This window comes from Burkholderia sp. E168m22 (assembly GCF_001319805.1).
In the GTDB taxonomy this organism is placed as follows: Bacteria; Pseudomonadota; Gammaproteobacteria; order Burkholderiales; family Burkholderiaceae; genus Burkholderia; species Burkholderia orbicola.
In genome coordinates this window covers 1-94,752 of sequence record NZ_BBSK01000111.1, presented here as the reverse complement: position 1 = coordinate 94,752, position 94,752 = coordinate 1, and the positions used below count along the sequence as shown (strand labels likewise).

88 protein-coding genes and 6 pseudogenes are annotated in these 94,752 nt (G+C 62.2%); 53 read left to right on the top strand and 41 right to left on the bottom strand.

From position 1 onward, the window contains the following. Positions 1-178: 178 nt before the first annotated feature. The 4 genes and pseudogenes from AP428_RS25955 to AP428_RS25945 all read left to right on the top strand — a co-directional run bounded on the left by AP428_RS25955 (position 179) and on the right by AP428_RS25945 (position 3,202). Positions 179-811, top strand: a complete 633-nt coding sequence (locus tag AP428_RS25955; RefSeq protein WP_054928400.1) for a hypothetical protein — start codon at positions 179-181, stop codon at positions 809-811. After that, a pseudogene (locus AP428_RS35915) lies at positions 808-1,122 on the top strand (hypothetical protein); the annotation flags it as partial. The gene AP428_RS25955 and the pseudogene AP428_RS35915, both read left to right, overlap by 4 nt. A gap of 186 nt (positions 1,123-1,308) precedes the next feature. Further along, positions 1,309-1,797 carry a Mov34/MPN/PAD-1 family protein gene (locus AP428_RS25950; RefSeq protein WP_054928399.1) on the top strand — a complete coding sequence of 163 codons (489 nt, stop codon included), beginning with the start codon at positions 1,309-1,311 and terminating at the stop codon, positions 1,795-1,797. 4 nt (positions 1,798-1,801) lie between these two features. After that, on the top strand, positions 1,802-3,202 hold the full coding sequence (locus AP428_RS25945) for a hypothetical protein (protein ID WP_175804056.1): 1,401 nt from the start codon (positions 1,802-1,804) through the stop codon (positions 3,200-3,202). 333 nt (positions 3,203-3,535) lie between these two features. On the opposite strand, the gene AP428_RS25940 is transcribed toward AP428_RS25945, so the two are convergent. Beyond that, on the bottom strand, positions 3,536-4,630 hold the full coding sequence (locus AP428_RS25940) for an NmrA family NAD(P)-binding protein (RefSeq protein WP_054928397.1): 1,095 nt from the start codon (positions 4,628-4,630) through the stop codon (positions 3,536-3,538). Positions 4,631-4,811: 181 nt separating this feature from the next. Beyond that, positions 4,812-5,729: a DMT family transporter gene (locus tag AP428_RS25935; RefSeq protein ID WP_011694451.1), complete on the bottom strand. Its 918-nt coding sequence runs from the start codon at positions 5,727-5,729 to the stop codon at positions 4,812-4,814. A 99-nt stretch (positions 5,730-5,828) separates the two neighbouring features. Here AP428_RS25935 and AP428_RS25930 point away from each other — a divergent pair, with 99 nt between their 5' ends. Then, positions 5,829-6,740 carry a LysR substrate-binding domain-containing protein gene (locus tag AP428_RS25930; protein WP_011548572.1) on the top strand — a complete coding sequence of 304 codons (912 nt, stop codon included), beginning with the start codon at positions 5,829-5,831 and terminating at the stop codon, positions 6,738-6,740. A gap of 341 nt (positions 6,741-7,081) precedes the next feature. Here the strand turns inward: AP428_RS25930 and AP428_RS25920 are convergent, their stop codons facing one another. From AP428_RS25920 to AP428_RS25905, 4 genes are all read right to left on the bottom strand, one after another. Further along, a complete protein-coding gene (locus AP428_RS25920) occupies positions 7,082-8,329 on the bottom strand; it encodes a citrate/2-methylcitrate synthase (protein ID WP_011548571.1) in 1,248 nt (415 codons plus the stop codon). A 60-nt stretch (positions 8,330-8,389) separates the two neighbouring features. Then, entirely contained in the window at positions 8,390-8,782 is a 393-nt protein-coding gene (locus tag AP428_RS25915; protein ID WP_011548570.1) for a VOC family protein, read from the bottom strand. Between the two features lie 47 nt (positions 8,783-8,829). Beyond that, complete coding sequence (locus AP428_RS25910) at positions 8,830-10,116, bottom strand: MFS transporter (protein WP_011548569.1); 1,287 nt, start codon at positions 10,114-10,116, stop codon at positions 8,830-8,832. A gap of 94 nt (positions 10,117-10,210) precedes the next feature. Next, on the bottom strand, positions 10,211-10,969 hold the full coding sequence (locus tag AP428_RS25905; protein WP_011548568.1) for an SDR family oxidoreductase: 759 nt from the start codon (positions 10,967-10,969) through the stop codon (positions 10,211-10,213). 313 nt (positions 10,970-11,282) lie between these two features. Here AP428_RS25905 and AP428_RS25900 point away from each other — a divergent pair, with 313 nt between their 5' ends. Continuing rightward, positions 11,283-12,245 carry a D-glycerate dehydrogenase gene (locus tag AP428_RS25900; protein ID WP_011548567.1) on the top strand — a complete coding sequence of 321 codons (963 nt, stop codon included), beginning with the start codon at positions 11,283-11,285 and terminating at the stop codon, positions 12,243-12,245. A 70-nt stretch (positions 12,246-12,315) separates the two neighbouring features. Here the strand turns inward: AP428_RS25900 and AP428_RS37760 are convergent. Further along, positions 12,316-12,426: pseudogene (locus AP428_RS37760) on the bottom strand (gamma carboxymuconolactone decarboxylase); the annotation flags it as partial. Between the two features lie 363 nt (positions 12,427-12,789). On the opposite strand from AP428_RS37760, the gene AP428_RS25895 reads away from it, so the two are divergent. Both AP428_RS25895 and AP428_RS25890 read left to right on the top strand, forming a co-directional pair. Further along, complete coding sequence (locus tag AP428_RS25895; protein WP_011548566.1) at positions 12,790-13,935, top strand: mandelate racemase/muconate lactonizing enzyme family protein; 1,146 nt, start codon at positions 12,790-12,792, stop codon at positions 13,933-13,935. A 118-nt stretch (positions 13,936-14,053) separates the two neighbouring features. Then, a complete protein-coding gene (locus tag AP428_RS25890; RefSeq protein WP_041489432.1) occupies positions 14,054-15,340 on the top strand; it encodes an MFS transporter in 1,287 nt (428 codons plus the stop codon). A gap of 143 nt (positions 15,341-15,483) precedes the next feature. On the opposite strand, the gene AP428_RS25885 is transcribed toward AP428_RS25890, so the two are convergent. The 4 genes from AP428_RS25885 to AP428_RS36895 all read right to left on the bottom strand — a co-directional run bounded on the left by AP428_RS25885 (position 15,484) and on the right by AP428_RS36895 (position 17,604). Further along, the gene (locus AP428_RS25885; protein ID WP_011548564.1) at positions 15,484-16,191 is read right to left on the bottom strand and encodes an SDR family oxidoreductase; all 708 of its coding nucleotides are present in this window, start codon (positions 16,189-16,191) and stop codon (positions 15,484-15,486) included. Positions 16,192-16,215: 24 nt separating this feature from the next. Next, positions 16,216-16,512, bottom strand: coding sequence for a YciI family protein (locus AP428_RS25880; RefSeq protein ID WP_011548563.1), 297 nt, complete (start codon positions 16,510-16,512; stop codon positions 16,216-16,218). Positions 16,513-16,591: 79 nt separating this feature from the next. Next, positions 16,592-17,398: an SDR family NAD(P)-dependent oxidoreductase gene (locus AP428_RS25875; protein WP_011548562.1), complete on the bottom strand. Its 807-nt coding sequence runs from the start codon at positions 17,396-17,398 to the stop codon at positions 16,592-16,594. Beyond that, complete coding sequence (locus AP428_RS36895) at positions 17,395-17,604, bottom strand: hypothetical protein (protein ID WP_124920132.1); 210 nt, start codon at positions 17,602-17,604, stop codon at positions 17,395-17,397. Before AP428_RS36895 ends, AP428_RS25875 begins: the two co-directional genes overlap by 4 nt. A 132-nt stretch (positions 17,605-17,736) precedes the next feature. On the opposite strand from AP428_RS36895, the gene AP428_RS25870 reads away from it, so the two are divergent. Beyond that, positions 17,737-18,831: an AraC family transcriptional regulator gene (locus AP428_RS25870; RefSeq protein ID WP_011548561.1), complete on the top strand. Its 1,095-nt coding sequence runs from the start codon at positions 17,737-17,739 to the stop codon at positions 18,829-18,831. A gap of 283 nt (positions 18,832-19,114) precedes the next feature. On the opposite strand, the gene AP428_RS25865 is transcribed toward AP428_RS25870, so the two are convergent. From AP428_RS25865 to AP428_RS25855, 3 genes are all read right to left on the bottom strand, one after another. Continuing rightward, positions 19,115-19,519, bottom strand: a complete 405-nt coding sequence (locus tag AP428_RS25865; RefSeq protein ID WP_011548560.1) for a nuclear transport factor 2 family protein — start codon at positions 19,517-19,519, stop codon at positions 19,115-19,117. A gap of 33 nt (positions 19,520-19,552) precedes the next feature. Beyond that, entirely contained in the window at positions 19,553-20,518 is a 966-nt protein-coding gene (locus AP428_RS25860; protein WP_011548559.1) for an alpha/beta hydrolase, read from the bottom strand. A gap of 162 nt (positions 20,519-20,680) precedes the next feature. After that, the gene (locus AP428_RS25855) at positions 20,681-21,598 is read right to left on the bottom strand and encodes a LysR family transcriptional regulator (protein WP_011548558.1); all 918 of its coding nucleotides are present in this window, start codon (positions 21,596-21,598) and stop codon (positions 20,681-20,683) included. 137 nt (positions 21,599-21,735) lie between these two features. Here AP428_RS25855 and AP428_RS25850 point away from each other — a divergent pair, with 137 nt between their 5' ends. Together AP428_RS25850 and AP428_RS25845 are read left to right on the top strand one after the other, a co-directional pair. Continuing rightward, positions 21,736-22,500, top strand: a complete 765-nt coding sequence (locus AP428_RS25850) for an SDR family NAD(P)-dependent oxidoreductase (protein ID WP_011548557.1) — start codon at positions 21,736-21,738, stop codon at positions 22,498-22,500. 83 nt (positions 22,501-22,583) lie between these two features. Then, the gene (locus tag AP428_RS25845; RefSeq protein WP_011548556.1) at positions 22,584-23,291 is read left to right on the top strand and encodes a pirin family protein; all 708 of its coding nucleotides are present in this window, start codon (positions 22,584-22,586) and stop codon (positions 23,289-23,291) included. A 367-nt stretch (positions 23,292-23,658) separates the two neighbouring features. Here AP428_RS25845 and AP428_RS25840 read toward each other — a convergent pair whose 3' ends face one another. After that, positions 23,659-23,916: a DUF4148 domain-containing protein gene (locus tag AP428_RS25840; RefSeq protein ID WP_011548555.1), complete on the bottom strand. Its 258-nt coding sequence runs from the start codon at positions 23,914-23,916 to the stop codon at positions 23,659-23,661. 137 nt (positions 23,917-24,053) lie between these two features. After that, positions 24,054-24,998 (bottom strand): LysR family transcriptional regulator, encoded by a 945-nt coding sequence (locus AP428_RS25835; protein WP_011548554.1) that lies wholly within the window; start codon positions 24,996-24,998, stop codon positions 24,054-24,056. A 181-nt stretch (positions 24,999-25,179) separates the two neighbouring features. Here AP428_RS25835 and AP428_RS25830 point away from each other — a divergent pair, with 181 nt between their 5' ends. The 3 genes from AP428_RS25830 (at position 25,180) to AP428_RS25820 (ending at position 29,046) form a co-directional block, all read left to right on the top strand. Then, a complete protein-coding gene (locus AP428_RS25830; protein WP_011548553.1) occupies positions 25,180-26,103 on the top strand; it encodes a dihydrodipicolinate synthase family protein in 924 nt (307 codons plus the stop codon). Positions 26,104-26,339: 236 nt separating this feature from the next. After that, a complete protein-coding gene (locus tag AP428_RS25825; protein WP_011548552.1) occupies positions 26,340-27,782 on the top strand; it encodes an MFS transporter in 1,443 nt (480 codons plus the stop codon). Between the two features lie 190 nt (positions 27,783-27,972). Next, entirely contained in the window at positions 27,973-29,046 is a 1,074-nt protein-coding gene (locus tag AP428_RS25820) for a porin (RefSeq protein WP_011548551.1), read from the top strand. A 231-nt stretch (positions 29,047-29,277) separates the two neighbouring features. Here the strand turns inward: AP428_RS25820 and AP428_RS35905 are convergent, their stop codons facing one another. Both AP428_RS35905 and AP428_RS25815 read right to left on the bottom strand, forming a co-directional pair. Beyond that, a complete protein-coding gene (locus AP428_RS35905) occupies positions 29,278-29,439 on the bottom strand; it encodes an AraC family transcriptional regulator (RefSeq protein WP_200094992.1) in 162 nt (53 codons plus the stop codon). Beyond that, positions 29,436-30,603 (bottom strand): annotated as a pseudogene (locus AP428_RS25815) (IS3 family transposase). Before AP428_RS25815 ends, AP428_RS35905 begins: the two are co-directional and overlap by 4 nt. A 65-nt stretch (positions 30,604-30,668) precedes the next feature. On the opposite strand from AP428_RS25815, the pseudogene AP428_RS36890 reads away from it, so the two are divergent. After that, a pseudogene (locus AP428_RS36890) lies at positions 30,669-30,767 on the top strand (protein NrnU); the annotation flags it as partial. A 206-nt stretch (positions 30,768-30,973) separates the two neighbouring features. On the opposite strand, the gene AP428_RS25805 reads toward AP428_RS36890, so the two are convergent. The 3 genes from AP428_RS25805 to AP428_RS25795 all read right to left on the bottom strand — a co-directional run bounded on the left by AP428_RS25805 (position 30,974) and on the right by AP428_RS25795 (position 32,786). Next, positions 30,974-31,711 carry a sulfite exporter TauE/SafE family protein gene (locus AP428_RS25805; protein WP_011548548.1) on the bottom strand — a complete coding sequence of 246 codons (738 nt, stop codon included), beginning with the start codon at positions 31,709-31,711 and terminating at the stop codon, positions 30,974-30,976. Positions 31,712-31,986: 275 nt separating this feature from the next. Next, positions 31,987-32,562: a DUF488 family protein gene (locus tag AP428_RS25800; protein WP_011548547.1), complete on the bottom strand. Its 576-nt coding sequence runs from the start codon at positions 32,560-32,562 to the stop codon at positions 31,987-31,989. Next, a complete protein-coding gene (locus tag AP428_RS25795) occupies positions 32,559-32,786 on the bottom strand; it encodes a DUF2945 domain-containing protein (RefSeq protein ID WP_011548546.1) in 228 nt (75 codons plus the stop codon). Before AP428_RS25795 ends, AP428_RS25800 begins: the two co-directional genes overlap by 4 nt. Before the next feature lie 239 nt (positions 32,787-33,025). Between AP428_RS25795 and AP428_RS36885 the strand changes: the two genes are divergently transcribed. Together AP428_RS36885 and AP428_RS35900 are read left to right on the top strand one after the other, a co-directional pair. Further along, entirely contained in the window at positions 33,026-33,205 is a 180-nt protein-coding gene (locus AP428_RS36885; protein WP_124675975.1) for a hypothetical protein, read from the top strand. Between the two features lie 376 nt (positions 33,206-33,581). Continuing rightward, positions 33,582-33,872: a DUF4148 domain-containing protein gene (locus tag AP428_RS35900; RefSeq protein ID WP_011548544.1), complete on the top strand. Its 291-nt coding sequence runs from the start codon at positions 33,582-33,584 to the stop codon at positions 33,870-33,872. Positions 33,873-33,947: 75 nt separating this feature from the next. Here the strand turns inward: AP428_RS35900 and AP428_RS25790 are convergent, their stop codons facing one another. Together AP428_RS25790 and AP428_RS25785 are read right to left on the bottom strand one after the other, a co-directional pair. Then, the gene (locus AP428_RS25790) at positions 33,948-35,120 is read right to left on the bottom strand and encodes a porin (RefSeq protein ID WP_011548543.1); all 1,173 of its coding nucleotides are present in this window, start codon (positions 35,118-35,120) and stop codon (positions 33,948-33,950) included. Between the two features lie 74 nt (positions 35,121-35,194). Then, positions 35,195-36,544 carry an MFS transporter gene (locus AP428_RS25785; protein ID WP_011694456.1) on the bottom strand — a complete coding sequence of 450 codons (1,350 nt, stop codon included), beginning with the start codon at positions 36,542-36,544 and terminating at the stop codon, positions 35,195-35,197. A gap of 703 nt (positions 36,545-37,247) precedes the next feature. On the opposite strand from AP428_RS25785, the gene AP428_RS25780 reads away from it, so the two are divergent. From AP428_RS25780 to AP428_RS25750, 7 genes are all read left to right on the top strand, one after another. Beyond that, positions 37,248-38,225 carry a helix-turn-helix domain-containing protein gene (locus tag AP428_RS25780; protein WP_011548540.1) on the top strand — a complete coding sequence of 326 codons (978 nt, stop codon included), beginning with the start codon at positions 37,248-37,250 and terminating at the stop codon, positions 38,223-38,225. A 215-nt stretch (positions 38,226-38,440) separates the two neighbouring features. Beyond that, on the top strand, positions 38,441-41,155 hold the full coding sequence (mdeB, locus tag AP428_RS25775; RefSeq protein ID WP_011694457.1) for an alpha-ketoglutarate dehydrogenase: 2,715 nt from the start codon (positions 38,441-38,443) through the stop codon (positions 41,153-41,155). Positions 41,156-41,317: 162 nt separating this feature from the next. Beyond that, on the top strand, positions 41,318-42,652 hold the full coding sequence (gene aceF, locus AP428_RS25770; RefSeq protein ID WP_099318695.1) for a dihydrolipoyllysine-residue acetyltransferase: 1,335 nt from the start codon (positions 41,318-41,320) through the stop codon (positions 42,650-42,652). A gap of 274 nt (positions 42,653-42,926) precedes the next feature. After that, positions 42,927-44,714, top strand: a complete 1,788-nt coding sequence (lpdA, locus tag AP428_RS25765; protein WP_011548537.1) for a dihydrolipoyl dehydrogenase — start codon at positions 42,927-42,929, stop codon at positions 44,712-44,714. Between the two features lie 248 nt (positions 44,715-44,962). Then, on the top strand, positions 44,963-45,472 hold the full coding sequence (locus AP428_RS25760; RefSeq protein ID WP_011661374.1) for an Lrp/AsnC family transcriptional regulator: 510 nt from the start codon (positions 44,963-44,965) through the stop codon (positions 45,470-45,472). 22 nt (positions 45,473-45,494) lie between these two features. Next, a complete protein-coding gene (gene ribB, locus AP428_RS25755; protein WP_011548535.1) occupies positions 45,495-46,643 on the top strand; it encodes a 3,4-dihydroxy-2-butanone-4-phosphate synthase in 1,149 nt (382 codons plus the stop codon). Positions 46,644-46,844: 201 nt separating this feature from the next. Continuing rightward, positions 46,845-48,482, top strand: a complete 1,638-nt coding sequence (locus AP428_RS25750) for an acyl-CoA synthetase (protein ID WP_011548534.1) — start codon at positions 46,845-46,847, stop codon at positions 48,480-48,482. A 37-nt stretch (positions 48,483-48,519) separates the two neighbouring features. Here AP428_RS25750 and AP428_RS25745 read toward each other — a convergent pair whose 3' ends face one another. Continuing rightward, positions 48,520-49,341, bottom strand: coding sequence for a helix-turn-helix domain-containing protein (locus AP428_RS25745; protein ID WP_011694458.1), 822 nt, complete (start codon positions 49,339-49,341; stop codon positions 48,520-48,522). A 218-nt stretch (positions 49,342-49,559) separates the two neighbouring features. On the opposite strand from AP428_RS25745, the gene AP428_RS25740 reads away from it, so the two are divergent. The 10 genes from AP428_RS25740 to AP428_RS35885 all read left to right on the top strand — a co-directional run bounded on the left by AP428_RS25740 (position 49,560) and on the right by AP428_RS35885 (position 59,707). Then, positions 49,560-50,324 (top strand): enoyl-CoA hydratase/isomerase family protein, encoded by a 765-nt coding sequence (locus tag AP428_RS25740; protein ID WP_011548532.1) that lies wholly within the window; start codon positions 49,560-49,562, stop codon positions 50,322-50,324. Between the two features lie 2 nt (positions 50,325-50,326). Further along, complete coding sequence (locus AP428_RS25735) at positions 50,327-51,106, top strand: creatininase family protein (protein ID WP_011548531.1); 780 nt, start codon at positions 50,327-50,329, stop codon at positions 51,104-51,106. 290 nt (positions 51,107-51,396) lie between these two features. Then, positions 51,397-52,551, top strand: coding sequence for an LLM class flavin-dependent oxidoreductase (locus tag AP428_RS25730; protein WP_011548530.1), 1,155 nt, complete (start codon positions 51,397-51,399; stop codon positions 52,549-52,551). A 4-nt stretch (positions 52,552-52,555) separates the two neighbouring features. Further along, the gene (locus AP428_RS25725; RefSeq protein WP_011548529.1) at positions 52,556-53,344 is read left to right on the top strand and encodes an enoyl-CoA hydratase/isomerase family protein; all 789 of its coding nucleotides are present in this window, start codon (positions 52,556-52,558) and stop codon (positions 53,342-53,344) included. After that, positions 53,341-55,248 carry a long-chain fatty acid--CoA ligase gene (locus AP428_RS25720; RefSeq protein ID WP_011548528.1) on the top strand — a complete coding sequence of 636 codons (1,908 nt, stop codon included), beginning with the start codon at positions 53,341-53,343 and terminating at the stop codon, positions 55,246-55,248. Before AP428_RS25725 ends, AP428_RS25720 begins: the two co-directional genes overlap by 4 nt. Before the next feature lie 165 nt (positions 55,249-55,413). Further along, entirely contained in the window at positions 55,414-55,920 is a 507-nt protein-coding gene (locus AP428_RS25715) for a flavin reductase (protein WP_226113947.1), read from the top strand. 436 nt (positions 55,921-56,356) lie between these two features. Next, entirely contained in the window at positions 56,357-57,973 is a 1,617-nt protein-coding gene (locus AP428_RS25710) for a Mu transposase C-terminal domain-containing protein (RefSeq protein ID WP_027791966.1), read from the top strand. Between the two features lie 9 nt (positions 57,974-57,982). Beyond that, positions 57,983-58,852: a TniB family NTP-binding protein gene (locus tag AP428_RS25705; protein ID WP_011548525.1), complete on the top strand. Its 870-nt coding sequence runs from the start codon at positions 57,983-57,985 to the stop codon at positions 58,850-58,852. After that, the gene (locus AP428_RS35890) at positions 58,845-59,357 is read left to right on the top strand and encodes a TniQ family protein (protein WP_011548524.1); all 513 of its coding nucleotides are present in this window, start codon (positions 58,845-58,847) and stop codon (positions 59,355-59,357) included. Before AP428_RS25705 ends, AP428_RS35890 begins: the two co-directional genes overlap by 8 nt. Positions 59,358-59,365: 8 nt before the next feature. Next, the gene (locus AP428_RS35885) at positions 59,366-59,707 is read left to right on the top strand and encodes a hypothetical protein (RefSeq protein ID WP_011548523.1); all 342 of its coding nucleotides are present in this window, start codon (positions 59,366-59,368) and stop codon (positions 59,705-59,707) included. Between the two features lie 86 nt (positions 59,708-59,793). Here the strand turns inward: AP428_RS35885 and AP428_RS25700 are convergent, their stop codons facing one another. The 6 genes from AP428_RS25700 to AP428_RS25675 form a co-directional block, all read right to left on the bottom strand. Further along, positions 59,794-60,012 (bottom strand): 4-oxalocrotonate tautomerase family protein, encoded by a 219-nt coding sequence (locus AP428_RS25700; RefSeq protein ID WP_011548522.1) that lies wholly within the window; start codon positions 60,010-60,012, stop codon positions 59,794-59,796. Between the two features lie 58 nt (positions 60,013-60,070). After that, complete coding sequence (locus tag AP428_RS25695) at positions 60,071-61,279, bottom strand: MalY/PatB family protein (RefSeq protein ID WP_011548521.1); 1,209 nt, start codon at positions 61,277-61,279, stop codon at positions 60,071-60,073. Between the two features lie 380 nt (positions 61,280-61,659). Further along, positions 61,660-62,769, bottom strand: coding sequence for an alkene reductase (locus AP428_RS25690; RefSeq protein ID WP_011548520.1), 1,110 nt, complete (start codon positions 62,767-62,769; stop codon positions 61,660-61,662). A gap of 148 nt (positions 62,770-62,917) precedes the next feature. Beyond that, positions 62,918-63,598, bottom strand: coding sequence for a DsbA family oxidoreductase (locus tag AP428_RS25685; protein ID WP_011548519.1), 681 nt, complete (start codon positions 63,596-63,598; stop codon positions 62,918-62,920). Positions 63,599-63,667: 69 nt separating this feature from the next. Then, positions 63,668-64,009, bottom strand: a complete 342-nt coding sequence (locus AP428_RS35880) for a carboxymuconolactone decarboxylase family protein (protein ID WP_011548518.1) — start codon at positions 64,007-64,009, stop codon at positions 63,668-63,670. 126 nt (positions 64,010-64,135) lie between these two features. Then, entirely contained in the window at positions 64,136-64,699 is a 564-nt protein-coding gene (locus AP428_RS25675; RefSeq protein WP_011548517.1) for a TetR/AcrR family transcriptional regulator, read from the bottom strand. A 358-nt stretch (positions 64,700-65,057) separates the two neighbouring features. On the opposite strand from AP428_RS25675, the gene AP428_RS25670 reads away from it, so the two are divergent. The 3 genes from AP428_RS25670 to AP428_RS25660 all read left to right on the top strand — a co-directional run bounded on the left by AP428_RS25670 (position 65,058) and on the right by AP428_RS25660 (position 67,552). Beyond that, entirely contained in the window at positions 65,058-65,612 is a 555-nt protein-coding gene (locus tag AP428_RS25670) for an OsmC family protein (protein WP_011548516.1), read from the top strand. Positions 65,613-65,764: 152 nt separating this feature from the next. Continuing rightward, positions 65,765-66,535 carry an SDR family NAD(P)-dependent oxidoreductase gene (locus AP428_RS25665; RefSeq protein WP_011548515.1) on the top strand — a complete coding sequence of 257 codons (771 nt, stop codon included), beginning with the start codon at positions 65,765-65,767 and terminating at the stop codon, positions 66,533-66,535. A 144-nt stretch (positions 66,536-66,679) separates the two neighbouring features. Continuing rightward, positions 66,680-67,552 (top strand): fumarylacetoacetate hydrolase family protein, encoded by an 873-nt coding sequence (locus tag AP428_RS25660; protein WP_011548514.1) that lies wholly within the window; start codon positions 66,680-66,682, stop codon positions 67,550-67,552. Positions 67,553-68,055: 503 nt separating this feature from the next. Here AP428_RS25660 and AP428_RS25655 read toward each other — a convergent pair. From AP428_RS25655 to AP428_RS25640, 4 genes are all read right to left on the bottom strand, one after another. Beyond that, positions 68,056-69,498, bottom strand: a complete 1,443-nt coding sequence (locus AP428_RS25655; RefSeq protein WP_011548513.1) for an amidase — start codon at positions 69,496-69,498, stop codon at positions 68,056-68,058. 36 nt (positions 69,499-69,534) lie between these two features. Further along, positions 69,535-70,764, bottom strand: coding sequence for an MFS transporter (locus AP428_RS25650; RefSeq protein WP_011548512.1), 1,230 nt, complete (start codon positions 70,762-70,764; stop codon positions 69,535-69,537). 22 nt (positions 70,765-70,786) lie between these two features. Further along, positions 70,787-71,725 (bottom strand): transporter, encoded by a 939-nt coding sequence (locus AP428_RS25645; protein ID WP_011548511.1) that lies wholly within the window; start codon positions 71,723-71,725, stop codon positions 70,787-70,789. A 78-nt stretch (positions 71,726-71,803) separates the two neighbouring features. After that, positions 71,804-72,757 carry a helix-turn-helix domain-containing protein gene (locus AP428_RS25640; RefSeq protein WP_226113973.1) on the bottom strand — a complete coding sequence of 318 codons (954 nt, stop codon included), beginning with the start codon at positions 72,755-72,757 and terminating at the stop codon, positions 71,804-71,806. Here AP428_RS25640 and AP428_RS35875 point away from each other — a divergent pair. From AP428_RS35875 to AP428_RS25615, 7 genes and pseudogenes are all read left to right on the top strand, one after another. Further along, on the top strand, positions 72,747-73,154 hold the full coding sequence (locus tag AP428_RS35875; protein WP_226113972.1) for a hypothetical protein: 408 nt from the start codon (positions 72,747-72,749) through the stop codon (positions 73,152-73,154). The genes AP428_RS25640 and AP428_RS35875 overlap by 11 nt on opposite strands. Before the next feature lie 626 nt (positions 73,155-73,780). Next, a complete protein-coding gene (locus AP428_RS25635) occupies positions 73,781-75,157 on the top strand; it encodes a glycoside hydrolase family 28 protein (protein WP_011548508.1) in 1,377 nt (458 codons plus the stop codon). A gap of 143 nt (positions 75,158-75,300) precedes the next feature. Further along, positions 75,301-75,438 (top strand): annotated as a pseudogene (locus tag AP428_RS37520) (IS66 family insertion sequence element accessory protein TnpB); the annotation flags it as partial. Positions 75,439-76,674: 1,236 nt separating this feature from the next. Further along, positions 76,675-77,070 carry a transposase gene (locus AP428_RS37515; RefSeq protein WP_011694460.1) on the top strand — a complete coding sequence of 132 codons (396 nt, stop codon included), beginning with the start codon at positions 76,675-76,677 and terminating at the stop codon, positions 77,068-77,070. Between the two features lie 11 nt (positions 77,071-77,081). Then, complete coding sequence (locus AP428_RS25625) at positions 77,082-78,161, top strand: IS21 family transposase (RefSeq protein ID WP_226292306.1); 1,080 nt, start codon at positions 77,082-77,084, stop codon at positions 78,159-78,161. Next, on the top strand, positions 78,136-78,924 hold the full coding sequence (gene istB, locus AP428_RS25620) for an IS21-like element helper ATPase IstB (RefSeq protein WP_011694462.1): 789 nt from the start codon (positions 78,136-78,138) through the stop codon (positions 78,922-78,924). Before AP428_RS25625 ends, istB begins: the two co-directional genes overlap by 26 nt. Then, positions 78,921-79,142 (top strand): hypothetical protein, encoded by a 222-nt coding sequence (locus AP428_RS25615; RefSeq protein WP_011548505.1) that lies wholly within the window; start codon positions 78,921-78,923, stop codon positions 79,140-79,142. Before istB ends, AP428_RS25615 begins: the two co-directional genes overlap by 4 nt. A gap of 340 nt (positions 79,143-79,482) precedes the next feature. Here the strand turns inward: AP428_RS25615 and AP428_RS25610 are convergent, their stop codons facing one another. Next, on the bottom strand, positions 79,483-80,496 hold the full coding sequence (locus tag AP428_RS25610) for a LacI family DNA-binding transcriptional regulator (protein ID WP_011548504.1): 1,014 nt from the start codon (positions 80,494-80,496) through the stop codon (positions 79,483-79,485). A 235-nt stretch (positions 80,497-80,731) separates the two neighbouring features. Here AP428_RS25610 and AP428_RS25605 point away from each other — a divergent pair, with 235 nt between their 5' ends. The 6 genes from AP428_RS25605 (at position 80,732) to AP428_RS25580 (ending at position 88,366) form a co-directional block, all read left to right on the top strand. Continuing rightward, positions 80,732-81,886, top strand: a complete 1,155-nt coding sequence (locus AP428_RS25605) for an ABC transporter ATP-binding protein (protein ID WP_011548503.1) — start codon at positions 80,732-80,734, stop codon at positions 81,884-81,886. A gap of 63 nt (positions 81,887-81,949) precedes the next feature. Beyond that, a complete protein-coding gene (locus tag AP428_RS25600; protein ID WP_011548502.1) occupies positions 81,950-83,188 on the top strand; it encodes an ABC transporter substrate-binding protein in 1,239 nt (412 codons plus the stop codon). Between the two features lie 90 nt (positions 83,189-83,278). Then, positions 83,279-84,196 (top strand): carbohydrate ABC transporter permease, encoded by a 918-nt coding sequence (locus AP428_RS25595; RefSeq protein WP_011548501.1) that lies wholly within the window; start codon positions 83,279-83,281, stop codon positions 84,194-84,196. A gap of 11 nt (positions 84,197-84,207) precedes the next feature. After that, positions 84,208-85,059 (top strand): carbohydrate ABC transporter permease, encoded by an 852-nt coding sequence (locus tag AP428_RS25590; protein ID WP_011548500.1) that lies wholly within the window; start codon positions 84,208-84,210, stop codon positions 85,057-85,059. A gap of 36 nt (positions 85,060-85,095) precedes the next feature. Then, the gene (locus tag AP428_RS25585) at positions 85,096-87,066 is read left to right on the top strand and encodes a beta-galactosidase (protein ID WP_011548499.1); all 1,971 of its coding nucleotides are present in this window, start codon (positions 85,096-85,098) and stop codon (positions 87,064-87,066) included. A 4-nt stretch (positions 87,067-87,070) separates the two neighbouring features. After that, a complete protein-coding gene (locus tag AP428_RS25580) occupies positions 87,071-88,366 on the top strand; it encodes a sugar efflux transporter (protein WP_011548498.1) in 1,296 nt (431 codons plus the stop codon). A 43-nt stretch (positions 88,367-88,409) separates the two neighbouring features. Here the strand turns inward: AP428_RS25580 and AP428_RS25575 are convergent, their stop codons facing one another. From AP428_RS25575 to AP428_RS25560, 5 genes and pseudogenes are all read right to left on the bottom strand, one after another. Then, positions 88,410-89,573 (bottom strand): arabinogalactan endo-1,4-beta-galactosidase, encoded by a 1,164-nt coding sequence (locus AP428_RS25575; RefSeq protein ID WP_011548497.1) that lies wholly within the window; start codon positions 89,571-89,573, stop codon positions 88,410-88,412. Between the two features lie 61 nt (positions 89,574-89,634). Next, positions 89,635-90,190, bottom strand: a pseudogene (locus tag AP428_RS37810) (PDDEXK nuclease domain-containing protein). 151 nt (positions 90,191-90,341) lie between these two features. Further along, complete coding sequence (locus AP428_RS25570) at positions 90,342-90,650, bottom strand: YciI family protein (RefSeq protein ID WP_011548496.1); 309 nt, start codon at positions 90,648-90,650, stop codon at positions 90,342-90,344. A 12-nt stretch (positions 90,651-90,662) separates the two neighbouring features. Beyond that, positions 90,663-91,307, bottom strand: coding sequence for an FMN-dependent NADH-azoreductase (locus AP428_RS25565; RefSeq protein WP_011548495.1), 645 nt, complete (start codon positions 91,305-91,307; stop codon positions 90,663-90,665). A 51-nt stretch (positions 91,308-91,358) separates the two neighbouring features. Then, on the bottom strand, positions 91,359-91,802 hold the full coding sequence (locus AP428_RS25560) for an alpha/beta hydrolase (protein ID WP_011548494.1): 444 nt from the start codon (positions 91,800-91,802) through the stop codon (positions 91,359-91,361). Positions 91,803-91,944: 142 nt separating this feature from the next. Here AP428_RS25560 and AP428_RS25555 point away from each other — a divergent pair, with 142 nt between their 5' ends. The 3 genes from AP428_RS25555 to AP428_RS36875 all read left to right on the top strand — a co-directional run bounded on the left by AP428_RS25555 (position 91,945) and on the right by AP428_RS36875 (position 93,707). Further along, positions 91,945-92,895: an IS481-like element ISBcen26 family transposase gene (locus tag AP428_RS25555; RefSeq protein ID WP_011548493.1), complete on the top strand. Its 951-nt coding sequence runs from the start codon at positions 91,945-91,947 to the stop codon at positions 92,893-92,895. A gap of 88 nt (positions 92,896-92,983) precedes the next feature. Then, on the top strand, positions 92,984-93,538 hold the full coding sequence (locus AP428_RS25550; RefSeq protein WP_011694463.1) for a hypothetical protein: 555 nt from the start codon (positions 92,984-92,986) through the stop codon (positions 93,536-93,538). After that, on the top strand, positions 93,519-93,707 hold the full coding sequence (locus AP428_RS36875; RefSeq protein ID WP_089446904.1) for a hypothetical protein: 189 nt from the start codon (positions 93,519-93,521) through the stop codon (positions 93,705-93,707). The genes AP428_RS25550 and AP428_RS36875 overlap by 20 nt, the downstream gene beginning before the upstream one ends. Before the next feature lie 158 nt (positions 93,708-93,865). Here AP428_RS36875 and AP428_RS37270 read toward each other — a convergent pair. Beyond that, positions 93,866-94,752 (bottom strand): hypothetical protein (locus tag AP428_RS37270; RefSeq protein WP_231691706.1); only part of this gene is annotated, 887 nt, incomplete at its 5' end.

The following is a 94,752-nucleotide window of genomic DNA, read 5'->3' as shown; positions in this document are numbered from 1 at the left end:
CCGTAGAGCAAATTAATTCTGTCACTCCAGAATCCCCACGGTTCAAGGCATCTGGCACCTGAGTTGACGACTTTATTGACAGTCTCACCAAAATAATGTCGTCAATTCGCATATGTCCGGATTAAATTTGTCAACTCCCGTCATGGACTTCGAAGCCCGACCGTAAGGCTCTGATCTTATGGACGATTCCCGGCACGCGATGCGGCCGGTTACGACGCCGCGCCCGCGCGGTGCACCCCGGCTGGACGCCTTCAGCCTCAAACTCAATCGCCGACTGACGCTGTTCCAACGCGGCGCGCCTGAACTGTGGCTGCTGATCGAAGCGGATCCGGCGGTCCAATCGTTTTGCGAGCGGCCGGGTTACGCGCAGCTCAGCGGACAGCGCTACCTCGCCGATTTTTGGGTCCGCTATGCCAACCGCGAAGAGTTGGTCATCCTGTCCGATTCGCTAGCGGAAAAGCCGCAACCAGCTGCGCGCCCTGATGACGAACTCAAGGGCATACCCATCCGTTTGGTGACATCAACCGACCTCGCGGCCGCACGCGCCTGGATCGATAATTGGCGGCACATGCTGCCCTGTCTGGTCGCGGCGCGCGGGTTGGTCTCGTCTTCGCTCCTACGCGCAGTCGAAATTTTCGTGACGATACCGCATACCTTGCTCGAGATCGAGCGCGAGTTCTCGGTCGGCGATCCGGCGCTGGTCCGTGCGGCGGTTTTCGGGCTCTTGCATGCAGGGCACGTCGACGCGGTCGACCTGCGTACCGAGCCGCTGTCGTTGCTGACGCGCTTCGCCGCAACCGAGGCGACATGATGGCACGTCGCAAGGCGGAATTTCAAACGCTGGATCCGTCGACCTGGCCGACCGTCGCGTGGACCGAGTTCGATGCTGCCGAACGGGAATCGATCCGGGCGCGTACGACAGCGATCGAGCAGTATGCGCGCGGCGCGCCGATCAAGGAGATCGAGCAGAGCACGGGCGTCAACCGACGACAACTTTATCGCCTGCTCGAGCGCGCACTCACAGCACATCCAGACGGGCGCCTCTGTGGCTTTCGCGCGCTGATCTTGCACTCACGCGTTGCCGATTACGTCCGCTTGAGTCCGGTGAAACTGAACGGCGATCCGGTTCTACCGTTGCGTCAGTGTTCAAGGTCGCCGGATGGGCCGCGCCTGGTCGTGGTTTCTATCACCATTACGACCGGCTCGCGATTCCGGGACACCCCTGGACGAAGGATGCATGGAATCCGACCGTGAAGCTGACTGATTTCATCACGCTCATCTATCGTTGGCTCAACTGCGAGGACTATCTTGGCCAATAGCGACCAGATCGAAATCCCGCTCATGCTGTGGCGTCGGCTGGTGCGCCAGCTCGCTTCACGTAGCCGCGGCCGACGGGAATCCGGAGCGTTTCTCCTCGGTCGGCAGAATGCCCCCAAGCGCCAGGTCGTCGATTTCATTTGCTATGACGATCTGGACCCCAAGGCGCTGAGTCACGGGATCGTCGAGTTCCATCGGACGGGCTTCTCCTCTTTGTGGGAAGTCTGCAACAGGCGCGGGCTGCATGTGCTAGCTGACGTGCATACGCACCCGACGCCGGATGTCCGGCAGAGCTCGGTAGACAAAGCCAACCCGATGATCCCGATCGCCGGGCACGTCGCCTTGATCCTGCCGAGCTTCGGCGACACGTCGTTGTGGTCGCTTTCGAGGGTGGGCATTCACCGCTTTCTCGGGAAGCGCCAGTGGCAGTCTTTCGACGCAGGGAATGCGAATGCCCCCGTGCGTCTCTCCTTGTGGTGATGCAATGATCGAAATATCGGAGCTTCCAGGCAATTTGTCCCGTATCGACAAAATCTGGCTTGACCGTGACGGGACCGCACCGAAAGAATCCCGGATCGCACGTGCGGCTCGCCGATTGCAAATCGTAGTCGGCGCCGACGTTGCAAATTCCCATGCAAAGCAGGTGGCGCTCCTTACGGTGGTAAATCTCGCCGTAAAGTGCTTTGCTGCTCCGGTGCAGGTGATCGCGCCGGACAGCGTATGGGCGGCACGGACACTCGTGCGCGTCAGCTTGCAGTCGACGCTGGGGAACGCGCTGGAGGAACTCGGTGGGCAGCGTCACCTTGAAGGCGTCGATCCCGACCGGGTTCACATCCTGCTGGGTGATGCGAACCCGCGAAGGCTTTCCCTACGCATTACCTTTGATGGCTGGAAAGTGAGTGTCGGGCCTGCGGCGCAGGTCGCGCGGCTTCCTGAGCGTCCATGGTGTGCGCTGGCACCGCTTGCCGCTGCAGCCGTGGCGGTGGGCGAGGTGTTTGCTTCGTTCGCGCGTATTAGCGTAGCGGCTGCACGCCGCGCCATCGGATTTTCGTTGTGGCGACCGGACTTGCCGGATGATTCGTCCGACTCGATTGGGGGCGCCATTGACGAAGCCCCGGTGGAGCTTTCCTGCTTCGGGTTGGGCCACCTTGGACAAGCCTACCTTTGGGCACTCGCATGTCTGCCGCTTTCTACCACCAAAGGCTCAAGAATCTATCTATGCGACGACGACCTGGTCGAATCGCCGAATCTGGAAACGGGCGCTCTATTGAATGGCGACACGCTCGGACACCCCAAGACCCGTGTGGTGTCGGAATGGCTTATGAAGCGCGGATTCGATACCCGGCTGATTGAGCGGTTCGTAGATGGGAATTATCGTCGAAGTGATCGTGAGCCCGTGATTGCGCTGTCGGGATTCGACGACAACGAGGCGCGTCAGTGGTTAACCCAAGCGGGCTTTCCGTTGATCTTCGATTCGGGCTTGGGCGGCGAAGTCGGAACTTTCGATTCCGTAGCTGTGCATACGTGGCCGAACCGGCGGCCTGCGGCTGACTTGTGGCCACTTGAGAGCGCGCAGGCGCGCCGGGAAAGGGAAGAACGGGCGCGTCGCCGGGCGGAGGCGAACCAGGGCTACGGCGCGCTTGCGCCGGACGAATGCGGTCGCGTTCTGGTCGCAGGCAAGTCAGTCGCGGTTCCGTTCGTCGGCGCTGTGTCATCTGCTTTTGTTCTATCGGAGATGCTGCGCACGCTTAACGCTGGCCCTGCCTTCTATGACGCGAGGTTTAGGGTATGCGCGCTCTCTGACCGCTCCCTGACCGCATCGCTACGGTCCGGGCAGGCAGATCCCGTGAGCGGCATTCGTTGCCAGCAACTCGCTTGTTCCTGAGATCCTCGGAGATCAGCCAGACTGAATTTATCAAAGGAAGCTTCGTGGCCGAGACACAGCATCTTGTCGGACGCATGCATATAGCGACGTCGAAAGGCTGCTTTGGAGAAGTCCGAAGGTCGCTTGTGGGTCGATCTGCGCCGGTCGTGCGTCACAGGGCGGCGGCCGGCCGCGTTCGGCCATGTCCGGACATTGGCATGCCGTTCCTCGGTGGCCGCCTTGCCGACAGCTTCGGACGTTGAGCGTCGACGATCTTCGCCGGCATCGCAGCGTGAGAAAACGCGTGGCAAGTAGTGAGGCGTTTTGCAGTTGAGCTAGACGTTCGCGAGGAACTTATAACGTGCCCTTCCTCTGGTCTTCGGACAGCTTCAAGACAGGCGGCAATCTGAGCAGATTTTCAGGCTGAACCCTTTCCCAGAGGCCTTTGTTGCCCAGTGCTCGTCCCAACTCGTCTTCGCGCCTGAGCCATTGTTCGACCGTCCTGATTCGCCCGGGATGAATTTCGTCGAGCAATGCGTAGTCTCTTTTGATGATCCCGTACTTCCACAGATTCCAGAAGCCGGTGAAGTTTTCGCGGAAGCTCATCGTACTTTTGTCGCGGAGATCGGCGTTATATCCGGAAGGCAAATCGGCTGCGGCCTTGAGCGGTCCGCTCCAGTATGCTTCGAGGTCGGTATCGATATATTGCGCGGGATGTCCGGTCACGGCTTCGAACGCCTCGGCAAGCTTCGCATACTCGACATGATCGATCGCGACCTCGAGATGCATGCCATTCGCACGCTCCGGATTGTCGAAAAGCCAACGTGCGTAGTACCCGCAGTCCTCGAACGCTACATGCGGGACGGCGCCGTCACCGAGTGGTACCCGCCACGTAACGACGCCGCTTTCCACGGACGGCGTCATCGGTGTCATTGCCGAGACGGCCATCTCCATATACGGACCGGTCGTAAGCAGCGCGGCGCCCATCCGGTCACGGTTTGTCAGGTTCTGGAACAGAATCCATTCCCCTACGCGGCCCTTGCCGTCATAGTGGCCTGTCCGAAACCGGGAATCGTATCCGGACCTTTTGAGCGCGTAATCGAGGTTTCCATATACGAAGAACTTGACATCTTCTTCGATGGCTATTTCATAGCATCGGATGGCCCAATAAATCTCAGTCTTCTCCCCGGTGTTGAATCCATCGAGATTGATATACGCTGCGCTGCAATTACGAAAACCGTCACGCAGGACCGCTTCATCGGCAAACGTGCCCTTCACGATCGAGACGTTCCCCAGAGTGGAGAGCTCGATGGCCCGTCGCGATTCAGGATCTCGGCTCAAGGCGCGCACGGCATATTTGCCGTCGGCGACGAGCGCCCGGATGACGGGCAATCCCTGTGCGCCCGTTCCACCGATGACGAATATGGTCGAGGGGACCCGTGAAGACATGTTTGTTTACGCTGGTATGAGTTGGATAGATTTGCCGACCGCTACGCGCCGATGGCACGGATGTCAGCTTCATATGGCACCGGGCACCGGTACGCCGACCACTCGCCCGTGAACTTCTTTCGAGATGCCGAATTGCGGTCTGCGCGATATTTCATCGAAGCATTCATACGACACTGCGGCCCTAACCGGCCGCCTTCGCCGGACCGCGCGCCGCGACTGCGCGTGGTTGCCGGCCACGTTGCAGCAGAAACACACCACCGAGGATTGCGCCCATCGCGAACAGTTCGACTGCGCCGATCGGTTCCTGCGCAAGCCACGAACCCATCAGCAACGCAACGACCGGTGGAATGTACGTCACGCTGGACGCGGCCACTGCTCCGAGCCGTCCGACGATGAAGTAATAAAGGATGTAAGCGATCCCGGTGCCCGTCAGACCGAGTCCCAGCACGAGGCCGAGCAGCGCTCGCGCATCGCTCGTTACACGCGCGATGCCGTCGAAATTCGTGACACAGCCGATCAGGACCAGTGCGAAGCCGATCTGCCACGTCGACAGCGCGAGCGGCGAGAGGTCCAGGCCGGAAAGAAAGCGGCGCGCGTACACGAACGAGCAGCCCACGCTCAGTGAGCCGGCAACCATATAGCCGACTCCGAGCAGGTTGACGCCAGCCGCGTGCGCATTCCACGGGCGCGCGATCAGCAGTACACCGACGAATCCGCTGGCGATGCCCGCAATCATTCGCGCGTTCGGTCGCTCCTCGCGCAGCAGCGCCCATGCGCACAGGAAGGAAAAAAGCGGGATGGCGCCGCTTAGCATCCCGGCAATGCTCGAGAACAGCAGCCCGGCCCCTTTCGCGAACGCGTAGTAGTAAATCACGGTCGCAAGCAGCGACATCACCACGAAGTGGTGAGCGTGCCGAAGATGGCGCCATTTGAGCGCCTTAGTGAATAGCGCGACCGTGAGCAGCGGGATGAAGCCGAAAAGCACGCGCAGGAAGACGATCTGACTGGCAGCCAGATCGACGCTCGCCCACTTCATGAACAGGAAGTTGGTGCCCCAGATGAACCCGAGGGCGGCGAAGGCGAAATAGGCGGGATTCATGTCAGCGCACCAGGAAAGCGGATGAAGTCCCGATTGTGTTCCGCACCGGCTTGCTCTACAAATGATTTAATGTCGACTATGGAATAGAAAAACTGAGCTATGCGATCGATTCCTCCGCTGAAAGCCCTGCCTGCCTTCGAAGCTGCCATGCGGCACGGCAGTTTTACTCTTGCATCCCGGGAACTGAACGTGACGCCTGGTGCGATAGGGCAGCAGATTCAGAAGCTTGAGGAATGGCTCGGCGTTGCCCTGTTCGTGCGCCAGATACGGCAGGTAACGCCGACAGAGGATGGTCGCGCCTACTTCGCGCAGATTCAACCCGCCCTGGCAGAGCTTATTCATGCGAGCCATCGCATTCGTGAGCGTCGCGGTAGCGGCGTGCGGTTGTCGATGCCGCCGAGCTTCGCTGCCAAGTGGTTCGCCCCACGCATGGCCGACTTCCTGCAGGCAAACCCCGGGATTGCGCTGAGCCTGAGCACATCGACAACGATGGTCGACTTCGAACTGGATGACGTCGATCTCGCGGTTAGGCATTTCGACGGGATGGATGCACGACTATCCGTTCAACTGCTGTGCCATGACGAGGCACGCGCGTATTGCCATCCGGTATACGCGAAGCAGCGCCGATTGAAGCGCCCCGACGATTTGCGCACGGCGACACTGCTCCATAACACGCTACACCCGCACTGGGCCACGTGGCTTGCTCGATTCAGCGGTCTCGACGGTTCGCAGATCGAAACCATTACCGGTATCCGGTTCGACCAGTCGTTGATAGCGATCGACGCCGCAGTGCGCGCGCAAGGCGTTGTGCTTACCAGCCCCCTGCTGGTAGAAGCGGAACTGGCTCGTGGAGAACTGATTGAGCCATTCGATAATGCGCTTGCGTTGGACGCCGGATATTACCTCGTCCATCCCGCCAGTGCCGGAACCAAACAGGCGGTTCAATTGCTCAAGGCGTGGTTTACCGACAGCATCGCCAGGGGATGTGCGCAGCGTGGAGGCTACTTCTAGCCGTCGAATTATTGTCTCAATGACTGCTGTCGGCTCTAATGCCGACGCCGGATAATGCGATTCCGACCGGCAACAATGGGTCGTTCAGAGTCGTTCGCGGCGCGCCAGAATGGCCATTCGCTGTCTCGTACAGCTCCTGACGTTGGGCTGCATGCGCAAGCAGGATAGGGAACCTTATCGCTACGGTACGATTGTCGGTTCAAGTTCAGGTTTGGCACAACGCGTGACCGCCACTGACGGCGCCGCGGAGGAGTTGACACCGGTCTTCGCAGCCGCGGCCAGTGACAACTTTTATTCGCAAACGGAGATAATCTAAATCTGGTTTACGGTTGTCCGGCAGGTTACTCCACCACCTTGAACAGGCGGTTCTTGTTGATCACGCCGACTTTCGTCTGTTTGCCGTCGTCGTCAGCGGCGGGCCGCAGATGCCGATCGTCGAGCGTCGGCCCCGTATAGCGGCTGCGCGGCCGGATCACCTTGCCGACGCGCAGCTGCTCGATGCAGTGTGCGAGCAGTCCGACGCTGCGCGCGATCGAGAACAGCCCGAACGCCGCATCGCGCGGCAACTGAAGCTGCACCGACAGCATCGCCAGCGCGACATCGATGGTCGGCCGCTGGCCGGTGAGCGTCGTGACCTTGTCGACGAAGTGCGCGAGTTCCGTCGGCGGATCGAGCCGCGCAAGCAGCGCGTCCGCGCGCGGATCGCCGTCGGGGTAAAGATGATGGCCGAAACCGGGAATCGGGATCGCGGACTTCAGGTGATGATCGACGACGCGCTCGGCACCCAATCGTTGCACGTCGTCGAACACCGCACGTACGCGTCCCGACGCGTCGCCGTGCAGCGGCCCCGACAACGTCGCGAGCCCCGTCAGCAGGCAGCCTGCCAGCGACGCGCCGGTCGATGCGGTGATGCGCGCGGCAAATGCCGAACTCGTGATCTCGTGATCGGCGACCAGCACCATCGCGCGGCGCAACAGGTCTGCGCCATGGCTGTCGAGGCCCCAGCCGGCCGCGAGCCGCTGATGGGTGTGAAGCGGGCTTGCGCCGGCATCGTCGTGCGCGCCGAACGCGCGCGACACGATCGCGACGAGCTGCCCGGCCTCGATGTGCAGTGCGCTGTCGAGACGGCCGAGCGTCGAGTGCCCGTGCGCGGCCAGCGTCGCGAGCATGGTGAACGCGCATTGCCGGTCTCGCTCGCCGGGCGGTAGTGCCAACGCGGGCGGATCGAACGACACGGGCGTGGTGGCCTGCCAGAGCAGCGCGGCCGTCTCCTCGAGCGTGGCGGTGTCTGCGAGCTGAACGCTGTCGCGCCCGCGATACCACGCGCGTCCTTTCGAGAACGTGGTGATGCCGCTGTAGATGCACGGCTCGGCGCCAAAGATCGTGCTGGCCGCGAGCGCCGCTCGCTTGCGGCCGACCTGTTTCTTGCGGCACAGCGCGACCACATCCTCGGCCCGATACAGGCTCTTGCGCGGATCGTCGGGATCCTGCATCACGGCAATGCTGCCGCGGCTCGCGTACGCGTAGACGGTCTGCGCCCGCACGCCGAGCCGCCGCGCCGCTTCCGTCAGGGTGATCCAGTTCTGCATGGGGAGTCGTGATGAGGATGCGGCCGGTGCGCGGCCGCTTGCGCCGACTATAGACCGGGTTCAGTTGAATGTCATCTCGGCCGGGCGCCGCTCCAGCACCTCGACGAGGATGTCGCCGGGCGCGCGCACGAAACAGCCGCGCACGCCGGCGCGGATCCGCGTGACGGGCTGGACGATCTCCGCGCCGTTGTCGACCAGATGCGCGTAAGCCGCATCCAGATCCTCGACAAGCACGCCCAAGTGGTCGATCCCTTGCATGCGCGCGCCGTCCGGCACGATCGCCGGACATGCGTCCGGCAGCGCCGTGATGAAGAGGTTGATCGCCCCGATCCGCAGGTCGACGCGGCCGGGGCGCCGCACAATTTCGGCGTTCAGGCAGCGCGCGAACCACGCGGCGGTGGCCTCGGCATCAGCCGAGCAGAGTTGCAGGTGATCCCATTTGAATTCGATCATGGTCGTGTGCGGTACGTGCAGTGGAGCGTAAAAGGGGGCGAACCGGGTCAGAGCTCGATACGCGACAGCTTGCCGAGCAGCACCGAGTACGACAGCGTGCCGAGGAGGCAGATCGCACCCATCAGGTTCAGCGCCCAGAAAAAGTTGCCGGTGTGCTGCGTCACGTAGCCGATCATCAGCGGCGTGGTGACGGCTGCGATATTCGCGGCGAGGCTCGTGATGCTGCTGGTGAGCCCGACATAGCGTTTCGGCGCGATCTCGGACACCGCCGCCCACGACATCGAGCCGATTCCCTGTGCGAAGAACGCGACGGTTAGGATCGCGATCACCAGCGCGTTCGACTGCACGAAATTGACGAGCACGATCGATGCGCCGAGGAAGGTACCGATCACGAGGGGCGCCTTGCGCGACGACGACATTGATACGCCGCGCCGGATGCAGAGATCGGACAAATAGCCCGCGATAAGGATACCGAGCGTCGCGCCGATGAACGGCATCGCCTGGAAGAAACCGACCTTGATCATCGACATGTGCCGTTCCTCGACAAGGTAGGTCATGAACCAGGTCGTGAAGAACACCAGCAGCGTGTTGTTGCAGAACTTGCCGAGACAGATCGCGAGGATCTGCCGATAGCCCAGCAGGCGCAGCGCCATGCACCAGTCGAATCGGTCGCGCGCGGTCACTACCGGCTGCCCTTCGGTGATGTACTGCAGCTCGGCCGCGTTGACGCGTGGATGGCGCGACGGATCGCGATAGAGCCGGTACCAGACGACGCTGAACAGAATGCCGAACGCGCCGGTCGCGAAGAACACGGTACGCCAGCCGAACGCGGATGAGATCCACAGCAGCAGCCCGGTGAAGAGCGGCGTGCCGATGTACTGACCCATCACGTACACGCTCGTCGCGAAGCCACGCTCCTGGACCGGGAACCACATCGTCACGGCGCGCGCGTTCGACGGAAACGCGGGCGCTTCGAGCGCGCCCATCGCTAGCCGCGAACCGAGCAGCATGTGATAGCCGTGCGCGAGCCCTTGCGTGAGCGTCGCCAGCGACCATCCGACGAGCGACAGCGCATACGCGACGCGCGAGCCCAGCATATCGGCGAGCACGCCTGCCGGCAGCAGCGCGATAGAGTATGCGAGGCCGAACACCGCGAACAGCTCGCCCATCTGCACGCGGGTAAGCGCGAGATCCTTCGACAACGCCGGAGCGACGATACCGAGCGCCGAGCGATCGACGTAGTTGAGGACGGTGGCCACCAGCAGCATCGACAGCACGCCGTAGCGCACCCGCGATCGCCTGGCGGCGCCTGCGTGCGCGTCGAACCCGCGCATGACCGAAACCTGTTCTTCAGCGGTTTTCAATGTCGTCTCCTGTTTTGTGATGGTTGTGCTGGTGCACCTGCCGCGTGTGCCGGCGCGCGTCCGGTCAGCCGCGTCCGACGAAGGGCATCGCGCTTGCCATGATCGTCATGTTCAGAATGTTCGCTTCGAGCGGCAGGCTCGCCATCTGCACGATCGCGCTCGCGACATGCACGACGTCGACGCGCGGCTCGGGCGCGATGCGGCCGTCGGCCTGCAGCACGCCGCTGTCCATGCGCTCCGTGAGCGAGGTCGCGGCGTTGCCGATATCGATCTGGCCGCAGGCGATGTTAAACGGTCGACCGTCGAGGGCAAGCGAACGCGTGATGCCGAGGACCGCGTGCTTCGTGGCCGTGTACGCGATCGTGTGCGGGCGCGGCGTGTGCGCGGAGATCGAACCGTTGTTGATGATGCGGCCGCCTTGCGGCGTCTGGCGCTTCATCTGGCGCCACGCGGCGCGGGCGCACAGGAACACGCCGGTCAGGTTGGTGGCGACCACGTCGTTCCAGAACTCAAGCGAATAATCGTCGAGCGGCACGGCGCCTGCGTTGCGGCCCGCGTTGTTGAACAGCACGTCGAGGCGGCCGAAGTCATGCGCAATCCGCGTGAAGCTCGCATCGACCGACGTTTCGTCGGACACGTCGGTTGGAATCGCCGCTGCGACGCCCCCGGCCAGCTCGATGATCTCTTGCGTCGCGAGTAGCGGATCGATGCGCCGGCCGAGCAGCGCGACGCTGAAGCCGGCTTGCGCGAGCGCTACCGCAGCGGCCTGTCCGATGCCGGTGCCGGCACCCGTCACCGCCGCGATTTTTTTCTCTGCCTGCATTTTCACGCCCTCGTCTTCAGTCCGTTGAACATGCAAAAAGCATTGCGCGGCGACGATTTCGCAGCAATCTTGATTCTTTCAATCAATATCAACCGCCCCGTCCAGACAGGCTGGCGTCAGGGTTTTCCTGAGTTCGCGGCTGCGCTGTTCGCGCGCCGGCACGGCATCGCGCATGGCAGAGGACATGATCGGAATCGGTCGATCATCCGGTCGCTCAATGCCGCGCGGACATGTTGATCGAACCAATCAATATTGACCTGCGCCGACTGCGCTTCGTAGGCTGTGTTCCGTTATCCGAACCAAGGACGAGACCATGCCTGACAACAATCGCACCCAGCTGCTGGTTGCGCGACGCGTTCCCGCCGCGGTGGCCGCGCGTGCGGCGGCCGAATTCAACGCCTATGTAACCGACGCCGACATGGACGCGCCGTCCGTCGTCGAGTTCTGCAACCGCTACGAGACGCCGGCGGTGCTGATCGGCAAGAAATCGGGGCTGCAGGCCGAGCACATCGCAGCATTGCCGCCGAGCGTGAAGATCATCGCGAACGCGAGCGCCGGGTACGACCACATGGATGTCGCTGCCGCACGCGCACGCGGAATTGCGGTCAGCAACGCCCCCGATGCGCTGACCGACTGCACGGCCGATTTCACGATGCTGCTGGTGCTGGCCGCGTGCCGGCGTGCATCGGAGTACGAGCGTATCGTGCGCGCGGGGTGGGGAAAGTCGTTCGGCATGACCGACATGCTCGGCACGCGCGTGAACGGCAAGACGCTCGGAATCGTCGGTTTCGGGCGGATCGGCCGTGCGGTCGCGCAGCGCGCTCGCGGCTTCGGGATGAAGATCGTCTATACCGACCGGCGTCCCGCGCCGCCCGAGATCGAGGCCGGTGCACGCTATTGCGCGGATCTCGACACGCTGCTCCCGCAGTGCGACATCCTCACGCTGCACGTGCCCGGCGGCGGCACGCCGTTGATGACCCGCCGCGAATTCGGCTTGCTGTGCGCCGGTGCGGTATTCGTGAATGCGGCACGCGGCAGTCTCGTCGACGAGGATGCGCTTTACGATGCGTTGACGTCGCATCGGCTGTTCGCCGCAGGGCTCGACGTTTACCGGAACGAACCCAACATCGATCCGCGCATTGCCGCGCTCGACAATGTGTTTCTGTCGCCGCACATGGCGAGCGCAACCGTCGAGACGCGCGACCAGATGGGGTTTACCGCGCTCGACAACGTCGCGGCGGTGCTTGACGGGAAGGGGGCGCCGAACGCGCTGTGATGACGGCGGGCGCGAGCGCTCGCCCATGCCGGGGTGTCCGATGACGGAACCCCCGGCTTCAACCGCGTCGTTACTTCAACACCCCCTCCGCCACCAGCACCTCATGCGCGGCCTTGAACGCGATGAGACGATGCGGAATACCCGAATAGGCGGTCGCATGCAGCAGGGTCGCTTTTATTACGTCCAGGGGAGTGACGACGGACGCCCTAATGTCGAGTTGCGATAGAGCTTCCGCCTTGGTCTCGCCTGATGCGCCAAACCATGCCGCCGCTCTTAGTTTTGCGAAGCATCGGATTCCATTTTTCCGTTCACCATTAGTCATAAGATGTCACATGTGATGGATGTGATAGATCCCAGTGAGTATGCAGATGTGTGTTGAGAGATGGCTTGCGAAAAGACGGCTTTAGTTATACGATGACTGATCAATGTGAAGGCCGACGTTGCCCAATCGAACGATCTCGCACGAGTGCTGTCGTCCGTCACATCGCACTTTCGGCCGTCGGCCGCATAGTTTCCCCCGACTCGCCGCACCGGGAATACGTTCGTGAAAATCGTCACCATCGAAGTCATTCGCATCTCGCTCGCATTCGATGCGGGCCGCCGTCCCGTCGCCGCTGTTGAACCGACCGTCGCCGACACGTATAACGCCGCAGACCGCTCGCTGCGTCGCATGGAGTCGCTGCTGGTCAGGCTCACCGATGACGCAGGGCGCGTTGGCTGGGGCGAAGCATTCGGTCATCTGATCAATCCCGTCACGTTCGCCGCGCTCGAAGGCCCGGTTGGCCGTTGGTTCAAGGGCGCCGAATTCGAGCCGACGCGGCACGGGATCGCCGCATTGCGTGACGCGGCCGATCGCGCGCTGCATGCGTTCGGCCGCACCGGACCGGTGCTGTACGCATTGTCCGCGATCGACACGGCGCTGCACGACCTCGCCGCGCAGGCGGCCGGTGTGCCGCTATATCGTTGGCTCGGCGGCCATCGCGGGGAGATCGACGTGTATGCGAGCCTGGTCAACTACGACAACGACCCCGATGAAGTCGCGCGCCACGTGCGGCGGGCGTCGGACGAAGGGTTTCGGCGCATCAAGCTGCACGAGACGCAACGTGCGGCTATCGCGGCCGCGCGTGCGGCACTGCCGGCCGGCAGCGAACTGATGGTCGACGTGAACTGCCCGTGGACGGCGAGCGACGCGCTGCGGCATGTGAGCGAGCTGGCCGACCTGCGGCTCGGCTGGATCGAGGAACCGGTGTGGCCTTGCGACGACGCGGACGGCATCGCGCGTGTGCGCGGCGCCGGCGTGCCGATCGCGGCGGGCGAGAACGCGTCGGGCGTCGCGGGCTTTCGCGACCTGTTCGAACGCGGCGCGCTCGACGTCGCGCAGCCAAGCATCGCGAAGATCGGTGGACCGACCGGCATCGCGGAAGTGATCGCGCTTGCGGCGGAGCACGGCGTGCGGGTTGTGCCGCACTGTTTCTATTACGGAGCGGGGCTGCTGGCGACCGCGCACGTGGTCGCGACGCTACCGGACGATGTAGCGCTCGAAATTCCCTATCTCGACTGGCCCGAGCGGCTGCATGACGGGCAGCGGCCCGGGGCGCGGCTGCGCTTGCCCGATGTGCCCGGGCTTGGCTTCTTGCCGGACGAAGCAGTGCTGGCACGCAACACGATCGCGCACGCGACGATCGGTTGAACGCAGGAACGGTGCGCTCGGCGCACGCACGCGAAGCCGTTGCCGGTGTGGCGGCGCAATCGGAAATCAGGAAGCCGGGCGGATGCGCAGGCACGTGCCCGGCTCGACAGGAGACAACATGAAAACGCGTTACCGCTGGTGGATCGGCGCGCTGCTGTTCGGCGCCGGCATGCTGAACTATCTCGATCGCGCGGCGCTGTCCGTCGTCGCGCCGATCATCAAGCGCGAACTCGGCATCGACGACGCGCAGATGGGTATCCTGTTCAGCAGCTTCTTCATCGGCTACTGCGTGTTTTGCTTCGTCGGCGGCTGGGCCGCGGACCGGTTCGGGCCGCGTCGCGTGTTCGCGTGCGCGGCGGGCGTGTGGTCTCTGTTCTGCGGCGCGACAGCGCTCGCCGGGTCGTTCGCGCACCTACTGATCGTGCGCGTCGCGTTCGGGATCGGCGAAGGGCCGATGGGGACGACCACCAACAAGGCGATCTCGAACTGGTTCCCGCGCCGCGAAGCGGGGCGCGCGGTCGGCTGGACCAACGCCGGGCAGCCGCTCGGTGCGGCGATCGCGGCGCCGATCGTCGGCCTGGTTGCGCTGCAGTTTGGCTGGCGCGTTTCGTTCGTCGTGATCGCCACGCTCGGCTTCGTGTGGCTGGCCGCGTGGTGGGCGTTGTTCCGCGACGATCCGGCGAGCCACCCGCGCGTGTCGCCGGAAGAGGTGCGCGAGATCGCATCCGACCGGACGGTCGGCGTCTCACTGGATGCGCATGCGGACGAGCGCGCCGCGCGTCCGCTGCTGCGCGATCTGCTGTCGCGGCCGGTGCTCGGCGTCGCGCTCGCGTTCTTCAGCTTCAACTACGTGCTCTATTTCTTCCTGTCATGGTTGCCCAGCTATCTCACCGACTACCAGCATCTAAACATCAAGCAGATGAGCGTCGTCGGGATTCTGCCCTGGCTCGGCGCGACCGTCGGTTTCGTGGCCGGCGGCACCGTGTCGGACCGCATCTACCGGCGCACCGGCGACGTGCTGTTCGCGCGCAAGATCGTGATCGTCGTCGGGCTGGCGGTGGCGGCGGCGTGCGTGCTGCTGGCGTCACGGGTGAGTTCGCTCGGCGCGGCCGTCACGTTGATCGCGATCGCAAGCCTTTTCGCGTTCATGGCACCGCAGGCTTGCTGGTCGTTGCTGCAGGAAATCGTGCCTCGCGAACGCGTCGGCTCGGCCGGCGGGTTCGTTCATCTGCTCGCGAATCTCGCAGGCATCCTGTCGCCAAGCTTGACCGGCTGGCTCGTCCAGTATGGTGGTGGGTATGCAAGTGCGTTCGTGCTTGCGGGCGCGTCGGCGCTCGCCGGTGCGGTTATCCTGACGTTCGCGGTGCGCGCGCGGGCCGTTTCGCAGATGCGCCGGGCCGCCTGATGAAGTAATCCGTTGAATTGGCTACGCTGGAGTAAGTGTGACCGTACTTGCCTCCTCCACCGGACACAACGAACATCGTCCCAAGAGAGAGGATAGCCGGTGCAGCTCATTCCCGTGGCTCGGGGCGCGCCTCGGACCGGGCGTCATCCAAGCATTCCTAGATACATCGGTGGCACTGCCGTCAGGCCAGCATGTACGCTGCGGGTAACCTCATCCGCCAAGAGTTCTGAGTGACCGGCCTCTAATGCGGCGAGAGCCATACGCGCAACCTCGTCTGGGGAAGCCTTGGGGCCGGGTACGCCCCGCGCCATGTCGGTATCCATGAAGGCGACATGCAGCGAAAGAACTTCTGTGCCTTGGGCACTTAATTCCTGCCGCATCGCGTTACTCAAGGCCCAAGCGGCGGCCTTCGATGCGCTGTAACTGCCGGTAATGCCTGGCAGAGTCGCCCAACTGAGCGCGGAAATGACATTGATCATGGCACTACTGCCAGACGCCGCCAGGATCGGCGCGAACGCTTGCGCCATCCGTAACGGCCCCACGGCATTTGTCTCGAACTGCTGTCGCAGCATATCGATCGATGATGGTGCAAGCACTGCGCCGGAGCCTCCGATGCCGGCGTTGTTCACCAGCAAGCTGACGTCGCCCAATTCGCGGGCGAGCGCTTCGACCTGATCGGCGCGAGTCACGTCGAGCCGTACGGGCACCACGCCAGATGCGGTGACGGTGGACGCTTCGCGCGCTGCTGCATAGACCTTGGCCGCGCCAGCGGTAAGCAAGGCGCGGGTGAAGGCTGCACCCAGTCCGCGATTGGCACCCGTAACGAGCGCGACAGAACCTTGGATTTTCATGAAGACTTCCTTACAGAGAGTGGGTCAGTTGTGCGATGTCAAACGCAGCATGACGTAGTGCTCGTAGTGACCGACGCCGTTTTGCACGATGGGATCTTGTGAGGTGAAAGCGGCAATGTCATCCTCGTCCGGAATTTGGTAGAGGGAGACACCATAGCCACCAGTGTCATCAATCACAGGACCGTGTGCCACGATCACGCCTTGCGCGAACAACTCATCGAGAAAGGCGCCATGTCGCTTCATCAACTTCAACTCGTCGTCCGACATTGTCGCGAGAAAGTCGGGTCGCGGAGGAATGAACTTGCACAGGTAATATTTCATCAATACTCCTTATTGAATATTCTGAACCATAACCGTTCTAGCTTGACGGTTCGGTTCGTTCTACTCGCCTCCGGCGTGCTTATCCGGCGGTCCTGACGCTCTTGAGAATCGAGCTTTCGAACATCTTGGGCGCATAGCTTTGCAGGAAAAGAATCATCCCCGTCATCTTGCCAACCGGATTGCTGAACTTCGGTTCTTTCGTGCCGATCATTTTCGTGATGGTGTGCACAACCGCATCAGGCGCCTCGGCCTCATCGATACCTTTTTGCGTGGCGGCACGAACCTGTTTGCGGTAAGCGTCGTAGTCGGGGATATTGCCACCTGTAGACGAAACCGAATTTTGTCCAAGGTTGGTTTTGAACCACACCGGCTCGACCACGCTGACTTTGATGTTGAACTGGTTCAGCTCGAAACGCAGGGCTTTGAAATAACCTTCGACCGCATGCTTCGAAGCCGAGTAATAGGACAGATTCGGCGGGCCGATCAAGCCAACGATGGAACTGACGGTGATGATCTGCCCGCTCTTTTGCTTGCGAAAGAAGGGGAGCAAGGCGTTCGTGACCTTGACCGTTCCCCAGAAGTTCGTTTCGAACTGCTGCCGCCCGACTTCAAGCGGTGTCTCTTCAGCGATACCCGTCACCATGTAGCCCGCATTGTTGACGAGAACGTCAAGTTGCTTCGTATAGGTGAAAAGCTCATGCGTGAACGACTCGATAGAAGTGTCGTCGTCGATATCAAGGCGCAGCAACTTGAAGGGCACGTTCCGCGCGTATTTTTCCGGCTGACGACTGGTGCCGATCACGTTGAAGCCGTCCTTGTGGAGTTTGTTCGCCAGCATCAAACCAAAGCCCGACGATGCCCCAGTAATCAAAATTGTCTTCTTCATCTCTCCAGCTCCCGGTATTCGAAATGGCCTATGAAGGCTTGCGAAAAATTGTTGATGTAGATGGATCCGAGTTCGTCATTGCCGGCCTCCTTCAAGAACGACTCGGCGAGGCTGGCTAGAGTGGATGGCCATGCTGGCTCGGCAACGGCATGACGCGCGATTCGAGGTGCAAACCAATTCTGACGATCCTCGACGGTTGCTGCCATTCTGCCTGCCGATCGCGCCATGGACACTAGCCGATCACGCCAACAGACTCGCCGAACACGCCAATATTTACGCGGTCCCAAGTGGCGGGTTTTGCTATTGTGATGGCGCGATCTGCGGGATAGACTCATGCGATGAATACGAAAAGTAACTATCCCCCGAGCGGTCGGCATGGCCATCCGACGGACTATGCCATTTGGCCCGGATGGCGCTTGTTGATGCAGGATGCAGGCATTGCAGCTTCGCCGGTTTTGCGCCGTGCGCAGCTACCGGGGGATCTGTTTTCGCGTCAGAACGTTCGCCTCGATCCGACCAGTTTCTTCATGTTGTGGAAGGCCATTGAGGCCGAGGCAGCGACAATCAACGCGGACGTACCGGCAGCGCTGCAAATCGCAAAGGTGATGTCGTCGGACTGGTTCGATCCCGAGCTTTTCGCCGCGCTATGTAGTTCAAATATGGGCGGAGCACTCGACCGAATCGCGAAGTACGTCAGACTGATAGCGCCCATGATCATTCGGATCGATCGAGCGATCGAGCACACCACAGTTTCCATCGACTTCTTGGATCACACCCTGCCGCCACCCGATGTATTTCTCACTTTCAAGCTGGTCTTTTTCGTGCAACTAGCACGCTTGGCGACACGAAGTCCGGTACGCCCATTACGAGTGAGTTGGCCGTTGGCGACGGGCGAATCGAATGACAGCGTGGCCGCCTACCAAGCATATTTCGGCGTGCCAGTGACAGATGCGCCCTTAGCCACCGTTGTATTCGCTGCTGAGGATATCGAGCGGCCATTCCTGACCGAAAACCACAAAATGTGGCAGTTCTTCGAGCCATCGCTACGTCAGAGACTAGCGGATTTGGATAGGACGGCCAGTATGGCGGAAAGAGTGCGCAGTACCCTGCTGGAGACGCTCCCGGCAGGAGAGGTGTCCATGCAAGTGATCAGTCGAAAACTTGCGGTCAGCGTCCGCACGTTGCAGCGCAGGCTTCAAGATGAGGGAACCTCGTTCCAGCAAACGCTGGACACTTTGCGTGAATCGTTGGCCTATCACTATCTTGGCAACACTACGATGTCTAGCGCCGAGATCTCCTTTCTACTGGGATTCGACGATTCCAATTCCTTTGCTCGCGCGTTCCACTCATGGACTGGCAAAACGCCGCACAAGGTACGAACGGAGATTGGTGTTAGCAATAGCGAGTCGAATGCGGATACAGCCGGGGTGTAGTAGCTAAGCGCCAACTGACTCATCGGGATTTCGATCTCGGGCGAAATTTGTGCGCGCGACGATGCGCCGGGATACATCGGCTTGCCTCGCCGAAGAAGGCGTTCGAAGCATCCGCCCGTTCATCGATGCGCACGTTGAATGACCGCTCTCTGGACCGGCGACTGTCGCTTCAGGGTCGGCTACAGCCGACCGTGTTGGGCGGAAACCGGCCAGAAGCGACCAGTCGGGATGAAACAGCGGCAGGCCGCTTCGATTGATCAAGCGGCCTTTCATCGTCATCTCTTCAAATGGCCTGCGCCGTCGAGAATGCGCGTGCCGCAGCCATTGTATCCAGTGCTTCGCGCAAGAGCAGGATTTTGCCGTTGTTCGCCACCAGCCGCCCTGCGTACATCTGTCGATAGATTTTCCCCGTCGATGGCACGAGCGCTTCGACTTCATATTCGGCGAATACCTGCTCAGGCGTTTCGATCAGCAGCCGCACATTTCTGAACGAAAAATCCGGTACTTTCGCGAGCAGCGAGGCGATGAAGCCTTCGATCGCTTTTGGCCCCTGTGCTCGCCCGTCAATGCCAAGCGACTTCAGATAAGGGAGCTCCAGCACGCCATCGTCGGCAAACAGTGCAGCGGCCGCACGTGGGTCACGAATCGATTCGAGATAAGCGGAAAGCAGTTGTTTAGCGTCGTTCATGATCGGCTCGATAAAGGCGTTAAAGGATGCGATTCATTGCAGATGCGTCTTCAACGCAGTCGCCATCTGCTGCATCGCTGCGCGCGTCGGTGCGTCCGCAGCAAGCACGTTGAGTAGGCCGAAGTCGTGGATCGTGCCTTTGTACTGGATCGTCGTCACGTCGTTGCCCGCCTGGTCGAGCCGATATCCATATGCTTCGCCTTCGTCGCGCAGCACGTCGAACTGCGCCGTCTGGATGAGCGCGGGCGGCAAGCCCTTCAATTCGTCGAGTGACGCGCGCAGCGGCGACGCGTAGCGTTCGTTGCGCTCACCTTCGTCGATCGTGTAGGCATTCCAGAACCACTTCATCATGTCGCGGCTCAGGAAGTAGCCATTTGCAAAGGCGTCGTACGAGGCATTGTCGAACGCGTGGTCGGCCACCGGCCACATGAGGCCCTGGAAGCGGATTGCCGGGCCTTGACGGTCCTTCGCCATCTGGCTGACGACCGCGGCCATGTTGCCGCCCACGCTGTTGCCCACGACGGCCAGCCGCGCACCATCGACGCCGATCTCCGCGCCATGTGCGGCAACCCACTTCGTCGCGGCGTAGGCTTCGTTGATCGCGACCGGATAGCGCGCTTCGGGCGAAGGCGTGTATTCGACGAACACCGCCGCCGAGCCCGACTGGACAACAAGATCCCGCACGAGACGCTCATGCGTCGGGTAGTCGCCGAGAATCCAGCCACCGCCGTGGAAGAACATGAACACGGGCAGCACACCGCGCGAATCCTGCGGCTTGACGACGACAAGCGACACGACCAGGCCGTCCTGCTCGACCGTGCGGCGCGTGACGTCAATGCCCGAGACGTCGACCGGCACGCTGCGCTGGGCGCCTGCCAAGACTTCGCGCGCTTCGGCGGGCGTGAGCGTCTCGATTGCTGGGCCGGTGGCACTGTTCAGCGCATCGAGGAAGGTAACCGTCGCGGTATCGGGCGTGTTCGGTGTGGCTTGCGTATTCATCGTGATTCTCCTTTTGCTTGGTCCAGTGGCTTGCGACGTGATGTCGTGCAGCCGGTGGAAAGGAGAATACGGATCGGACAATATTTGCGAAATAGAATCGTTTGAAATCCATCATTGCATGAATGCAACGATGGACGCCGGCTGATCAACTGCGCCGATGGATCATTTCGGCCACCGCCATGTTGGCTCGGAAAGGTGCTCGGCAAAGTAATCCGACAGCGCCGCGACTTTCGCGGGCCGCGCGCGCGCCGACGGCGTAACGAAGTAAAGACCACCCTTCGTCAGCGACCAGTCGGTGAGGATCGCTTCAAGACGGCCATCGGCCAAATACTCGCCCGCGATGAATTCAGGCAGCTCGGCGATTGCAAGGCCATCGAGCAGCGTGGGCAACAGCGCATCGGAGTTCGTCACGCGCAGCGGGCCCGTCGGCATCACCGGCTCCTCCTCGCCTGCGTCGTTCGTGAAGCGCCATACAGCGCTACGCGCACGGTACGCATATGAGAGACAGGGGCGATCCACCAGCTCGCGCGGATGCGTGGGTCGTCCTTCACGTCTCAGATATTCTGGCGACGCCACCACGAATTGCGTCACCGCGCACAGCCGCCGCGCGACCAGGGATGAATCCGGAAGCGCGGCGATACGCAGGGCGGCGTCGAACCCATCGGCGACCAGATCGACCGACGCATCCGATAGATGCAGGTCGATTGACACCTCCGGATACGCGCGAAAGAAGCCGGGTAGCAGCGGCGCAACCCAACGCAGCCCATATGACATCGGCACGGCCAGCCGCACCAGCCCGCGTGGCTGCACCGACATTTCGCGCGCCGAGCTTTCCGCTTCCTCGGCCTGGTGATAGATCTCGCCGGCTTTCTCGCTGATCGTCCGGCCGAACTCGGTGAGCGAGAGCTGGCGCGACGTGCGATTGAAAAGCCGCGCACCCAGCCGGTCCTCCAGGCGGGCCACGCCGCGCGAGACCGTGGCGACCGACACGCCGGTCGCGCGCGCTGCGGCTGCAAATGATCCGTGCTCGGCCACCTTCGCGAACATCGCGAGCCCCTCGAAATCGGGTAGTTGAGCCATGTCCTTATCTTTTCATTTATGCAACGTTAAATTGCGATCAATTCTATTTCGAAAAGATAAGGCCGTCGATATTCTCCTCACATCGCAGCAAGCCGCTGCGACGCAAACATCCACCGACCATCGAAAGGAGCAATACCATGGCACGCAAACTCGACAACAAGATCGCACTCGTCACCGGCGCAACCAGCGGCATCGGTCTCGCCACCGCGCAACGTTTCGCGGCGGAAGGCGCGCACGTCTATCTCACGGGCCGCCGACAGGTAGAACTCGATGCCGCCGTGAAAGGCATTCGCGAAGCCGGCGGCAACGCGACCGGCGTCCGTTCGGATTCCACCCAGCTCGATGAACTCGACGCGCTGTATGCGCAAATCAAGGAAGAACAGGGGCGCCTCGACGTCCTGTTCGTGAACGCCGGCGGCGGCTCGATGCTGCCGCTTGGCAACATCACCGAAGCGCACTACGACGACACCTTCGACCGCAACGTGAAGGGCGTGCTGTTCACGGTGCAAAAAGCGCTGCCGCTGCTTGCCGAGGGCGCATCGGTGATTCTCACCGGCTCGACGGCAGGTAGCGCAGGCACCGCGGCGTTCAGCGTGTATTCGGCTTCGAAAGCGGCGGTGCGTGCCTTTGCACGCAGCTGGATTCTCGACCTCAAGGAGCGCCGCGTCCGCGTGAACACGATCAGCCCGGGCGCGACTCGCACGCCGGGCCTGCTCGACCTCGCCGGTGACGACGCCACGCAACGGCAAGGGCTTGCCGATTACCTGGCTTCCCTGATTCCGATGGGGCGCCTCGGTGAACCGGAAGAGATCGCCGGCGCGGCGCTGTTCCTGGCCTCGGACGACGCGAGCTTCGTGAACGGTATCGAATTGTTCGTCGACGGCGGCCAGCAACAGATCTGAGCCAGGTTGAGCACGCGGGGTGTGGTGGACGCGGTCTTCGACGATCGCGATCCACGCCCGGCGCACTCGAATCGAGCATCGTCATGATTGAACATCGGCCTTTTCCTTCGCTTGACGCAATCCGGCGCGACGGCGTTGATGTCCGCCAACATTTCCGCGCGGGCGACGTCGGGCACGCCGACCATGCGCCGCTCGGTCCGCTCCATATGTGGAACGACATCGAATTCGCGCAGCACGCGGGCCTCGGGCTTCGTGTTCACCGCGACGTCGAGATCGTCACGTGGGTACGTTCGGGGGCCATCACCCACGAAGACGATGCGGGCAATCGCGCGCGCCTGGTTGCCAACTGCGTCCACGTGATGAGTGCCGGCACGGCGATCCATCATGCCGAGCGCAACGAGGAAAACATACCCGCGCGGCAGTTTCAGATCTGGCTCCGTCCGCGCACACCGGCCGGTACGCCGCGCTGCTCGACGCGGGTCTGTTCGCCAGGATGTCGAGAGGGCCGATTCGTCACACTGGCGAGCGGCGATCCGGAGGATGTCCGCACGGGTGCTTTGCCCCTCCATGCCGACGCGCGGGTGCGTATCGCGACGCTGCGCGAAGGCGCGGCAATGCAGCACGTTTTGCCGATGCCCGGTTCGGCTTATTTGGTTGCGGATCATGGGCGACTGGACATAGGGCCGATCAGGCTGACGCGACGCGATGGCATTGCCGTTCGAGATGAAGCGCGGCTCGTATTGAGGGCGCGAGACGACACTGATGTCGTGATTGTTGAGCTCTTGCGCTAGGACAAGGGCTCCATTAGGGCGTGCCGCAGCCCCATTCATTGCTGTTTCCGACTTCGAGAAAACGCGTCCGTGAGAGTTGGGTGGCTGTTTGGGGAGCGAACTGCAGACTGTGATACTGACGCTGCCTATGGCGGAGATGGGTCGATCTGCGCCGGTCGCGCGTTGTAGGGCGGTGGCCGGCCGCGTTCGGCCAGGAAGGGACGCTCGCGGCCGCCGGCATCGTGACGTTCGAACGACGGTTCGTCTCCTGGAAGCGTCGCTGCATCTGTGGCCGACACCCCGTGCGAGAGATCATGATTCTGCCCCTGGCCGAATTCGGCCAGCCGAAACGAGGCGTGCCGGCTCTTCGTCCAAAGAACGGCAAAAATCAGTGCTGCTGTGCGCCGGATTGAATCGCGGCCTGACGCTGCGATGACGTTTGCTCAGCCTGCAATCGCGCTTCAGCCTTTTGGAGCCCCGCCGGGTAGTCCACATCAACGGAAAGCGGGTTGTAGCCGGCTTGTTCGAGGTTCGCAAGTTCGGCGCGTACTTGTGCGCGCGAGAGCGGCATGTCGCTCTGGGCGAACGACGTAAGGGGAGCCGAGGCGAGCAGGGCGAGGCCAGCCGTCACGATAATCTGTTTCATCACATACGTAATTTTGGGCGTCGGTTCAACTGAAGTACTGCTAGAAGTCTCGAAGTATATGCGCCTAAAGCTAGGTATTTACCCTTATTCTGACAATACTACATTGCGAAAAGCACACTGTTGCGCGCGTACAGCTTTCAGATGGACCGCAGAAAGGCAGCGGACACGCCCAGTCGCAGGTCCGAGGAGAGGGCGCGCGACCGCGCGATCTCCTTGGTGAGCTGCTTCACCGTGCGGCACGCCAGCGTCAGTTCGCCGTGGGGCGACATGGCCAGCGCAATGAAGCGCGGCACGGACGGCTCAACCACCATTGACGCCTGCAACCGGCATTCTTTTTCAAGAGTGGCAATCGCGTAAGGTCCGAGCAACCCATAGATGCCGCCATCGGCCACGATGTGGCCCTGCAGACTCAACGAGTCGGCTTCTGCCGCAAAATTCAGGGAGACCTGATGTTCACCGGCAATTTGTTCGAGCCGGTCGCGCCAGCTATTGGGGCGGCAGAAAAAGACCAGCGGAATCCCGTCGAGCTTTGAAAAAGCAATAGTAGGGTGCTTGGTCAAAGGGTCGCCTTCCGCGCCGACCAGGTAAGTCGCCGCCTCAACCAAATACTCGTCACCGTCTTTCGGCGTCGGGCTATTTCGAAAGAGGATGGCGAGGTCAACACTGCCGTTTTCCAACCACGTATCCAACAAAGCCCCCTGACCCTCGCGCACCTGTAACTGCACTAGGGGATAACGTTCTCGAAGGCGATGGTAGAGCGTGCTGACCAGCGGATGAGCGGTGGAGGGCAAGATTCCGAGTCGGACCACGCCGATCGGCTCTCCGGCCGAACTGCGAATGTCGTTGGATAACTGTTCCGTGCTGGCCAGCCATGTCCTGACGCGCGGGGCAATCCGCGCCCCCAAATCGGTCAATACCACGCCGCGCCCCGTCCGTTGGAACAGGCGGCCGCCGCAGTATTGCTCCAGTTCAACGATCTGGCGGCTGATATGTGGCTGGCTGGTTCCGTAGGCAACGGCCGCCTTGCTCAAGCTCCCGAGTTCCGCCGCGTCGATGAAAAGCTTCCAAGCCGCGTAGTCCACTTTCCGGCCTCCAATCAGATATGTCAAATCAGTATATCTGAAATGTGCTGCTAGGCAGTTCTCGCATGAGGCGTCCATCCCTACACTGCAACGCATGCACCGTTGTTCCAGCTTGAAGCGAAACGAGCAGCGGGCTCTCCTCTACGAAAGAGGAGCGGAAAAGCTCACATTTGGAGACGTCATGAAAGCAATCGATCTGCGCGGTCTGGTCCCGGCACCCGTTACCCCTTTCACCCGCGACGGCGCGGTGGACCATGCAGCAATTCAACGTCTGGGCTCCTGGCTCGGCAGCATTGAAGGCGTGAAAGGTCTGACGGTGCTCGGCCACGCTGGCGAAGGCACGTTCATGACGCAGAAAGAACAGGCTCAGGTCATCGAAAGCTTCGTTAAGTCCGTCGACGGCAAGATTCCGGTCATCGCCGGTATCACGCTCGAAGGTACGCAAGTCGCCGTCGACGAAGCGAAGCGCGCGGTCGAGGCCGGCGCGTCGGCTGGTCTGGTGTATCCGTCGCACGGCTGGTTGCGCTTCGGCTACCAGAAGGGTGCGCCGCAGGACCGCTACCGCGCCATCTACGAAGGCAGCGGCCTGCCGCTGATCCTGTTCCAGTACCCGGATGCCACCAAGGCGACGTACAACCTCGAAACGCAACTCGAAATCGCCGCACAGCCGGGCGTGTTCGCGATGAAAAACGGCGTGCGCAACATGCGTCGCTGGGATGTTGAAATCCCCATCATCCGTCGCGAGCGTCCGGAACTGCAAATCCTGACCTGCCACGACGAGTATCTGCTGCACACGATGTTCGACGTTGACGGTGCACTGGTCGGCTACGGCGGCCTGGCCCCCGAGCCGCTCATCGAGCTGATCAAGGCCGGTAAGGCGAAAGACTACGCGGCCGCACGCGCGATCCACGATCGTCTGCTGCCCGTCACGCGCAATGTGTACCACCGTGGCTCGCACATGGAAGGCACCGTGGCACTCAAGCACGGCCTCGTGGCTCGCGGGATTCTCGAGCACGCGACGGTGCGCTCGCCGCTGCTGCCGCTCGCGGAAGGCGCGGACGTTGAAATCGCCGACGCACTGCGTTCGGCAGGCCTCGTCGACTGACGCGGAAGCGGCGCATTCATAGCCGTTATGACGATAGCGAAGCGCTGCCCCCGCTTCGCTATCCGCGTTAAGCCGTCACGGCGACGCACGAACGCTCGTTTCGCACGTCGCCCATAACAGGATCGGGAAACGACCAAACAAGCTCCAACATCGCGACACTACAAGACAGAAGCGCGACGGTGCTTAAAAAAGACGAAGTCCGAGGGCCCATAAAATGCAGCTTTTCAGGAGACAGCATGAACACCCCTTTGACCGCCTACAGCGTCGGTGTTGGTCAATCCGAGAGCGCAACGCGCACCACGAGCGAGCAGTTGCGTGCGGCGAACCTGCTGTTCCGAATCGAGAACGTACCGTTCTGCCGGTGGCACACCAAGGCCCGTATCATCATGGGCAGCGCGACCCTCTTTGACGCATTCGACGCCCTATCGCTTGCCTTCGTACTGCCCGTATTGATTGGCCTCTGGCATCTCTCGGCCGGCCAGATCGGCGTGCTGATCGCCGCCGGCTATCTCGGCCAGGTCGTAGGCGCGTTGGTGTTCGGCTGGCTCGCTGAGCGCATCGGTCGCGTACCGAGTGCGACGGTGACTGTGGGCGTGATGTCGGCCATGAGCATCGTCTGCGCATTCACCGGCAGCTTCCATATGCTGTTCCTAATGCGCTTTCTGCAAGGCATCGGCGTGGGAGGAGAAGTGCCCGTCGCGGCCACGTACATCAACGAGCTGTCGCAAGCGCACGGCCGGGGACGTTTCTTTATTTTGTACGAACTCATTTTCCCGCTGGGTTTGCTCGCAGCCGCGCAACTGGGGGCGTTCATCGTCCCCCGCTTCGGTTGGGAGTACATGTTCCTCGTGGGGGGCATCCCGGGCATAATTGTCGCCTTCCTGATCGCACGACTCCCGGAATCGCCGCGCTGGCTCATTTCAAAGGGGCGCTTCGATAAGGCGGAAGGAATCATCGAGCGACTGGAGGCCAGCACGCCCAAGCGAAACCTTGATACGAAAACGCAGAAGGCCGAAGTTGATGAGCGCGTGGTCGGCCTGCTGAACGGCCTGCAGTCGAAGCAGACGGGATCGTGGAAGGAACTTTTTTCGCCGTTCTACCGCGGGCGCACCATCGTAGTGTGGTTACTTTGGGCGACCTCATATTTTGTCGCGAACGGCATCAACAACTGGCTGCCCAGCCTCTACAAGACGGTCTACCATCTGCCGCTGCAAGAGTCGCTTCACATGGCGTCCATCTCGAACGTCCTGAGTACGTGCGGGGTGCTTGCCTGCGCGTTGCTGATCGATCGTGTCGGGCGCCGCCGCTGGGCAATGGCCTGCTTCATCATCAGCGGGATCCTGCTCGCCGCTCTGGGTATTCATGGAGCAGGTAGTGCCTGGTCAGTGATGTTCTTGGGATCTTCCGCATACGCAGTGATGGCAACCACAACCGTACTGCTGTACCTGTACACACCTGAAATCTATCCGACCCGGATGCGCGCGATTGGTACTGGCCTCGCGACGTCCTGGCTGCGGGCCGCTTCTGCTGCCGCGCCTGCGATCGTGGGCGTCGTATTGACAGGGAAGGGCATCGCGGCGGTATTCATCCTTTTTGCGGTGGTCAGCGCTGTGGGTTTCTTTGTAGCTTCGCGAATGGTGGAGACCACCAATCGCGCTCTCGAAGAGATCTCCCCGTAACCGCTCGCATCCCTTGCCGCTCCTTCTCCTGATGTGAGTCAAGGGGAAGGAGCGTCCTGGTTCGAAACACCGATAATTTCAGCGCGACAGGTTCACAGATAGCGACAACGTTCCACGACTCTGTTTGTAGTCCTTATCGGATGTCGTGCGGCAAAGATCGCATATAACAAAACGAATGGAGACAACGGAAATGAAAAAGGCACAACGGGTCATGGCCCGCGCTTCGATGCGGAAAGTCGCTGGCACACTTGGCGTAGCAGCGATGCTCAGCGCCGGCCTCGCATTGACCTCTGTCGGCGCCCGCGCAGATAGTGGTTCGCAAGTCCAGCTGTATGGGATCGTCGGCACCTATGTCGGCAGTGTCAAACGTAGCGATACGCCTCAATCCACGGTACTCATAGGCAGCGGCGGATTGACCACATCATTCTGGGGAATCCGCGGCAAGGAAGATCTGGGCGGCGGTGTCAGCGCCATCTTCGCTCTGGAGAGCTTCTTCCAGCCTCAAAACGGCGCGCAGGGCCGCAATGCCACAGACCCGTTCTTTTCACGCAATGCGTACGTGGGCTTTCAAGGCGACTTCGGTCAGTTGACCTTCGGGCGCCAAAGAAATCCGACCTATACGGCCGAATCCCTCATCAACCCGTTCAGTTCGTCGACTGTCTTTTCGCCTCTCGTCCTCCAGACGTTCGTGACCAACTATGGTGGCACGATCATTGGCGATACGGTGTGGAACAACACCGCCAAGTACACAACACCGGACTTCAAAGGTTTCGGCGCAACCGTGATCTATGGCCTGGGTGGCGTTGCGGGGTCGCCCGGCGTCGGCAATCTCGGCGCGCATTTGAATTATCAAGGTCACGGTCTCACGGCAGTGGTGTCCGGCCAGCGCGTACGCTACACCGCAGCGGGGCCAGTGGGCGCACAATACGCCTACCTCGCGGGCGCGGCCTATGACTTCAAGCTCGTGACACTTTATGGCGCGTGGGCGATGACAAGTGACGTGAGTACGCCGACAGGCAGCCACACGTACGAGGCGGGTTTTTCGATCCCGTTCACACCGGCCGATTTCCTGCTTGCTGAGTGGGCGCGTACGCAACGGTCCGGTCCTACGCATACGACCAACAGCCTTCGCAATACTGCCGCACTCGGTTACGACCATCTGCTGTCCAAGCGGACGGACATTTACGCAATTTACTCTATCGACAAGCTGAGCGATCATCCCATCGGCAACACCTTTGCCGTCGGCATTCGGCACACGTTCTAGAAAGCGTTCACCCTTTTGTCGTCACTTCCTGTCTCTGAAAAGCTCGGCGGCGAGGTCGGTTACGGGCCGGTCATATACGAGGGGCGTTCGGGATTCGCAAATTCCGCCGAGTCTGGTGCTAAGCTGCTGATTCGAGAGGGGAAACGCTGACATCCGCTCGGTAGTCCGTGACAGCGACGTGGACGCCAGCAGCGACAAGTGCCAGAACCCAGGCACCTCATGCGAAGGGATTCAGGGGCCGTCTTGCCTGAGCGCCGAGCGCACCGCTTGCGGGGTTTTTCCGGTCCATGCCTGAAATGCCCGCGCGAAGGAGTTGGGATCTTCGAAACCCAGCAGGAAGGAAATTTCTGCGCCGGACATTGATGAATTGACGAGGTAGTGTGTAGTGGTCAACTAATCCCGGACACTGCGTTAAGTTTTTCTTCCGCAACCGCCGGCGCCAGTCCGTCATTGAACTGATGCGGCCGTATCCAGTTGTACCGGTGCATCAGGTAGTGGCTGATGTCCCGGTGTGCCTCCTGCGCCGACATGTAGCCCACTGACGGTAGCCATTCGGTCTTGAAGCTGCGGAACAGCCTCTCCATCGGGGAGTTATCCCAACAATTTCCTCGACGGCTCATGCTCTGCTGTATCCGATAGCGCCAGAGGCGCTGACGGAATTTCCGGCTTGCATATTGGCCGCCTTGATCCGAGTGAAACAGCAAGCCTTGCGGTCGACCACGTTGCTCATAGGCCATCTCCAACGCCTGCACGACCAGATCGGCATCAGGGCGTGTCGAGAACGCCCAGCCAACAACCCGACGCGTGAACAGGTCGAGTACTACGGCCAGATAATGCCAACGTCCCTGCGCCCAGACATACGTGATGTCACCACACCACACCACACCTGATTCGGCGTACCAACCTCGAATTCGCGATTGAGATGGTTCGGGATATCGATCCGCTCGACCGTGGCCTGCTTGTAGGCATGGCGACCCGGCTGCTTGCAGATCAACCCGAGTTCTTCCATCAAGCGGCTGACCTTGAAGCGTCCAATCGCCGTACCTTCCTCGCGCATCATGCCCATGATGCTGCGACTGCCAGCAGAGCTTCGACTCTCGATGAACAGCTCGTGTACCCGGCTACGCAGTACCATGCGCTCGGTATCAACGCGTCGGGCTCGCCCTCGGTGTGCATACAGGCAGGACCGCGACACGTCGAATACCGCGCAGATCAGCTCGACCGATTCGCTTGCGCCAATCTGATCAATTACTTCGTACGTTCGATGCCTTCCGACATCAAGAGCGCGGTAGCCTTTTTTAAAATGGCCTTCTCACGCTCGAGGCGTTCGATACGCGCCTCGAGTTCCTGAATACGCTGTTGATCCGGCGTGATTGCCTTGCCCTGCGGCGTGACGCCCTGGCGTTCCATCTGAAGTTGCTGCACCCAGCGGCGCAGCACCGTCTCGCCGACGCCGACCGAGCGGCTTGCTTCCATATGGCTATAACCCTGGTCGAGCACCAGACAGGCGGCTTGCTGTTTGAACTCCGGGGAAAACGTACGTCGTTGCTTGCTCATCAGACACCTCTTCATGGCGACCATTCTCGCCTAAATCAGTGTCCGGATTCATTAGACCACTACAGTCGGGCGATGTGTCGGCGATCGCGGCCGGCGTCGTCGGGTGGGCGGTGTTTGCGCTGTTCCTGCACGACCCGTTGATCGGCGTGCGGCCGTTCGGTTGAACGTTCCGCGTACGCAGGCTCGGCGACCGCGTCACGCTGATCGGCCGCGGCCCGGCGCGCGAGCGGCAGGCATCGCCCGGCCTACCGGCCGACGCATTGCAGATCGGCGGCAGCATTGACCGACGGCGGGCACGATCGCGCGGCGGCTGGCGAGTTCGCCCGCGCATCGACGCGAGCGCATAGCGACGACGCTCGCGGCGCGCGCGTCAGATCGGCCTGACGAACAGCCCGACCGTCAGTGCCGCGCCGATACAGACGATCGCGATCCGCAGCACGCGCTCGTTCACGCGGTGCAGCGCCCATGCGCCGAGCAGGCCGCCGACGATCGCGCCGCTGCCGAGCGCAAGCGCCGCGCCCCAGTGCAATTGCGGCGAGGTGACGAACAGCAGGACCGCCGACGCGTTCATCACGCCCGCGAGAGCGTTCTTGGTCGACATCGCGTGACGCGGCGACAGGCCGGCCATCGTGAGCGCGGCCATCATCAGGAAGCCGATGCCGCCGCCGAAATAGCCGCCGTAGATCGCGATCAGGAACTGCGAGATCCCGGCCGCCATCGGGCCGAGATGCTGCGCGGCCTCGGTCGGCTTGCGGAAGAAGCTGCCCCATGCGAACACGACGGTTGCGAACAGCACGAGCCACGGCACCAGCTGCGAGAAGATCGACGACGGCGTTTTGAGCAGCAGCAGCCCGCCGAGCGCGCCGCCGATCACGCTGATCACGAACAGCGCGCGAAACGACAGCGTGCCTGCGCCGCGGACCATCTTGCGGCTTGCCCAGCCGGTCGTGACCTGGCCGGGAAACAGCGCGACCGTCGACGTGATGTTGGCCGCGAGCGGCGACATCCCCGATACGATCAGCGCCGGTAGCGTGACGAATGAACCGCCACCCGCGAGGGCATTCTGGAGACCGGCCCACAGGCCGGCGAGGATGATGAGGACGAGCATCGGTGCGCAGGAAGGGTAGCGTGGCAGGGCGCGCCGGCGGCGAGCGCGAGCGCGAAGGTGGCCCGATGGTAATGCAGGATCGCGTCCGCGCAAAGGCGGTGCGTGCGCTCCGTTTCAGACGCGCACGGGCGGCCGCCGTGCGGCGGCGCATCGGCCGGCTGCGTCAACCGGTCGTGTCAACCCGTCGCATCAACCAACCGCGTCACCCAACGGCGTCACCCAACGGCGTCAACCAACGGCGTCAACCAGCCGGCGCGGGCAGCGCCGACGCCCGGTCATTCGTTCGATTGCGCCGCGGCATCTTCCTGCGTATCGCCGTCGGCGTCCGGATAGACGATCGCACCGTCATCGCGGACCGTCGCGCCGGCCGTGATGCGCGCCGGCTCCACACGATTCAGGCCCATGATGTGCAGCACCGTCTCGCCGCGCGCGAGCAGGTAGTCGGACACGATACGCCGGTGACAGCGCCACCAGACGGCCTCCGAACACATGAGCGCGCAGCGCTGCTGCTCCCCGAGCGCGATCAGCCGCGCGAGGCCGGCGCGGAATTCCGGCGACAGCGCGTAGTCGGCGTACCGATGGAAGCTGCGGTTCGTCCAGAAGCCGTTGAGTGCGTCGGGCACGTCGCGCGACTTGCCGCGCAGCCCGCCGAGCTCGGCGATGTGCTCGTAGCCGATGTCGGCAGCGGCCAGCGCGTCGGGCAGCGTTGCCTCGTTGAACTGCGGGTTGGTGCGCGAGCGCGTCATCTTGCGGATATCGACGAGCAGCGTGATGTCGACGGCCCGCAGCATCGCGACGAGTTCGTCGAGCGTGCGGTTCGAATGGCCGATCGTGTAGAACGGGAGCGTCACGTGCGCTCCTTGCCGGCGACGCGTTCGAGCACGCGGCCGCGATGCGCGGCGATGTGGTCGGTGCGATCGCTTTTGATTTCGTATTGGGGATCGTCGGGCGACGCGCGATGACGATGGCCCTTGTAGTCGAAATCCTGCGTGTGCACCGCGATGATCGTGCCGGTCACGTAACCGGCTTCGGAATTCCAGCGGACATGGTCGCCCGGTTCGAACGGCGTCGTCATGCGTGAGCCTCCTCGTGGTGATGCTCTTGCGATACGGCCGCAAGCGGCGGGTGGAGCGAGCCACGCCAGTATGCACGTCGCCGCGCTTTCGCGCGTGCGAGGTGCATCGTGTGGGGCCTCGGTCAGGCTCGTCCATGCAATCTGCATGCCCCGTATCGACGTCTGAAGTGACATTTTTACTTCGCGAACGTTGACGACTTTGCTTTGGCCGACGGCTCGACGACGATCAGGCGAAGCAGATGAAAGTCGATCCCGATCCGATCGTCCGGCATTTGGCGCTGTCTCCGAACGACCGCCTCGAATCGGCGCGCGGTTCGGCAATGGACCGCCGACAGGACATCGTGCATCAGCAAAACTCTGGCAGTTTTTGCAGATGCGTTGTCATCTTCCACAAATTCATGCTGGCTGGATGTCGATAAAGTACGCATCACGCAGACGCTTCAAAGCACCGACGTGCCGGGTTCCCGTGCTTCGACCCGGTAGTGAACAAGCGTTGTGCGATGTCGATGGCCGCGATGCGTCATGAACCCATGATGCAGCGCTTCGAGCGCTGCTCAGCACCATCGACGGATTGCCGAGAGATCGACCGTAAGGTCGGGTCAGATTGGGGAGTTAATCATCATGAAACTTGTCATTTCGAAAGTCGCAAAGGCAATCGTGTCCGCGTGCGCCATTCAGAGGGCCGACGTCATGGTCTGCAATTCGGCGGGACAGCAGATCCCGTACGTCATGTTGTTCACCATGTATGGCTTCGTCTGAGCGCGGCGCCACGGCCTCACAAGGAAGGAGATTCTCATGCGCACGACAATTGCAGCGATACTCTGGTTCGTCACGTGCATCCCGTTTGCCGCGAGCGCCGGTGTAGTCGATGCGGGCTGCGCCGCGGCCGTGGTCACGAGCGGAAAGACGCGCGCCGAAGTGCGGGCCGAACTCGTTCAGGCAGAACGCGACGGCTGGATTTCGACTCACTCGCCCAGGCAGCGGACCTATCCGCCCGATATGGCGCAGGCTCGCCGGAATCGGGATGTCCGCGATGCAGGCGCGGTGGCGACGCCATCCTTGCAGGCGTCGAACCAGCAGCCTTGAACAATGACCCTGGCGTCCGCATGCTGGCGCTGCAATATCGCTGCATCGTCATGTAGGCTCCAGGGCGAGCCACGCTCAGAACTTATGTCGTATAGCGAGCCGATAAACCATCTGGTGGTTATTCGACGAATCTCCGGAGCCGCCGATGTTGGCGACGGCTGGCGCGCCCGTCGACGATGTGCCCGAAGCGCGCTGCCAGCCGCCGGAGAAGTACACGTCGGTACGCTTCGACAGCAGATAATCCAGCGTGAACGCCACCTGATTGTAGTGCTGGTTGCCGACGGCATTGCCTTGTGCCGTCGTGACGCTCCGCGCGTTCATGTAGTCGTACGCGACGCCGACGAAAAAGACCGGCGTGACACGGTAGTTCAACCCGATGTCGTAGTTGTTGAAGACGGCGGTACCGTTCATGAACCCCGCACCGAGATTGGCGTATTGAACGTTCGAATACGATGCGCTGATCGTCGCGTTTCCGATCGTGTAGGCCGCCGCGATGACGGCGTCCTGATAGGCCTGCGCGACCTGATAGGCCGAGTTCAGAGAGGAGGCCAGCAGATTGAAGCCGCTTGCATAGTTGGTGAACCATCCGTTGCCTGGCGTCGAGGTCGGGTGTTTGAAGTAATCGAACGCCGCGCCGATCTGAAGCGGACCGTGTGTGTAACCGACTCCAAGCGAATAGCCCGACATCGACGTGAAGTCGCCGGGTACGCCGCCAAGGCTATATTCGACGCCAAAGGAGAAGCCGCGGAAGTCCGGGCTCATGTAGCGCACGGAGTTGTTGAATCGCACGCTGTTGCTGGTGTTGTCGAAATCTCCCGGATGCGCGCTCGGCAGGTCGCCAACCGCCGCGGATCCGGCAAGAAACTCGGGGAAATACCACACCATGTCGTATTGACGGCCGGCGGTGAGAGAGCCGTAAGTGTCGCTGCTCAGTCCGACGAAAGCCTGCCGGCCGAACGCCGTGCCGCCCTGGGCAAACTGTCCGTTGTTCACGTTGATGCCGGACTCGAGCGTAAAAATCGCCTTGAGACCGCCACCCAGGTCTTCCTTGCCGGTCAGCCCCCAGCGGCTGCCGTCGATGCCGTCCAGCGAGTCCATGTAGACGGCTTTGCCGCCGCCTACGTTGGTCTGGTAATGAATGCCGTTGTCGATCTCGCCATAGAGTGTGACGCTGCTCTGGCTATGCGCGACGGAACTGGCCAGCCCCACGAGCGAGCCGACAATGATTTCGATTTTTTTGGTTTTCATGAGATCTCCGCAATCAAAAGGCCATACAAAAGAACGGTTCACTTGACGTTCATCGATTCAGCGAGCGGTACCGGTCAGGCCGAAAAGGATTTCTTCAGGCCGTTCTTCGTCAGGCCATAGCAAGCGCCCATCAGCGCCACGCAAGCCGCTGCAATGAGGATTGGCGCGGCTGCCACGCGAAACATCGCGTCGACGCTCCAGTTGTTCGCGTACAGGACGCCCGCGAGGTAAGTGCCGCCCGCGGCGCCGAGCCGACCGAATCCGTAGGCCCACGCGACGCCCGGGGCGCGCAATTCCGGGCTATAGAACAGCGTGCACAACGCGATCGCGCAGGTTTGTCCGCCGCTGATGCAAAAGCCGCAAAAGAAGATCGTCGTGAGTAAAGCGAGATGCGATGAGCCGATCGCGATGGAGATTGCGTACATCGACACGGCGCCGCCGACGTAGACCGCGGACAGAATTCTGTAAGGGCTCGTGCGATCCATGATGGGTCCCATCAGCAGACTGGCCACCATGCCGCCGATGATCACGGTGATGGTCGCCCAGACCACGAGCGCGGGTGGGAACGAGATGGACGCGAGAACGGTCGGCAGCCAGCTCTGCAGAAAATAGAACGCGGCCAGGTTGATGGCGAATACGGCCCACAGCAGGAATGTCCCCACGCGGAATTGTGCGGAGAACAACCCGAGCACACTTGCGTCTGCCGGCTTCTCTTCGTGAGTGACCAGTTCGCTGTCCGCTTGCAGCGTGAAATCGGGAAAGAGGCGCTTGGTTGCACGAAGCAATTCACCGGGCTGCGCGTTCGCCGACAGGTAGGCCACGGATTCCGGCAGCAGCGGGACGAGCAACACCGTCAAGCCGACTGCCGCGAGCCCGCCCAGCCACAGTGGGCCTTCCCAGCCGAACCGCGGGATCAACGCGCTGCTGCAGATGCCCGCGAAGATGAACCCCAGCGCATATCCCATGTAGACGAGAATGACGAAAGTCGCGCGGGTTCTCTTCGGGCTGAATTCCGAAACGAGGCCCACCGCGCAAGGCGTGGCCGCTCCGAGCCCGATGCCGGTGAGGAACCTCAAGGCGATCAGCTGCGGCACGCTGGTGGCAAAGACGGTCAGGACGGTGAACAGGCCGAAAGCAGCGGTTGCCACGAAAGCGATCTTCTTCGTGCTGAAGCGTCGGGTCGCGAACGGAATGCCGAAATTGCCGATCAGCAACCCGAAGAACACCGCTGAAAAAATCGCGCCGAATACCGCCTTGGGCAGTTGCCATTCTTTCGCGAGAACGGGCACGATGAAGCTGATGACCTGGGTGTCGAAGCCGTCGAAAAGCATCAGCAGCGCGCAGAAGGCGACGATGAAATACTGCCTCCTGCCGATTCTGCGACTGTCGATGATGTCGTAGACGTTGATTTTCCGTATTTCCACATCGTTCTCCTCGCGTTAAAAGAAAAGGTTTTACTTCGGGTATTGCATTTTCTTGCCGGGTTAAAGGTGGTGGCGCGAATGGGCGAGCATTCGGTGCCATTAAAATGGGATTGAAGAATCGACGATTAATGCGACGAATACTTGATAAATTTACGAAGCTGATTGTTGATGCAAATGCGGCGGCCCGGCGGATTCGATCGACGACCGTGCCGTCCCGTCCCGAACGGGGCGAGCGCCATGCACAATGGTGCGGCGCCATCGTCCGTTCGGTATTGGTGTGAAAAAACTGTCTCGCTTGATTTATTATTCCGTCGCTCCGTATTTCATTGCGTTTGAAGAAATCCGGGGCGCCGGGATCGTGAAGTCATCTTGATTGCACGGAGAAATATTGCCGCAGTCCAGGCAGTATTTATTATTCTTGTGTTGCCGCGGCGGTGCTCCGTTCGGCAGATTGTGCGGTGAGAGCGGTCGATCGAAGCGTAATTCGCGGTCGGTGGCCCGCTGAACTTCGCGGTGCCGTCCACGCCGATCTGCTCGACGCCATCGTGGGGTTCGCCCGGCTCGTCGAGCGTGCACGTGACGCGCCACAGCCCATGTACGAAGCACAATCGGGGCCGAACCGGACTGCATGGGCATCGACACCGTCGAACCGCTCACGCGCGAGCCCGGACGTCGGGCGTCCGGGAAGGGGCGGTCTCGCGCAATGAAGTCGTGGCGCCATTCCAGCGTGGCACGTGATGCGGCTGTGCCTGCTTATGCTTCGCATCGTTCGCCACAATTTCAACATGTCGCTAGAATGCCCGATATGAACCGTTACGTTAGCCTTCCTGATTTTGCGGATCCGGACGCGATCGATCGGCCGGCGGTAGCGATGTGCATGCACGTCGACGAGCATGCTGCCGAAATTCCGGTTCACAAGCATCAGAAGGGGCAGCTGGTGCTGGCGTTGCACGGCGCCGTGACCTGCCGGGTCGCGGGCGCGTTCTGGATCGTCCCGCCGCAATGCGGCGTCTGGATTCCCGGCGAGATGCCGCACAGTAACCATGCGACACCCAATGCCCGGCTTTGCTATCTGTTCGCCGAGCCCGGTGTCGTCGACTTGCCGACGGAGTGCTGCACGCTGTCCATTTCGCCGATGCTGCGCGAAATGATTCTGCATCTGGCCGGTGCGCCGCTCGACTACGAGCAGGGCGGCCATACCGACCGGCTTGCGCGCGTGCTGTTGCATGAGCTGACGTTGATGCCGGTCGAGCGCCTCTATCTGCCGGTTACGGATCATCCGCGCATCCGGCAGATGGCGGACGCATTGAACGCCAATCCCGGCGATCGCAGCACCGTCGCGCAATGGGCGAAGCGTCTCGCCATGAGCGAGCGTTCGCTGGCAAGACTCGTCGTCAGTGAAACGGGACTGACCTTCGGCCGCTGGCGGCAGCAGTTGCAACTGCTCGTTGCGGTGCGCGAGCTTGCCGGCGGCGCTTCCGTGCAACGCGTGTCGGACGAGCTCGGCTATGAGTCGGTAACCGCCTTCATCACCATGTTCAAGAAAGCGCTCGGGCATTCGCCAGGCCGCTATTTCGCCGCGCTGGCTCGCACGCAATCGGAGGCCGGGCTCGCGCCGGCGGCTGCGACCGAGATGGACGACCGAGCGGATGGCGCAGCGGACGTTGTGGGCGATGCATGAAGCCGCGCCTTCGCCCATTTTCCCGCCCGTGACGCCGGGTTCTCCATGCGAGACCGCGCGCATCGAATAGAAATGCTGTAGATCGCGCATTCCGCAGAAGACACTGCAGCCGATACCGCTTTGGCGGCCTTCAATACGACCACACATTCTGCGGCATCCCCCGTAATCTTTGCGCACTCGCCACTGAACTCGCATTGCTTTTACGGAGTTGCAAGATGACCGACTTATCGACGGGGACACCCTCGATCCTTTCCCTGGGCCAGACGAAAGTCGACGACGACCCACTCGAAACCGCCGAATGGCTCGATGCGCTCGATGGCGTGGTTCGGCATGCCGGTGCCGAACGGGCTCAGTACCTGTTCGATCGGCTCGCGGCCCACGCGTCGTCCAACGGTATCGCAACGGCGCGCCTCAATGTCACGCCCTACGTGAATACGATCGCCGTCGCTCAGCAGCCGCCGTATCCGGGAGACTTCGATATCGAAGAAAAGCTTGCCGCCGCGCTGCGCTGGAATGCGCTGGCCATGGTCGTGCGGGCCAATCGCGCCTACGGTGAACTCGGCGGGCATATTGCCAGCTATGCGTCGGCGGCCGACCTGTTCGAAGTGGGCTTCAATCATTTCTTTCGCGGCGCGAACGATGCCAACGGTGGCGATCTCGTCTATTTTCAACCCCATTCCGCGCCGGGCGTTTACGCGCGGGCTTACCTCGAAGGTTTTCTCGACGAAGCGCATCTCGAGCATTACCGACAGGAAATCACCGGTGCGGGCCTGTGTTCCTACCCGCATCCGTGGCTGATGCCGGACTTCTGGCAGTTCCCGACCGGCTCGATGGGCATTGGGCCGATCAACTCGATCTACCAGGCGCGCTTCATGCGCTATCTGCAGAACCGCGGACTGCAACGCACGGAAGGCCGCAAGGTGTGGGGCTATTTCGGCGATGGCGAAATGGACGAACCCGAGGCGATCGGCGCGCTGTCGCTGGCCGCGCGCGAGCGGCTCGACAATCTCGTGTTCGTGATCAACTGCAATTTGCAGCGGCTCGACGGACCGGTGCGCAGCAATGGCCGCATCATCGACGAACTCGAGGCGCAGTTTACGGGGGCGGGCTGGAACGTCATCAAGGTGTTGTGGGGTTCGGACTGGGATCCCCTGTTCGCACGCGATCGCAGTGGGGCGCTGTTGCGCGCGTTCGCGCACACCGTGGACGGCCAGTTCCAGACTTTTTCCGCCAACGACGGTGCCTACAATCGTGACCGCTTTTTCGGTCAGAACGCCGAACTGGCCGCACTCGCCGCGCATCTGAGCAACGACGATATCGACCGCCTGCGGCGCGGCGGCCACGATGTGCGCAAATTGCACGCTGCCTACGACAAGGCGTCGAAACACAGCGGGCAACCTACGGTGATTCTCGCGAAGACGATGAAGGGCTTCGGCATGGGCTCGATCGGCCAGGGGCGCATGACCACACATCAGCAGAAGAAGCTCGACATCGAACAGTTGAAGGCGTTTCGCGACCGCTTTCGCCTGCCGCTCTCCGACGACGATGTCGAACAACTCAAGTTCTACAAGCCGGACGAAAGCAGTGCCGTCATGCAGTATCTGCACGCGCGCCGTGCGGCGCTGGGCGGCTACCTTCCGCGCAGGCGCACAGCGGCGTCGCACGCGCCGGCCGTGCCCGCGATGTCGTCGTGGGGACGATTCGCGCTCGATACCAACGACAAGGAAATGTCGACCACGATGGCGTTCGTGCGCATGCTCGGCAACCTGTTGAAGGACGCCGAGCTGGGGCCGCGTGTGGTGCCCGTCGTCGCCGACGAGGCGCGCACCTTCGGCATGGCGAATCTGTTCCGGCAAATCGGCATCTATTCTCCGCTCGGTCAACTGTACGAGCCGGAAGACATGGGTTCGATGCTTTATTACCGTGAGGATACCGGCGGCCAGATTCTGGAAGAGGGCATCTCCGAGGCGGGCGCGGTGTCGTCGTGGATTGCCGCGGCGACGTCATACAGCGTGCACGATCTGACGATGCTGCCGTTCTATATCTACTACTCGATGTTCGGTTTCCAGCGCATCGGCGACCTGATCTGGGCGGCTGCCGATCAGCGCGCGCGCGGTTTCCTGATCGGCGCGACGGCCGGCAAGACGACGCTCGGCGGTGAAGGTCTGCAGCATCAAGACGGCACGAGCCACCTCGCGGCCTCGACGATACCGAACTGCCGCGCGTACGATCCGGCCTTCGCGTACGAAGTGGCGATGATCGTCGACGAGGGCATGCAGGAGATGATCGCGCGTCAGCGCGACGTCTTTTACTACATGACGGTCACCAACGAAAACTACGCACAACGTTCGTTGACTGAAGCGGATCTCGATCGCGTCCGTAGCGGCGTGCTCAAGGGGATGTACGTGCTGGAGCCCGCGCAGATCGAGATCGCGCAGGTGCAGTTGCTCGGCTCGGGCGCGATTCTCGGTGAGGTCCAGGCCGCGGCACGGATGTTGAAAGACGACTGGAATATCGACGCGGCCGTCTGGAGCGTGACGAGCTTTACCGAATTGCATCGCGACGGCGTGTCCGCGGAGCGTGCGCAGCGGCTACTGGATCACGGCGAGCCTGCGGTGCCCTACGTGACGGCCGCCCTGGGCGCCGCACGTGGACCGGTGATCGCCGCGACCGACTATGTGCGCGCCGTGCCCGAGCTGATCCGCGCGTATGTACCGTCCCGCTACGTCGTGCTCGGCACCGACGGCTTCGGGCGCAGCGATACACGTGCGGCGTTGCGTGCGTTCTTCGAAGTGGACCGTGCGTCGATCGTGATCGCCGCGCTGAAAGCACTCGTCGACGAGGGCCGGCAGGACCCTGACGTCGTGCGTCAGGCGATCGACCGATACGGGCGAAGCGGAACCGGGCTGACCGAACCCTGGCTGGTCTAGCACCCGTTGACCGGTGAGCGTCGTGCGAGCGGCGCGCGAAGTGGCTGCTCGAAGGCCTTGCGCGTCCATCGGTCCATCGCGGGAAATCCGATCGAATCAAGTGCGTCCGACCTGATGAAGAGGGGGCGTTGACTGTTGAAATGCTTGCTGTTGGAGACGAATGTGCGGGTGACACGAATAGAAGTGCCGGATATCGGCGATTACAAGAACATCCCCGTGATCGAAGTTCTGGTGGGAGTCGGACAACGCGTCGAACGGGAGCAGTCGCTCGTCGTGCTCGAGTCGGACAAGGCGACGATGGATGTGCCCAGTCCCACCGCTGGCGTGATCAAGGAGATGAAGGTCGCCGTCGGCGAGACGGTGTCGCAAGGCACGTTGATCGCGCTGCTCGACAGCGACGGCGAGCGGCAGGACGACGCGGCGCCTGTGCCTCCGGCCGCCTCGGCTGCGCGCGATCTCGCGTGTCCGTCGGCGAATGTCGCGACAGGGCTGGTGCCGGCGCTTGCGCCGGCGCCCGAACTGAACTCCGCATCCGCGCCATTGCATCACGCGCCGGCGCGCGAAGGCGAGCCGTCTCGCGCCAGCCACGCATCGCCGTCGGTGCGCAAGTTCGCGCGCGAGCTCGGCGTCGACGTCGCGCGCGTGTCGGGCAGCGGCCCGAAGGGCCGCATCACCAAGGACGACATCACGGGCTTCGTGAAGGGCGTGATGTCGGGCCAGCGCGCGGCGCCGGGCGCGGCAGCCGCGCCGGCAGGCGGCGGCGAGCTGAACCTGCTGCCGTGGCCGAAGGTCGACTTCGCGAAGTTCGGCCCGTTCGAGCCGAAGCCGCTGTCGCGCATCAAGAAGATCTCGGGCGCGAACCTGCATCGCAACTGGGTGATGATCCCGCACGTCACGAACAACGACGAAGCGGACATCACCGAGCTCGAAGCGCTGCGCGTGCAGCTGAACAAGGAGCACGAAAAGGCGGGCGTGAAGTTCACGATGCTCGCGTTCGTGATCAAGGCGGTGGTGGCCGCGCTGAAGAAATTCCCGACCTTCAACGCGAGCCTCGACGGCGACAACCTGGTGTTCAAGCAGTACTACCACATCGGGTTCGCGGCCGACACGCCGAACGGTCTGGTCGTGCCGGTGATCCGCGATGCGGACAAGAAGGGCCTCGTCGACATCGCGAAGGAAATGGCCGAGCTGTCGAAGGCCGCGCGCGACGGCAAGCTCAAGCCCGATCAGATGCTGGGTGGCTGCTTCTCGATCTCGTCGCTCGGCGGGATCGGCGGCACGCACTTCACGCCGATCATCAACGCGCCGGAAGTGGCGATCCTCGGGTTGTCGCGCGGGCAGATGAAGCCGGTGTGGGACGGCAAGCAGTTCGTGCCGCGGTTGACGATGCCGCTTTCCCTGGCGTTCGATCATCGCGTGATCGATGGCGCCGAAGCCGCGCGGTTCAATGCTTATCTTGGCGCGTTGCTCGCGGATTTCCGTCGCATCATTCTTTGATGAGAAGAGGGGCTCGCGGGGGCGTGCGTTTTTGTCGGTGCGCCCCGTACTGTCGTTGAACCTGTTTTGCATACGGTCTGCTAGCGTCGCCCCTGCGCGGGGCGGCGGTTACTTTTCTTTGTCTTCCAAAGAAAAGTAACCAAAAGAAAGGCGCGTCCTTGGGCGGACAGCAAAGGTGGTTCTGCCCAGGTTCGCGTTCTCTTGTCAGGCCGTGGCCGGTTCATCGCGCGAGTTTCCATTCCCTCTCTCCGTAGCCAACAAGAAGGGGACGTACATGAGTCTCATCGAAGTCAAAGTTCCAGATATCAGCGATTTCAACGGCATCGATGTCATCGAAGTCAACATCAAACCCGGCGACGTGATCGAAAAAGAGCAAACGCTCCTCACGCTCGAATCCGATAAGGCATCCATGGAAGTGCCCAGCCACATCGCAGGCACCATCAAGGAAATCAAAGTCAAAGCCGGCGACAAAGTCTCCCAAGGCACCGTGATCGCACTCGTCGAAGCGTCCGCAAACGCCACCGCACCGGCGAAAGCACCAGAGCCCGCCAAGCCCGTCGCGGCCGCGGCACCGGCTGCGGCTCCGGCACAGGCCGCAGCCGCAGCCGCTGCCGCTCCGGCGCCGCAAGCCGGCAGCTACGGCGGCTCAGCCGACATCGAGTGCGACATGCTCGTGCTCGGCGCCGGCCCCGGCGGCTACTCGGCCGCGTTCCGCGCCGCCGACCTCGGCATGAAGACGGTGCTCATCGAACGCTATTCGACACTCGGCGGCGTATGCCTGAACGTCGGCTGCATCCCGTCGAAAGCGCTGCTGCACACGGCGCTGGTCGTCGAGGAAGCCGCAGCGCTCGCGTCGCACGGCATCACGTTCGGCAAGCCCCAAGTCGACCTCGACAAGCTGCGCGACTTCAAGGGCGGCGTCGTCAAGAAGCTGACCAGCGGCCTCGCCGGCATGGCGAGGGCGCGCAAGGTCGAAGTCGTGACCGGCATCGGCGCATTCGTCGACCCGTTCCACATGGAAGTGCAGGGCGACAACGGCAAGAAGATCGTCAAGTTCAAGCAGGCCATCATCGCCGCCGGCTCTCAAGCAGTGAAGCTGCCGTTCATGCCGGAAGACCCGCGCGTCGTCGATTCGACCGGTGCACTCGAGCTGCGCCAGCTGCCCAAGCGGATGCTCGTGATCGGCGGCGGCATCATCGGCCTCGAAATGGCGACGGTGTACTCGACGCTCGGCGCCGAGATCGACGTCGTCGAAATGATGGACGGCCTGATGATGGGCGCCGACCGCGATCTCGTGAAGGTCTGGGAAAAGTTCAACGCGAAGCGCTTCGGCAACGTGATGCTGAAGACCAAGACGGTCGGCGCGGAAGCGAAGGAAGACGGTATCTACGTGAAGTTCGAAGGCGAGAAGGCACCCGCGGAAGCGCAGCGCTACGACCTTGTGCTCGTCGCGGTAGGCCGCAGCCCGAACGGCAAGAAGATCGGCGCGGACAAGGCGGGCGTCGCGGTCACCGAGCGCGGCTTCATCGACGTCGACAAGCAGATGCGCACGAACGTGCCGCACATCTTCGCGATCGGCGATATCGTCGGCCAGCCGATGCTCGCGCACAAGGCCGTGCATGAAGGCCACGTCGCAGCCGAAGCCGCGCACGGCGAAAAGGCGTACTTCGACGCGCTGCAGATTCCGTCGGTGGCATACACCGATCCGGAAGTGGCATGGGCCGGCAAGACGGAAGATCAGTGCAAGGCCGAAGGCATCAAGTACGGCGAGGCGGTGTTCCCGTGGGCCGCATCGGGCCGCGCGATCGCGAACGGCCGCGACGAAGGCTTCACGAAGCTGATCTTCGACGAGGAAACTCATCGCGTGATCGGCGGCGGCATCGTGGGCCTGAACGCGGGCGACCTGATCAGCGAAGTGTGTCTCGCAGTCGAAATGGGCGCGGACGCCGAAGACATCGGCAAGACGATTCACCCGCACCCGACGCTCGGCGAATCGGTCGGCATGGCCGCCGAATTGTATGAAGGCGTCTGCACGGACTTGCCGCCGCCCAGAAAGGCCTGATCGCCATCTCGGCTTGCGTGTCGCAAGTATGACGAGTTGCGGGTTTTCCCGAGCGTGCGGCGACAATGACCGTTTTTGGTGATAACTCGACTTTTTATCAGAATTTTCCGCGGAGCTGCCAGGCATAAACTTGTTCATCAGGTGATGTTGTTCGAATGCCTGCTGGAGCGGAAATCGATGTTCTGCCGCGCAAGCGAGCGTTCGAACTTCAGGGCACCGGAGCCTTGTGCAAAGAGGAGACGCGGGCTATGAACGTTGCGCTGGACAGGATAGACCTTAGCATCCTGAGTGAACTTCAGGAGGACTCAAGTTTGACGAATCTCGAACTGGCGGCTCGAGTCAACCTGTCGCCCTCTCCCTGTCTCGTCAGGGTCAGAAATCTGGAGCGTCTCGGTGTAATCAGCCGACGCGTCGCCGTGCTCAATGCGTCCCTGCTCGGCCTGGGCATCATGGCCATCGTCGAGATCAGTCTGGAGCGGCAGGGCATGCAGGCGCGGGAGAGTTTTGCCGACACGGTCAGAGGCATCACCGAAGTCATGGACTGCTTCATGATGACCGGGCAAACCGACTATCTGCTGCGGGTGGTGGCGAGAGATCTCGTCGAACTCGAACACATCATCACGCACAAGCTGACGTCGCTTCCCGGTGTGGCCAGCGTTCGCTCGAACGTCGTCCTGAAACGGCTTGCCAACAAGACGACGCTTCCCATCGACAAGACGCGGCCTATCCAGATTCATGGACTGGCGCAGGCGTCGTGATCACATCGCGTAAGGTGCTCTCATGAGTAACGCAATGTCCGCCGGCCGGCCGGCAGATTCGCGCGCCGACATCGCAACGGCGTTGGAGATTATCGAAGAAGCGCGCGCCGGGCGGATGTTCATTCTGGTCGACGACGAGGACCGTGAGAACGAAGGCGACCTCGTCATTCCCGCGCAATTCGCCACGCCCGACGCCGTCAACTTCATGGCGACGCATGCGCGCGGCTTGATCTGTCTCGCGATGACTCGCTCGCGCTGCGAATCGCTGGGTTTGCATTTGATGAGCCGAATCAACGGTTCGCGGCACGAGACGGCCTTCACGGTGTCGATCGAGGCGCGTGACGGTGTGAGCACCGGCATCTCGGCGGCCGACCGCTCCCGCACGATTTCGCTGGCGATCAATCCGGAAACGGGGCGAGACGAGCTCGTTTCTCCCGGACACGTCTTTCCGCTCATGGCGCGCGACGGCGGCACGCTCGTGCGCGCGGGCCACACCGAGGCGGCGGTAGATATCGCCCGGCTGGCCGGGCTCGCACCGGCCGGTGCGATCTGCGAAATCATGAACGACGACGGCACCATGGCGAGGCTGCCGGACCTCATCGCCTTTTCACGGCGGCATCAGCTGAAGCTGGGCACGATCGCCGATCTCATCGCGTATCGCCGACGAACGGAACGGCTCGTCGAGGCCGTTGAACACGGGAGCTTCACCGAGCCGAATGGACGGCATTGGCGGATCGTGGTCTACCGGAACCGGATCGATCAGGTCGAGCATATCGCCTTCGTCATGGGCGATCTACGGGGCGCCGACCCCGTTCTCGTGCGCATGCATGCGATGGATACCATGAACGACGTCATCGGCGGTCACCACCTCGCGTCCCTGCGCGGCGCGGCGCGTTTGCTGGAGAACGAGAATCGCGGCGTCATCGTGGTGATCCGCGAATCCCGCCCGACGGCCGTGTCCGAGCGGGTGCGTGCCATGATGCATCCCAAGCCTGCCGAGCCGGAACTGCGCGATTACGGAATAGGCGCGCAAATTCTCACCGAACTCGGCGTGAAGAACATGATCCTGCTCTCCAATCATGAAAGAACGATCGTGGGCCTGGAGGGCTACGGTTTGAACATGGTCGAGCAGAGAAAAATAGAGCGAATTCACGACGATCAGGAAGTTTGACGCCATCCGGTCGCGCCGCCGTGCCGATGCAGAAATCGGGTCGTCCCGTTCCGATCGCGGGAGCGTTGTTCCGGATGAAGTCGTGACGCTCATCGCAGGGCGTTTCGTGACCATAAAAGCAACTGGAGGAGAGATGAGACACGCAGAAAACCCCGACATCGTCGGCGCGCGCGCGAGCGCCGTGGCCGCGGGGCGGCCCGCATGAAAACGACGGCGGAAAATCCCTATACGATCGGACTCGAGCGCGACCCGGCGAACTTCATTGCCTTGTCGCCGCTGACGTTTCTCGAACGCGCCGCGTCCGTCTGGCCGGAGCGCACGGCCATCGTGCACGGCACGATACGCCGCGACTGGGCCGAAACCTACCGGCGGTGCCGGATGCTCGCCGGCGCGCTGCGCGGGCGCGGCATCGGCAACGGCGATACGGTGGCGATGATCGCGGCCAATACGCCCGAACTGTTCGAGGCACATTTCGGTGTACCGCTTTGCGGCGCTGTCCTGAACACCATCAACACACGGCTCGATGCCGACACGATCGCGTTCATTCTCGGCCACGGCGACGCGAAGCTGCTGATCACCGACCGCGAATTCTCCTCGACGGTGAAGAAGGCCCTGGCACGGCTCGGCCGCGCCATTCAGGTCATCGACATCGACGACCCACAGTTCGGAGAAGGCGATCTGCTCGGCGAAAAAGACTACGAGGCGTTGCTGCAGGAGGCCGCGCACACAGAATTTTCTGTCGCGATGCCGGAAGACGAATGGCAGGCCATATCGCTGAACTACACATCCGGCACGACGGGCAATCCCAAGGGCGTCGTGTATCACCATCGCGGCGCATATCTGAACGCAGTATCGAACGCACTATCGTGGCATCTGGACGAGGACACGACCTATCTATGGACCTTGCCGATGTTTCACTGCAATGGCTGGTGCTTTCCGTGGACCATGGCGTTGGTGGCCGGCACCAGTGTTTTTCTGCGCCATACGCGGGCCGAGCGGATTCTCGCCGCCATCCGCACCGAGGCGGTCACGCATTTTTGTGCGGCGTCCGTAGTGTTGAACATGATCAATAACGCCGCGCCGGAGCTGAAAGCCGGCATCCGTCATGGAGTCAAGGTCATGACCGGCGGTGCGCCGCCGCCCGCTTCGGTGATCGCCGGCATGGAGCGCATGGGCTGGGACGTGACGCACGCCTACGGGTTGACCGAGTCCTATGGGCCGGTCGTGCAATGCGTGTGGCGCGACTCGTGGAATGCACTCGATCTCGATGCGAAAGCGCGGCTCAAGGCCCGCCAGGGAGTGCGCGGCCCCGCTCTCGAGGCAGTGATGGTAGCCAGCCCCGATACGCTGGAGCCTGTTCCAAAAGACGGGCAAACGCTCGGCGAGGTATTTCTGCGCGGCAACAACGTGATGAAGGGCTACCTGAAGAATTCGGACGCCACCGTGGAGGCATTTTCCGGCGGGTGGTTTCACACGGGCGATCTCGCGGTATGGCATCCCGATGGCTACCTGGAAATCAAGGATCGCTCGAAGGACATCATCATCTCGGGAGGCGAAAACATTTCGTCGATCGAGATCGAGGACATACTGTATTCCCATCCCGCCGTTCTGGAGGCGGCAATCGTCGCGCGTCCCGACGACAAGTGGGGCGAGACACCTTGTGCTTTCATCGCGCTCAAAGACGATTCGGCGGTGACCGAAGCGGACATCATCGCGTTTTGCCGCGAGCGGCTGGCACATTTCAAGGTGCCCAAGACCATCGTGTTCTCGCCGCTGCCGAAGACAGCGACCGGCAAGATCCAGAAGTTCCACTTGAGGGAGCGGGCGCGCCAGCTGTGAAAGGGGCGGCGGCGTAGCGCCAGCCGCCGCGTTTCGATCAGCGCGAGGACGCCTCCTTCTGGTCCACGCGAAACTTGCCGGGACTTTGTCCCATGGTCTTCTTGAACATGGTGATGAACGAGTTCGGACCTTCATAGCCGAGCTCGAGCGCCACTGCGTGAACCGACGCGCCTGCCGACAATCGCTGAAGCGCAATGATGATATGCAGACGCTCGCGCCAGCGCCCGAAGGTCATGCCGGTTTCGCTGCGTACCAGCCGCGCGAGCGTACGTTCGCTCATCGCATATCGGCGCCCCCATTCCGCGATCGTGCTGCGGTCGGCGGGGTTGTCGAGCAACGCCGAAGCGATCTGTTGAAGCCGGGGATTGTCGGAGATCGGGAGAAAGACGTCGTCGGGCGCCAGCAGCGCGAGCTGATCCAGCAGCACTCTGGCGAGCCGGCCCACCGGGCCGTCCTTCGGATAGTCGGGCGGAAACCTGGCCAGTGAACGGATCAACTCGCGGATGAGCGGCGTGATCGTAAAGCTGCGGCAGTCGGTGGGCAGGCCGGCCTCGTCGGGCGGAATGAAGATGACGTACAGCTTGGCGAAATCGGAAGCATGATTGCTGTGCGGAATGCCGCCCGGAATCCACACCGCGCCGTTGGGCGGGACGATCCACCATCCGCTCGGCGATCGGCACATGACCGACCCGCTCAATGCGACGACCAATTGCCCCTTGCGATGAACGTGCATCGGCAGCTCATCCTCTTTTCCGCTCGTCTCCAGGAGAACGGAAATGACCGGCAAATCGACGGAGTCCGGATCGAACGGCTGATAGTTGATCTTCACCGGGTCTGTCATGGCTCGCGAAGCGGACATGCCGATTTCAGGATTGTTGGGTTCCACGGTTCACTCGCTTTCTGCGCCTGCCTGGCCTCGGTGAATTCATGTATCGCCGCCCTCGGTGCAACATACGGTGGGCCATCCGACTGACGCGATTTTAATCCGCCGAATCAACGATGGCGCCGGCAAATCAAAATTAAATTTGGCCCCGTCGGACCTACACTGACTCGATGTAAATTCACGAGACATCAGGTATGAAAACCGACGAATTGATTTGCACACGGATCGACGCGGACGTCGTGCAACTGACGATCGACCGGCCGCCGGCGAACGCACTGAACGAACCGCTCATCACCGCATTGATGTCCGTCTTCCGCGACTTCGCTCGACACGACGTGCCACCCGGCATCGTGTTCACCGGGGCGGGAGAGAAGTTCTTTTGTGCCGGCGGCGATATCAATGAAGTGGCGGACCATGAGCTCGCCCTGTCGCGCATGGAAGCGTTCCACGCGTTCCTGGCGCAACTCGAGCAGTATCCGAGCCCGCTCGTGTGCGCGGTCAACGGCTATGCAGTGGGTGCCGGATTCGAAATGGCGCTGCATGCGGACTACGTCGTCGCGTCCGCTGAATCCCGGCTAGGATTTCCCGAGATCAATCACGGCCTGTTGCCCGCGGCAAAAGGCATGCGCCACGCAGCGGCCCTGCTGGGTCGGCGTGCCGCGCGTTCGCTGCTTTTCTCCGGTGAACTGATCACGGCCGGAGAAGCGTTGGCGATAGGCGCGGTGGACGCGATCTCCGCGCACGATGAAACGCTGAGAGACGCGCTGGCCAAATGCCGCGCGCTTTGCGCCAAAGATCGCCAGCTGTTCGCCGCCATCAAGCGAACGCTGCGCGAGAGTCCACGGATGAACGACGAAGCTCTGCTGCAGATGACGCTCGATGACCTGCGTGGATATCTCGGCAACGCGCGGACCGCGGACGCAAGATCCAGATTTCTGAACCGCAATAAGAAGGCCTGATCGTGAGCAATCTCAAACTGCCGGAAACGCTGCATCTTGCGCGCATGACGTATGAGGGCGTGGCGGCCGCATTGGCCACGCAGTTCGATCGCGTCATCATTCCTTGCGGCGCAATCGAGCAGCACGGCCCCCATCTGCCGCTGAGCATGGATGCCGATCATGCTGACGCGCTGGCCGTGGAAATCGCCACGTTGCTGGGGCGAACCCTGATCGCGCCGACGATACGAGTGGGATGCTCGAAGCACCACATGGCCTTCCCGGGCACGATCTCGTTGCAGGAGCACACGTATGCCGCGCTCTGCCACGATTACTGCGTGAGCCTCGCGGCACATGGATTCAAGTGCATCTATCTGTTCTCGGCGCATGTCGGTAACTTCAATGCCCTTCATGCGATGTTGCCGGAATTGCGACAGGCCGTCGGGCCAGACGTCCAGGTGCTTGCCTATACGGATCATCAGGCGTGGCTGCGCGAATGGCGACTGGCCGTCGAGGAAGCCGGCGGCGATCCGGAATCCGTGGGCGGACACGCAGACATCGCCGAAACCTCCCTGATGATCCACCTTGATCCGGACAGTGTGCGACTCGCTCGACTCACGGCCGGCCACGTGGGCGCCATGACGACCGAGCAATTGAACCGGATGTGGAAGGAAGGCGTGGCGTCGATCTCCCGAAACGGCGTGCTGGGCGATGCGCGAGGATCGTCACGCGAGATCGGCGAGGCCTGTTTGCGTGCGACCGCGAGGCTTCTCGCGTCGGCATTTGCGGCCGAATCGTCGACCTAGAAAAAGACGGAGAGCCGGCAGCATGATCTGCCGGTATCGGCAAGGTTGCGGCATGAAAAGAATAAAAAATGCTGCGGGATGTGCGGCAATATTTATTCACGGAAACAAAAGAGACATCAAGGCAGAAAAGGCATCCGGATGGATGAGTATCGCTATCCAATCTGGATGGGCTGTTTCTAAATCAAGTTAAACGACGATGTTAATTGGTTGGCGGCGTGACACTGCCCGAACCTCGGCAGCCGTTCGCGCGCGCCGTGAATTTTCGAATTACGACTGTCAAGGAAAAGAAAATGCCATTGAAATTCGGTTTTTGGTCCGAGCAGGAGACGCAGGTCGGGCATAGCTACTCGAACAGGCTTCGCGAGCTGGTTCGCGAAGCGCGCTTCGCCGAGCAAATGGGTTTCGACTTTGTTGCGTTGTCGGAGCAGCACTTTGCGCTTGGCGGCGTGTCGAGTTCGGCGCCTGAAGTGGTGTTCGGTTATCTCGCGGCCGTCACTTCGCGAATCAAGCTGCGTCCTGCCGTGGCGCTGATGCCGAAGGCCATCAATCACGCGCTGCGTACCGCGGAACGGCTGGCGGCCACCGACATCCTCTCCGAAGGCCGGATGGAGATGTATTGCGGGCGCGCGAACACGACGATCGCAATGCGCGCGTTCAACGTATCGCCGGAGGAAACCCTGCCGCAAATGGAAGAGGGCATGGCGCTGTTGCGCAAAGCGATGCGTGAGGACGTGTTCACCTTCGAGGGAAAGTATTACCAGGTGCCGCCCCGGTCGCTCGTGCCGAAGCCGTTGCAAAAACCGTATCCCGTCCTCGGCGTTGCAGCCACCAGTGCGAACAGCCATGCCTGGGCCGGCTCGGAAGGTCTCGCGGTGATGAGCCATGCGATTTATCAGGGATGGGAGAAACAGAAGGGGCTGCTGGACACCTACTGGAACAGCTGGAAGCGCGATGAGACCGGGCCGTTGCACAAGCCGCGCGCCGGCATGCCGATCTTCATCGGTATCGGCAAGACCGACCAGGAAGCGAAGGACATTTACGCCGGCGCGATCATGAACTATGCGCGCATCTCGACCGATGCGTATCCGCGGCTCGCCAAACTCGCCGACAACTACGCATACATGGCCGAAAGCGTGCCCGCGATGCAGCGCGCCGCCGAAGATTGGGACTACCTGCTGAACGAATCCGCCACCACGGTGTGCGGAAGCCCCGATACCGTCATCCGTCAGTTGGAGCAATACGAGAAGCTCGGAATCGACGAGGTGCTGCTGCATATCGACTCGGTGCCGCACGAGCAGATCATGTCGACGATCGACATGGTGGGCCGTTACGTGATTCCGCATTTCAACGATCGCAACAATATCGTCCGCCCGACCGACGAGTTGCTCGAGAAGATTCGCGCCATGCGTCCGCAGGCCGCCAACCCGAAGCAAAGTCAAGGATGAACCTATGAATACGTCTTCGCGCTATCAGTATCTGAATGTCGAACAACGGTCCTCCGGTGTCGCGATCGTTACGATGAATCGCCCGGAAATCCTGAACGCCATCAATTGGGACATGCACGACGAACTCGAACGGGTATTCGTCGAGCTGGATCACGACAAAGCGGTCAAGGCGATCGTGTTGACCGGCGCCGGTCGCGGGTTCTGCTCGGGCGGCGACCAGAAGTCGATCGACAACGGCAATATCCCGTCGGCGACGCGTGGTGGCCGTCACCTCATAAGAAACATGCTGGAGGTCGAGGTGCCGATCGTGGCGGCGGTCAATGGCGTGGCCGTGGGCCTGGGCGCGACGCTCGCGCTGTTCTGCGACATGATTTATGCGAGCCCGACCGCACGGTTCGCCGATACGCACGTCAATGCCGGTGTCGTCGCGGGCGACGGCGGTGCGGTGATCTGGCCGCTTCTGCTCGGGCCGGTCCGCGCGCGGCACTATCTGATGACGGGCGACTTCGTCAGCGCGGAGGAAGCGCTGACGATGGGGATGATCAACAAGATCGTCGAAAGCGACAAGCTGCTGGAGGCGGCGATCGATTACGCGGAACTGCTCGCGAGCGGCCCGCGCGACGCGATCGTCTGGACGAAGTACTGCGTCAACAAGCTCGTCAAGCAGAATGCCCATCTGCTTCTCGACACGTCGATCGCTCTGGAGACGATCACGTTCAATTCCCCCGAGCGCCGCGAAGCGGTGGCTTCGTTTACCGAAAGGCGCAAGCGCTTTGGAGACAACTGGAAATGAGCGCGGCACCGTGGACTTCCGGCAATCAATTCGCGACCACCACCATTCCGGCCTTGCTGATCGAGCGCGTGAAGAACGACGCCGACGCAAACGCGTTCTTTCAGAGGCGTGCCGGAGCGTGGGTGCCCACCACCTGGAAGGGCTATGCGAACGCAGTCTGTTCCGTATCCGCAGCCCTCGGCGCGGCCGGTGTCGCACGAGGCGATCGGATTGCCATCATGGGCGACGTATCGCAGGAGTGGCTGATTGCCGACATGGCGACGATCTGCTCGGGCGCGGTGACGGTAGGCGTCTATTTCACCGCGTCGGTCGAAGAGGTGCGCTACTACCTGGAGGATTCAGGGGCGACACTCGCTTTTGCCGGAAGTGCCGAACAGCTTCGGGTCATGAAAGCGGCCGATACGTCCAGCCGGCTCCTCAAGATCGTGGTGCTCGATCCGGACTGGAAGCGCTCGCCTGACGAAACCGGCATGAATGTCGTTTCACTCGCCGAGTTCGCGTCGCATTTTGACGGCGACGAAGTCGCTTATCTGCGTGAGCAGTCAGAGCTTGCGCGGCCGACGGACCTGGTGAGCCTGGGTTACACCTCGGGAACCACGGGGGCGCCGAAAGGCGCGATGCTGACGCACGTGTCGATGCTCGCGGGCGCGTTCACGTGGCCGACCTTCTGTCCGGCGATATTGTCCGAACCGCAGCGCATGGTGATCCATCTGCCGCTTTCGCACACGGTCGCGCGCATTCAGGCGACGACGCTGCCGTTGATCGCGAAGACGGTACCTTACTTCGTCGACGTGTCGGCCGATTTCGCGAAGTGCATTCAGGAAGTCAGACCGACGTCCTATATGGCGCCGCCGCGCTTCTATCAGAAGTTCGCGACCCAGATCATCAACCACGTGAACGGCAGCAGCGAAGCCGAGCGGAGAAACTACACGCTCGCGCTCGGCATCGCGCGGGAAGTGCTGGCCGATCGCCAGGATGCAGGCACGGGCGACCCGTTCAAGGAACAGCTCTACGCCATCTGCCGTGAGCACGTGTTCAAGCCGTTGCTGGCCAGAATCGGCTTCGACGATTTGCGCTATCCGTACACGGCCTCCGCTCCGGTGCCGCCCGAGGTCGTCACGCTGTTTCAGTTGTGGGGCGTCAACCTGAAAGAGAATTACGGGCAAACGGAGATGGTCGGCGGCAACCTCGCGCAGGTGACCGACTGGTCGAGGCCCGGCAACTCCGGCGTCCCGCTCGACGACCCCGCCTGGGAAACCCGCGTGTTGCCGGACGGCGAAATGATCGTTCGGGGGCCGGGGCTGTTCATCGGCTACTGGAACAAGGAAGCCGAAACGAAGGCCGCGCTGCGGGACGGCTGGCTGTACACCGGCGATATCGTCGACGTCGGCGCGGACGGGTCGTACAAGCTGATCGATCGAAAGAAGGAGCTCATCAATACGGCCGCCGGCAAATCGATCAGCCCGGTGCAGGTCGAAAACGAACTGCGCCAGAGTCCGTACATTACCGAGGCACTCGTGATCGGCGAAGGGCGCAAGTATCTGACGGCGTTGATCGAAGTCGACGGCACGCTCGCCATGGACTGGGCCAGGACGCACGACCCGTCGGTCACGCAGTACGCCGATCTGGCCAGTTCGCAGCCCGTTATCGACCTGATCCGTGAAGAAGTGGAAAAGGCAAATGCGAGGTTGGCGCGCGCGGAGCAGATCAAGGCGTTCAGGATATTCCCCGAGGAACTCACACCGGAAAACGGCGTGATGACCGCCACGCGCAAGAAACGCCGCAAGGCATTGATGGCACGCTACGCGCACATTATTGCCGGCCTTTACGACGATGCCGAAGAGCAGTTGATCAAGGAGCAGCTCGTCGGTTCAGGGACAGCAGCGTCCGTTCACCGGCAATAGGAATCGCCGGCAGCGCAATTGGCCACGAGAACCCGTCGACGGTGCGGCGTGGGTGATGAACGGTGCAACGCCACGGGTACTTCACCACGCATGCTTCATGCAAGGACCCGTGGCGCGCCGCCACGAAGCCGCACCGCCGTTCCGTCCACCGAGAGAGGTACCGCCGTGATAGCACTTTCCCCCGACCGCACGACCTTCCGCGAAGCCATGTCCCGTATCGGCGCAGCGGTGAATATCATCACCACCACGACACCTTCCGGCGATGTCGGCATGACGGTGTCCGCGGTGTGCTCCGTCACCGACGATCCTGCTACGGTGCTCGTTTGCATAGACCGGTCCAGCCGTCAATATGGACACTTCAGCAAGGCGGGCATCATCTGCGTCAACGTTCTTTCCCATGAGCACGAGATGCTTGCACCGATCTTCGCGGGCAAGGGCGATGTCCAGATGACCGAGCGCTTCACGTACGGCGAGTGGATCCGTCTCGTCACGGGTGCGCCGGTGCTGGCCACAGCGGCCGCGAGTCTCGACTGCACGGTGGACCGGAGCATCGACATCGGCACACATACGGTCTTTTTCTGCGCCGTGCAGGCGCTACATCTCGGCTCCGCGTGTACGGGCCTCGTCTATCACGGGCGCGCTTATCATCGGCTGCCGCAGCAGCATGCGTGACACGGCGCGGCCGTTCCCCAGCGACCACAAGGCCAGGCCGATTGTTGCCGTTCGAAGTTTCTGCTGACAGTGTCCGCCGATACTGCTGATGGGTGCGTTTGCGGTGGCGTAGTCAGCAAAGGACGAGAGCTACACCGGGACGATGGAAGTCGATGGTGGGCTGCCCCGGCGTTATACAAATAGCCGGTCTTCCGATGTAGAGCGATGACCTGGTGTAGGCGTTCATTATTAGCGCTAGCCGTGTTCAGAAACGTTGCTAGCGGAAATTCTCAAAGAAGCCTCGGCGAACAGGGACTTTTTGAAGCTTTCTGGCGGCTGCTTAGCCGTTGCGTTTCTGCAACGGAAACTTGGCCAATGTTCACTAACGTTGCTAGCACGTTGCACGTGTTCTTTAATACTGCTAGCGCACGTGTCGCGTGGATTGATAGGGATCCATATGGCTTCGATCGAAGAGCGGGCCGCTCGAGCAGCGAAGATTGCGTCCGTGCTTCGACCGCTTGGCAACGGCGTGCTTTCCCGACAGCAGGCTGAACGAGCAGCACAGCTATTAGGCGTTCACTGCACCACCGTATATCGCCTGCGTCGACGTTTCCTCGCAGATCCGGTCGCCAGCACATTAGAGCCAAGGCAGCCGGGTAGGGCGACCGGGGGCAGACTGGACGCCGCCGTCGAATGCGTCATCGACGAGGCCGTGCACGAATGGCTCCCTGATCAGCGACACCTTGCGCATCCTGCAACTGATCTTGTACTTGAGGTGAAACGTCGCTGCAGCGTTGCAGGTCTATCGCCTCCAAGCAGGTCAACAATTGCTCGACGGTGGCTCTCCTATCGCGAGCAGGATGCTTTGGCACGAGCTGCGCTCCCGAACGCTGCAGTTGCCCCTGGCACATTCCAGGTCCGACATCCGTTAGATATCGTGCAGGTTGATCACACGCAAGCGGACATCCTGCTCGTTAGCGAACTGGACGGACAGATTATCGGTCGACCGTGGCTGTCTGTGGCTCTCGACGTTGCTACGAGATGTGTGCTTGGCTTTTATGTCGCAATGGAGAGGCCGGGGGCTGCGACGGTAAGCTTGCTCCTCTCGCGCGTAGTTCTGCGCAAAGAGCCGTGGCTCGAAAGACTAGGCGTTGAGGCTGACTGGCCGATGCGCGGTATCCCTCGAACGCTGCATCTTGATAACGCGGCCGAATTCAAAAGCCGTGCCCTTCGCAGTGGATGCCGCGAGTACGGCATTGAACTGATGTACCGACCGGTGGGCAAGCCGCACTTTGGTGGCCACATCGAGCGGCTGAACAGGACCTTGATGGAGCGCGTACGTGGCCTCCCTGGTTCGACTGGATCGTCAGTCAAAGGGCGCAAGGCGCGCCAGGCCGAAAAGACAGCTTCGCTTACGTTGAAGCAGTTCGAGCAGTGGCTGGCTGTCGAGATCGGTAGGCGTTATCACTGCGGCCCCCACCGCGGTTTGTTGGGACTTCAGCCCGCGCAAAAGTGGCAGGAAACATGGCGAGCAGCGGATTCACGATGCTTGCCAGCTCAACCGGATGCCGAACTGAAGTTTCTGATCCGGTTCCTGCCAGTCGCATCCCGGACCATTCAGCGGGACGGCCTCAAGCTCTTCCTGATCCGCTATTGGCATCCCTTGTTCGCGGCATGGCGGGAAACACGCCGGTCCGTGACGGTCCGCTATCACCCAGAAGACCTCTCGCGCATCTTCGTAAGCGCTGGCAGAGGCAGTTTCGTTGAAGTGCGATACGCGGACTTGCGTCGGCCTCCCATCTCGCTGTTCGAACAGCGAGCAGCTTTGCGAGCTATCCGGGCTAGGGGACAACGGGCAGTATCGGAGAGGGAGATATTCGAGACTGTTGAGCAGCAGCGACAACTGGTCGTCACTTCCCAGCGGGCTACTCGAGCGCGACGCCGCATGGCACGTCAAGCTGGCGGTTTGGTTCCGAAGAGCAGCATCGAAGATCTCTCACTCACTGAACAGCGGCAGGTCGAGCAGGTAAACTACGACGCACCAGTTACCGCGTATGACGTTGAACAGTGGTAGGGGGCCAGCATGAAGCAAGATGATTTCGCGCATCTGCTACCCGCAGCAAGAGATCAGGTCCTACTCGGAAAAGAGGATCGCATAAAGAGTCTGCTACGTGACCGGTGGATCGACTATCCCCGAGCGACTGAAGCCTTACAGCTACTGCAGCGGCTCTATGACACGCCGAGACGTGAGCGCATGCCGTGTCTTCTGCTGCACGGCGACTCGAACATCGGGAAAACCAAGATAACGGCCAAGTTCAGGCGAGCGCACCCCAGCGAGTTCGACGAGAGAACCGGGGTAGAGCGGTGTCCGGTCGTGAGCGTACAGATGCCTCCCACCCCCGATCAGCACCGCTTTTACGCCGCCTTGCTCTTTGAGCTCGGTGCGCCACATAACCCCGCTGCAGGGCTTGCCACACTCGAGCGGCTCGCTCGCGACATCTTGCGGCGGATGTCGCCGCAGATGCTAATCGTAGACGAGGTCCATCACCTGCTCGCCGGAACCTACCGTGAGCAACGCGCCTCTTTGAACCTTCTAAAATACCGAGCCAACGACCTGCAGATTAGCATGGTCCTTGTCGGTACGCGCGATGCCGTTCTAGGGCTTCAGACCGATTCACAGATGATCAGCCGCTACAGACCATTCGAGATCCCAAGGTGGAGGGAAAGTGAAAGTCTTCGCAGGCTCATGGCTGCGTTCGAGAAAGTCTTGCCGCTACGAAAACCATCGAATCTGTCGCGACGTGAGATTGTCCAGCTCGTTCTCGAGATAAGCGGAGGGCTGACTGGCGCCATATCTACGATCCTCAACGAAGCAGCAGAGTTGGCGATCAGGAACGGTGACGAGTGCATCGATATCGCTCACCTAGAACGAGTTGCCCGCGCGTATGTCTGACACCCACCGGCCGTGGCCCATCGCACCTCGCCCCTTCCTGGAAGAGGCGTTTGGTAGCTGGTTGGGTCGAATCGCGGCGCGGTATCAGACGAGCGTAGACCTGATCTGGGAATCGGGCACAGGCGTAGCGATGCCTAGCCTGACCAAGGCCGGCTGGATCCTCTTTCCCCCAGTTCCATCCGCAACTCTGAGCCGTCTATCTCGCGTAGCGCGGCTCAACGATGGCATTCTGAGCATGATCCAGACGCCGCATGAGTGGGTCTTCGACCAGAAGTACTTGGTGTATTGCTTCAGATGTCTTGTTCTGAACGACGCCGATGTCACTGCATCACGGTGGAAGAGGGAGTGGCTCGATCCGTCAGCCGACTACTGCCGGGTGCACCACAGCCTGCTCGAGACTGTTCCGCAATCGATTTTCGCCAGAGCTCCGAATTTCGACGCCGCGCTGCGGGCGATATCACGTTATCGATGCCCACCGCTTAGGCTGAGCAAAACACTACGCTAGCAGTATTAGTGAACATTGCTAGCACTACTTTGGGCACGGCTAGCATTGATTGTGAACTGCTACACGAGCTGGCCGTGCCCGGCTTGCGCATCGGATTCAAATTCCGGTGGACCGCCCTCGGTGGTGGTGTAGCGACCGAGGCGAAAATCACGCAGCAAGCCCGCATGACGATCACGCCCGACCTGCCGCTGCCGTTTGACGCGCAAGCCGCCGCAAAGATCGGCGGATTGGTTATTGTGATCTCAGGCGCCTCTTGTCGTCATGCTCACTTTCGCACTGGGCGGCTGTTGAAATTCGGAGCGGTGACCTGGCCCACTCGATCAATCGCGCTGGCTGCGCGTTTTAGGTAGCATGCCGTGGAAGCAATGAAAAAGGGCTCCAACGGCATAAGCGATGGTCGCTTCACTGCCGCTGGAGCCCGTTCAGGGCCAGCCAGTTACTGGCCTGCGGCCAGTGCCTTAACCCTCTCGGTTGTTAGTGCGTTGCCGGCAATGCCCCAGTCACCGCTCTTTACTTCCTCAACGATAACCCAGGTAACGGGCCGCATGCTTTCGCCCTCGATCGACACCATGGCGTCGGTAAGGGTAGAAATGATCTTTTCCTTGTCGGCTGCGGAGAAAACGCCTTCGATGACTTTTACGTTAATGAGCGGCATAAGTGTTCCTTTGGTTCGTTTGAATTGATGCTGCTGTCTTGCCTTACGTCGGCTTGATTCAATGGTATTGCTTCACAATTGCATCTCGGATTCGTTCGAGGGACAGCCGAAGCTGCGCCCGCGGACACGCAAGATTGAGTCGCACTCTGCGGTCGCCGTTCTCGACGAACATCTCTCCGCCTTCCAGAACGACGCCTGATTTTTCAAGAAAGAAACGCGTGAGGTTGACTGAATCGTCGAAATAGGTCCGTAGGTCGATCCACGCCAGATAAGTCGCTTCCGGAACGCGAAATTTTGCTTTTGGCAAGTGATCGCTCAGAAAGTGTTGAGTCAGGGCGAAGTTCTCGTCCAGATACAGCCGCAGCGCATCCAACCACGGAGCGCCATCGCGGTACGCACCGATGGCGGCGGCGAGACTGAGCGGGTTCACGAACGGGTAGTGGCGCCGTTTCCATTCTGAGCGCAATTCCGGATCCGGGATGATGACGGTCGCGATCATCATTCCTGCCAGATTGAACGTCTTGCTAACGGCCATGCACGTGATGATGTCTGGGCTACCCGGGAACAACTTCGCCAACGGCGTGTGTGCATTTCCGGTTCTTAGCAAGTCGCAATGGATCTCGTCAGAAACAATCTTCACACCGTTTGCGATGCAGAGTTCACCCATTCGGCGCAGCTCGTCGCTTGTCCAGATCCGGCCGGTCGGATTGTGAGGGTGGCAGAGGAAAAAGAGCTTCACCGCCGGATCGCTAACTTTCGCTTCGAAGTCCTCAAAGTCGATCGAGTACTTGCCGTCGTCGGATGCGAGCATGCGTGACGTCACGAATTCGCGATCGCGCTGAAGCGCCGCGTGTTTGAAGTATCCATAGGCCGGCGTCAGACTAAGCACTTTGTCGCCGGGGCGGCACACATATTCTACGAGTGCGAAGAGGGCTGGTATGACGCCGAGTGAGACCTGCATTTCCTCGCGAGCGAAATGCCAGCTGTATCGTTGCGCACACCAGGAGTGGAAAGCCTGATAGAGCTGCTCGTCCAGGTCCGCCGTGTAGCCGAAGATGGGATGTTTGAGGCGCTCGGTAATGGCATCGATGGCGGCATCGGGGGCGGCGAATTGCATGTCGGCGACCCACATCGATATCAGCTCTTCTCTCGGCATCTCGAGTGCAAGTGCAGGTGCATCCGCTCCGAACAGATAATTCGCGAAACCTTCCTCCGCCATTGCATTTGTGTTGCGGCGGGAGATCGAGCGATCAAAGTTATAGCCCATACTGGATTCTCCATGTACGAAATCAAGCATTCAACGAGCCTCGCGCGATGCAGCTGTTGGTCTATCGCACCGACGGACGACGGCATATCCGCTTGACCTTTCGGTCCCATGACGCGCAACAGTTTCGAAGGCCTGCATTGACGTCGATGGGGAGTCTGAATGTGGCATGCAACCTGAGGCGACGCCTCGGCCGGTCCGGATCACGGTCGGCCGGCCAAGTTTCGCCAGATCTTCTGATGCTATTAAATGCCGATGGGAAGCACTTCGAACGACTTGGAAAAGTTGATTCGGAGACTTCCCATGCAAGCAGTCCGAGCCCGCCGTACCTCATCTCGCGTTCATGTCGGGGACCGGAATGATGCGTCGGCATTTCAGTCCGATTACGCGGTTTCCTGCTCGAAAGTCGGATAATCGGTGTAGCCCTTGGCACCAATGACGCCATAGAAGGTCGACCGATCGGGCTCCGTGAGCGGCCAACCGTTCTTCATCCGCTCCACCAAATCGGGATTGGAAATGAAGGCCGTGCCGAACGCGATCAGGTCAAGTTCTCCCTTCGCCAGTTCGGCTTCGGCGAGCTCCTGCGTGAAGCCGCCGGCGCCGATCAGCGTGCCTTGGTAGGCCTTGCGAAAGGCCGCACCAAAGCCATTCGGAGTACCTGCTGCAGAAATGGTCGTCTGATAGTTCAGGTGTACGAACGCCAGCTTCCGTTCGTTCAAGGCCGAGGCCATGCTCGCCCACGCATCCGCTTCCCCTTCGAAGGCCTCCATATCGTAGATGCGCCCGAACGGCGAGACCCGCACGCCCACCTTTTCACCGCCAATGGCGTCTGCCAGGGCGTCGATCGTCTCCAGCAAAAAGCGCTGACGATTAGCGATGGAACCGCCATATTGGTCGGTGCGGGTGTTCAGCGCGCTGCTCAGGAACTGGTCGAACAGGAAGGCATTGGCCGCCATCACTTCTACGCCGTCGAAGCCTGCGTCCATCGCCCGACGCGCGGATGCAACGAAGTCCTGAGTGACACGTTGCACTTCGTCCGTGGTCAGCGCACGCGGCACACTCGGGAGGACCGGGCCCTCCTTGCCGGGTTCTACCCACGCGTAGACCATGGTCGTGGTCGCCGGCACTTCGCCCGACGACACCGGAGCCGCATTGCCAGGCTGGATGGAAACGTGGGACAGCCGGCCAACGTGCCAGAGCTGGGCAAAGATTTTGCCGCCCTTTTTGTGCACGGCGTCGGTGACCTTCCGCCATCCTTCCGTCTGCTCGTCGGTGTACAGACCCGGCGTATACAGATAGCCTCGGCCCTCTTCGGACACCGGAAGACCTTCGGTGATGATCAAGCCGGCGGAAGCACGCTGCGCGTAGTAGAGCGCGGTGAGATCGTTGGGAATGTTATCGGGCGTACGCGTGCGCGTCATCGGTGCCATGACGACGCGGTTGGCGAGCTGCGTCCCGGAGAGATCGTAGGGCGTAAACAATTTACTCATCATGTTGCTCAAAATGTAGGTGCGCCAGGGCGCTGGTGAGTGTCGGGTTAAATGCGAAATGAAACGGATGGCTATCTAACAGCCGGGAATCTGCTTCACGCGCATTTCGGTCAGTCCGGAAAGAATCGATACCTTGTGAATGGGGGGCTGCCTAGTGAGCGCACCCGTCAATGCTGCAGCTCATGCCTCCGGTGTCTTCGCTTTCGTCCGGTACGTTCTCGGCGGAGTCGAACAACGCTTTTTCGAACACGGCAACTTCACGTGCGCCTGAGAGGTACGTTCGGTTGTTGAAGACAAACAGCGGAACGCCATTTGCGATTCGATTTGCCTCTGCTTCATCTCGCGCGATTTCGGACACCATCTCGCGATCGTCGAAGGAGAGCGACGCAGCAGAAATGCCGATGCTCTTCGCAAGGTCGATGAGCGCGGCTCTATCGAAGATGTCAATCCCGTCGGTCGTCGCGGCCCGGTAGATCGCTTCGATCATCCGTTGTTTGTCTTCGGACGTTTGGACACTTTTGACGAGTAGGTGCGCGTCGCTCGTATCGCCAAAGCGCATGGTCTCGAATCGGTAGTTCAGACCTTCCTGGGCTCCGGCCGAGCACACCGCATCCATCATTCTTTGCGCTGCTGTCGCGTTTCCGAACTTGGCATAAAGCGCGTCTGTAAAGCCGGTCGGAACCATGCCTCGCGCAAGACGGTAGGACTTGTGTGTCACGACCACGTCGACGTGCTGCGTCACGCCTTCTATCGCTTTTTCCAGGCGTCGTTTTGCGATCCAGCACCAGGGGCAGACAAAGTCCGACCACACTTCTACATTGACCCGCTTCATGTTTCATCCTCAGCTAGAAATTGCTGCCTCGTGGCGCTCCGCTCGCAGCGGTAGCGCCGGGTAGGACATTTACTCGCGACCGAGATGGTCCAGCGCGTCGAGGACATGAGTGCTATAGACCACAGCGGCGCCGGCATTGAGATTGATGGCGACACCAAGTGCTTCTGCGACTTCTTCCTTCGTCACACCGAGCTTGTTGGCTTCTGCCGCGTGAAAAGCGATGCAGCCGTCGCAGCGTGTTGTGACAGCGACTGCCAACGCAATCAGCTCTCGCGTCTTTGCGTCGAGATGATTTGTCTTGGCGCCGGCGGCACCGAGCAAACCAACGCCTTTGAGCGTGTCCGGGGTGTACCGTGCGAGTTCATGCACGCGACGGGTGACGGCGCCGATTGTTTCAGTCCAGTTTTCCATGGTTTTCTCCAAATAACAACCAACTAGTTGGTAGGGTAAATACTCAAATAAAAGAGCCATGTTCACGCGGAAAACGGCTCTGGCGCTGGGTGCAACGATGAATCGTTTGGGGAAGCGATCCCCTTTTTATGCTGCGGAGACGATGAGTCGAATGATGCCGCGGTCGAGCGTTTCGCCGTTCTTCATGGCCCACTCGACAAAGCTGGCTCCCTCTAGAACGCTCAATACCTGATACGCCTTCTGGCAGCTCCCCACACCGGCGGCGATCTCGCCGTCGCTGATGCCCTTGTCGATGACCCTGGTCAGCCAGCGCAGTTGCAGCTCGAAAAACCGGTGCGTGAGCTTCTGCAGTTCGGGCGGCAAAGCAGCCATCTCGGCGGCAAGCGCACCGCAGAGCGGGAGCAGGCTTCCATCACTGCTGGCGCGAAAGGTATCGAAAAATCCGTTCAAGCGGCCCCAGAAGTCCTCATTCTCGCGGTCGATTCGCTCGAACGCTTCCACCACTCTCGCGACATAGGCTTCCACAATCGCAACGCCCAGATCTTCCTTCGTCGGGAAGTGATGGTGAATGCTTGCCTTCCGGATGCCAACGGTTTCGGCCAGATCCGCATAACTGAAGGCGGCATAACCCCTCGAGCGCATCAGGCCTTCTGCAGCTTGAACCAACGCGTCGCGCGTACCTACTGCCATGCATCCTCCGGCACACTGCCATCTTCAATTGAACGAACCCAGCGAATCACTGCAAGCGGAGTCTACCTACTAGTTGGTTTTTTGTCAAGCATGACGGCGCATCTCGTCTTCGCAGCGGGCCAACCTTGCAGGGACGCCCCGCAAGCAGATGGTGGAGGAACGTGTCCCCAATTGCACTAACCGACCTCGTGCATTTTTTCATTGAGCGGGCAGAGCGGCAAATTCGTCCGATCAATCTCGAAGGAGCGTCACGACTACAAGGACGAGAAATGCCCTTGTGAAGCTACCAACTAGATGGTAGGCTTGCCGCGTGTTTGAACTTTTCCCTGCGCGAGAGCGCTCCTAGGAGGACCAGCAGATGACTACCCACCCGAACGGAATCGATGTGCCGGCTTTGCAGCAATTCGCGCAAGAAGTCGCCACGGACCCCACGAAGCGAAACGCGCGCTTCAACGTCAAGACGAAATGGGAACACCAGACGCGTTCCGTGGCGACTGTCAGCCACTATGAGCTGGGCGGGGTGACTCACCAGCGGCATTTCGAAATCGCAGCGGACGAACCCACCCAGCTTTTGGGCACGAATAGCGCGCCTAATCCGCAAGAGCTGCTCATGGCCGCGCTCAACGCTTGTTTGACGGTCGGATACGTGGTCAACGCCGCCGCGATGGGCATCACTGTCCACAGTCTGGAAATCGAGACCGATGGTGAGCTGGACTTGCGCGGTTTCCTCGGGCTCGACGAGAGCGTGAACCCGGGATACGACGAAGTGAGCTATGTCGTTCGCCTGCACACGGACGCTTCGCGCGAGCGTGTCGAGGAGTTGCACCAGGTCGTGACGAAAACTTCGGTCAACCTCGCGAATTTCTCGAAGGCGATCCGCATGGTCTCGACTCTCGAAGTCCGCGAAGGCTAACCAGCGGAGGTACTTGCGATACCGGCCGCGTTCTGCGTTCTGCGTTCTCCGCGAGGCGAGCTGATTCATGGACGCGGCAAGACGAGTAATGTCCGCGTTGGCGCGGCCGCGCATGCGGAACTGATCCAGACATTTAAATTAAGGAAGCCAAAATGAATGATTTTTCCGGTAAGAAACTTCTTGTCGTCGGTGGCACCAGCGGTATCGGGCTCGCAACGGCCAAACAAGTGCTGAAAAGCGGCGGTAGCGTCGTCTTGACGGGAAACAGGAAAGACAAAGCTGAAGCGGTCCGTGCCGAACTGAGCGGGCTCGGTCCGGTCTCCGTGATTGCGGCGAACCTCATGACCGAGGAAGGCATGAACGCCATCCGCTCGGAGATCAACGCGAATCACAAAGATATCTCGCTTCTGGTGAATTCTGCGGGCATCTTTGCTCCGAAGGCCTTCATCGACCACGAAGAATCTGATTACGACATGTACCTGTCGCTCAATCGTGCCACTTTCTTCATTACGCGGGACGTGGTCAGGAACATGCTCGCTGCGAAGCTCCAAGGCGCTATCGTGAACGTCGGGTCGATCGGAGCCCAGGCAGCGCTGGGCGACTCCGCGGCATCGGCGTATTCCATGGCAAAAGCAGGTCTGCACGCGCTCACGCGCAATCTCGCGATTGAACTCGCCGATGCGGGTATCCGAGTGAATGCTGTCTCGCCGGCGATCGTACAGACGTCGATTTATGAAGGCTTTATGGCGAAGGAAGACATTGCCGGTGCGATGAAAGCGCTCGAGTCGTTTCATCCGCTCGGACGCGTCGGTACGCCCGAAGACGTTGCAAACACGATCGTCTTCCTTCTTTCAGACAAGACCTCGTGGGTAACCGGTGCCATCTGGAATGTGGATGCGGGGGTGATGGCCGTGCGCAAATGATGGCTGTTTGGATGTACGCGCGCTAGCAGTACATGGGCGACGGAAACGTGATGAAGGAGGGGCTACCGCTGCCTCCAGCGGTGCTCCAACAGGACATTGAAGGCGTAGTCGGCGACTTCATGGACGGCGAGCAAGGAGTGTGCGATGCGATTTGCAGTCTATAAAACGGATGGGCACCGCGGCATCGCGGTGGAGCACGGCGGGCGATGGTTCGGGCTGACCGCCGAGGACACCGCCTATCCGGGCGATCTGGATGCGCTGCTGGCGCACGGCGCTGATCTTGCCGAAGTGGGCGCGCTTCTCGCGCGCGGCGCGCCGGTCGATCTCGAGGCGGTGCGCTTGCTGCCGCCGTTCGGACGGTCCGGCAAGATCGTCTGTGTCGGATTGAACTACCTCGACCACTCGACCGAGACCGGGTTTGCGAAGCAGGCCTATCCGACCGTGTTCGCGCGGTTTGCGTCGAGCCTGATCGGCCATGGCGACCCGATCGCGCTGCCGGCGCAATCGTCCCAACTCGACTACGAGGGCGAACTAGTGGCGGTGATCGGCAAGGGCGGACGCAGCATCGCGCGCGAGCGGGCGCTCGATCATGTTGCCGGCTATTCGATTTTCAACGACGCCACGCTGCGTGATTACCAGTTCCGCACGCCGCAATGGACGATGGGTAAGAACTTCGACGGGACGGGGGCATTCGGGCCGTGGTTCGTCACGGCCGACGAACTGCCGCGCGGCTGCAAGGGGCTGAAGATCCAGACGCGCTTGAACGGTGCGGTCGTGCAGGAGGCATCGACGTCGGACATGATTTTCGATGTCGAGACGCTGGTCGTGCTGCTGAGTGACGTGATGACGCTGCAGGCCGGCGATGTGATCGTCACGGGCACGCCTGCCGGTATCGGGATGGCGCGCGAACCGCAGCTCTGGATGAAAGCCGGAGACGTGTGCGAAGTCGAGATCGAGCGGCTCGGCGTGTTGCGCAACCCGGTCGCGTACGTGGGGACGGTCCGGCGCGACGCTTGACTTACGCGCATGGTGCTCTGCGCCCGGCTCGCAGGCGTTGTCAGGCAGGTTCTCTACATGCGAGGAGAGGCGGACGCGCGCGTAGGGTGCCGTGATCGTGAGCGTGACAACAGACAGAGGTGCCTGTCACGTTCGGACAGTCTTCTGAGATTTTAAGTGGGACGTCCGATGCGGTTATGCTGGTGATTTAGTCGCAGGCGAAGGATGATTACCCGTCGACGCAAAGAAGTCTGCTGGCTCGTCCGGCCTGGCGAAGTGCCTCCCGTATCTGAAAGATCGACTACAAGAGCTTGATCGGTAAAACGCGATTTGATTCCAAGGGCGATCTCCAGAATGCGACGATGACACTCTATACGTTCAAGAACGGGAAACGCGAAAGCCTGCGCGTACAACATTGAATATCGGGACACCCCGACACGACGTTCGGGGTGTCTGCTTCCTCTCTGGTCAAACGCGCCCGTGCGCTCAGTCGCCTGCAGCCAGGAAGTTCACCGGACCGTCAGTCAAACGCAAAGCGGGGGAACCCGATCCGCCCACGGTGCAGCGCGCTCAAGCTGCGCGGCGAGCGAGAACAGCAGCGACTCTGCGCCGAACGCCCCCGCGAAATGGCTGCCGATCGGCAGGCCTTGCTCGTCCCAGTAAAGCGGCACCGACATCGCGGGCTGACCGGTCGCGTTGAACCATGCCGTGAACGGAGAAAACCGATGCGCTCGATCGATGACTTCGCTCAACGACTGCGTGTCGTCCGCGGTCGCAAGTTCGGCCGGCGCAAGCGGCGGCATCGCGAGCGTCGGCGTTAGCAGCACGTCGTAGCGCTCCATCAACCGGCCGAACGTCCGGCCCAATGCATGGATCCAGTCGACGGCGCTCGCGTATTCGGCGCCGCTTGCATTGCCTTTCTCCCGCAGGATGATACGGGTGCGGGCCTCGATTTCGCCGTCGCGTACCGGAAGTCCGCGCTGGTTGCCTATCATGTCGACCAGCGCACGCGTTTGTGCGCCGATGATCGTGAATACACGGTCATAGAACGCCTCCGAATCGACCGGACTATCGAGCGGCTCGACGTGGTGTCCGAGCGAGCGCAGCAACGCGACGGTATGTGCGAGTGCGGGTCGGCAGGCCGGATGAAGCGGCCACGGTGGCGCTTGCTCTATCACGGCGATTTTTAGCGGCCGCGGATCGCGCTGCGTGGCCGCGAGAAACGTCTCCGGTTGGCATGGCGCCGCATAGGGCGCGCCGGTATCGGCGCCCGCGGTCAGGTCCAGCAGGGCGGCGCTGTCGCGAACCGAGCGCGTGATCGCGTGGTTGATGGCCATGCCGGCCCATCCTTCGCCGATCATCGGGCCATTCGGCGTTCGACCGCGTGTCGGCTTCAATCCGAACACGCCGCAGCAGGACGCGGGCACCCTCAGCGAGCCACCGCCGTCGTTGCCGTGCGCGAACGGCAGCACGCGCGCGGCGACAAGCGCTGCCGCGGCGCCGCTCGATCCGCCGGCGCTCACATGCGGATTCCACGGATTGCGTGTGACGCCGAAACGCGCTGAGGAGGTGCAAAACGACGTGCCCAGTTCGGGCGACAGCGAGGTTCCAGCGATCGGTATGCCCGCGCGCCGTAGGCGCCCCACGAGTTCGCCGTCGAAGTCGGGCCGGTAGTCGCCGAACAGGAACGATCCGTTCGCCATGCGTGCGCCGCGCACCGGCATGAAAAGGTCCTTGATGAGTGTCGGGACACCGGCGAGTACGCTCTCGTGGCCAGTGATGGTCGATGCGGCTAGTCTGGCCGTTTCGTCGAGGCGCTCTGCGACGGCATTCAGCGAGGGGTTGATCGCGTCGAGACTGGCGAGGACGGCGTCCAGCAGTTCCGTCGGCGTTACTTCTTTCTCGCGAACGAGCGCCGCGAGCGCGATGCCATCATGCGTGGCGATGAGCGTTTGGAAATCTTTCATAGGTCTATCGTTCGAGAACAAGAAAATGGGAGTGGATCAATCGTCGCCGCGGCTACGAAATGCCGGCAGCAACCACAGCAGTGCCGTGGCGGCTGTACCGGACGCGATGGAGACGATTGCGGGACGCAGTCCGCCGAACGCCTGTGCACATCCGAGCACGACCAACGGGCTGAGGAACTGGCCCAAATAGAGCGCGGCTGTGAAACCGCCCAGGGCGCGGCCACGAATCGCGAGCGATAGCCTGCGCATCAGCGGCAGGATTGCGTTTGGGACCAGCATGCCGCCGCCGAAGCCGTGAATCACGACCGCCACGACGATGGCCGGCACCGTATTGGCGCTCGCAAGCAGATACAGACCCACCGCAAGCAGCACAAGGAGCGCGACATTGACGAAGCGCCGGCCGAGCGAGTCGCGCAACCATGGCCATGCGATGGAGCCGGCCAGCGTCGATAGCAAACCGATACCCGAGACCGCACCGATCATCGTCGACGAGTGCTGCCCGATGTCGATCATCAGCTGCGGCATCTGCACCGGGACCACGAAGGAACTGACCATTCCGACGCAGATCAGCAGATAGCCAATGGCGAGCGTCGACGCGAGCTTGCCGCCGGACAGCGGCGTGCCGCCGTCGCCCGGCTCGGCGGGCCGACCATGACGCAGCGGCTCCCACAGCAGGGCGGCAATCGCAGGTATGAGCAGGATCGGCAGCAGGTAAAGATAGAACGGATAGCGCCATGCGTGCTCGCCGGCCGCGCCGCCGAGCACGAAAAAAATCGTGCCGACGACACCGATCGTGACGACCTGCCGGTTCACGTAGCGCACCCGTTGTTCACCGTGCCAGTAGTCGCCGATTAACGTCGTGCAGCACGTCATCACGCACGCTTCCGCGGCGCCGAGCGCGAACCGGCAGACGAGGATCGCGGTGAAACTGTCGAGCCATGCCGGCGCAGCGCCGACCAGCCCGTACACGAGCGTTGCTAGCAAAAGCAGCATCTTGCGTCCGACGCGATCGGCAAGCCAGCCGGCGAGCGGCGCGCACAGCGCGATCGCAAGGGCGGGGCCCGTCGCGACGAGCGGCACGAGTGCGGCGAGGCGCGGGTTGGCTGGCACGAAGTCCGCCGCGAGTTTCGGCAGGATCGGCGCGATCATGACTGCGCCCATTACGGTGAGACTGCTGCCGAGCAGCAGCACAGCACCCTGGCTGGCGCCGGCTTGCCTAGCGGCACGTGAATATGGCGCGGTATGCGCGGAAGAAAGCGGATTCATCGACTGCTCCCGAATCAGAACATCAGAACGACAGCGCGGCACGCAGCGCGATTTGGTACCCCTGCGCGTGGTTTTGCGCACCGAATTCCTTGTAAACGTGCAGCCATACCGCCGGCTTTCCCTGTTCGACATAGCTGATCGCGGGGCCCACCGCGTTCACGTGCGCGCGGTTGCCGTCGACATTCGGGCCGTGGTCGTTGCTCAGTTGCCGCTCGATGTAGCCGCCGAGGCCGGCGGTGAACGGGCCGATGTGCTGTCCGAGCGCGAATTCCTGGCGGAACCCGGTGCCGCTTCGATAGTTCGTTGCACGGTTCGTCGTGTTCTGATCGACCTCGATGCTGGTCGAGATTTCGAATCCGCTGTCGGTGATGTACGTTGCGCCGATGATCGGCGAGAAGGTCCAGTGGTTGACGCCAGGATTGAAAAGTCGAGTGGACCGATAGGCTCCCGTTGGCGCCTGCACTTGGAGTGCGACGTTGACGAACAGATTAGGCAAAGTCCACGCGAGAATCAGCGGCTGGAAATCCGCATCGCCGATATTGGTCGGATCGGCCGACATTGCGAGCGTTCCCGCGGGCGTCGGTACGTTCACGTGCCCGTTCAGATTCAGGAACGGCACGATCGCGCCGAAGCCGACGTTCGCGCCGAACAGCCTCGCGTTTGTCATTCTGATGTATGCGAGGCTCCACGACGCGGCTGTTAATGAGAAGTCGGCATTGCCGCCGTTGCGCATCGTGTGCGTCGAGTAGTACGCGAAGCGTGTGGCGAGCGTGCCGTTGGGCGTGGGTGGCGGCGTCATCCCCGCGCCGAAATCGAACACGCCGAACGGCGTGATCGGGCCGTCGTTTTCAAGCGCGCCAGCGCTCTGACATGCGAGCGTTGCCGCCAATGTGCCGATCGCGACGACGGTGGTGCGTGTGCGACAGTGCCGCACGCCATGCGGGCGTCTTAGGACTTTCATCGTGCCGTTTCCCGTACAGTTGAAATGTGTACGGAGTCTAGGAACGTCAAAATCCGGCGCGTTATCCGCTTTTGGTAATTATCGTGGGGGGCGTTTGAGCGTATCGGACGGCAGTTCGCCGAACAGTTCCCGGTAGTGCGACGCGAATCGGCTCAGGTGCCAGAAGCCCCAGCGGCACGCGACGTCGCTGACCGAAGCGCTCGCCGGGGAATGTTCGCGCAGTTCGCGACGCACCGCGTTGAGCCGTACCACACGCAAGTACCACGCAGGATGCGTGCCGAGGATTTCCTCGAAGCAGTACTGCAGCTTGCGCCGGCTCGCGCCCACCGCACGGCATACGTCGAGCACGGTCAGTGGAACGCCGGGCTGCGAGATCACGAGCTCGCGCACGCGGTCGACGATGCGACGCCGCGCGGATGGATCGAGCCGAACGGGCCGGCCGGCCGCTTCAAGCGCGTCGACGAGTTCGATCAGAATAGTGTCGCGCAGCGCCTTGCGCGTCTGCAGACGCGCAAGGCGCTGCTCCGACGTGTCTGCAGCGCTGAAACCCGCTACCAGCAAGGATTTCAACGCTTCGTAGCGGGCCACCGGCACGCGCGCGATGCTGGTTTCGCTGGACGGCGTTCCGCCGGCTTCGCCATCGTTATCGCCGAGCCATACCAGCCTGCGAAGCGTATCGGTTGGGACAGTCAGCAATACGACGTCCTGGTGGTCCGGGGTGCGCAACTCCGGCAGCGATGTGCCGCTGGAGACAAGCAGCGCTTTGTCGCGCAGCGGTGAGCCGCCGCAGTATCCGGTGCCTGAGGTTTCCAGCGGGATGCTGAACGACGTGCTACCGGCGCACTGGTCGCCACGTTTCAGCAGCGAGCGATTCACGCGTTCCCTCAGGAGCTGCATCTCGTCGAGGCGGATCGCATGGACGGTACCCTGGAAAGGCCCAGGCGAGAGCTGATCGAGGTGGATCGACCAGCCGTGCGTGCATTCGGCGAGGCTGTCGACGTCATTGCAGGTGAAGCGCCGGATGAACGGCATCCCGTCCGTCGAAGAGTCGCCGGTTGTCGCGGGCGGCAACGGGGTGTACGGCATGGCAGGTTGGGCGATGGACGAAGACCAGTGCCGACAGTGCGCACACCATAAATCATTGACAATGCGTCTTTACCCCGAGGCCGGACGTGCCCGACGCGCTCGCGGCTGGCAGACCTTCGGCCGACGACGTCGGCGGCGAATTCACGAGCCAGCCTCCGTCATCGACTTCCTGATAGCGCCGCATCAGCGGGTTGACTTGGCGAACGCTCAGACCGATCCGTTACGCTGCACGCCCGGGTTTCCAACCCATCTCGGCGATCAGCATCACCTTGGTTCGGTCAAGTTCTCGCATGGCGCACTCAGTGAGATTGAGTACCGGGAGAGTCTGGGGCTGACGACATAACCGATCGTATGTCTATGCAGTTATTACTAGTGCATACAGAAGAGAGACCTAAATTTTCAAAATAATTACAAAAACAACGAATATTAATATTCGCGTAAGAATTTGATCGATGAATTTCAAAAAGAACTCCGGAATTTTGCTAGTGCGGCGAGAATGAGGGCGCGCTGGAGAGTCGATATTTGATCTAGAGCTATTGCATCTTTTATTTATTGTTTGATCAAAAATCTGCAGTTGCTGGATGCACGTCAATGACTATGCCGCGTATAATTAAGTGAATTTGAAAGCCATATTTCATAAATTGCTTTGTACATGAGGGGCCGCCGGGAGATGCAACTTGTTTGACGCCCGGTTATCGCATAAACAGCGGCGCCATTGTGATTGCTGCTCGCACTCCCGTCAGTGCCATCACTTTGCCAACGTTCTCAACTGAGGATCATTATGGTCACCGATCCGTGTTAGTGCGCAGGGATTCGAGAAAAATCCGAGGCCCTGAGCAGTATCCTGGGATACGTGTTGTGTCCCGGCCGAGGTTCGTCCGGCGGCGAATTGCGACTCATAGGTTACCCCCCCCACTGCTTGCCGGCTGCACCTATTTCGCTCTCTTATTTTAAATACAAGGAAAACCAATGAAAGGCAAAAGCAGCACGCGCCTCGTCCTAAGGCTCTCCACCTTGGCCGCGCTCGCCGTGCAAGCGTCCGCGCAAGCGGCCACCTGCACGCCGCAGTGGAGCAGTTCGGCCAGCACCAACACCACGAATCTGCAGAACGCCATCCAACAGTGCGCTGCCAGCGGCACCAGCAGCAGTCCGGGCCTGGTCGACCTGGCCAGCAACAACGGCATCTCGACGGCGGTCATCACCAGCGTGAATCTCGCCAACAATATCGTGCTGAAGTTGGAGAAGGGCTTCACGCTGAAGGGCTCGCCCGCGCAGCCCTCGAGCGGCGCGATGCTGACCGGCAGCAATCTGAGCAACCTGACCATTACCGGCACCGGCGCGATCGACGGCGACGGACAGGACTACTGGCCTGCCGCAGTCGGGCAGAACAATACGGCCCGGCCCAAACTGATCGCCATCACCGGCTCAAACCTGCAGATTGGCTCGAACTTCACCGATGCCGGCAAATCGCAGTCGATCGTGGCCTTCCCGAGTTCGTCCAATGCTACCGGCAGCGCACTGATCATCCGCAACTCGCCGAAGGAGCAACTGGTGATTGAATCGGGCTCGAAGAACGTCACGATCGACGGCGTGTGGATCTACGCGAATCCGAACCGCAATGCCAGCGGTGACGATCTCGCGCCGAACACCGACGCGATCGACATCATCGGCACCCAGACGGCGACCATCAAGAACTGTCTGCTCGACACCGGCGACGACGATATCGCCATCAAGTCAAACGCGGGCGGGGCGGCCACCTCGAGCGTCAACGTCAGCCATTGCGTGGTGGGCGGTGGTCATGGCATCTCGATCGGCGGCCAGGAGGCGGCCGGCACCACGCTCGCCAAGCCCGGCGTCTCGCAGGTGACGGTCGACACGATGCAGTTCAGCGGCACCGACTACGGCTACCGGATCAAGACCGACCAGACCGCCAAGGACAGCGGTGCCACCACCGGCGTGACCTACCGGAACACCTGCATGCGCAACGTCCAGCAGCCCTTCCTGTTCACCTACGCCTACGCCTCGGGCACCGGCGGCGCCCTGCCGATCATCGCCAACGTCACCATCGACAATGTGATCGCCACCGCCACCAAGCAGCAAGGCGCCATAATCGGGCTCTCGAACAGCCTGATGGGCGTGCCAAAATCGGGCGACACGGGAATCAGCATCACCAATAGCCAGATCAGTGGCGGTAAGGCCTTCTCCGTGACCGACGGCGAATTGCAACTGGGCAGCCACAGCAGCGCGACGACCTCGACCGGTTCGAACGGACAAGTAGTGGGGATTCCGGATACCGGCGCGACGCTGTCCTGCCCGAGCAGCATCACGATCCCTGCGCAGATTTGAGCGACATGGGGACACGTCTTCGGTAGGGGCCAAATTAGGATCAAAACGCCTGATGCGTAAGCGCGAAATCCTCCGCACCTAGCCGGCACTGCTGAATCGATCCACGATTGCGTCCGCAACTCACACTTGCGGACGCAACCACGATGACAGCTGACACGATTGACCTCGTTTACCTGCCCCTGAAGGTGATGCACGTTTCGCCGCACGGCAAACGGTCGTTCGATCCAGATGGGAAACGCCGCCTGGTCGAAGCATGCTTGCAACCCGGCGCGTCACTATCGTTGGCCAGGCTGGCTTACCCGGATACGGGAGGCCAATCTGATCCGTTCAATGTCGTGCAAGGGCTGCTCGCCCCATAACGCGGCGTGCGAAGGCTTCTTGGGGTGCTCTTGATTTCCATGCATTTTTCCGGTTAGCCGCCTTTAAGCCCAGTAAGGCTTTGCCATGCGACCCTCAATAAATATCTATACAAATCAATATGATACTGTCTACCCCTCGCTTGAAGATCGTTGGTCGTTGTCAGAAGGTCTGGTCGGCTCGAAACCCCACCGTCGCCGGCTGTGCAAGCAGGCCCGAAAGGCCTTCTTGTTAGGCTCGTTGACTGGTTGACAGGACGGCGTTGTCGGACGCGGTACTCGGCAGGATCCGCTTCGCATAGAGCGCTGTCGATGGCGGTCAAAATCCGCGCTTTTCCGGCGGCGTCACGTCGCGGCGGCATGACACAAATGTAAAAGTCGGCGTTTTGGACGCGACCAACCTGTCGGAAGCGGGATGTTGATGCGGGGCGCGACGTAAGGAGCCCGTAGGGTGACTGGAGACGCGCCCCGCGTCGCATTGGGCGATGCGCATGGTAGAAAGGCGTTTGCCGAAGAAGAACAACAGGCGCGGCACCGGCCTCAACCGCCAAGTCCAGTACGGTGCCGCACCTCCACATAGGATCCAGATGGCAGGCCCGTCGGCCGGCCGGAGAGCCGTGTGAGCGATCAGTATCGCATTGCTCGCGCGGCCCGTCGACCTCAGTCGACTCCTCGTCTTTGGCGTTCTCGAGGAACCGCCAATGCAGCCGCCCACGGGCCGCCTGTACCTGTGCGCCCGTTGCCGGGCGCAGGTCTTCATCTGCCGCCGGTGCGATCGCGGCAATCGATATTGCCGGAATTGCGCCGCCGACGTACGCCGTGACCGTGTGCGCGAGGCTGGACGACGCTATCAGCGCACGCGCCGTGGGCGCGTTGCTCACGCGGCTCGAGCCAAGCGCTATCGGGCTCGGCGCAATAAAGTGACGCATCAGGGTTCACCTGACGTGCCCGCCGATGGTGTACTGCAACCGGACCGTGACGCCGCCATTGCACTCGCCAACGCCGCCGCCCATCCGGCGGCGGCGCAGCCGTTGCGTTGCCATTGCTGCGGCGGCTTGTTGCTGCCACTGGTGCGAACCGGCTTCGTGCGCCGTCGCGGTCCCCGTCGTGTTCGCTCCGAAGGGGCCTCCTTCGGGCGGTGCCCTGATCGCGGAGACCCCGATGACGATTCCGGTTGAACTCGAAGCGCAGATCCTGCGCCTGTATTACGCCGAGAAATGGCCGTGCGGCACCATTGCCAAGCAGTTGCGCGTGCATCGTGAGACGGCGCAGCGCGTGATTGCCCATGCCGGGCTGCCCCGGATTGGGCCGCAGCCGAAACCCTCGATGATCGAACCGTACCTGCCGTTCATCCGGCAGACACTGACGAAATACCCAACGCTGACGGCCAGCCGCCTCTATGTGATGGTTCGCGAGCGCGGCTACAAAGGGGCGCCGGACCACTTCCGGCATCTGATCTCACTGCACCGCCCCCGGAAACCTGCGGAGGCCTTCCTGCGTCTGCGCACGCTCCCCGGCGAGCAGGCCCAGGTCGATTGGGGGCACTTCGGCCACTGATGGCGTTCGTGATGGTGCTCTCATACTCGCGCGATATCTACCTGCGCTTCTTCCTTGATGCGCGAATGGAGAACTTCCTGCGCGGCCACATCGGCGCGTTTAACACATGGTGTGGACTACCAAGAGTCCTGCTGTACGACAACCTGAAATCGGCCGTGCTCGAGCGCGTTGGTGATGCGATCCGCTTCCATCCGACGCTGCTCGCGTTCGCCGGCCACTACCGCTTCGAGCCTCGGCCTGTCGCCGTTGCGCGCGGCAACGAGAAGGGACGCGTGGAACGCGCGATCCGCCATGTTCGAGAAGCCTTCTTCGCCGCGCGCAAGTACACCGATCTCGATGATCTGAACGCGCAAGCCGAGCAATGGTGCCGTACCCAGGCGGCCGACCGGCCATGCCCTGAGGATCGCACGATGACCGTGCGCGAAGCGTTCGCTCGCGAGCAGCCGTTGTTGTTGACGTTGCCCGACAATCCATACCCCGTCGAAGAGCAACTGGCCGTGAAGGTGGGCAAGACGCCGTACGTGCGCTTCGACCTGAACGATTACACGATCCCGCATACCCACGTGCGTCGCACGTTGACCGTCCGGGCCGACCTCAACCAGGTGCGGGTGTTCGACGGTGCCGAGATGATCGCCAGCCATCGACGTTGCTACGACCGGGCCGAACAGATCGAAGACCCACAGCACCTTAAAACGCTCGAGCAGTTCAAACGCGAAGCCCGGCAGCACCGCGGCGTCAACAGCCTGACCCGAGCGGTACCGGCCTGCGAGCTCCTGCTGATCCGTGCGGCCGAACGTGGCGCAAGCGTCGGCGGGCTGACGAGCTCGCTGCTACGCCTGCTCGACCGCTACGGCGCTGCCGAATTGCAGGCCGCCGTCGAAGACGCGTTGCGTGCGGGATCGGCGCATACCAATACCGTACGGGCCGCGCTGGAGCGCCGCCGCGCCGCGCGCGGCGCACCGCCTCCCGTTGCCATGAATCTGCCGGAGCACGTACGGCGCAAGGATGCGCCCGTCCAGCCGCACCGGCTCGATACCTACGATCAACTGACTGCGGAGAAAAAGGATGACGTCGACCCCGAACAACAATGAGATGCTGCGTTCGCGCGCCAGGGCGTTACGCCTGAACGGCCTCGTCGAGCATTGGTCCGAAGTCGACGGCTCCACCTGGCTTGCGCCGTTGCTGCAGTGGGAGGAAGACGAACGGGCCCATCGATCACTGCAACGGCGCATTCGCGCCGCGAAGCTGAGCAAGTTCAAGACGCTGACCGACTTCGACTGGGACTGGCCCAAGCGGATCGACCGCGCGGCGGTCGAGGACCTGATGTCGCTCTCGTTCCTCGACGACGCGACCAACATCGTGTTCATCGGCCCGAACGGCGTGGGCAAATCGACGCTGGCGCAGAACGTCGCGCACCATGCGCTGATCCAGGGCCGCACGGTGCTGTTCAAGTCGGCTAGCGAGATGCTCGGCGAACTCGCGGCACTGGACAGCGATTCGGCGCTGCGCCGCCGCTTGCATCACTATGCCACGCCGGACATCCTCGTGATCGACGAGGTCGGCTATCTCTCGTACTCGAACCGCCACGCCGACTTGCTGTTCGAACTCGTCAGCCGTCGATATGAGGCCCGATCGACCATCGTGACGACCAACAAGCCGTTCGCGGAATGGTCGGAGGTGTTCCCGAACGCCGCCTGCGTAGTGTCGCTGGTCGACCGTCTCGTGCATCGCGCCGAGGTGATCTCGATCGAAGGCGAATCGTATCGGCTCAAAGAGGCCCGCGAGCGCAACGAAGCGCGGGCCCGGCAGCGCAAGACGCGCAAACCTGCCGCAAAGAAGGGGCCGACGTCATGAGCCGCGCACCGTTGCTGCCCTCCGGGCGCCGGCGTGGCCTGCCGTTCGTCGTGCCCGACGACTGGACGCCCGAACAGGCGCTGGCTGCGTATGAACTGCTCGAGGATCTGCTCGCCGTGATCACCGACTTCTACGGCGCCCAACTCCACGAACAGCTGCGTGAGCAGCGCACGTCACGACCGGGTATCCGAACGCGAAAGCTCGACCCGCCGTTCTGAACAGCGCCACCGCCGCATCACGTCAAAGGGGCCCGAGGGCCCCTTCGTACTTGAGCGAATCACTCAGCATTGCACCGCCATTTAAGCGCGGTTTTACACCGCCATCAACAGCCCCATAGCGCGCATCGCTATCAACCTCCCGCCACGGTCCGTCGAGCCAGGCTGGATTCCAACAATATCGACACGAGACTCACTGTCTGACTGGCTACAAAATTCCGCCGCAGGTCAGGTTCGGTGATGGCTGGTTTTCGGATTCGCGACAACGGAACCTGTGCGACCGACGCCACGCCGTTCGTTCCCGGCGCAGACACCGCACGCGCACACGGTGCGTGTCGAGCCGTCAGTCCGGCGCCGTCCCGGTCGATTCGCGCACGACGAGTTCGGGTGCTCCGATCGTATGCACGGCCGCACCCGGCTCGATCCCGTCGATCATGTCGAGCGTCAGCGCGATCGCCCGCGCGGCGATCTGCGACGTAGGGAACCGCACGGTCGTGAGCGCCGGGCGGAACTGGTGCGCGAGCTGGATATCGGTCATGCCGACCACCGACAGCTCGGCCGGCACGCGCAGGCCGAGATCGGCGGCCGCCTGCATCGCGCCGATCGCCATTAGGTCGTTGGTCGCGAACAGCGCGGTGAGGCCGGGCTTCTCGCGCAGCAGCGCGGCGGCCGCTTCGTAGCCGCCTTCGATCGAATCGTGCGCCGACACGGCCGTCAGCGCGTCGGCCGGATGGCCGCGCGCCGCGAGTTCGTCGGCGAAACCGCGCAGCCTCACCGACTGCGGACCGCCCGACCCCTTGCCGACGAGCGCGCCGAACGCACGATGCCGCAGCCCGGACAGATGCGCGGCCGCCAGCGCGCCCGCCGCCGCGAAATCGACGGTCACGCACGGCAACGTGCGCGACGCATGCACGCGTTCCCACATGCACAGCACGATCGATGCGCCGTGACGCGCGATGTCGGCGAGCTCCGCTTCGGCGAGATCGGTGTTCATCACGATCGCGCCGGCCGCGAGCGTCCCCGCGATCCGCTCGAGGTAGTTGCGCGTGATCGCCGGATCGTCGTCGGTATTGGACACGAGCAGGTAATGGCCGCGCTTGCGCGCCTCGCGTTCGGCGGCCAGCACGAACTCCGGGTAGAACGGGTTCGTGATGTTCGACAGCATTAGCGCGAGCGTCGACGTGCGGCCCTCTGCGAGCGCGCGCGCAGTCAGGTTCGGCCGATAGCCGAGTTCGCGGATCGCCGCCATCACGCGTTCGACGGTCGCTGGCTTCACCTTCTGCGGATTGCGCAGCACGTTCGAGACGGTCGCCGCCGTGACGTTCGCGCGCTGTGCGACTTGCGCGAGCGTCACCAAGCGCGGCCTCCGGTCGGCCTGTCGGCATGGTGCAGCGGAAGTGAAGCGGGAGAGTGTCTGCTCATATTCTGGGAGTCTGTCCCACAAGTTGCACAGGGACAGCCGATACGCTAATTTCTCGACACATCAGAGGAAGGAGACGACATGGTACGGCGAACCGGGCAATTTGCGCCACTGAAATTTAAGCGATTAAATTTTCCGATCCGATGCGTATGACGGGCTGGAGGAGAGCGCGATGACCGCCATTTCATTGAAGGACGTCTCGAAGCGCTACGGCGACCATGCGCCGGTGCTGCGTGACGTGAACCTTGAGATCGCGTCGCACGAATTCTGCGTGTTTCTCGGTCCGTCGGGCTGCGGAAAATCCACGCTGTTGCGGATGATCGCCGGTCTCGAGGACGTGACCGAGGGCGAGCTGCGGATCGGCGGCGCACGAATTAACGACACACCGCCCGCGGAGCGCGGCGTCGCGATGGTGTTCCAGAGCTACGCGCTGTTTCCGCACATGACCGTGTTCGACAACATCGGTTTCGGGCTTCGGATCGCCGGCACGCCGAAGGACGAGATCCGCCGCCGCGTGACCGAGGCCGCGCGCGTGCTGCAGCTTGAAGCACTGCTCGATCGCAAGCCGAAGGCTTTGTCCGGCGGGCAGCGGCAGCGCGTGGCGATCGGCCGCGCGATCGTGCGTGAGCCGCGCGTGTTCCTGTTCGACGAGCCGTTGTCGAATCTCGACGCGACGCTGCGCGGCCAGACGCGTGTCGAAATCGCGCGGCTGCACGCGCGCTTCACGCAATCGAGTTCGGTCTACGTCACGCATGACCAGATCGAGGCGATGACGCTGGCCGACCGGATCGTGCTGCTGCATGCTGGCGACGACGTCGCGCGCTTCGGCAGCATCGCGCAGGCCGGTGCGCCGCTCGAGCTGTATCACCGGCCGGCCAACCGCTTCGTCGCCGGCTTCATCGGCTCGCCGCGGATGAACTTTCTGCCGGCCATCGTCGACGCGTGCGATGCGCACGGCTGCCGGCTGACGCTGGACCGTACGGGCGAAACGCTGACGCTGCGCGAGCGCCCGCTGCCGCGCCACGTCGGCTGCGGCGCGCGCGTGCTGCTCGGGATCCGTCCCGAGCACCTCACGATCGCGGCGTCCGGCGATGCCGGCTTGCCGTCGATCGTCCGCGACATCGCGCTCGTCGAGCAACTCGGCGAAGCCGCGTACGTGCATCTCGACCAGCCCGACGGCGTCCCGCTGCTCGCGAAACTGCCGGGTCAGGCCACGTTGCGGCGCGGCGAGCGCCACGCATTCCACGTGCCGCCGTCGCGGTGCCACCTGTTCGACGAAGCCGGCATCGCGTTGCCGGCCATTCACGCCGAAGCGGCGTTCGCGTAGTGGCGTAGGGCCGCCCCGCCGCGCGCGACGCGGCATTCAACACACCAATACCAGGAGACAACGATGAGACTTCGTGCGAGCCGACTGCTGCTTGCCCTGACGACTGCGGCGGTCTGCGCCGCGGGGACGGCCGACGCGGGCACGTTGAAAGTTAACGTCGCCGCGCGCGGCAACCAGCGCGCGACGTGGCAGGCGACGTTCGACCAGTTCCACAAGGCCAATCCGGACATCGACCTGAAGGTCAGCTACGTCGGCGAGGAGGCATACAAGGTGCAGATGTCCGGCTGGCTCGCGACCGATCCGCCCGACGTGCTGAGCTGGAACAACGGCGAAAGGCTCGCGTATTTCGCGAAGCGCGGGCTGATCGAGGACCTGAGCGCGGACTGGCAGAAGAACGGCTGGAGCGATACGTATGCGTCCGTCAAGCAGTCGTCGACCTACGGCGGCAAGCTCTACAGTTTGCCGCTCGGCTATGACGCGTACGGGCTGTTCTATCGCAAGGACCTGTTCGAGAAGGCCGGCATTCACGGCGAGCCGGCCGACTGGCCGCAGTTTCTCGACGCGTGCCGCAAGCTGAAGGCGGCCGGCATCGCGCCGATCGCGGTGGCCGCGCGCGATGCATGGACGCTCGCCGCGTGGTTCGACTACCTCGACCTGCGGATCAACGGCTATGCGTTCCACCAGAAGCTGATGGCCGGCGACGTCGCCTATACCGATCCGCGCGTGCGGGCCGTGTACGCAGCATGGAAGAAGCTGATCGACGACAAGTATTTCATCGACAACGCATTGTCCTACGACGTCGATTCGCTGAGCCCGCTGATCGTCAACGGCCAGGCCGCGATGACGCTGATGGGCACGTGGTATTCGGCCGGATTGCTGAGCGCGACGCGCAACCCGATCAGCTTCTTCCGGTTCCCGGTGATCGACGCGTCGGTGCCGCTTGCCGAGGACGGCCCGGTCAACGTGCTGATCGTCCCCGCGAAGGCGCACAACAAGACCGATGCGCGACGCTTCCTCGCGTTCATGGGGCAGCCGGCGGTCAGCGGCGAGTTCGCGAAGGGGATGGGGCAACTGCCGTCGAACAACAAGGCGCCCGAGCCGCAGGACCCGATCTCGAAGATCGGCTTCCATACGCTCGCGACGACGCCGGGCGGGATCGCGCAGTTCTACGACCGCGACATGACGAAGGAAATGGCCGACGAGGGGATGAAGGCGATGCAGCAGTTCCTGTCCGATCCGGCGCAGCTCGATGCGATCCTGCAGCGCCTCGAGCAGACCCGCAAGCGCATTTACCGCAAGTAATGCGCCGCGCGGCCGGGCCGGCGAGGATGTCGGCCCGGTGCTTCATCGTCACCTCGTCACCGTCACGTTCGTTTCATCGAAGGCCATCTCATGTCAACCAGCCTGTCCGAAAGCGCCGCGCGCCGCGATGCCGGCCCTCAGCGGCCTGCGCGCGCGTCGCTCGCGCGGCGGCGCAACCGCGCGGCCCTGTGGTTCGTGCTGCCGGGTTTCGCGCTCTTCACCGTGTTCGTGCTGTACCCGATCGTCAGCAGCATCTGGCTGAGCTTCCATCACTGGGACGGGATGACGCCGATGATGTTCGCCGGGCTCGACAACTATCGCGAGCTGCTGCAGTCCGATACGTTCTACGTCGCGCTGAAGAACAACGTGCTGTGGCTCGTGCTGTTCCTCGCCGCACCGCCGCTCGGCCTCGCACTCGCGCTATACCTGAACCAGAACGTGTTCGGGATCCGGCTCTTGAAGTCGCTGTTCTTCGCGCCGTTCGTGTTGCCGGGCGTCGTCGTCGGCCTGGTGTTCTCGTGGTTCTACGATCCGACGTTCGGGCTGCTGAAGCTGATTGTCGGGCACGGCATCCCGGTGCTCGGCGATCCGCGTTATGCGACCTACGGCGTGATCGCCGCCGCGCTGTGGCCGCAGATTCCGTTCTGCATGATCCTCTACCTGACCGGGCTCACCGGCATCAACGGCGAGATCGTCGAGGCGGCGCGGATGGAAGGCGCGCGCGGCTTCACGCTGCTGTGGCACGTGATCCTGCCGCAGTTGCGGCCCGCGACCTTCATGGCGGTCGTGCTGACCGTGATCGGCGCGCTGCGCAGCTTCGACCTGATCTCCGTGATGACGGGCGGCGGCCCGTTCGACAGCTCGACCGTGCTCGCTTACTTCATGGTCGACCAGTCGATCAAGTACTACCGCGAAGGCTATTCCGCCGCGATCGCGGTCGTGCTGTTCGCGATCATGCTCGTCTACATCGTGTGGCAGCTGCGCAAGCTGGTGCGCGTCGAATCATAAGGATCGCGAAAATGTATCCGATGCCCGTGTCCCGCTGGGGACGTCCCGCCCGTTGGTTGTACCGGCTGTCGCTGCCGTGCGCGCTCGCGCTGTGGCTCGTGCCGCTGCTCGCGGTGCTCGTCACGTCGATCCGCTCGACCGACGAGATCATCGCCGGTCATTACTGGGACTGGCCGAAACAGTTTGCGCTGCTGGACAACTACGGCGCCGCGCTCGCGCAGACGCCGATGCTGCATTACTTCGCGAACAGCGTTCTGATCACGGTGCCGTCCGTCGCCGCATCGATCCTGCTCGCGTCGCTCGCCGGGCACGCGCTCGCGAACTTCCGGTTCCGCGGCAACCTCGTGCTGCTCGGGCTGTTCGTCGCCGGCAACTTCGTGCCGATCCAGATTCTGATGATCCCGGTGCGGCAGATCATGCTCGGCGTCGGTCTCTACAACACCGTGTGGGCGCTCGTGCTGTTCCATACCGCGTTCCAGACCGGCTTCTGCACGCTGTTCCTGCGCAACTTCATCCGCGAGCTGCCGTTCGAGCTGATCGAGGCCGCGCGCGTCGAAGGCGCGTCCGAGTGGGCGATCTACTGGCGCGTCGTGCTGCCGCTCGTGCGGCCGGCGCTCGCCGCGCTCGCGATCCTCGTGTTCACGTTCGTGTGGAACGACTACTTCTGGGCACTGTGCCTCACGCAAGGCGACGACGCGGCGCCGATCACCGTCGGCGTCGCCGCGCTCAAGGGGCAGTGGACGACCGCCTGGAACATCGTGTCGGCCGGCTCGGTACTCGCCGCGCTGCCGTCGGTCGCGATGTTCTTCGCGATGCAGAAGCATTTCGTCGCGGGGCTCACTTTCGGCGCGACGAAGGGCTGATCCGTCCCGTCCTCTTTCTTCAGCAAGGAATCCACGATGCACCTCGGCGTTTGCTATTACCCCGAACACTGGCCGCGCGAACAATGGGAGCGCGATGCGCTGCGCATGGCCGAACTGGGCCTGACGCGCGTGCGGATCGCCGAATTCGCGTGGAGCCGGATGGAGCCGGCGCCCGGCCGCTACGACTGGGCATGGCTCGACGAAGCGATCGACACGCTCGCGCGTCAGCAGTTGAAGATCGTGCTCGGCACACCGACCGCCGCGCCGCCGAAATGGCTCGTCGATCGTCATCCGGAGATGCTGCCGGTGGCCGCCGACGGCGCGGTGTGGCAGTTCGGCTCGCGCCGCCATTACGACATCGCGAGCCCCGTGTATCGCGAGCACTGCGTGCGCATCGTGGACGCGATGGCGCGACGCTACGGCACGCATCCGGCAGTCATCGCATGGCAGACCGACAACGAGCTCGGCTGTCACAACACGCTGCCGAGCTATACGCGTGCGGCGCTCGAAGGGTTTCGCGCGTGGCTCGCCGTGCGCTATGGCGACATCGATGCGCTGAATCGTGCATGGGGCAACGTGTTCTGGAGCATGGAGTATCGCGGTTTCGACGAGATCGAATTGCCGCGCCATACGCCGACCGATGCGAATCCCGCCCATCTGCTCGACTTCCGCCGCTATCAGTCGGACGAGGTCGCGCGGTTCCACGCCGTGCAGGTCGATGCGATCCGTCCGCACGCGCCGGGCCGCGATGTGCTGCACAACTTCATGGGCTTTTTTACCGAGTTCGATCACCATGCGTTTGCGCGCGGCGGGCTCGACGTCGCTGCGTGGGACAGCTATCCGGTCCCGCGTACCGAAGTACTGCCGCTCGACGAAGCGGACAAGCGGCGCTGGGCTCGTACCGGCCACCCGGACGTTTCGGCGTTCTCGCACGACCTGTATCGCGGCATCGGCAACGGGCGGATGTGGGTGATGGAGCAACAGGCCGGGCCGGTGAACTGGGGGCCGTACAACCCGGTGCCGCACGCAGGCGCGGTGCGGCTGTGGACGTGGGAAGCGTTCGCGCATGGCGCGGAGCTCGTGTCGTATTTCCGCTGGCGGCAGTATCCGCATGCGCAGGAGCAACTGCATTCGGGGCTCAACGCACCGGACGACCGGCTGTCGCCGGGCGGTCGTGAAGTGGCGCGTGTGGCGTGCGAACTGGCCGCGCTGGATCCCGCGTTCGTCGGCGGTCCGCGTGAGACGGCCCGCGTCGCGCTGCTGTTCGACTACGAGGCCGACTGGATGATCCGGATCCAGCCGCACGGCGCCGACTTCGACTATCAGCAGCACGCGTTCGACTGGTATCGCGCGCTGCGCGAGCTGGGCCTCGACGTCGACATCGTCGCGGCCGGCGCCGACCTGTCGCGTTATGCGCTCGTCGTCGCGCCGACGCTGCCGGTCGTCACGGATCGCATCGTCGAGCAGGTTGCGGGCGGATTCGCCCACTGGCTGTTCGGGCCGCGCACGGGTTCACGCACCGCGGCATTCGCGATCGCGCCGGGTCTCGCACCGGGCAAGCTGCGCGACGTGCTGCCGGTGAGGATCGGCCAGGTCGAGTCGCTGCGGCCATCGCTCGCGCCGCGTGTCTCGTTCGATGGCGTCGACGGCCATGCGCTGAAATGGCGCGATCACATCGACAGGGAAGCGGCACCGGGCGTCGACGTGCTCGCCGCGTGCGACGACGGCGTGCCGGCACTCGTGCGGCGCGCTCACGTGACGATGGCGACCGCCTGTTTCGACCGCGCGCTGTTGCGCGCGATCGTCTCCCGCTGCGCGCGAGATGCCGGGTTGCAGGTACGGGCGCTCCCGGACGGTGTGCGGTTGCGTCGACGCGGGCGCGTCACGTTCGCGTTCAACTACGGCGACGCACCCTGCCTGCTGCCCGCGCCGGACGGTGCGCGCTTTGTGCTCGGCGGCCGGGAACTCGGCGCGGTGGACGTTGCCGCCTGGGTCGAGCCGGACTGACGCGGTGCAATCGTTGCGGCCGCTGCGGCTGCATTTCGCGCGCCTGGCCGGGATCGCGTACTTCGTGCCGCTGTCAGCGGCGGCACTGATGCTCGGCATCGCGATGTCGTTTACCGCGCCGTACCTGTCGCTGTTCGGTGTGGAAGCGGCGGGGATGTCGCCGTTTCTCGCCGGCGTCTTCATGACGTCGATCGCGGCGAGCGGCGTCGTCGCGAGCACGTGGGCCGGGCGCTGGTCGGATCGACGCGAGCGGCACCGGCCGCTGCTCGTGTTGTCGCTCGCGGCTGCCGCGCTCGGCTTCGCGCTCCTGTGCGTGCTGCGCGCGCATGGGCCGGTGATCGCCGCCGGCACGATCCTGCTCGGCGCGGGCGCCGTGTCGCTGTCGCAGATCTTCTCGTTCGCGCGCGCGGTGCTGCCCGTCGCCGACGATGCGCAGCGCGAACTCGCGTCGGCCGCGCTACGCACGATGCTGTCGATCGCATGGGTGTTCGGTCCCGCGCTCGGTGCGCTGATTCTCGCGCAGACCGGCTTTACCGGGCTCTTTCTTTCGGCTTCCGCGGGCTTCGTCGCATGCGCGGCGATCGTCGCGCGGATCCCGGAGCCGGCGCGCCGGCCCGCGACCGTTCACCTGCCGGCCGTGACCCGCGTTGCGCCGCCGCTTGACGATGCGCGTGCGGCGATCGTCGTCGCGTCGCGCGCCAGCGTGTTGCGCACCCTCGTCGCGCTGACGCTGATCGGCCTCGTGGCGAACGCGACGATGATCGTGCTGCCGCTCTTTATCGTGCGTGCGCTCGGCGGCACGCCGGCGAACGTATCGGCCGCGCTCGGGCTGGCCGCGCTGCTCGAGATTCCGATGATGCTGTGGCTCGGCATCCGCTCGACACACCTCGACAAGGCGCGCTGGCTGACCGCATGCGCGCTCGTGCATGCGGCGTATTTCATCGGCCTTGCGGCGGTGACGCGCGTGAACCTGATCCTGCCGCTGCAACTGCTGAGCGCATGCGTGGTCGCGATCACGTCGTGCCTCGGAATGACGCACGTATGCGACCTGATGCCGACGCGCCCGGGCACCGCGACCGCGATGTTCTTCAGTACCGCGCGGGTCGGTTCGATCGCATCGGGTGTGTTGTCGGGCGCGTGCGTCGACCTGTTCGGCTATCGCGCGACGTTCGCCGGATGCTGCGGGCTCGCGCTCCTGGCGTGCGTGCTGCTCGCCGTGGATGCGTACGGCGGGCGGGGCGACGCAGGCGGCGGGAACGGCACGCGCGGTGCGCGCCGCGGCTTCGGTTCACCGCACTGACGCGGCATGCGCCGGTGCGGTGAAGTCGCGACGCCGCGACGCGTCAGCGCTGCCGGAACGCGTCGAGCGACGGCAACGCGTGACCGTGGAAATCGAACAGCGTGTTGTTGTCCCACTGGTCGCCCGCGCCGAGCTTCCAGCCGACACCGCGCGTCGGGATCCATTCCGGTTCCCACCAGAACACGCCCTTGCCGCGATTGCCCGGCACGCCCTTCACGATATCGACGACCGCTGCGAGGAATTGGGCCTGGCCGGCCGGCGACGGCGGAAAGGTCGTCGATCCGGTGTTGGTCATCGCGTTCGGCTCGGAATCGCCATCGCTGGTGGTCCACGGATACGCGGTTTCGACGACGATCAGCTCCTTGTCGTAGCGCACCGCTAGGTCGTTCGCGTTGTTGCGCAGATCGTCGAGCGAGCCTTGCCATTGCGGGTAATACGACAGGCCGATCACATCGAATGCGACGCCGCGCTGCGTCGCGCTGTCGAACCACCAGCGGCTCTTGCCGTTGTCGCCACCGCTGTCGACGTGCAGCATCACCTTGATGCGCGGATCGACGGCCTTCACCGCGTCGTGGCCGGTTTTCAGCAACTGCGCGAGATTGTCCCACTGGTCGTAGCGGCCGAGCGGCCACAGCATGCCGCCCGTGATCTCGTTGCCGATCTGCACCCACTCGGGGCTCACGCCGGCGCGCTGCAGCCGGCGCAGCACGTCGGTCGTGTACGCCGACAGCAGCGCGCAGGTTTCGGCCAGGCTCTTGCCGGCCCATGCATGCGGAGGATATTGCTTGCCGGGGTCGGCCCACCAGTCGCTGTAGTGGAAGTCGATCAGGATGCGCATCCCGAGCGCGGCCGCGCGCTGCGCGAGCACGACGACGTGCGCGGCATTGTTGTAGCCCGCCGCATCGCTCTGGTTCGCTGGGAAGAAATCCGGGTTGCCGGGATCGTTCCAGACCTTGATCCGGATCGAATCGACGCCGTGCGCGCGGAGAATCTTCAGGCAGTCGCGTGGCGCGCCGCCGCGGTCGAAGAAGGCGGCGCCATGCGCTTCGAGTTCCGGCAACGTCGAGATGTCGGCGCCCATCGCGAACTCGGCCGCCGCCGCACTGTGCGGCGCGGGTCGTGCGAAGGCGGCCAGCGGACCGGCCAGGTCGAGGCAGGCAAGCGCCGCGCTCGACATGCTCCAGCGCAGCATCGATCGTCTGTTCATCGTCATCCTCCATGTCATGGACCCCGTCGGACGCGGGGTCGGTTCCAGTGTGTTTAAGCGCTTAAATTTCGACCCGCGAGACAGGGCCGAGTTGAGCGTAGCGCACCTGTCGCCGCCCATGCAAAGAACGCGCGCGTTGCCTACTATCTGGCGAGCGCCGGCACGCGCGCCGCGTCGCGCTACGACCGGTCGCGATTTCGGGCGCGCGTCGCACCCGTGATGACCGCGATGCCGAACAGGATGACGGCACACGATCTCGATGATTGCGCGGTAATTGGAGTTGACCCCTGTAGTCCCGGACACAAGATCGGGGCGTAACTCGGATCGGTTTCGTCGGGCCGCGCAGCGCATAGTCCGCCGCCAGCCGAGTTTTCTGCTTGCACTGAAGCAGGCCGATAGTTGGCTGGCCTTCCGGTGCCTTGACTTGCGCGTCGGGCGCGGAAAGGTAGAAGTGCAGTTGCCCCGTATTCGGGCTTGAACAGCATCGATTTAAGTTCGACGACGACATGGCACCGAAGCCTGAGATAGCAGAAGAGCAGATCGATGAAAAACTCGTCGCCGCGTCCCTCTAGCCAATACTGACGCCCGACGAACGCGAACCGGGCACCCAACTCCACAAGGAAACGCAAAATGTGCCGCGAGCGCACGGTCGATGTCGCGCTCCTGGCGGTTATCGTGGCGCTGTGGCGATGTGTTGATGAGCGTTGGGATAATATCCTAGAGCGCTGATCGGGATGCAGCGTCAGCACGCGTCGTCAATGAAACTGTTCAGATCGTCCTGGCACCTGCTGCCCAGTGCGTAGGAAAACCCGCCACACATATCGCAGGTTCGCAGCAGACAACATCGAACTTTGCCAATCCGTGGATATGGAACGGGTCTTCGGCAATCATTGTCTCTATATCCCGTGGTTGGCCCGCATACGCGAGCACGAAACCGCCGCTTTCTCCATGCAGCGGGCCCGCGGCAAGGATATTTCCCGCTTGCGCGTATTTGATGAGCCACGCCTTGTGAGCATCGAGATGCGCCTGGATTTCTTCGAAGGGACGGACGTAGTCGAGCTTGATGGCGAACAGCATAAGCGACTCCTGTTACTGGATGGTTTGCGCACCGGACGTGCGTATGTCGACGAGTACGTCGGTCAGGGTCGCCCTGGCAAGCGCGATGCTCTCGTCCCGGACGGCTTGACCCTTCGACGCTCCTTCGGCCCGCACGAAGCGGACGTCGGTGATGCCCAGGAAACCGAAGAACGCCTTCAGGTAGCTTTCCTGGAAGTCCATGTGTGAGAGCGGTGCGTCCGCGTAAAATCCGCCGCGCGCAGAGGCTACGATCACCTGCTTGCCGCCTGCCAGGCCGACCGGGCCGTTTTCGGTATACCGGAACGTGCGCCCGGCCTGGGCTACACGATCGAGCCATGCTTTCAACTGACTCGGCACCGAAAAGTTGTACATCGGCGCACCGATGACAATGACGTCGCTCGCTAGAAACTCCTTGACGAGTGCTTCGGAGAGCTCATGTTCGCGCGCGGTGGCGTCGTCGAGAGCACCGACGCCGATCTGCCGAAATCCTGCTGCGATCGGGCCGGTGAGATGCCGGATTTCGTCGTGGACGAGATCGCGGTACGTCACATGCGCCGACGGATGCTGCGCCCGCAGACCAGCTACCACGGCTGCGGACAGCTCTCGCGTGATGGAACTGTTGCCGAGCATGCTCGAATCGAGATGAAGGATATTCATTGAAGCCTCGCTGACAGGGGAGGAGTGAAGCGCGTCGAAACGCGCTGGAATTCATTGCGATGCCTTCCGGGCGGCCAGATCGATCAGCCTCGCGACCTCGTCCGGGTGAGATAGCATCGACATGTGGCTGGAGCGAATCGACGTGACCGTTGCCCCGATGTGCTGCGCAATGGCTTGCTGCACGGCGGGCTTCAGCGCATTGTCGTTGGTGGTTCGCAGATACCAGACAGGCTTGTCGTGCCAGGCCGCGTGCTGGATTTTCCCAGTGAAGCAGGCCGCTGCGACAGGCTGTTGAACCGATGCCAGGACGCGAGCCTGTTCGAGCGGAATGTCCGCTGCCATGACGTGCTGAAACGCTCGCGCATCGTCGAGCCAGATTAGCCCATGGGCGTCAGATGCGAGGCCGGTCATCGGCGCGTGGAGGCGTTGCAGCAGGTCGGCGACGGACTCGCCGTCGTCCGGTACCAGCGCGGACAGATAGACCAGGCCTTTCACACTGGCAGCGTTGCCGGCCTGTGTAGGCGTTCGTTATTAGCGCTAGCTGTGAAGCTTCAATAGGTTGTATCGATGGTTCATCCGGACTGAGTCTGGGAGACTGGAAGTCGCCAAACACCCAACCTTCCAGGAACCCAGCCGGATGAACACCCATAAGAATGCCCGACTCACTTTCGCGCGTCGACTTGAGATGGTTCAGGAGATCACCGAATCCGGTTCGAGCGTGTCGCGAGCGGCGGCCGATCACGGCGTGACAGCACCGACTGTGCGCAAATGGCTTGGACGCTACCTAGCCGGCGGTGCGGTTGCGCTGGCTGACGCTTCTTCTCGACCGGCTCGCTCTCCACGCGCCATCGCCCCGTCGACTGCCTTACTGATCGTGGAATTGCGCCAGCAGCGCTTGCTGCAACGTCAGATCGCTCGACAGGTGGGAGTGTCGGCCTCGACCGTCAGTCGGGTGCTGGTGCGTGCCGGACTGTCTCGGTTGAGCGACCTGCAACCGCGTGAACCGGTTCAGCGCTACGAGCACAAGGCGCCGGGCGATTTGCTGCACATCGACATCAAGAAGCTTGGCCGTATCGCGCGTCCTGGCCATCGTGTCACCGGCAATCGGCGCGATACAGTGGACGGCGTTGGCTGGGAGTACCTGTTCGTCGCAGTGGACGATCACGCCCGGATTGCCTACACGGCAATGCATCCAGACGAGACGAAACGCAGTGCCGTGCAGTTCCTGCGCGATGCAGTGGCTTGGTACGCCGGACTCGGCGTGCGTGTGCATCGCTTGCTAACCGACAACGGTTCGGCGTTTCGCTCACACGAGTTTGCGCGAGCCTGTCAGGAACTGGGTATCCGGCACAAATTTACGCGGGCGTATCGTCCGCAGACCAACGGCAAGGCCGAACGCTTCATCCAGTCAGCGTTACGCGAATGGGCCTACGCATGGACATACCAGAGCTCGGCCCATCGCATCGAAGCCTTGGCGAGTTGGCAGCACCACTACAACTGGCATCGTGCCCATAGCGCCATCGGCGGCGTTGCGCCGATGGCCAGACTTCCCGCGTCGAGAAACAACCTCTTGACGCTTCACAACTAGCGGAGCAAAGGGATGACCGATTTCAAACTTGACTCGCACGTTGAGATGAGAGAATGCTTCAAACCTTGCGAGCGGAGAATTCAGTTCGATGATCGAGTACGTGAGCGACGCCTTGTTGGCGGCGCTATTTCCGCCTGGCGTTGGGGATATGGATGTCTTGCGTGTCGCGGGGCCAGTCGCGGTCGATGCGGGGACTGAGGCGAGCGGGATCGACTTCGCAGGGACCCGGCATCTGGTGTTTTTTGCCGACGTCATGACATATGCGGGCCATGACGAACAGTACATTCAGGACACAGCGGTCGCTTGGAACGGCGGATTCGTTCCGGCTTCGCAGTCTCGGTTGGTGAAATTTTTCCGCGCCGAGGCGGACCGGGAGACGATGTTCTACCCGTCCGACTGGCCGTTGCCGGATCCTGCGATGATATGGCAATTCAGTGAAGCGCTCGGTATGGCACTAATTGGTCACGCCGACACGTTCCCTGGAACGACGCAGTACTTCTACATGCCACAGACAGGTAAACTTGACGCGCTATATAATAGGCTCGCTAGGAAATTCGAACGTGGCGAATTTGGGGTATCGTTTCGCTGCGTGACCCGGCCGGCGTCTGACGAAGGAGGATTTTATGGCTTTGAACGCATCTAGCAAGCTTCGCCCGAAGGTGATAGCGCTGCAGAAGCGCGGGGTCGCCATGATCCTCCAGCGCACGGAGGCGGCGGCCGAAAGCGGCGCACTGACGGAAAAGACGGCTCGTGAAACGTACCGCGCGAAAGTGCGGGTGCGCACGCGACGCACTGCGGAATCAGAATCGTAACCGACCGTAGATTTTTCCGACCAAGCTAGGCGCCACCGAGAGGTGGCATCTTCGTTTTGGACGGATGACTCGGCACTCGGATACCTCCGTCGCCTCGCAAAATCGCCACTCCGTGGCCGATTGTGCTTTTCACATAGGTCCGGCGGCTTTGAGGTCGCTCACGGTGCCGGGTTCCAGATAACGATCTGGCTGTGGTCGATCCCGACCGCATTCCAGACCACATCGATTGCGGGGCCGGCGAGCACAGCCGGGGAAACGGCCGGATCCTCGACATAGCGCAGCGATGAAGTGAGGTCGACGAGGTTGGCGGGCAACTCCGGGAAGCCAGCGAGACCGGTCCTTGGCCGTCGTATGGCGACGCGCAAACCACGCACATTGAGCAGGCTCACCGATAAATACAGCGGGGCGGGGATGCCTAGCGTCGTCAGGGCCTGAAAGGCCACAGGGAGCGCGTGTTGGACGAGCGACGGTTCGTACGTCGCCGGGAAGATCGTCGGCAGCGGCGGGTTGCCCTGTTCCTCGGTCGTGAGGACGCTGACCAGTTCAATGCATCCATCACGGAATAGCTGCGCGAACGCGTAGTGCTGATCTTGGCGGTCAGTGTTGCTGGTGCAGATCACGCCTTCGAAATTCGCGACCGGCCTTCCAAGCGGATTTGCGGCTGGCTGGGCCCGCTGCAGATCCTCAGCGGCAGCTTTGAGTTCCTCGATCGTGTGCCCTTCACGCCGCGTGAGCGATAGCACTGGCACCAGGTGCACTACGAGCATGGGCTGGTCGGGCACGAGTGGAACTTGGATCTGACGGCTGCGAAGCAAGCCCAGCCGGCGATCGCGAAAGGCGACGGCCCGGTCGGCGAGGCCTTCCGAAAACGCAAACGCTGTGCGGATTGCGTGGATGTCCATGGTTTCCTTGCCAACGGAATTGCGCAGGTAGAAGTGGTTGTTGCGTAGCAAACGGTGCGGCGCGTTGGGACTTGGTGCCACACGCAGGACCACGACGTGGCCACCGGCTGCGAGCGGCACCGCGTGCGAGAGTAGATTGGTCT

Coding starts and splice junctions, on each gene's coding strand:
- AP428_RS25565 (WP_011548495.1), bottom strand. CDS start 91,307: ATGAATATCCTTCATCTCGATTCGAGCATGCTCGGCAACAGTTCCATC.
- AP428_RS25730 (WP_011548530.1), top strand. CDS start 51,397: ATGCCATTGAAATTCGGTTTTTGGTCCGAGCAGGAGACGCAGGTCGGG.
- AP428_RS25575 (WP_011548497.1), bottom strand. CDS start 89,573: ATGAACAGACGATCGATGCTGCGCTGGAGCATGTCGAGCGCGGCGCTT.
- AP428_RS25725 (WP_011548529.1), top strand. CDS start 52,556: ATGAATACGTCTTCGCGCTATCAGTATCTGAATGTCGAACAACGGTCC.
- AP428_RS25590 (WP_011548500.1), top strand. CDS start 84,208: ATGTATCCGATGCCCGTGTCCCGCTGGGGACGTCCCGCCCGTTGGTTG.
- AP428_RS25920 (WP_011548571.1), bottom strand. CDS start 8,329: ATGCAGAACTGGATCACCCTGACGGAAGCGGCGCGGCGGCTCGGCGTG.
- AP428_RS25635 (WP_011548508.1), top strand. CDS start 73,781: ATGAAAGGCAAAAGCAGCACGCGCCTCGTCCTAAGGCTCTCCACCTTG.
- AP428_RS25740 (WP_011548532.1), top strand. CDS start 49,560: ATGAAAACCGACGAATTGATTTGCACACGGATCGACGCGGACGTCGTG.
- AP428_RS25640 (WP_226113973.1), bottom strand. CDS start 72,757: ATGCCGTTCATCCGGCGCTTCACCTGCAATGACGTCGACAGCCTCGCC.
- AP428_RS25625 (WP_226292306.1), top strand. CDS start 77,082: ATGGTGCTCTCATACTCGCGCGATATCTACCTGCGCTTCTTCCTTGAT.
- AP428_RS25830 (WP_011548553.1), top strand. CDS start 25,180: ATGAAAGCAATCGATCTGCGCGGTCTGGTCCCGGCACCCGTTACCCCT.
- AP428_RS25595 (WP_011548501.1), top strand. CDS start 83,279: ATGTCAACCAGCCTGTCCGAAAGCGCCGCGCGCCGCGATGCCGGCCCT.
- AP428_RS25880 (WP_011548563.1), bottom strand. CDS start 16,512: ATGAAATATTACCTGTGCAAGTTCATTCCTCCGCGACCCGACTTTCTC.
- AP428_RS25550 (WP_011694463.1), top strand. CDS start 92,984: ATGATCGAGTACGTGAGCGACGCCTTGTTGGCGGCGCTATTTCCGCCT.
- AP428_RS25885 (WP_011548564.1), bottom strand. CDS start 16,191: ATGAAAATCCAAGGTTCTGTCGCGCTCGTTACGGGTGCCAATCGCGGA.
- mdeB (WP_011694457.1), top strand. CDS start 38,441: ATGACCGACTTATCGACGGGGACACCCTCGATCCTTTCCCTGGGCCAG.
- AP428_RS35900 (WP_011548544.1), top strand. CDS start 33,582: ATGCGCACGACAATTGCAGCGATACTCTGGTTCGTCACGTGCATCCCG.
- AP428_RS25780 (WP_011548540.1), top strand. CDS start 37,248: ATGAAGTCGTGGCGCCATTCCAGCGTGGCACGTGATGCGGCTGTGCCT.
- AP428_RS25700 (WP_011548522.1), bottom strand. CDS start 60,012: ATGCCGCTCATTAACGTAAAAGTCATCGAAGGCGTTTTCTCCGCAGCC.
- AP428_RS25745 (WP_011694458.1), bottom strand. CDS start 49,341: ATGTCCGCTTCGCGAGCCATGACAGACCCGGTGAAGATCAACTATCAG.
- AP428_RS35875 (WP_226113972.1), top strand. CDS start 72,747: ATGAACGGCATCCCGTCCGTCGAAGAGTCGCCGGTTGTCGCGGGCGGC.
- AP428_RS36875 (WP_089446904.1), top strand. CDS start 93,519: ATGGCTTTGAACGCATCTAGCAAGCTTCGCCCGAAGGTGATAGCGCTG.
- AP428_RS36895 (WP_124920132.1), bottom strand. CDS start 17,604: ATGGCAGCAACCGTCGAGGATCGTCAGAATTGGTTTGCACCTCGAATC.
- AP428_RS25955 (WP_054928400.1), top strand. CDS start 179: ATGGACGATTCCCGGCACGCGATGCGGCCGGTTACGACGCCGCGCCCG.
- AP428_RS25695 (WP_011548521.1), bottom strand. CDS start 61,279: ATGGGCTATAACTTTGATCGCTCGATCTCCCGCCGCAACACAAATGCA.
- AP428_RS25760 (WP_011661374.1), top strand. CDS start 44,963: ATGAACGTTGCGCTGGACAGGATAGACCTTAGCATCCTGAGTGAACTT.
- lpdA (WP_011548537.1), top strand. CDS start 42,927: ATGAGTCTCATCGAAGTCAAAGTTCCAGATATCAGCGATTTCAACGGC.
- AP428_RS35890 (WP_011548524.1), top strand. CDS start 58,845: ATGTCTGACACCCACCGGCCGTGGCCCATCGCACCTCGCCCCTTCCTG.
- AP428_RS25940 (WP_054928397.1), bottom strand. CDS start 4,630: ATGTCTTCACGGGTCCCCTCGACCATATTCGTCATCGGTGGAACGGGC.
- AP428_RS25665 (WP_011548515.1), top strand. CDS start 65,765: ATGAATGATTTTTCCGGTAAGAAACTTCTTGTCGTCGGTGGCACCAGC.
- AP428_RS25865 (WP_011548560.1), bottom strand. CDS start 19,519: ATGAACGACGCTAAACAACTGCTTTCCGCTTATCTCGAATCGATTCGT.
- AP428_RS25860 (WP_011548559.1), bottom strand. CDS start 20,518: ATGAATACGCAAGCCACACCGAACACGCCCGATACCGCGACGGTTACC.
- AP428_RS25875 (WP_011548562.1), bottom strand. CDS start 17,398: ATGAAGAAGACAATTTTGATTACTGGGGCATCGTCGGGCTTTGGTTTG.
- AP428_RS25655 (WP_011548513.1), bottom strand. CDS start 69,498: ATGAAAGATTTCCAAACGCTCATCGCCACGCATGATGGCATCGCGCTC.
- AP428_RS25600 (WP_011548502.1), top strand. CDS start 81,950: ATGAGACTTCGTGCGAGCCGACTGCTGCTTGCCCTGACGACTGCGGCG.
- AP428_RS25820 (WP_011548551.1), top strand. CDS start 27,973: ATGAAAAAGGCACAACGGGTCATGGCCCGCGCTTCGATGCGGAAAGTC.
- AP428_RS36885 (WP_124675975.1), top strand. CDS start 33,026: ATGAAAGTCGATCCCGATCCGATCGTCCGGCATTTGGCGCTGTCTCCG.
- AP428_RS25720 (WP_011548528.1), top strand. CDS start 53,341: ATGAGCGCGGCACCGTGGACTTCCGGCAATCAATTCGCGACCACCACC.
- AP428_RS25870 (WP_011548561.1), top strand. CDS start 17,737: ATGAATACGAAAAGTAACTATCCCCCGAGCGGTCGGCATGGCCATCCG.
- AP428_RS25690 (WP_011548520.1), bottom strand. CDS start 62,769: ATGATGAGTAAATTGTTTACGCCCTACGATCTCTCCGGGACGCAGCTC.
- AP428_RS25570 (WP_011548496.1), bottom strand. CDS start 90,650: ATGCTGTTCGCCATCAAGCTCGACTACGTCCGTCCCTTCGAAGAAATC.
- AP428_RS25945 (WP_175804056.1), top strand. CDS start 1,802: ATGATCGAAATATCGGAGCTTCCAGGCAATTTGTCCCGTATCGACAAA.
- AP428_RS25675 (WP_011548517.1), bottom strand. CDS start 64,699: ATGGCAGTAGGTACGCGCGACGCGTTGGTTCAAGCTGCAGAAGGCCTG.
- AP428_RS25900 (WP_011548567.1), top strand. CDS start 11,283: ATGCCTGACAACAATCGCACCCAGCTGCTGGTTGCGCGACGCGTTCCC.
- AP428_RS25825 (WP_011548552.1), top strand. CDS start 26,340: ATGAACACCCCTTTGACCGCCTACAGCGTCGGTGTTGGTCAATCCGAG.
- AP428_RS25845 (WP_011548556.1), top strand. CDS start 22,584: ATGATTGAACATCGGCCTTTTCCTTCGCTTGACGCAATCCGGCGCGAC.
- AP428_RS25850 (WP_011548557.1), top strand. CDS start 21,736: ATGGCACGCAAACTCGACAACAAGATCGCACTCGTCACCGGCGCAACC.
- AP428_RS25915 (WP_011548570.1), bottom strand. CDS start 8,782: ATGATCGAATTCAAATGGGATCACCTGCAACTCTGCTCGGCTGATGCC.
- AP428_RS25705 (WP_011548525.1), top strand. CDS start 57,983: ATGAAGCAAGATGATTTCGCGCATCTGCTACCCGCAGCAAGAGATCAG.
- AP428_RS25910 (WP_011548569.1), bottom strand. CDS start 10,116: ATGCGCGGGTTCGACGCGCACGCAGGCGCCGCCAGGCGATCGCGGGTG.
- AP428_RS25585 (WP_011548499.1), top strand. CDS start 85,096: ATGCACCTCGGCGTTTGCTATTACCCCGAACACTGGCCGCGCGAACAA.
- AP428_RS25685 (WP_011548519.1), bottom strand. CDS start 63,598: ATGAAGCGGGTCAATGTAGAAGTGTGGTCGGACTTTGTCTGCCCCTGG.
- AP428_RS25795 (WP_011548546.1), bottom strand. CDS start 32,786: ATGACGACGCCGTTCGAACCGGGCGACCATGTCCGCTGGAATTCCGAA.
- AP428_RS25645 (WP_011548511.1), bottom strand. CDS start 71,725: ATGAAAGTCCTAAGACGCCCGCATGGCGTGCGGCACTGTCGCACACGC.
- AP428_RS25660 (WP_011548514.1), top strand. CDS start 66,680: ATGCGATTTGCAGTCTATAAAACGGATGGGCACCGCGGCATCGCGGTG.
- AP428_RS25855 (WP_011548558.1), bottom strand. CDS start 21,598: ATGGCTCAACTACCCGATTTCGAGGGGCTCGCGATGTTCGCGAAGGTG.
- AP428_RS25930 (WP_011548572.1), top strand. CDS start 5,829: ATGCGATCGATTCCTCCGCTGAAAGCCCTGCCTGCCTTCGAAGCTGCC.
- ribB (WP_011548535.1), top strand. CDS start 45,495: ATGAGTAACGCAATGTCCGCCGGCCGGCCGGCAGATTCGCGCGCCGAC.
- AP428_RS25650 (WP_011548512.1), bottom strand. CDS start 70,764: ATGAATCCGCTTTCTTCCGCGCATACCGCGCCATATTCACGTGCCGCT.
- AP428_RS37515 (WP_011694460.1), top strand. CDS start 76,675: ATGACGATTCCGGTTGAACTCGAAGCGCAGATCCTGCGCCTGTATTAC.
- AP428_RS25890 (WP_041489432.1), top strand. CDS start 14,054: ATGAAAACGCGTTACCGCTGGTGGATCGGCGCGCTGCTGTTCGGCGCC.
- AP428_RS25840 (WP_011548555.1), bottom strand. CDS start 23,916: ATGAAACAGATTATCGTGACGGCTGGCCTCGCCCTGCTCGCCTCGGCT.
- AP428_RS25670 (WP_011548516.1), top strand. CDS start 65,058: ATGACTACCCACCCGAACGGAATCGATGTGCCGGCTTTGCAGCAATTC.
- AP428_RS25805 (WP_011548548.1), bottom strand. CDS start 31,711: ATGCTCGTCCTCATCATCCTCGCCGGCCTGTGGGCCGGTCTCCAGAAT.
- AP428_RS25555 (WP_011548493.1), top strand. CDS start 91,945: ATGAACACCCATAAGAATGCCCGACTCACTTTCGCGCGTCGACTTGAG.
- AP428_RS25615 (WP_011548505.1), top strand. CDS start 78,921: ATGAGCCGCGCACCGTTGCTGCCCTCCGGGCGCCGGCGTGGCCTGCCG.
- istB (WP_011694462.1), top strand. CDS start 78,136: ATGACGTCGACCCCGAACAACAATGAGATGCTGCGTTCGCGCGCCAGG.
- AP428_RS25750 (WP_011548534.1), top strand. CDS start 46,845: ATGAAAACGACGGCGGAAAATCCCTATACGATCGGACTCGAGCGCGAC.
- AP428_RS25605 (WP_011548503.1), top strand. CDS start 80,732: ATGACCGCCATTTCATTGAAGGACGTCTCGAAGCGCTACGGCGACCAT.
- AP428_RS25905 (WP_011548568.1), bottom strand. CDS start 10,969: ATGCAGGCAGAGAAAAAAATCGCGGCGGTGACGGGTGCCGGCACCGGC.
- AP428_RS25710 (WP_027791966.1), top strand. CDS start 56,357: ATGGCTTCGATCGAAGAGCGGGCCGCTCGAGCAGCGAAGATTGCGTCC.
- AP428_RS25790 (WP_011548543.1), bottom strand. CDS start 35,120: ATGAAAACCAAAAAAATCGAAATCATTGTCGGCTCGCTCGTGGGGCTG.
- AP428_RS25935 (WP_011694451.1), bottom strand. CDS start 5,729: ATGAATCCCGCCTATTTCGCCTTCGCCGCCCTCGGGTTCATCTGGGGC.
- AP428_RS35880 (WP_011548518.1), bottom strand. CDS start 64,009: ATGGAAAACTGGACTGAAACAATCGGCGCCGTCACCCGTCGCGTGCAT.